Source organism: Fischerella major NIES-592, from assembly GCF_001904645.1.
Classification (GTDB): domain Bacteria; phylum Cyanobacteriota; class Cyanobacteriia; order Cyanobacteriales; family Nostocaceae; genus Fischerella; species Fischerella thermalis.
On sequence record NZ_MRCA01000011.1, the window covers coordinates 57,672 to 150,968 of the forward strand.

The 93,297-nt window shown below is 40.4% G+C and carries 80 protein-coding genes (1 of these 80 cut by a window edge); 43 read left to right on the plus strand and 37 right to left on the minus strand.

All coding sequences use genetic code 11. From position 1 onward, the window contains the following. From NIES592_RS17975 to NIES592_RS17990, 4 genes are all read left to right on the plus strand, one after another. Positions 1–926 carry the 3' portion of a phthiocerol/phthiodiolone dimycocerosyl transferase family protein gene (locus NIES592_RS17975; protein WP_073556470.1) on the plus strand. It extends 484 nt beyond the left edge of the window, so the window shows 926 of its 1,410 coding nt (coding positions 485–1,410); the start codon falls outside the window, past its left edge; the stop codon is at positions 924–926. 283 nt (positions 927–1,209) lie between these two features. Continuing rightward, complete coding sequence (locus NIES592_RS17980; protein ID WP_073556471.1) at positions 1,210–2,553, plus strand: phthiocerol/phthiodiolone dimycocerosyl transferase family protein; 1,344 nt, start codon at positions 1,210–1,212, stop codon at positions 2,551–2,553. Between the two features lie 104 nt (positions 2,554–2,657). Then, entirely contained in the window at positions 2,658–3,662 is a 1,005-nt protein-coding gene (locus NIES592_RS17985; protein ID WP_073556472.1) for an NAD-dependent epimerase/dehydratase family protein, read from the plus strand. 49 nt (positions 3,663–3,711) lie between these two features. Then, entirely contained in the window at positions 3,712–4,185 is a 474-nt protein-coding gene (locus NIES592_RS17990) for a DUF2141 domain-containing protein (RefSeq protein ID WP_062250186.1), read from the plus strand. A 622-nt stretch (positions 4,186–4,807) separates the two neighbouring features. Here the strand turns inward: NIES592_RS17990 and NIES592_RS17995 are convergent. The 3 genes from NIES592_RS17995 to bchL all read right to left on the minus strand — a co-directional run bounded on the left by NIES592_RS17995 (position 4,808) and on the right by bchL (position 8,011). Then, complete coding sequence (locus NIES592_RS17995) at positions 4,808–6,208, minus strand: ferredoxin:protochlorophyllide reductase (ATP-dependent) subunit N (protein WP_009460145.1); 1,401 nt, start codon at positions 6,206–6,208, stop codon at positions 4,808–4,810. Positions 6,209–6,312: 104 nt separating this feature from the next. Next, complete coding sequence (locus NIES592_RS18000) at positions 6,313–7,119, minus strand: DUF5331 domain-containing protein (RefSeq protein ID WP_073556473.1); 807 nt, start codon at positions 7,117–7,119, stop codon at positions 6,313–6,315. A 25-nt stretch (positions 7,120–7,144) separates the two neighbouring features. Continuing rightward, on the minus strand, positions 7,145–8,011 hold the full coding sequence (bchL, locus tag NIES592_RS18005; protein WP_009460143.1) for a ferredoxin:protochlorophyllide reductase (ATP-dependent) iron-sulfur ATP-binding protein: 867 nt from the start codon (positions 8,009–8,011) through the stop codon (positions 7,145–7,147). A 697-nt stretch (positions 8,012–8,708) separates the two neighbouring features. On the opposite strand from bchL, the gene NIES592_RS18015 reads away from it, so the two are divergent. Then, positions 8,709–9,281: a Uma2 family endonuclease gene (locus NIES592_RS18015; RefSeq protein ID WP_073556475.1), complete on the plus strand. Its 573-nt coding sequence runs from the start codon at positions 8,709–8,711 to the stop codon at positions 9,279–9,281. Positions 9,282–9,472: 191 nt separating this feature from the next. Here NIES592_RS18015 and NIES592_RS18020 read toward each other — a convergent pair whose 3' ends face one another. From NIES592_RS18020 to fni, 3 genes are all read right to left on the minus strand, one after another. Next, entirely contained in the window at positions 9,473–9,724 is a 252-nt protein-coding gene (locus NIES592_RS18020) for a TIGR02450 family Trp-rich protein (protein ID WP_009460140.1), read from the minus strand. Positions 9,725–9,850: 126 nt separating this feature from the next. Then, entirely contained in the window at positions 9,851–11,683 is a 1,833-nt protein-coding gene (gene sppA / locus NIES592_RS18025; protein ID WP_073556476.1) for a signal peptide peptidase SppA, read from the minus strand. A gap of 222 nt (positions 11,684–11,905) precedes the next feature. Further along, positions 11,906–12,955, minus strand: coding sequence for a type 2 isopentenyl-diphosphate Delta-isomerase (gene fni, locus NIES592_RS18030; RefSeq protein WP_073556477.1), 1,050 nt, complete (start codon positions 12,953–12,955; stop codon positions 11,906–11,908). A 194-nt stretch (positions 12,956–13,149) separates the two neighbouring features. Here fni and NIES592_RS18035 point away from each other — a divergent pair, with 194 nt between their 5' ends. Continuing rightward, positions 13,150–14,541, plus strand: a complete 1,392-nt coding sequence (locus tag NIES592_RS18035) for a 3' terminal RNA ribose 2'-O-methyltransferase Hen1 (protein WP_073556478.1) — start codon at positions 13,150–13,152, stop codon at positions 14,539–14,541. Positions 14,542–14,992: 451 nt separating this feature from the next. After that, positions 14,993–17,638: a polynucleotide kinase-phosphatase gene (locus tag NIES592_RS18040; RefSeq protein WP_073556479.1), complete on the plus strand. Its 2,646-nt coding sequence runs from the start codon at positions 14,993–14,995 to the stop codon at positions 17,636–17,638. 130 nt (positions 17,639–17,768) lie between these two features. Here the strand turns inward: NIES592_RS18040 and NIES592_RS18045 are convergent, their stop codons facing one another. Continuing rightward, positions 17,769–18,947, minus strand: a complete 1,179-nt coding sequence (locus NIES592_RS18045) for a serine/threonine-protein kinase (protein ID WP_073556480.1) — start codon at positions 18,945–18,947, stop codon at positions 17,769–17,771. A gap of 473 nt (positions 18,948–19,420) precedes the next feature. Here NIES592_RS18045 and NIES592_RS18055 point away from each other — a divergent pair, with 473 nt between their 5' ends. Further along, positions 19,421–21,202, plus strand: a complete 1,782-nt coding sequence (locus NIES592_RS18055; protein WP_073556481.1) for a serine/threonine-protein kinase — start codon at positions 19,421–19,423, stop codon at positions 21,200–21,202. A gap of 326 nt (positions 21,203–21,528) precedes the next feature. Here the strand turns inward: NIES592_RS18055 and NIES592_RS18060 are convergent, their stop codons facing one another. From NIES592_RS18060 to NIES592_RS25980, 4 genes are all read right to left on the minus strand, one after another. Continuing rightward, positions 21,529–22,266: a hypothetical protein gene (locus NIES592_RS18060; protein ID WP_073556482.1), complete on the minus strand. Its 738-nt coding sequence runs from the start codon at positions 22,264–22,266 to the stop codon at positions 21,529–21,531. Positions 22,267–22,714: 448 nt separating this feature from the next. After that, on the minus strand, positions 22,715–23,797 hold the full coding sequence (locus NIES592_RS18065; RefSeq protein WP_073556483.1) for an ABC transporter ATP-binding protein: 1,083 nt from the start codon (positions 23,795–23,797) through the stop codon (positions 22,715–22,717). A 128-nt stretch (positions 23,798–23,925) separates the two neighbouring features. Next, complete coding sequence (locus NIES592_RS18070) at positions 23,926–24,810, minus strand: carbohydrate ABC transporter permease (RefSeq protein WP_062250213.1); 885 nt, start codon at positions 24,808–24,810, stop codon at positions 23,926–23,928. Positions 24,811–24,889: 79 nt separating this feature from the next. Next, a complete protein-coding gene (locus tag NIES592_RS25980) occupies positions 24,890–25,021 on the minus strand; it encodes a hypothetical protein (protein WP_256678168.1) in 132 nt (43 codons plus the stop codon). A gap of 185 nt (positions 25,022–25,206) precedes the next feature. Between NIES592_RS25980 and NIES592_RS18075 the strand changes: the two genes are divergently transcribed. From NIES592_RS18075 to NIES592_RS18095, 5 genes are all read left to right on the plus strand, one after another. Beyond that, on the plus strand, positions 25,207–26,157 hold the full coding sequence (locus NIES592_RS18075) for an ABC transporter ATP-binding protein (protein ID WP_073556484.1): 951 nt from the start codon (positions 25,207–25,209) through the stop codon (positions 26,155–26,157). A 108-nt stretch (positions 26,158–26,265) separates the two neighbouring features. Further along, on the plus strand, positions 26,266–28,179 hold the full coding sequence (locus NIES592_RS18080) for an ABC transporter permease subunit (RefSeq protein ID WP_073556485.1): 1,914 nt from the start codon (positions 26,266–26,268) through the stop codon (positions 28,177–28,179). A gap of 438 nt (positions 28,180–28,617) precedes the next feature. Beyond that, entirely contained in the window at positions 28,618–29,784 is a 1,167-nt protein-coding gene (locus tag NIES592_RS18085; protein WP_073556486.1) for an FIST signal transduction protein, read from the plus strand. A gap of 8 nt (positions 29,785–29,792) precedes the next feature. Next, positions 29,793–30,890: a sensor histidine kinase gene (locus NIES592_RS18090; protein ID WP_073556487.1), complete on the plus strand. Its 1,098-nt coding sequence runs from the start codon at positions 29,793–29,795 to the stop codon at positions 30,888–30,890. Positions 30,891–30,928: 38 nt separating this feature from the next. Continuing rightward, the gene (locus NIES592_RS18095) at positions 30,929–31,150 is read left to right on the plus strand and encodes a hypothetical protein (protein ID WP_073556488.1); all 222 of its coding nucleotides are present in this window, start codon (positions 30,929–30,931) and stop codon (positions 31,148–31,150) included. Between the two features lie 175 nt (positions 31,151–31,325). On the opposite strand, the gene NIES592_RS18100 is transcribed toward NIES592_RS18095, so the two are convergent. Next, complete coding sequence (locus NIES592_RS18100) at positions 31,326–32,207, minus strand: succinate--CoA ligase subunit alpha (RefSeq protein ID WP_062250224.1); 882 nt, start codon at positions 32,205–32,207, stop codon at positions 31,326–31,328. A 197-nt stretch (positions 32,208–32,404) separates the two neighbouring features. Beyond that, the gene (locus NIES592_RS18105; protein ID WP_062250226.1) at positions 32,405–33,637 is read right to left on the minus strand and encodes a succinate--CoA ligase subunit beta; all 1,233 of its coding nucleotides are present in this window, start codon (positions 33,635–33,637) and stop codon (positions 32,405–32,407) included. A gap of 883 nt (positions 33,638–34,520) precedes the next feature. On the opposite strand from NIES592_RS18105, the gene NIES592_RS18110 reads away from it, so the two are divergent. Then, the gene (locus tag NIES592_RS18110; RefSeq protein ID WP_073556489.1) at positions 34,521–36,284 is read left to right on the plus strand and encodes a hypothetical protein; all 1,764 of its coding nucleotides are present in this window, start codon (positions 34,521–34,523) and stop codon (positions 36,282–36,284) included. A 418-nt stretch (positions 36,285–36,702) separates the two neighbouring features. On the opposite strand, the gene NIES592_RS18115 is transcribed toward NIES592_RS18110, so the two are convergent. After that, on the minus strand, positions 36,703–37,479 hold the full coding sequence (locus NIES592_RS18115; protein ID WP_073556490.1) for an ABC transporter permease: 777 nt from the start codon (positions 37,477–37,479) through the stop codon (positions 36,703–36,705). A gap of 485 nt (positions 37,480–37,964) precedes the next feature. Here NIES592_RS18115 and NIES592_RS18120 point away from each other — a divergent pair, with 485 nt between their 5' ends. Further along, positions 37,965–39,089 (plus strand): DegT/DnrJ/EryC1/StrS family aminotransferase, encoded by a 1,125-nt coding sequence (locus tag NIES592_RS18120; RefSeq protein ID WP_062250232.1) that lies wholly within the window; start codon positions 37,965–37,967, stop codon positions 39,087–39,089. Between the two features lie 88 nt (positions 39,090–39,177). On the opposite strand, the gene NIES592_RS18125 is transcribed toward NIES592_RS18120, so the two are convergent. Continuing rightward, positions 39,178–39,921: a DUF561 domain-containing protein gene (locus NIES592_RS18125; protein ID WP_073556491.1), complete on the minus strand. Its 744-nt coding sequence runs from the start codon at positions 39,919–39,921 to the stop codon at positions 39,178–39,180. A 236-nt stretch (positions 39,922–40,157) separates the two neighbouring features. On the opposite strand from NIES592_RS18125, the gene NIES592_RS18130 reads away from it, so the two are divergent. Continuing rightward, a complete protein-coding gene (locus NIES592_RS18130; protein ID WP_009460052.1) occupies positions 40,158–40,289 on the plus strand; it encodes a hypothetical protein in 132 nt (43 codons plus the stop codon). A 168-nt stretch (positions 40,290–40,457) separates the two neighbouring features. Here NIES592_RS18130 and NIES592_RS18135 read toward each other — a convergent pair whose 3' ends face one another. The 6 genes from NIES592_RS18135 to NIES592_RS18160 form a co-directional block, all read right to left on the minus strand. After that, positions 40,458–40,577, minus strand: coding sequence for a photosystem II reaction center protein J (locus NIES592_RS18135; RefSeq protein WP_016871440.1), 120 nt, complete (start codon positions 40,575–40,577; stop codon positions 40,458–40,460). Between the two features lie 107 nt (positions 40,578–40,684). Further along, positions 40,685–40,804: a photosystem II reaction center protein L gene (locus tag NIES592_RS18140; RefSeq protein ID WP_010997988.1), complete on the minus strand. Its 120-nt coding sequence runs from the start codon at positions 40,802–40,804 to the stop codon at positions 40,685–40,687. Between the two features lie 9 nt (positions 40,805–40,813). After that, entirely contained in the window at positions 40,814–40,945 is a 132-nt protein-coding gene (gene psbF, locus NIES592_RS18145) for a cytochrome b559 subunit beta (protein WP_009460051.1), read from the minus strand. Between the two features lie 9 nt (positions 40,946–40,954). Then, positions 40,955–41,203, minus strand: a complete 249-nt coding sequence (psbE, locus tag NIES592_RS18150; protein ID WP_009460050.1) for a cytochrome b559 subunit alpha — start codon at positions 41,201–41,203, stop codon at positions 40,955–40,957. A gap of 240 nt (positions 41,204–41,443) precedes the next feature. Beyond that, positions 41,444–42,454 carry a photosynthesis system II assembly factor Ycf48 gene (locus NIES592_RS18155; RefSeq protein ID WP_073556492.1) on the minus strand — a complete coding sequence of 337 codons (1,011 nt, stop codon included), beginning with the start codon at positions 42,452–42,454 and terminating at the stop codon, positions 41,444–41,446. Between the two features lie 136 nt (positions 42,455–42,590). Further along, positions 42,591–42,926: a rubredoxin gene (locus NIES592_RS18160; RefSeq protein ID WP_009460048.1), complete on the minus strand. Its 336-nt coding sequence runs from the start codon at positions 42,924–42,926 to the stop codon at positions 42,591–42,593. A 193-nt stretch (positions 42,927–43,119) separates the two neighbouring features. Between NIES592_RS18160 and ndhC the strand changes: the two genes are divergently transcribed. The 3 genes from ndhC to NIES592_RS18175 are packed head-to-tail and all read left to right on the plus strand — an operon-like array spanning position 43,120 to position 44,739. Beyond that, on the plus strand, positions 43,120–43,482 hold the full coding sequence (gene ndhC, locus NIES592_RS18165) for a photosynthetic/respiratory NAD(P)H-quinone oxidoreductase subunit C (protein ID WP_009460047.1): 363 nt from the start codon (positions 43,120–43,122) through the stop codon (positions 43,480–43,482). Continuing rightward, positions 43,473–44,219 (plus strand): NADH dehydrogenase subunit K, encoded by a 747-nt coding sequence (locus NIES592_RS18170; RefSeq protein ID WP_009460046.1) that lies wholly within the window; start codon positions 43,473–43,475, stop codon positions 44,217–44,219. Before ndhC ends, NIES592_RS18170 begins: the two co-directional genes overlap by 10 nt. Next, positions 44,212–44,739, plus strand: coding sequence for an NAD(P)H-quinone oxidoreductase subunit J (locus NIES592_RS18175; RefSeq protein ID WP_073556493.1), 528 nt, complete (start codon positions 44,212–44,214; stop codon positions 44,737–44,739). Before NIES592_RS18170 ends, NIES592_RS18175 begins: the two co-directional genes overlap by 8 nt. Before the next feature lie 254 nt (positions 44,740–44,993). Here the strand turns inward: NIES592_RS18175 and NIES592_RS18180 are convergent, their stop codons facing one another. Continuing rightward, a complete protein-coding gene (locus tag NIES592_RS18180) occupies positions 44,994–45,236 on the minus strand; it encodes a hypothetical protein (protein WP_009460044.1) in 243 nt (80 codons plus the stop codon). Positions 45,237–45,450: 214 nt separating this feature from the next. Then, complete coding sequence (locus tag NIES592_RS18185) at positions 45,451–45,990, minus strand: phosphate-starvation-inducible PsiE family protein (RefSeq protein WP_073556494.1); 540 nt, start codon at positions 45,988–45,990, stop codon at positions 45,451–45,453. On the opposite strand from NIES592_RS18185, the gene NIES592_RS24665 reads away from it, so the two are divergent. The 4 genes from NIES592_RS24665 (at position 45,934) to aroF (ending at position 48,628) form a co-directional block, all read left to right on the plus strand. Beyond that, the gene (locus tag NIES592_RS24665) at positions 45,934–46,293 is read left to right on the plus strand and encodes a hypothetical protein (RefSeq protein ID WP_178379581.1); all 360 of its coding nucleotides are present in this window, start codon (positions 45,934–45,936) and stop codon (positions 46,291–46,293) included. The two genes, NIES592_RS18185 and NIES592_RS24665, sit on opposite strands and share 57 nt — an antisense overlap. Before the next feature lie 50 nt (positions 46,294–46,343). Next, positions 46,344–46,613 (plus strand): 30S ribosomal protein S15, encoded by a 270-nt coding sequence (gene rpsO, locus NIES592_RS18190; RefSeq protein WP_009460042.1) that lies wholly within the window; start codon positions 46,344–46,346, stop codon positions 46,611–46,613. An 11-nt stretch (positions 46,614–46,624) separates the two neighbouring features. Next, positions 46,625–47,089, plus strand: coding sequence for a PAM68 family protein (locus NIES592_RS18195; protein ID WP_073556495.1), 465 nt, complete (start codon positions 46,625–46,627; stop codon positions 47,087–47,089). A gap of 480 nt (positions 47,090–47,569) precedes the next feature. Beyond that, positions 47,570–48,628 carry a 3-deoxy-7-phosphoheptulonate synthase gene (gene aroF / locus NIES592_RS18200; RefSeq protein WP_062250247.1) on the plus strand — a complete coding sequence of 353 codons (1,059 nt, stop codon included), beginning with the start codon at positions 47,570–47,572 and terminating at the stop codon, positions 48,626–48,628. Between the two features lie 228 nt (positions 48,629–48,856). Here the strand turns inward: aroF and NIES592_RS18205 are convergent, their stop codons facing one another. The 3 genes from NIES592_RS18205 to NIES592_RS18215 all read right to left on the minus strand — a co-directional run bounded on the left by NIES592_RS18205 (position 48,857) and on the right by NIES592_RS18215 (position 52,140). Beyond that, a complete protein-coding gene (locus NIES592_RS18205; RefSeq protein WP_062250250.1) occupies positions 48,857–49,726 on the minus strand; it encodes a hypothetical protein in 870 nt (289 codons plus the stop codon). A gap of 99 nt (positions 49,727–49,825) precedes the next feature. Continuing rightward, positions 49,826–50,419, minus strand: a complete 594-nt coding sequence (locus tag NIES592_RS18210; RefSeq protein WP_009460038.1) for a DUF1517 domain-containing protein — start codon at positions 50,417–50,419, stop codon at positions 49,826–49,828. Between the two features lie 158 nt (positions 50,420–50,577). Beyond that, positions 50,578–52,140 carry a pentapeptide repeat-containing protein gene (locus NIES592_RS18215; RefSeq protein ID WP_073556496.1) on the minus strand — a complete coding sequence of 521 codons (1,563 nt, stop codon included), beginning with the start codon at positions 52,138–52,140 and terminating at the stop codon, positions 50,578–50,580. 84 nt (positions 52,141–52,224) lie between these two features. On the opposite strand from NIES592_RS18215, the gene NIES592_RS18220 reads away from it, so the two are divergent. Beyond that, a complete protein-coding gene (locus NIES592_RS18220) occupies positions 52,225–53,070 on the plus strand; it encodes a prephenate/arogenate dehydrogenase (protein WP_073556497.1) in 846 nt (281 codons plus the stop codon). 170 nt (positions 53,071–53,240) lie between these two features. On the opposite strand, the gene NIES592_RS18225 is transcribed toward NIES592_RS18220, so the two are convergent. Next, positions 53,241–53,888: a DUF3120 domain-containing protein gene (locus tag NIES592_RS18225; protein ID WP_073556498.1), complete on the minus strand. Its 648-nt coding sequence runs from the start codon at positions 53,886–53,888 to the stop codon at positions 53,241–53,243. A gap of 383 nt (positions 53,889–54,271) precedes the next feature. Here NIES592_RS18225 and NIES592_RS18230 point away from each other — a divergent pair, with 383 nt between their 5' ends. The 9 genes from NIES592_RS18230 to NIES592_RS18270 all read left to right on the plus strand — a co-directional run bounded on the left by NIES592_RS18230 (position 54,272) and on the right by NIES592_RS18270 (position 71,388). Next, on the plus strand, positions 54,272–55,183 hold the full coding sequence (locus tag NIES592_RS18230; RefSeq protein WP_073556499.1) for an undecaprenyl-diphosphate phosphatase: 912 nt from the start codon (positions 54,272–54,274) through the stop codon (positions 55,181–55,183). A 143-nt stretch (positions 55,184–55,326) separates the two neighbouring features. After that, the gene (locus NIES592_RS18235) at positions 55,327–56,652 is read left to right on the plus strand and encodes a TIGR03279 family radical SAM protein (protein ID WP_073556516.1); all 1,326 of its coding nucleotides are present in this window, start codon (positions 55,327–55,329) and stop codon (positions 56,650–56,652) included. A gap of 86 nt (positions 56,653–56,738) precedes the next feature. After that, positions 56,739–59,435 (plus strand): family 10 glycosylhydrolase, encoded by a 2,697-nt coding sequence (locus NIES592_RS18240; protein ID WP_371915109.1) that lies wholly within the window; start codon positions 56,739–56,741, stop codon positions 59,433–59,435. Between the two features lie 309 nt (positions 59,436–59,744). After that, positions 59,745–62,864, plus strand: coding sequence for a PAS domain S-box protein (locus tag NIES592_RS18245; protein ID WP_073556500.1), 3,120 nt, complete (start codon positions 59,745–59,747; stop codon positions 62,862–62,864). A 97-nt stretch (positions 62,865–62,961) separates the two neighbouring features. Then, positions 62,962–64,155, plus strand: coding sequence for an EAL domain-containing response regulator (locus tag NIES592_RS18250; protein ID WP_073556501.1), 1,194 nt, complete (start codon positions 62,962–62,964; stop codon positions 64,153–64,155). 507 nt (positions 64,156–64,662) lie between these two features. Then, positions 64,663–66,978: an NACHT domain-containing protein gene (locus NIES592_RS18255; protein ID WP_073556502.1), complete on the plus strand. Its 2,316-nt coding sequence runs from the start codon at positions 64,663–64,665 to the stop codon at positions 66,976–66,978. Between the two features lie 167 nt (positions 66,979–67,145). Further along, complete coding sequence (locus tag NIES592_RS18260; RefSeq protein WP_073556503.1) at positions 67,146–69,140, plus strand: iron uptake porin; 1,995 nt, start codon at positions 67,146–67,148, stop codon at positions 69,138–69,140. 135 nt (positions 69,141–69,275) lie between these two features. After that, positions 69,276–70,385: a hypothetical protein gene (locus NIES592_RS25350; protein ID WP_073556518.1), complete on the plus strand. Its 1,110-nt coding sequence runs from the start codon at positions 69,276–69,278 to the stop codon at positions 70,383–70,385. Between the two features lie 331 nt (positions 70,386–70,716). Next, the gene (locus tag NIES592_RS18270) at positions 70,717–71,388 is read left to right on the plus strand and encodes a DUF1361 domain-containing protein (RefSeq protein ID WP_062250268.1); all 672 of its coding nucleotides are present in this window, start codon (positions 70,717–70,719) and stop codon (positions 71,386–71,388) included. 98 nt (positions 71,389–71,486) lie between these two features. Here the strand turns inward: NIES592_RS18270 and NIES592_RS18275 are convergent, their stop codons facing one another. Next, positions 71,487–74,000, minus strand: a complete 2,514-nt coding sequence (locus NIES592_RS18275) for a putative PEP-binding protein (protein ID WP_073556504.1) — start codon at positions 73,998–74,000, stop codon at positions 71,487–71,489. A gap of 538 nt (positions 74,001–74,538) precedes the next feature. On the opposite strand from NIES592_RS18275, the gene NIES592_RS18280 reads away from it, so the two are divergent. Next, positions 74,539–75,021, plus strand: a complete 483-nt coding sequence (locus tag NIES592_RS18280) for an MgtC/SapB family protein (RefSeq protein ID WP_062250272.1) — start codon at positions 74,539–74,541, stop codon at positions 75,019–75,021. Between the two features lie 145 nt (positions 75,022–75,166). On the opposite strand, the gene NIES592_RS18285 is transcribed toward NIES592_RS18280, so the two are convergent. The 4 genes from NIES592_RS18285 to glgP form a co-directional block, all read right to left on the minus strand. Next, complete coding sequence (locus NIES592_RS18285; protein ID WP_073556505.1) at positions 75,167–75,586, minus strand: hypothetical protein; 420 nt, start codon at positions 75,584–75,586, stop codon at positions 75,167–75,169. Positions 75,587–76,061: 475 nt separating this feature from the next. Next, complete coding sequence (locus NIES592_RS18290) at positions 76,062–76,856, minus strand: Tab2/Atab2 family RNA-binding protein (protein ID WP_062250275.1); 795 nt, start codon at positions 76,854–76,856, stop codon at positions 76,062–76,064. A gap of 158 nt (positions 76,857–77,014) precedes the next feature. Then, positions 77,015–77,428, minus strand: a complete 414-nt coding sequence (locus NIES592_RS18295; protein ID WP_062250276.1) for a GxxExxY protein — start codon at positions 77,426–77,428, stop codon at positions 77,015–77,017. A 6-nt stretch (positions 77,429–77,434) separates the two neighbouring features. Continuing rightward, positions 77,435–79,648, minus strand: a complete 2,214-nt coding sequence (glgP, locus tag NIES592_RS18300; RefSeq protein WP_073556506.1) for an alpha-glucan family phosphorylase — start codon at positions 79,646–79,648, stop codon at positions 77,435–77,437. Between the two features lie 487 nt (positions 79,649–80,135). Between glgP and NIES592_RS18305 the strand changes: the two genes are divergently transcribed. Then, positions 80,136–80,660 (plus strand): GNAT family N-acetyltransferase, encoded by a 525-nt coding sequence (locus NIES592_RS18305; RefSeq protein WP_073556507.1) that lies wholly within the window; start codon positions 80,136–80,138, stop codon positions 80,658–80,660. Positions 80,661–80,699: 39 nt separating this feature from the next. Here the strand turns inward: NIES592_RS18305 and fghA are convergent, their stop codons facing one another. Further along, the gene (gene fghA / locus NIES592_RS18310) at positions 80,700–81,542 is read right to left on the minus strand and encodes an S-formylglutathione hydrolase (protein ID WP_073556508.1); all 843 of its coding nucleotides are present in this window, start codon (positions 81,540–81,542) and stop codon (positions 80,700–80,702) included. Positions 81,543–81,697: 155 nt separating this feature from the next. Here fghA and NIES592_RS18315 point away from each other — a divergent pair, with 155 nt between their 5' ends. The 3 genes from NIES592_RS18315 (at position 81,698) to NIES592_RS18325 (ending at position 84,315) form a co-directional block, all read left to right on the plus strand. After that, positions 81,698–82,873, plus strand: a complete 1,176-nt coding sequence (locus NIES592_RS18315) for a hypothetical protein (protein WP_073556509.1) — start codon at positions 81,698–81,700, stop codon at positions 82,871–82,873. A 160-nt stretch (positions 82,874–83,033) separates the two neighbouring features. Beyond that, positions 83,034–83,591 (plus strand): hypothetical protein, encoded by a 558-nt coding sequence (locus tag NIES592_RS18320; RefSeq protein ID WP_009460174.1) that lies wholly within the window; start codon positions 83,034–83,036, stop codon positions 83,589–83,591. Positions 83,592–83,667: 76 nt separating this feature from the next. After that, positions 83,668–84,315 carry a DUF3318 domain-containing protein gene (locus NIES592_RS18325; RefSeq protein ID WP_009460181.1) on the plus strand — a complete coding sequence of 216 codons (648 nt, stop codon included), beginning with the start codon at positions 83,668–83,670 and terminating at the stop codon, positions 84,313–84,315. 104 nt (positions 84,316–84,419) lie between these two features. Here the strand turns inward: NIES592_RS18325 and NIES592_RS18330 are convergent, their stop codons facing one another. Then, entirely contained in the window at positions 84,420–85,949 is a 1,530-nt protein-coding gene (locus tag NIES592_RS18330) for an esterase-like activity of phytase family protein (protein ID WP_073556510.1), read from the minus strand. A 189-nt stretch (positions 85,950–86,138) separates the two neighbouring features. Then, positions 86,139–86,936 (minus strand): 7-carboxy-7-deazaguanine synthase QueE, encoded by a 798-nt coding sequence (locus NIES592_RS18335; protein WP_073556511.1) that lies wholly within the window; start codon positions 86,934–86,936, stop codon positions 86,139–86,141. A gap of 305 nt (positions 86,937–87,241) precedes the next feature. Between NIES592_RS18335 and NIES592_RS18340 the strand changes: the two genes are divergently transcribed. The 3 genes from NIES592_RS18340 to NIES592_RS18345 all read left to right on the plus strand — a co-directional run bounded on the left by NIES592_RS18340 (position 87,242) and on the right by NIES592_RS18345 (position 90,243). Beyond that, on the plus strand, positions 87,242–88,267 hold the full coding sequence (locus NIES592_RS18340; protein WP_016871453.1) for an anti-sigma factor antagonist: 1,026 nt from the start codon (positions 87,242–87,244) through the stop codon (positions 88,265–88,267). Positions 88,268–88,550: 283 nt separating this feature from the next. Further along, a complete protein-coding gene (locus tag NIES592_RS24675; protein WP_218600603.1) occupies positions 88,551–88,724 on the plus strand; it encodes a hypothetical protein in 174 nt (57 codons plus the stop codon). A gap of 247 nt (positions 88,725–88,971) precedes the next feature. Next, positions 88,972–90,243 carry a glycosyltransferase family 4 protein gene (locus NIES592_RS18345; protein ID WP_073556512.1) on the plus strand — a complete coding sequence of 424 codons (1,272 nt, stop codon included), beginning with the start codon at positions 88,972–88,974 and terminating at the stop codon, positions 90,241–90,243. A gap of 74 nt (positions 90,244–90,317) precedes the next feature. On the opposite strand, the gene NIES592_RS18350 is transcribed toward NIES592_RS18345, so the two are convergent. Further along, positions 90,318–91,013 carry a DJ-1/PfpI family protein gene (locus tag NIES592_RS18350; protein WP_073556513.1) on the minus strand — a complete coding sequence of 232 codons (696 nt, stop codon included), beginning with the start codon at positions 91,011–91,013 and terminating at the stop codon, positions 90,318–90,320. Between the two features lie 22 nt (positions 91,014–91,035). Here NIES592_RS18350 and NIES592_RS18355 point away from each other — a divergent pair, with 22 nt between their 5' ends. Further along, positions 91,036–91,809: a LuxR C-terminal-related transcriptional regulator gene (locus tag NIES592_RS18355; protein WP_443134930.1), complete on the plus strand. Its 774-nt coding sequence runs from the start codon at positions 91,036–91,038 to the stop codon at positions 91,807–91,809. A 321-nt stretch (positions 91,810–92,130) separates the two neighbouring features. Next, entirely contained in the window at positions 92,131–92,289 is a 159-nt protein-coding gene (locus NIES592_RS18360; protein ID WP_073556514.1) for a CopG family transcriptional regulator, read from the plus strand. A gap of 316 nt (positions 92,290–92,605) precedes the next feature. On the opposite strand, the gene NIES592_RS18365 is transcribed toward NIES592_RS18360, so the two are convergent. Then, positions 92,606–92,791, minus strand: a complete 186-nt coding sequence (locus tag NIES592_RS18365) for a hypothetical protein (protein WP_062250297.1) — start codon at positions 92,789–92,791, stop codon at positions 92,606–92,608. Between the last annotated feature and the right edge of the window lie 506 nt (positions 92,792–93,297).

The window sequence follows — 93,297 nt, forward strand, 5'->3', positions numbered from 1 at the left end:
TACCTGCACTTCCACCACTCAAAAAACTCTTGCCAGACTCGATGCGAGGATGGAAAGGCACAGTGAATATCTTCTTAACTATATGCAGACATGTCTTACAAGAGATTCGGTATCGACCACAAACTTTGAAGTTTGAAAAATTCCTACCGATTGAATCACGTCGCACTGGTATAGTTCACAGAAAGCTCAACGAAGCACAAACGACAAAGTTGCTAAATGCTTGTAGAAAGAACAAGACAACGGTACATGCTGCTTTGTGTGCAGCGATGTTGTTTGCAGCAGGTAGAAAAATTACTCCTGGGAAAAAAACAAATGTCAACCTCAGCTGTTGGTCAAGCATCAATTTGCGTAATCGACTCCAACCAAAAGTCAGTGATGAGGATTTAGGTGTATTGGTTTCTGGTGATATCTCATGTCATAACCTCAGAACCAATACAAGCTTCTGGGATTTAGCTCGCGACAGAAGACAACAGATGGAAGCAAGTTTAGAAGGTGATCGGGTATTCTGTTCAGCATTGTTAATTGAGCTGTTAACCGATTTTCTTCTCACTTACCCTCGTCAAATGTTTGCGACAGTGGGTGTCACGAATATAGGTAGAGTCAACATCCCTGCAAATTATGGTGTATTTGAACTTGAAGAAATCAGCTTTGTTCCCGCATTGGGAGCATTTGGAGGTTTGTGTGTTGCTGCTCTGACTTTTGAAGAAAAAATGGTTTTGAATTTCATGTTTTCTGAACCTGCAATTAGTCAGGAAACTGCGGAAATTCTCGCTGATCATATGCTTGCTTGTATTGTGAAAGCTTGCAAAAATCCAAAATTCACTTTTACTGATCAAGTATTTGCAATCTCCCGACAGCAGCTAACCTCAATTGCTCCTGGTGCTTTGAGCAATGTTACTCGTCTAGCTTCTGGTCGCCAACAGTAAAAACATCTTAATATCATGTTTGCTTGAATACTTAATACTGTCGCGTAGGTTGGTAATTGGTAACGAAAAAACCAATAGACCTTTTGCAAAAGTCGAATTAGCCCTACCCTCAATCCCCCTGTGAACGTGGGGAAGATTTAGTTCGCTCCCCGATTTCGCTTAAGGTTAGGGTGGGGTAAAAATCTTTTTGCAAGAGGTCTAACGATCAAAAGCGAAGCATAATGAACTTGATATTAATTAAGATATCAGCCTTCTGCCTTTCAATTTCAAAATATAAATACTTATGCTCTATGATAGGAAACTCTCTTGTTACGAGCAAGCGCTGGAGATTTTGAATCGCCGTGCCACAACATATAGCATAGTTACGATTTGTCGAATTAACGGATTACTCAGCGAAGAAGTTATTAGACAAGCTATGGAGCTGCTCCAAGCACGTCATCCTCGTCTGAACTGCCGCATTATCGGTAAGTTAAATAATCTGCGATTTAAGACTGGAGACATCGAGATCCCTTTACGTGTGGTGACAAAGCAACATTCACAGCAATGGCAAGAAGTTGTTTGGGAAGAACTCAACCACAAAATTGAGAGTCACAAAAGTTTAATGCGAGTTGTGCTCGTTCATCTCAAAAATGAAAACAATGTCAATTATCTGATCACAACAATACATCATGCGATCGCAGATGGTTTATCATGCATCCAACTACATTCAGAACTTTTAAAATATTGCCAAAAAATCATTTCTTTTGAACCAATAGAAGTTGTCAGCTTACCTGCACTTCCACCACTCAAAAAACTCTTGCCAGACTCGATGCGAGGATGGAAAGGCACAGTGAATATCTTCTTAACTATATGCAGACACGTCTTACAAGAGATTCGGTATCGACCACAAACTTTGAAGTTTGAAAAATTCCTACCGATTGAATCACGTCGCACTGGTATAGTTCACAGAAAGCTCAACGAAGCACAAACGACAAAGTTGCTAAATGCTTGTAGAAAGAACAAGACAACGGTACATGCTGCTTTGTGTGCAGCGATGTTGTTTGCAGCAGGTAGAAAAATTACTCCTGGGAAAAAAACAAATGTCAACCTCAGCTGTTGGTCGCCAATTAATTTGCGTAACCGATTCCAACCAAACATCAGTAATGAGCATTTAGGTGTATTAGTTTCTGGTGATATCTCATGTCATAACCTCAGAACCAATATAAGCTTCTGGGATTTAGCTCGCGACAGAAGACAACAGATGAAAGCAACTTTAGAAAGTGAGCGGGTCTTCTGCTTACCTTTCTTAACCAAGCTGTTGATCAACTTTCTTCTGGCTTATCCTCATCAGGTATTTTCAACAGTGGGTGTCACGAATATAGGTAGAGTCAACATTCCTGCAAATTATGGTGTATTTGAACTTGAAGAAATTAGCTTTGTGACTGCTAATGCAGCATTTAGAGGTTTGTGTGTTGCTGTTCTAACTTTTGAAGAAAAAATGTTTTTGAATTTCATGTTTTCTGAACCTGCAATTAGTCAGGAAACTGCGGAAATTCTTGCTGATCATATGCTTGCTTGTATTGTGAAAGCTTGCAAAAATCCAAAATTCACTTTTACTGATCAAATAGTTGCAATCCCGCGACAGTAGCTAACCTCAATTGCTCCTGGTGCTTTGAGTAGTGTTGCTCGTCAAGCTCGTAGACGCGATCGTTCGATTTTGGATTGGTTCCAAAAATAAAGTGAGTAAGTTTTATGAACCTCTGTGAACAAACACTTTTAATTTCGGGAATTAGTGGATTTATCGGCTTACGAACTGCTGAGCTAGCCATAGCACGAGGGATGAAAGTTCGTGGTTTGGCACGTTCTGCCGAAAAAGCTAAACAAGCACAAAAACTAGGTGCGGAGGTTATGATTGGCAGCGTCACTGATCCTACGACTGCCTACAAGGCTTGTCAGGGAGTAGACATCGTTTTGCATACAGCTGGCATTGTCCAAGAAAGTGGATCGCTCAAACATTTTCGTGAGGTCAACGTTGGTGGAACTGTCAACATGGCTAAAGCTGCCAAGAGTGCTGGTATCAAAATCTTTACTCATCTCTCCAGCGCTATGGTTTATGGCTTCAACTATCCTGATGGCATTACGGAAGATGGACCACTGCGTGGTGAGAATAATCCTTTCTGCCAGACAAAAATAGAAGCCGAAGAAGCACTTTTACAACTCCATGCCCCCCCAGGCTTTGGGATTATCATTATCAGACCAGGAGATGTTTACGGACCGGGGAGTATTCCTTGGATAGTCCGACCACTACTGATGATGCAGCAAAATTTATTTGCATTAATTAACGATGGACGAGGAGTCATTAACCATCTATATATTGATAATTTGATTGATGGCATCTTTCTTGCGATCGAAAAGGAAGCACACGGAGAAATCTTTAACATCACCGATGGGCAGCAAACTTCCTGGAGAGAATATTTTACTCGCTTAGCTGAAATGGCAAATTTACCTGTACCTTATTCTTTACCAAAAGATGAAGCCAAATTATTACTGCGGGTGCGGGAACAGGGACAAAAACTTTTTCGGAAAAAACCCGATCTTCTGCCAGAAACTGTAGATTTTCTCTCTCGTCCCTACGCTTATTCTATTGCCAAAGCACAAAATATGTTGAATTTTAAACCAAAAATTGATCTAGAAGAAGGAATGCGGCGCACACAGGAATGGCTGCAAATAACAGATATTCAAAAATTGATGTCATAGCAAAATGAAGTCTTGAAATCTAGCCAAAACTACAAATTACAAACATATTATGATAAAAAGAATAACTCTCTTTTATCTGTTTTTGCTCTCCAATTTTGTAATCTTGGATTTAGCAACAGCAAATTCAAATGCTAATTCCAATATAAAACTAACTGTTGTAGTATATGGAATTCGTCATCAAAAGGGACAAATTTGCCTGAGAATCCATAATGATGAACAAGGGTTTCCTTTCACTGATACTAGCGAAGTACAAAGTGGTTGCGTTCAAATTCAAGGAAATTCTATAAAAAAGGACTTCTACGGATTAAAACCTGGAACTTATGCTGTTGCTGTAGTAGATGATCAAGATGGAGATTATAAATTAAACAGAAACTTTTTAGGTGTTCCACAAGAGGGTTTTGGTGTTTCCAATAATCCGACAATTTCAATAAAAACTGGTGTACCAAAGTTTCAAGATGCAAGTTTTTCACTCAAAAAAAATAAAACTATTCACATTGCCATAAAATATTCCCTTGATCCATAAGACATCAGCCATAACTGCGCTACAATATCCCCGACTCATTCAAGAAGTCGGGGATCTGACCCCTCACAACTTCTCATAATTTTTGCGATAGACCACTAGTAGCTTTGGTATAAGCTATCGGTCTACGCTGTGGCGGATTAAATGCCACAGCTAAATATACATTAGATTTCGTAGCATTAGTCGAGAGAATGTATTTCGCACTCCTGCTACACCCCACACCCTTGCATCATTTCCAAGAGAGTTCTATTGAAGCATCACACCAAGGACAAACAATCATTATGTTGCATGATTGTTGCATATACCTTTATAAAATGATGATTTTCTGTAATTCTTAATTTTAGCTCAGCGAACCTTGTGCTCTTGGATTCATTCTCGCCAGTGGTATTCTTGGCACTGGCTTTTTTCTTTTCTTTATACTGATATGAGAAATAAAAAGAAACCCTCCCTGCTTGTGCAGAGCTGTTTCATTCCCTAAAACATGTAAAATTGTTCATGTGTTTTTTGAGAGTTACAGCACTATAAAAAACGATCGCTTAATTGCGATCGCTCCGTTTGCCTTCTGCTTTATCTACAGGGATACCAAGGCAAAAAATTTGAATTAACAACAGTGAACTGATAACTGTTAAATTTTGGCTTCTTCCTTCACCAATTTGTCCCAACCTAAATCTTTGAGGCTGTTATTGCGACGTAGGGGACGAGTGACTAACTCAAGGATGTCACGGGCGTTGGTAAAACCGTGAATTTGAGCAAATGTAAATTCTACAGACCACTTGGTGTTAATTCCACGTGCTTCTAAGGGGTTGGCGTGAGCCATACCAGTAATTACTAAGTCAGGCTGCAACTGGTAAATGCGTTGGACTTGATTATAGTTGTCTGGTTTCTCCACAATCTTAGGCATAGGTACACCCATTTCCTTGCAAGTCTTCTCCAGCAAGGCTAATTCAGCAGCTTGGTAGCGCTTGTCCATATAGGGAATGCCTATTTCATGCACAGTCATACCGCAGCGTACCAAGAAGCGGGCGAGGGAAACTTCCAACAAATTGTCACCCATGAAGAATACAGACTTGCCACGAATTAGTTTGATGTATTCTTCCAAACCTTTCCAAATTTGGGCTTCTCGTTCGTCTAAACCTTGGGGGGTAATACCAAAAACCGAGCAAATTTTCTCAATCCAAGCACGAGTTCCATCTGGACCGATGGGGAACGGTGCGCCGATGAGCTTGCATTTGCGACGCCGCATGAGAGTTGTAGCGGTACGGCTGAGGAAGGGGTTGACACCAGCAACATAATACCCTTCTTCAATTACAGGCAGTTCTGTAAAACGCTTGGCAGGTAGCCAGCCAGAAACTTTAATACCTTGCTTTTTCAGTTCTAGAGTCAGCTGAGTAACTACGGGATCGGGGAGTGAACCAAATAGTACTAGCGGTGGGTGATTTACGTACTCAGACTCTTCTTGGGCAACTTCTTCTTTCTTCTTACCAAAGTTGAGTAGCTTTTGAATAGCGTTGCGCTCGTTTTTCTCTGCTTCTACCACAGGAGCTTTATCTGGACAACGTGTAGCCATTGCAGCTAAGACTGTGTCTTCTCCTTGGGTGAAAGCGTAGTCTAAACCGTTAGCACGGGCGACAACAATGGGGATACCGATTTCGGCTTCCAGCTTGGGGGCCAAGCCTTCTAAATCCATTTTGATGATTTCGGTAGTGCAAGTGCCGATCCAGACAATTACGCTGGGATTGCGATCGCGTTTGATCTGCAAGCACAAGCGCTTCAATTCCTCATAATCATTCAGTTGGGCCGAAATATCGCCTTCTTCTAACTCTGCCATTGCGTAACGGGGTTCTGCAAAAATCATTACCCCCATCGCATTTTGCAGGAAGTAGCCACAAGTTTTTGTACCAATTACCAAAAAGAAGCTATCTTCAATTTTTTGGTATAACCAAGCTACACAGCTAATAGGGCAAAAGGTATGGTAATTTCCAGTTTCACACTCAAAATTTAAAGCTTCTGGTTGAGCAAGAGTCATTTTGATATATTCTCCCCTTAATTTTTTAAGTTAAGAGTTAAGGGTCATTTGCCATTCGTGAATAAAAATAACAAAGGACAAATGACTAACCCCTAACTGTGTATTTACGTGTTGGGGAAGAGACGGGCGATTTCCGAGTCATCAAAACCGTTATTTGATAGTTCTTCCCCAAAAAAATCTGTATTTGATTCTCTCTTGAGAGAACTTGTCTCAGTACTCCAAACATCCGACAACACATCAGCAAACTCGTTTTCTTCAGGCGCAGCTGTGGCGGAGATTGTGCTGTCTGCTTCCTTCATGGCGTCAAAGGAAATATCGCCAAATTCATCTGCTACATCTGATTGGGATGTTTGCTGCGACTCGTTGTGAGAGTTGTGACCTGGGGATGATAAATTCTCATTGGAGCTATTGAGATGTTCCGTTGCCATTGCTCTGAGTTCATCCCGCACCATGCTATCTGGAACCATGAGTGTTTCTTCATGGTCGTAGCTCATTTCCAAATCATGGGCGATCGCATTGTTCACCAGATCATTTGTCTGTTGATTTGTCAACGTTTCATCATGGTATATTTCTTCCGTGACAACTGCTGATTCATCTTCCTGCGACGATTCCTCTGATTTGGGAATAACACGGTTTCCAAGAGCAATATCAGGATCAAAATTTAAATCCAACACCTCAACCAAGGTATCTGCGTCAGGATTCAATTTAGAAAAAGGTAACATCAATTGCGCTAGCTTCGGTTCGAGCGCATTAGCTACTCCCAGGATGAGGTAAGATGGTGGTCGCTTGCCGCCGTCAGGCGTATAGACTGATTCTACCTCCATGTGCAACTTAATCCAGTCGCGATTGACTTGAAAAAATTGCAACCATTTTTGCTTCAGTGAATCTGTAAAGCTATAGAAGAAGGCCATATTCCCATCCTGAGATCTAAATGATTTATACAATCATCAAGTCTAATTCTTCTTCCGGATTAGGAACCTGTGGTTTATTCGGATTTAAGTAAAAATCAGATAATAAAGAGAATAATTCCCTATCTTGGGCGTCTTTAGGAACAACACCTTCTGGTAGTGCCAAAAGTTGGTCAGCGATGTTTAAGTAATAATCGCAAACGTAGTTCAAAGAAGGGTCTATATCTGCCATTTCAAACAACGTCTTGCCCTTCACACGGGAAACACGGATATCTTCAATCAGAGGCAGAACTTCTAAAACTGGCATTGGTACAGCTTCTACGTATTTATCTATCAAGTCACGCTTAGATGTGCGATTACCAATCAATCCAGCTAGACGTAATGGGTGAGTCCGTGCTTTCTCCCTTACAGAAGCAGCAATGCGGTTAGCAGCAAATAAGGCATCAAAGCCGTTGTCAGTAACAATTATGCAATAATCGGCATAATTCAAAGGTGCGGCAAAACCTCCACAAACAACGTCACCGAGAACGTCAAACAAAATCACATCGTACTCATCAAAAGCGTTGAGTTCTTTTAGTAATTTTACTGTCTCACCAACTACATAACCGCCACATCCAGCACCTGCGGGTGGCCCACCTGCTTCGACACAATCTACACCACCATAACCTTTGTAAATTACATCTTCTGGCCAAATATCTTCGTAATGGTAATCCTTCTCTTGCAGAGTATCAATAATCGTCGGAATCAAAAAGCCTGTAAGGGTGAATGTGCTGTCGTGTTTAGGGTCGCAGCCAATTTGCAAAACTTTCTTGCCACGTTTGGCTAAAGCGACAGAAATATTACAGCTAGTTGTAGATTTACCGATACCGCCTTTTCCGTAAACTGCTAATTTCACTGTTTTTGCCTCTTATGGTTTTTTTATAAAAAATTTGGCTCAAACACTTGCAGCACCGCGTGCAAAAGCGATGTGTGAAGTCTTCGAGTGTAATTATTGTCCAAAAAAAACTGAAAATAAAGGGGATGAAAAATTGAATGATGCCGTTAGCAAAAGTATTGACATTTATTGAATTCCAAATGGCTTTTAATAGCATGCTAATTTTTTAAAAAATCAAAAAAAATCATATTTTTAAATTTTAATAAACATAAAAATATAAATTAGTTACAAAATACAAAGTACAGGCTTTCTTCATTTATATGGTTTTCATAATAAAGAACTTATGGTAGAAGAGTATTAATACTCTATGTGCTGAAGCACTACTTAAGTAAATAAAATGAAAAATCCTAGCCTTTGTTCAGAAGGATAGGTTTGTTTGGTGGGTTTAAACACAGCCATAGATTGTGTTGTCAAAATTTTAGTGAAGCCTCATCTTTGCTCTCCGCTGACATAGAAATGTTATTCTCATAACATCATTGCTGATTTTGATAGGCAAAAAGTAGGCAGTTGCAAATTCACTGTCAAACTCAGCGATCGCTAATTTTGAGGTCTGACTCAGAAAATATAAAAAATTATTACATTTCCAGAGATGGATTAAATCCTGGTTCTGTTCGAGAGAGTATGCGATCGCCATTAATCTCCAACTCCCAAACTAACCATGACTCAACTCAAAACCCAACTCACCCTTAAAGAATTCCTCGCACTTCCCGAAGGAGACATCATCTACGAACTAATTGACGGAGAAGCTGTTCCGAAATTCAAAAACGATGAAATGTCACCAAAATTTTTTCATAGTTCTATAACAGGTGCGTTATTTATACTATTGTCTGCATGGGCACAAGGAAAGGGACGGGTTGTAATTGAATGGGCAATTAAACTAACACGAAATCAACAAGATTGGGTTCCTGTACCAGATTTAACTTATATTTCTTATAACCGTCTTGCTGCTGATTGGTTGCGAGATGAGGCTTGTCCTGTTGCACCCGAACTAGTTATTGAAATTATCTCACCTGGTCAAAGTTTCGGTGAAATGACAGAAAAAGCAACAGATTATCTGAAAGCTAAAGTTCAACGGGTTTGGATTATTGACACTAAAGCAAAAACTATTACTATTTTTTATCCCGATGCTCTTCCCCAAACTAAGCGTGGTACTGATAGTTTAGAAGATTCCTTATTTGAAAATCTACAAATTACACCTCAACAAATCTTCCAACAAGCAAAAATTCCCTAAATTTACAAATTATTTATCAGGTCTAATAGACCACTTAGATCATGCCCGACTAATTGCTTACGATATAAAGCTTGGACATCGAGAATTCAGCATGGTGAAAAAATAACCAATTATCACCAAGTACCCATTACCCATTACAAATTACCGACCCCAACGGATAATATAACTCCTCAAGTGGACATGATCTCAAATTAGCTTTGTGACAACTCTTTTTCTAATTCATCCAAAGATTGCCACCCAGGATGCCATTGAGAACGATCTTGTAATAGCTTGGCATTCAGCCAAAAACGAACATTAGGGTCACAAGAAGCAACCATTTCAGCATATACCCACTTACCTTGATTTTTACGGTTGACAACTTGAAAATGTCGCCAACCATCTACTTTTTTTTGTGCAGTCCACTTAGAACCAACTAAATAAGGAAACTTTTGTTTTTTGGTCATCTTTCAGTATTTCAGTATTAGTGGTTAGTGGTTAGTAGTTAGTAGTCAGTTGCATTAAATCATAGCAAAATTCCTCTATGCGAACTCTGCGATCCTTATCACCCAAACCACAACCAAACAAAAAACTTACTCAATTTTCAAATTAAAAGGCAAACGAGCATACACACCCTGCGGATCATTCATCTTTTTCAGAGTCGCAAGTTCTGCTTTGAGTTTTTGTAATTCACCTGCTAATGGATCTGGTAATTGTAGTTTTTGCTCATCCAAATTCAACACAGCTTTTGTTTGTTCTGGAACTTTTCCTAAGATACGTTCTTCCAAAGTGCCATACTTGGGATACTCTTCTAATTTCCAGTCATTTCCAAGTTTTGCTTGTGCAGCAGCGTAGGTAATAGCAGCATCCAAACCGCCAATTTCATCTACTAAACCAATGTTTTTTGCTGCTGTACCTGACCAAACACGACCTTGAGCAATCTCTGCTACCTTTGCTTCTGGAATATTGCGACCTTGGGCAACTTTACCAAGAAATATATTGTAGATTTTGTTGACACTGCGTTGGTAAATTGCCAATTCTTCAGGAGTTTTAGGACGAGAAAGAGTTTGACTATCAGCATAGCGTCCAGTTTTAACTGTATCCCAAGTGATGCCGTTATTGTTAGCTAGTTCTTGAGCATTAAATAGCAGTCCAAACACACCTATTGAACCCGTAATTGTATTGGGTTCAGCAAAAATACGGTTAGAGTCGCTAGCAATCCAATAACCACCAGAAGCAGCAACATCACCCATTGATACAACAACTGGTTTTTTCTCACGAGTTAAGCGTACTTCCCGTTGCATCACTTCTGCTGCTGTCGCACTACCACCAGGACTGTTGATCCTCAAGACGATCGCTTTGACGTCCTCCTGTTGTCGTAGCTTGCGAAAAATTCTCGCAAAGCTATCACCGCCTATTTCCCCATCGCTACCTTGACCATCAACAATTTCTCCCTCAGCATAAACTACAGCAATTTTGTTTTTAGAATTGCGTTCTGTACCTAAAGATTTACCGGGGACTTGCGCGTATTCACTTAGGGAAATTTGCCGGAAGGTTTTGTCATCCTTGTCGCTATCTGTCAACTGTTTGAGATCAGCAACCACTTGATCAAAATAGCCAAGTTTATCCACCAAACCATTGCTTTTGGCTTGTTCTGCTTGTAAGAAGGCTTGATTATCTGCGATCGCCTGCAATTTTGCGGGAGTAATTTTACGGCTATATCCAACCGCATTCCGCCACTCTGTCCAGACATCATCCAATAATTTCTGAGTTTGTTGGCGGTTCTCTGGACTTAGCTTATCAAGTACAAACGGTTCAACTGCTCCCTTGAACTTTCCTACCCGCACAACTTGTACACCAATACCGTATTTTTGCAACGCGCCTGCGAAGAACATCGGTTGAGAACTCAAGCCATTGATTTCCATCGCCCCCAACGGGTTCAACACAATTGTATCCGCTACTGAACTTAAATAATATTCCCGTTCTCCCCAGTCCATGCCATAGGCTACTACCTTCTTACCAGCAGCACGAAACTTTGCTAGGGCTTGGCGAATTTCTTTAAAGGTAGCAAAACCTGCTGTGTTGTCACTTCCAGAAATGCGAGTCGCATCTAAATAGATTCCAACAATACGCTGATCACGTCGTGCTTTTTCAATCGCATCCAGAATACTGCGGAGAGACATTTGTTTTTGTTCTTCACCAGATAATACTTGTTGGAGTAGTTCGCTAGAACTTGGTTCTCCATCGGTGATTTTCATTGATAAGTCAAAAACTACCACTGATTTATCTTTGACTACTGGCCCTGGATTTTGAGATGCAGCAAACAACAGCAACAAAAGTCCTGTAGTTCCTAAGCCAAAAAAAATAAATAATCCCAGGATATTTCCAACCAAACTAGCAAAAGTTTGTTTAATAAAATTCTGCATATTGTCTTTACTTAGTTATTAGTCATTGGTCATTAGTCATTAGTCATTGGTCATTAGTCATTGGTCATTAGTTATTGGAGATGATTAAAAAACAATCAACAATCAACAACTAACAATCAACTATCAACCTTCATAACTAATGACTTTATTGTTTAGTTTGATATTTACACCCAATACCCCACACCTATCATTTAAGCTAGCAAATATAGATGAGTTTTATACTTATTTTATATGCTCTAAACTCCCTGAACACTGTAGTTGCTTGATAGTAGCGTTACCAGTACAGAATAGCACCGTAGTTATTTCAGCAATTAATATCTCGCCCAAGTCGTAGACAGCAGCTTCTGAGGAAGCAGCAGCTTGCAAAAATGGCATTGCTAAACCAGCTATATCTGCTCCCAGTGCCAAAGCTTTCGCCACATCCAGTCCATGACGTAATCCGCCAGAAGCAATGAGAGGTACTGTTGGTGCAACTGCGCGAATACTAGTTATGCACTCCGCCGTTGGTAAACCCCAATCTGCAAAGGTTCGACCCAAACGCCGTTGTAGGGGATTTTCAGCTCTTTCACTTTCTACTTTTGCCCAAGAAGTGCCACCTGCACCAGCTACATCAATGGCCTTTACGCCTGCTGCAATCAGCTTCTGTGCCACTGTTGCTGAAATACCATTGCCTACTTCTTTGGCAATAACAGGGACTTGGAGTTTTGAGCATAATCTAGATATTTTGTCAAGCAAGCCCCTAAAATTCTTATCACCTCGAGGTTGAATGCACTCTTGCAATGGGTTGAGATGCAAAATCAAGGCATCAGCTTCCAAAATATCAACTACTCGCAGACATTCATCTAAGCCGTAATCATAGTTGAGTTGCACAGCGCCCAGATTGGCAAACAAGAGAACATCTGGAGCATATTTGCGGACAGCGAAGGTATCGGCCACAGAAGGTTTTTCTACAGCTATACGCTGAGAACCGACACCCATAGCGAATTTATAGTGTTGGGCGACTTCCGCTAGACGACGGTTAATCATTCCCGCTTCTGGGGTTCCTCCAGTCATGGAAGAAATTAATAATGGTGCCCCTAACTGCTTTCCTAAAAAAGTAGTACTAAGATCAATGTCATTGTGATCAAGTTCCGGCAAACAACAATGGCTAAAACGATAATCTTCTAATCCATTAGTAGTTTGTTGGAATTGCACATCTTCTTCTAGGCAAATGCGGATGTGATCGGCTTTACGAATTTGGGTAGCGGCGGATGGGCTGATGGGCGTGTTCACGAGTAGGTAATTTTCGAGGATGAGGATATTGTAATTTCTATTGTGTCAATAAATAGGGATGTAGGGAAATAAGAGTGTAGGGGAAAGACAAAGCGAATAAATTTGCCAGTAAATAGAAGAATTTTTGTGTAATTGGAGATTTTACATTAGTAGTAATCATTAAACCTTCTCATGTTCAACTTGACGCAAAGTGAATGCTGTTGACAATTTCCACTACACATCAGCCTGCAACGGAGTTAGGCTACCTACTACATAAACACCCAGATCGTTGCCAGTCCTTTGCTCTTGCCTTTGGACAGGCACATGTATTCTATCCAGAAGCAGACACCCAGCGTTGTACTGCGGCACTGTTGCTGGAAATAGACCCCGTGAGATTGGTGCGGGGACATAGTTCAACTATCAAGCAATACGTAAGCGATCGCCCTTACGTTGCTTCTTCGTTTTTAAGTGTAGCGATCGCCCAAGTCTTCAATACAGCCCTTGCTGGTCGTTGCCAACAGAGACAGGAACTAACACAAACTCCAATTCCCTTAGTCGCAAGATTACCTGTTTTACCCTGTCGAGGTGGCGAAGCATTTTTACGGCAATTATTTGAACCTTTAGGTTACTCTGTTAGCGCTACAGGTCATCTCCTTGATGAAAAATTTCCGGAGTGGGGGCAAAGCCAATATTATACAGTTGAGCTACAGCACACCCTTCCTCTTAGTGAATTTCTCAATCATTTATACGTACTTATACCAGTGCTAGATGATGATAAACACTACTGGGTAGGCGATGAAGAAGTCGAAAAGCTACTGCGTCATGGTGAAGGCTGGCTACATACCCATCCGGCGCGAGAACAAATTACCAGACGCTACCTCAAACCCCAAAACTATCTAACTCGTGCGGCTTTAACCCAATTGACCGAGCAAGAAATTCTTGATCCAGACCAAGCACAAGAAAGACACACTCAAGAAGAAGCAGCCGTCGAAAAACCACTTAGCCTCAACCAACAAAGAATGAATGCTGTAGTCGCCACCCTCAAAAATCATGGTGCCAAACGGGTGATTGATTTAGGGTGTGGTCAGGGCAATTTACTGAAAATACTGATCAAAGATAGCTTTTTTGAGCAAGTTACGGGTGTTGATGTTTCCTATCGTTCTTTAGAGGTAGCTAAAGAAAGGCTAGATCGTCTATGTCTACCCCGTAACCAATGGAACCGTTTGCAACTGATTCAAGGCGCGCTCACTTACCAAGATAAACGTTTCAATGGATACGATGCAGCTACAGTCATTGAGGTGATTGAACATCTAGATTTAGCGCGCATAGAAGCATTTGAGCGGGTTGTGTTCGAGTTTGCCAAGCCTAGAATTGTGATTGTAACTACACCAAATATTGAGTACAACATCAAATTTGAAAATCTACCTGCTGGGAAACTGCGACATAAAGATCACCGTTTTGAATGGACACGAACAGAGTTTCAAACTTGGGCGAAGGAAATCACACAACACTTTGGTTATAGTGTGGAATTTCAATCCGTAGGGGAAGAAGATATAGAACTTGGTTCTCCAACCCAGATGGCAATATTCAAGCAATACCCAAAATAAGGCAGAAGCCAGGAGGCAATTAGGGGAATTGAAACCTCCTCTAATTGAAGACCACGCTCATCGTAGATAAGTGTGGAAGTCACCCAACCCAGTTTGTGGCGGCTGTTGTTTTTCTTACCGTCTGCCATCTGCTTTCTGCCTTTTTTGATAAAAATTAAGCAGATAACCTGCATAAATTTGGTTTACTTACACCCATATCAGATCTGGAAGAGTAGTTCTAAAAAAAACTAACTGTCTTGGAAACCTCCAGGATTAGAACTCTTGCATGAATTATTTAGTTCCCTCCCCAAAATCGGGGAGGGTTAGGGTGCGCTTAAAAATCTTTGTGTAAGAGGTCTACTGAGAGGGAATGAGGAACAGAGAGTGGAACAGTGGAGGAAAACCACCAACCACTGTAGGGGCGTACAGCTAGCTGTGCGCCCCTACTAACCATAAATCAGCAACACGAACTATGAAACTAACTATTCCCGAACTTTCTTTAGTTGTTCTCATCGGTGCTTCTGGCGCTGGTAAATCGACCTTTGCACACAGACTTTTCCAACCTTTTGAAGTGTTATCCTCAGATTTCTGTCGGGGATTGGTATCAGATGATGAGAATAATCAATTTGCAACCAAAGATGCTTTTGATGTCCTGCACTTTATCACTACCAAACGACTCGCAGCAGGAAAACTGACCGTTATTGATGCGACTAATCTCCAACCAGAAGACCGAAAAATTTTTGTTCAGTTAGCACGAAAATACCATTTTTTCCCAGTAGCGATTGCTCTCAATTTACCAGAAGAAGTATGTCACCAGCATAATCAACAACGCCCAAACCGTCAATTTGGTTTTCATGTAGTGCGGCATCATACCCAAATGTTACGACGTTCGTTGCGGGGATTAGAACGAGAAGGCTTTCGCTACGTATATATTCTGAATTCAGTAGCAGAAATTGATACCGTAAAAATTGAACGTCAACCCCTATGGAACAATCGCAAGTATGAACACGGACCCTTTGACATCATCGGTGACATCCACGGCTGTTGTGATGAACTAGAAGCCCTGTTGGAAAAATTAGGGTATGTCAAAGGGGGACAAGAGGGACAAGAGGGACAAGCAGGAGAAATTGCCTGCTTATCTTCCCCCACTCCTCACACTCCCCCCACTCTCCCCACCCTATGGAACGCTCCCACCTACTACCATCCCCAAGGGCGTAAAGCTGTTTTTCTGGGTGATTTAATAGACCGAGGCCCACGTATTCTGGATACCGTGAAATTAGTAAGAAATATGGTGGTAGCAGGGACAGCTATTTGTGTTCCTGGTAATCATGAAAACAAGTTTTTGCGGAAATTACGGGGTAAGAATGTCAAAATAAATCACGGTTTAGAGAAAACTTTGGCAGAGATAGAAGCTTTGCCTGCAGAATGGCGTGAACACCATACTAAAGAACTAAAAGAATTTTTAGATACTTTGGTGAGTCATTACGTTCTTGATGATGGTCGGTTAGTCGTTGCTCATGCTGGAATGAAGCAGGAATATCAAGGACGAGGGTCAGCTCAGGTGCGAGAATTTGCTTTGTATGGTGAAACAACAGGAGAAATCGACGAGCTTGGCTTACCCATCCGTTACAACTGGGCAGCAGAATACCGGGGTCAAGCAATGGTTGTTTATGGACACACACCCGTACTTTCCGCAGAATGGCTCAACAACACTATTAATATTGATACAGGTTGTGTTTTTGGAGGCAAACTCACAGCCTTGCGCTATCCAGAAAAAGAATTAGTGAGTGTTCCTGCTGCCCATGCTTACAGCCAACCTGCCAAACCCATTGACAAGGTTGTGACAGAAGCAATGACAGTCCAGCAGCAACTGGATGATGTGTTAAATATTGATGATGTGCTGGGTAAGCGCATTATTAATACCCGCTTAGTACCTCATATAAAAATTCAAGAAGAAAATGCGATCGCAGCTCTAGAGGTAGTCAGCCGTTTTGCAGCCAATCCCAAATGGCTGATTTATCTACCACCCACCATGTCTCCAGTGGAAGCATCCCAACAATTGGGATATCTGGAACACCCCCAACAGGCCTTTGCTTATTATCGTAACCAGGGAATATCACAAGTAATATGTGAAGAAAAGCACATGGGTTCCCGAGCAGTGGTGATCGTGTGCCGGGATGAAACAGTAGCTAAAAAGCGCTTTGGCATTGTGAATGAGGGGATTGGTATTTGCTACACCCGCACAGGTAGAAGATTTTTTGATCACCCAACTCTCGAAACAGAACTGTTAGATAGGTTAAATACCTGCCTTACCAATAGTGGCTTCTGGGAAAAATTTTATACCGACTGGGTATGTCTAGACTGTGAACTGATGCCTTGGTCAGCTAAAGCTCAAGGACTGTTACGAGAACAATATGCTCCTGTTGGCGTAGCATCACGCCTAGCACTGGGTGACGCTGTAACTTTGCTGGAGAAGGCAGAACGACGGGGTGTAGATGTGACTTTACAATTGAGCAATTATCAACAAAAAGCCGAGATGGCTCAAAAGTATGTCACGGCTTACCGTCGCTACTGCTGGCCAGTTGAGCATATTTCTGACTATAAGCTTGCACCTTTTCACATCTTGGCAACAGAAACAGCCGTCCACATCGATAAAAATCATCAATGGCACATGCGAGAAGTAGCAAAAATTGCTCTGCATGACCCCGACTTACTGTTGCCAACAGTATATAAGGTAATAGATTTGACAGACCCAAGCAGTGAAGCAGAAGGGATACATTGGTGGGAAAATTTAACAGCTATGGGAGGTGAAGGTATAGTTGTGAAACCAATGCAATTTATTGTCAAAAGCAGTCGAGGAATTATTCAACCTGCGGTGAAATGTCGCGGACAAGAGTATTTGCGAATAATTTATGGTTTAGAGTACTCAGCACCTGAAAATATGCAACGTCTACGTCAACGAGGATTAACACTCAAGCGCTCCTTGGCAAAGCGGGAGTTTGCTTTGGGTGTGGAAGCGTTGGAACGTTTCATTACTCATGCACCTCTACGCCGTGTCCACGAATGCGTTGTGGGAATTTTGGCACTAGAGAGTGAACCTGTAGATCCGAGGTTGTAAGGGAGAAGATGGGGAGATGGGGTGATGGGGAGTGTGAGGGGTGTGGGGAGTGTGGGGAGTGGAGGAATAACCACTAACCACTATTGTACAGACGCGAGGAACATCGCGTCTCTACTAACCACTAACTAAATTAATCTGGAGAATTATTACCAAGATACTTAGCTCTTAATTCCTCTAACTCCTCATCGATCTTACTGTGAGGAGTCGGTTGATGTGTCGATTGTTGGGGCGATCGCATTGCTTTGTTATTTGCAGATTTAGTACCACCCAGAAATGTAGTCCTCATTTCCTCTAATTCTTTTTCGATGGGATTATAACTAGGAGTGGGTGTAGAAGTAGTACTAGTAGGTGGAGGTGAGGTAACAACTGGTTTGCTTGGTATGGTGAGGGTAGTAGCAACAGATGACTTTTTATTTAAGTCTGTGAGAACTTCATCTGTGGTTTGGTAACGCCGGGCGGGAATGCTTTGGAGCATTTTGTCTAAAATAGAGTTTAACTCTTCGCTAACCGGACTTTTGACGTAGCGCTGCCAAATCCAAGTATCGTTATTGACATCGTACAAATCGAAAGGCGATCGCTCGGTTAATAAGCGCACACAGGTAGCACCCAAGCTGTAAATATCACTGGCAAATATCGCTTGTCCCCGTATTTGTTCTGGTGCAACATATTCTGGACTACCAATACTTGTACCAGTGCGGTTAAGGGCTGTGTGAGTAACAAATTTAGAAGCACCAAAATCTACCAGAACTAAATCCCTGTGCTGTTGATTTTCTTCCCCTCCTAGGGGAAATCGGCGACGAATAATATTTTCTGGCTTTATATCTCGATGAATCACTTGTCTGCTATGACAAAATTGCAAAACAGACAATAAATTATTGAGCAGTTGCCGAATCTGCGTTTCGTTAAAAGCCCCTTTGAGTGCCAATTCTTCTGCCAGATTTTGCCCATCAATAAATTCTTGGACTAGATATTGCCTGTCATCTTGGGTAAAATATGCTAGCAGTTCTGGAATTTGCGGATGTTTCCCTAACTCATCTAGCCGCATTGCTTCCTGATTAAATAACTCTACTGCTTTTTGTACAGTACTAGTGCCCTGGGCTTGGGGATAAAATTGCTTAATCACACAACGCGGTTTAGAGGGTTTATCCTCATCCACAGCTAGAAAAGTTCTGCCAAAACCGCCTTGTCCTATGGGTTTAATGGCGCGGTAACGTTCTTTGAGAAGTAGCTTAGCACCACAAGTTTGGCAAAACTTGCCATTATTCGTGTTTTGGGGTTGGGGACAGCTGGGGTTAAGGCAATAGCTCATACTGAGAACTGGGGGACACCTGTCTCTATTGTGCCTGCTCTAGCCAAACAGTGGTTAGAAAAATCGCAGCTATAGTGGACTTGTTGCAAAAGGTGAAGGGGTAAGGGGAAAAGGAAAGAAAAATCCCTTTACCCTTGACCCTTTTTGCGGCAACTGTAATTTTTGCAAGAGTCTTTCTATCGTCTCTAAAAATGTAGAAGGCTGGAGCTAAGTAAGAGTAGAACTCATAAAAATTAAAGATGGGCATCTTTCCACGATAAATAATACTGATAATGTATAATACCTATATCATTTTGTAGGACATAGTATGTTACATATATGATTTTATTAATTTAAATTAAAGCGTCCGTATAATCTCTGAAAAACAGTGTTATAAAACAACAACACTTTACATTATCTACCGACCAAGAAATCCGGAAACAGGGAGCATTTACCGAAAATGTAAATATAAATAGTGACTTAGTGAGCAGCTCATGGCCCACCACATGATCGGTAAAGTACTACAAGGACAGTATCAAATTGTCCAAAGTTTGGGTGCAGGTGTGTTTGGACAAACATATATTGCGATCAATGTTGAACAACCAAATCACCCAAAATGTGTAATCAAACAACTCAAGGTTTCTAGCTCCCAACCCGCCTATTTACAGTCACTGAGGTTACACTTTCTCACAGAGACTGAAACTCTGAGATATTTGGGACACCATGATCAAATTCCGCAACTGATTGCTTGTTTTGAAGAAAACGAGCGTTTTTACTTAGTGCAGGAGTTTATTGAGGGACATGCACTCACAACAGAATTGCCCATTAATCAACGTGCAGGTTATCTTTGGACTGAAAGCGAAATTATTCAATTTTTACAAGATATTTTAGGTATTCTCAATTTTGTTCACTCTCAAGGAGTTATTCACTGCGACGTTAAACCGGAAAATTTAATTAGACGTAAGTCTGATGGGAAATTAGTTTTAATCGATTTTGGTTCTATTCAACCAATTAATTTTGGCATAGATACTGTATTGCCAATTTATAGGGTTCCTGTCACTTCATTGGGTTATATTCCCCCAGAACAATTTATCGATCAAACACAGCCCAATAGTGATATTTATGCTGTGGGTATGATTGCGATCCAGGCTTTAACTGGTTTATCTCCATTGCAATTAAAAATTGATCCTCACAGTAATGAATTTATTTGGCGTTCTCATCAGACTCCAGCCAGCGATTATCTTGCTGCAATTCTTAGCCAGATGATCCGTTATAACTACAAAGATCGTTTCCAGTCAGCAGCTGAGATATTGCGGGCGCTTGAGCAAATGTCTCTCGAATATTCGCAAGCGCAAACGAATCATTTGCAGTCTACTGTATTACTAGATTCTACAGACGAAAAAGACCATTTTGCTCGCCGCGATGCATCTGTGAAATCACCTCCTTTGCTGACAGGAATGCGAGTCGGACTGGTTGCTAATTCTTTGGTCGTGGGATTTGGGGTCTATTCTTTGATGAATTCTCCAGCCTATTCTGAAACAGAAACTTTATATAAAGCAACAGAAGAATTTCAATCAGGAGATTTGGAAAAAGCGATCGCTCTGGCAAAATCTATTCCTGCAAACAGTAATGTTTATCCAGAAGCACAAACTACAATAGAAGAATGGCAAAACCAGTGGCAACTTGCTACTGAACAATATTTATTAGCGAAAAAAGCATTAGACGAGGGACAATGGTCAGAGGCCATACATGCTGCTTCTCAAGTACCTGATATTTTATATTGGCAGTCAAAAACAGATCAAATCGTTGAGCAAGCCAAAGCTAAAATCGAAACACAAACAAATAATTTATTAGCTAGAGCTTATGAAAAAGCTGCTGTTAAAGATTTCAGTACTGCTTTAACTTATTTACAGCAAGTTCCTAAAGAAACTTCTGCTACTGATTTAGTCAAACAAAAATTAACTGAGTACCACCAAAAACAACAAATTAGAGCCATCTTTTTGTTGCAACAAGCCTATAATAAAGCAGAAATAGGTGAGTTTGAGACGGCTGTCAAATTCCTCCAGCAAGTCCCGGAAAATTCTTCTGTATATGCAACTGCTAAAGCAAAATTGGAAGAATATACACAAAAGCAACGTTTGCAAGTAAAGAATCAAAAGGTAGTTCCATCTAAAGTAATAGCTGCAATATCAAAAGAAACATCAATGCGTGAATCTTTTGATCCCAGCACTTTGCTACAAGAGGTCAACATTACACCAAATTCAACACCTTTATAACTACTGGATAACTAAATTTTTGTCTGATATCATGTTCGCTTGAATACTTATACTGTCGCGTAGGCTGGTAATTGGTAATGGGTAATTGGTAATACGTAATAAAGATACCGACTAATCATTTTCCCATGCCCAATGCTCAATGCGCAACAACTAAGCATAATATCGTAAGCAATTAGCCGAACTTGATATTAGTTAATTTTAATGATTACAATTTTCCAATTAAAACGAGGACACAGGTGTATGTGTCCTCAATAACTTTATGAACGAACAAAAATTAACTAAGTTGCCCAGAAATAGGAGCTTTTTTAAACAGTAAAATTGCAAGTTTAAATTGAACTTGGTAAGCGTAAATTAAAAGCGATCGCATCTAGATACGGTTCAAAAACAGCCAAATTTTCTATTCTATCGAACTTACCTGTTTGCGAAGCCGGGTCAAAAGCAGTAGCCATAACATAAAGTGCTTTGCCATCAAAAGTAACATAACCTAGATGTTGTTCTTGCACTCCACCTTGGCGCTTTAAACCGACAAAACCATAACGGAGTCCAGGAAGTTTACCAACCTGTACTTGTTGAGATGGATAGCTTGAAAAAGTGATGCGATCGCCATAACTACCTTGACGATCTTTCTCTAATCCAGCGTAGTATTCATTTACCCAAGCATTGAGTGCTGATAATAGCTGAGTTTGGTATTGGGGATTTTGGTAATCTATTTTTTGACTGGGATCAATACCAACTTGAGTGAGCATCTTCTGAAAATTCGGCTGTTTTTCCAGTGGGTAAATTAGCATCTCTACCGTACCAACACGTTCTCCATTTGCAGAGATACATAGTAGAGGTGCATTACCATCACAAGGTGCAACTTGCCAATCTTTGGGGCTAGCAGTTTTCTGGGCAAGATTTTTCCAAATATTGTTTCCATTAGGGCTAGAAGTCGTAGCTGGAGATGGTTGCACCACTGTTGGAGAATCACTATTTTTAGAAGAGCCAGAACCAGTAACCTTGAATCCTAACGGTACTAAAACCAACAAAGCTACACCGATGATTACATGATAAAGTCGCAGCATTTTGACACAAGGAGTATATCAATAGTTACAAAATAAAAGTAACAATAAAATATTGAGATCGGTAAGGGATAATCAAAAAAAGCTAACGAATACTAAAGATGAGAATGTACAGTGATTAAACAAACACAATATAAGAAAGTTTGTAGTGAGGACTGTAGCCATAACTACAAACTTTCTAAAGGGCTGAAACCATTGCTAGAAAATGAAAATCAGGGATTGCATAAATTTTACTTCATATACAAAATACCGTAGTGGAAAACAGCGAATAGAGTTTGATTTGTATGATTATTCATCTGATAAAATCTTTGAAATTCAAAAATTCACTAATTTAGCGTAGATATCGATGATGTGGATGTGGGTGAAGAGAATATTAATAATTTGATAGTGGTTAATTGTTTACTCCTCACACTCCTCATACTCCTCATACTCCCCACCTCCTCCCTAATTGTCACTCACTCTTCCTAACCAGCGAATCTCCCGACTCTACATCAAACCAATGAATATTTTCATGTGGTAATGCTAGCGTCATCTCCTCGTTACTGATATTTTGGTCTGGGGGTAACAAAGCACGTACTGTCAAAGGTTCTGTTTGGCAAGCAATACTGACACTTACCAAATTGTGCATTCCCAAGTTTTCTACTAAAAACACACGACCTTTAATAATGTTTGTATCTCCATCTTGAGGAATGCGGACGTGTTCTGGACGAATTCCTAAGACTATTTGTGGTGGTACTGTGGGAATATCAGGTAAGGGAATTTGAAAACCACCCAGTATTGCGTAGTGTCCCTGGCAAGGTAGGGTAAGCAAATTCATTTGCGGACTGCCCACAAAACCCGCTACAAATAGATTTGCTGGATGATTGTATATGCGTGCAGGTGGATCTAGTTGCTGCACATAGCCATTATTAAGGACAGCAACTTTGGTTGAAAGCGTCATCGCTTCTGTTTGATCATGGGTGACATAAACCACTGGTACTTGTTGGGCAGCAAATATTTGCTTGATATCAGCGCGGACTCTTTCCCTTAATAGTGCATCTAAATTACTCAGGGGTTCATCTAATAAATATACTTGGGCATTACGTACTAATGCCCGACCGACTGCAACCCGCTGTCTTTGTCCTCCAGATAATTGCCCAGGTTTGCGCTGCAATAATTCTTCTAAGCCGAGAATTTCTGTGACTTCAGCAACTCGCTGTTTTATTTTGGCATGGGGAACTTTCTTCAATTTCAGTCCAGAGGCGAGGTTATCGTACACCGTCATGTGGGGATAAAGGGCATAGCTTTGAAATACCATCGCCATATTGCGATCGCCCGGGCGCTTAAAGGTGATATCTTCCTTCCCAAGGATAATGTGACCGCGAGTGACTTCTTCCAACCCTGCAATCATTCTCAAAGTTGTAGACTTACCACAGCCACTAGGTCCAAGCAAAGTGAGAAATTCATTATCATCTACGGTTAAGCTGATGTCTTTGACTGGGACAACTTTAGGTGAGTAGGTTTTATTGAGGTTTTTTAATTCTAGGGTTGCCATGATAGTGGGGATCGGGAATTGAGGATTGGAAGGGAGACATGGGAGACAAGGGAGACGGGGTAAACGCAGTGAAGAAGGAAACTAACAACAAACCTTCCCGTGTCCTCCCTGTCCCCTTCTGCTCCCCATTAGCCTTTCACTGCACCAGCCGTCAAACCTTGGACAATTTTGCGTTGGAAAAACAAAACCAGTAAAACTAAGGGAAGTGTACCAACTACAGTAGCAGCAGCAATGGGACCGTAGGGAATTTCAAAGGTTGATGCCCCGCTGAGTTGGGCAGCTGCCACAGGAATTGTTTTCATGTCTTCACGAGTAATGAAGGTCAGGGCAAAAATAAACTCATTCCAAGCAAAAATAAATGTCAGAATTCCAGTGGTTACTAAGGCTGGAATTGTCATAGGCAATAAGATTTGGATGAGCATCTGCCAAGTGTTATAACCATCTATTTTGGCAGAATCTTCTAAATCTTTTGGTAATTGTAAGAAAAAGCTACGTAACACCAAAATAGTTAACGGTAAATTAATAGCTGTATAAGGAATAATTAGTGCCAGATAATTATTACCCAAACGCAACAGTTGCACTATTTCTAACAACCCTTGGAATAATAAAATACCGGGAAATAAAGTCACAATTAAAACACTTGCCAAGATAAATTGATTACCTCGAGGCCGTAACCTTGCCAAAGCATAGGCAGCAGGCGCGCCAATGGCTAAAGCAAAAGCTGTAGAGATAAAAGATACAAAAGCACTGTTTAATATGTAACGCCAAAAAGGACGACGATTAAATAAATCAATGTAATGATTCAGTGTTAAGCGTGTAGGAAAATAAACTGTGGGTACTTGGGAAATATCCTGATTCACCTTAAAAGAAGTCAGAATTTGCCACATGATCGGTGCTAAACAGAAAATCACCACTAAAGCGATCGCAATCCAAAGTAAAATGCGTTTTCTAGAATTCTTTGTTCTAGTTTTGTGTTGGGGATTGCTAATAAATTCTTCGCCAATAGCAGTCATAAAAGTAGTTAGTGGTTGTTTGTTGGTTGTTGTAGAGACGTGCTATGGCGCGTCTCTACAGTGGTTAGTGTTTGATTAATTATGTATCAAAATAGAAGAGTGTGACAGCAGTGCGATCGCTTTCTGGTAGCGTTGGGATAGAGCGATGAACAATATCTTTCACTTCGTTTTCAAGAGCAATTTTGGTTGGTTCAGGATGAATTGATGCCAATCCATCGGTGTCTTCAAAAGCAACGATAAAGTATCAATTAAAACCTCAAAGTATCAATTTTTATGGTAAAATTTGGTACTAATATCAAGTTTGTGTAAAGACAGTTTCAATTTCCGAAACGAAGCTGACAAAAGCTGTAGGAAGAGGCTAGCTTATTTGGTAATCGCAAGCGGCACTCAGCAGCTATGGTAAAAGAATTAGCAATTCGCACCAATGGACTGACGAAGCAATTTGATAGGCACGTTGCCGTTAATAATGTTGATTTAGAAATTTATGCAGGTGAAGTATATGGCTTAATTGGCCCCAATGGTGCAGGCAAAACTACTCTCATCCGGATGTTAGCAGCAGCAGAAGAACCGACTACGGGTGAGATTTATATTAATGGCGATCGCTTATTACGTGATCAAAGTAACCCCACTCTCAAACGTCGCCTTGGTTACTTACCTGATGACTATCCTTTGTATGAAGAACTGACAGTCTGGGATTACCTAGATTATTTTGCTCGTCTGTATCGTTTGCGAGAACCACGTCGGACAAAACGTTTGCACGAGGTTTTAGAACTAATACAGCTGGGGAATAAACGCAATAGCTTAATTGCCACTTTGTCACGAGGGATGAAGCAGCGCCTCAGTTTGGCACGGACAATCATTCATGAACCGATTTTGCTGCTGTTAGATGAACCTGTTTCGGGACTAGATCCGATTGCGAGGATGCAATTTCGAGAAATCATCAAAGTCTTGCAAGAAGCGGGAATGACAATACTAATTTCCTCCCATGTTCTCAGCGATTTAGCAGAATTATGCACTTCGGTGGGAATCATGGAACTCGGTTATTTAGTAGAAAGTGCATCACTAGAACAACTCTATCAACGTCTTGCCCGCCAGCAAATTGTCATCTTCACTTTAGGAAAACAAGAAGAATTATTAGCAGAACTAAAGAATAATCCTTGTGTGCAAGAGTGGGAAATCATGAGTGTTAAAAACAGCGTGCGGGTGAATTTTTCTGGTAAACAGGAAGACTGTGCTGATTTATTGCGATCGCTTATCCAAGCAAACATTCCTGTGAGTGAATTTCACTGCACTCAAGAAGACTTAGAAACTATTTTCCTCAAGCTTGGTCATAAACAAGCATCTTAGTTAGTTGTTGATTGTTGATTGTTGATTGTTTAGTATTTCCTCCTTGCCTCCCTTGTCCCCTCTTTCCCCAATCCCCAATTCCCAATTCCCATTTTGGAGTTCTCACCTATGATGCTCAATTTTATGGACAAAATAGGCGACTGGAATCCGCAATTACTGCGGGAAATTAAAGGTCGTCTGAAAGTTTTTCCTGCCGCGATCGCCTGCATTACATCCTTAGTTGGTCAGTTGATATTGTTCTTGTACCAATTACGGGAAATACCAGGCGAAAAATATCAAATGTCTGGAAATTATTGTCGTATAGGAGAAACTTATAAACAACAAATCAATGAGATTTACCCGCAGATTAACAAACTTCAACAGCAATTATCTGTATTAGGCAAATCTAAAAATTATGATGCATCAGCAATTCAATTTCTAACACAACAAATAGATCAACTCAAGACCCAAGAAAGGAACATCAATAATATTCTGTACAATCAGTACTGCCCACTTAACCAAATCGACATGCAGGGGTGGTGGCGGGATCATTGGGAATATATATTCCTATCACTAACTGTAATTTTTGTTTTTACACTATTAGTTGCAGGTACTTATTTACTGATTAATAACTTAGCTCAAGAAGAAAACCGGGGTACATTAAATTTCCTGCGTCTTAGTCCGCAGTCAGAAACAACTATTTTGACTGGGAAAATGCTAGGAGTTCCAATTTTAATTTATCTAGCAGTTGCAGTTGCTATTCCTTTTCATTTATTATCAGGTCGTGCTGCCAACATTGCTTTTAGTCACATTTTAAGTTTTTATGTGATTTTGGCGGCTAGTTGTTTCTTTTTCTATAGCGCTGCACTATTATTTGGATTTTTGAGCCGTTTCTTTAGTGGATTTCAACCTTGGTTAGGCTGTGGTACAGTTCTAATTTTCTTATTCGTGACAATGCAATTTGCATCTTCTGGCCCACATCTAGATCATGCAGCTGCTTGGTTGAGACTGTTCAGTCCTTTTGATATGACTGCTTATTTGTTTCCCAATTTATTCCGCAGATATAATTGGCAATTATTAGAACAAATACAATTTTTCTACTTGCCTGTGGGCAAAAGTTTGATTGGTTTGCTGGTTTTGAATTTAGTTAATTATGCCTTGTGGACTTACTGGGTTTGGCATGGATTAAAGCGTCGCTTTCGTAACCCAAATTCTACAATGCTGAGTAAGGGTCAAAGTTATTTGCTCGTTACTTATTTGCAACTTCTTCTTTGGGGATTTACTCTCCAATCTGCCAAAAATTATTATCCTTTCTACCCCAGTGGTACATCTGCTCCTGCTTATTCCGATTTAAACTATCAAGTAACACAAAACTTTGCTTATATAGTGTTTTTTAACTTGCTGTTACTGTTCAGTTTAATTGCCATTCTCTCACCCCATCGGCAAGCAGTGCAAGATTGGGCTAGGTATCGACACCAAAATATCTCTCGACGTCAAGGATTATGGCAGAATTATTTATTACAAGATTTAATTTGGGGTGAAAAAAGTCCCGCTCTCGTCACAATAGCAATTAATCTTGTAATTGTTACTATTCCGTTAGTAATTTGGATTTTAGTTGCACTTTCTTTGAAAACGAATAATAACAATAGCCTGGACTGGTTAGTTAACGAAGTTGGGCGCTTCAAAGCAATTTTAGGTGTGGTATTGTTTATCTGTATGATGATGATTTATGCCACCATCACGCAAATCATGCTCATGATGAAAAATTCCAAACGTTCTGTTTGGGCAATTGGAACTGTCGCCGCAGCAATGTTTTTACCACCCACGTTTTTAGGAATGCTGAATCTTCATCCAGAGACATATTCTACTTTATGGTTGCTTTCTAGTTTTCCTTGGGTGGGTTTAGAATATGCGACAACTACGACAGTTTTTGTAGCTCTTTTAGGTGAGTTGAGTGTTTTAGTATTGTTAAATTTGCAATTGAAACGTCAAATCAAAATAGCAGGAGAATCTGCGACAAAAGCTTTGCTAGCAACAAGCTAATTTGCATCGGTCTTGGTTTTATTCCATTCTAATGGACTTTAGCTATTAGCCCGAAACTTCAGTTCTGGGCACTTCTTTAAATTAAATGCAGACTCACTAGATTCTACCACGATGTTAATTGTAATTCCTATTCAAGGAATCATATATCTTGCTTTGAGTCGGGGACTAAAGTTCCGGCTGAAAGCTAAAACTCGTTAAAACAAGTTGAAACCTTCTGATAGTTTAGTTAGCTTGAGTTGAACTTAAGCTACCAGCCCTAAACTAAAGTTTAGGGCTAATGTTAGAGCTAATAATTGCACAGTTGCAAGATATGCATATACCAATATCTTTGTGTATTTGATTAACTCAGACAAAAATTTGCTTATTGTTAATTTCAACTTAAACATGGGAATTCTAATGATGAAAGGTTAGAAACTCTTGTTTTAGATAAAATTAACAATGCTCAAGTCTGTTGTTGGTCACAGTGATGATCCAGAATCCCAAAGTGCGATCGCAGAAGTTATAGAGCAATGTATCAATCAATTGGCAGGTGCAATACCTCAAGCAGGTATGCTGTTTGCAGCAATTGATTTTGACCATGCTCTCATTCTCAAGCACATCAACCAAGTATTTCCAGGAATTGATTTAATTGGTTGCACTACAGACGGTGAAATTTCCTCTACTCTTGGCTTTCAACAAGATTCGCTCACACTGATACTTTTCTGTTCTGATACAGTCAAAATTGCCGCTGGAGTTGGTTATGGAGTTCGTCAACATCCCACAGCTGCGGCTAAACAAGCAGTCAGACAAGCAACCGAAAAAAGTGGTGTTGGGGCGAAATTGTGCGTTTCTGTACCGGCTAGCTATCTTGAAGATGGCTCCACAACCAGTGGAGAAGAAATTCTCAGAGGGTTAAAAATGGCTTTGGGTGATGAGGTTCCCATTGTTGGAGGTACAGCCGGGGATCAATTTCGATTCCAAAAAACCTATCAATTTTTTCAATCTCAAGTATTGACTGATGCCTTACCAATTTTAATTTTCTGTGGGGATATCCACTTTTCCTATGGAATTGCTTGTGGTTGGAAACCTATTGGTCGCAAGAGTATTGTCACTAAGTCGGCTGGAACGGTTTTGTATGAGGTGGATGGTGAGCCAGCTCTAGAATTTTACAAACGTTATTTAGGCGATAGACGACCAACAGCTGAACATCCATTAGCTGTTTATGAAGGAGATAGCAACCGTTACTATATGCGAGTGCCAAATACCTATGATCTCGCATCCGGAAGTATTAATTTTCTAGGAGATATCCCCGAACAAGCTATTATTCAAGTCACCGATATTAGCCGAGATGAAGTGATTGCAGCTGCTAAAACTTCATTTCAAACAGCTTTGGAACATTACCCTGGAACTGTACCAGAAGTGATTTTACTTTTCTCGTGTTGCTGTCGTCGTTGGTTATTAGGCACAAGAGCAAAAGAAGAGTATCAACTTGTTAAACAAGCACTTCCAGAGGATATTCCTATTTGTGGATTTTATACCTATGGTGAGTTTGCACCACTCGAACCACAGGGTTCTACCTACTACCACCAAGAAACCTTTGTGACATTGCTTTTGGGAACAAGGTAACAAGGTGTATGGAATCCACCAACTATGAGAGCAGAATTAAAGACTTAGAAAAACGTGTGCGTACTCTCCAAAAGAAACTGGAACGTTCTGAGGCAGATCGACGACAACTTGAAGATGCGAGTGAACAGAGAGAAGCAATTCTCAAAAATGTGATTCGAGAATTAGAGGAGTCACAATTTGCTTTAGAAAGAAGGGGACAAGAACTAGAGACAGCACTAGACAATCTCAAAGCACTGCAATTGAAACTGATTGAATCTGAGAAAATGTCTGCTCTCGGAGTTATGGTTGCTGGTATTGCTCATGAAATCAACAACCCTGTTAGTTTTATCTACGGCAACTTAACTCACGCCAATACATATTTACAAGATTTACTCCAACTAGTACGGCTTTATCAACACTATTACCCAGAACCAGCGCCTGTAATTCAACAAGCAATTAAAACAATTGATCTGGAATTTCTCCAGCAAGATGTACAAGAGTTATTCCAGTCTATGAATATTGGAGCCGAACGTATTGCTGAGATTGTCAAATCATTACGCAACTTTTCTCGACTAGATGAAGCTGATCTGAAAATAGTCAATATTCATGAAGGTATTGATAATACTTTGGTAATTCTGAATAATCGTTTGAAATCCACTGCACAATTTCCTCATGGTATTAAAGTGATTCGAGACTATGGGCAATTGCCGTCAGTTGAATGTTATCCCGGAAAATTAAATCAAGTGTTTATAAATATCCTAAGCAATGCAATTGATGCTTTGGAAGAAGAAAAAATCAAGGCCATACAGACAGAAATGGAAGATTTTGTTTATCTTCCATGCATTAATATTTGTACTGAATTACTCGAGAATTACTGGGCAGTAATTCGTATTGCTGACAATGGAGCAGGAATAAATGATGATGTGCGAGCAAAAATTTTTGATCCATTTTTTACAACTAAAGAAGTAGGAAGAGGAACAGGTCTAGGCTTATCAATAAGCTATCAAATTGTCGTTAATAAACACAGGGGTAAATTAGAGTGCTACTCTACACCTGGAGAAGGATCTGAATTTGTAATTCAAATTCCTGTTAGACAGAATAATACTAGATCAGTAGATAGTGAATAGTTATCAAAAAAGTAATTTACGCCTGATGTGAATTGAATATGGAGACGCAATATTCCTTGCGCCTGCTAAAAAACGTTTTTTTAGAAATCGACCACCGATACACACCGATAAACACAGATAACACAGATGGATCTTTCATGGGTGGTTGGATGGTCATTGGTTTGTTGAGTATTTCCCATGATCTATTAGCGCCTTTGTTAATTCACATTAGACGTAATTTATCACTGGTAATTGGTAAACAAGAATCAACAACCACCTAGTATTATGAAAAGTAGTCGCGTGTCAAGACTAAAGTTTGCTATAAATCTCTTCTTCTTTCTGGTGCGTTTTCTCTTGCCTCATGCAGTTTATTAATGCACTGTTTTAAGGCAGTCACGCCACTACAAGAATTTTATTTTTACTAATAACCAATAACTATTGATAATTGACCATTGACTATTTGATTACCTTCCTAACTAATTCTGGAATCATAGAAGGACGTTCTGCTACTGGAACTTTGACTTCTGAAAATGCAGCTAATTTGCTTTTTGCTGTACCAAAATCTGGATGACGTCCAATTACTGCTGCTAGTGTTCCTGTCTGACGCCAGTGTCTGGCTGGTGGCGCATGTGTACCCGCAATATAGGCAACTACTGGTTTATCAATGGCTTCAGCAATGTAACGCGCAGCAGCTTCTTCTCGACCACCACCCGGTTGACCAACTAATACAATCGCCTCTGTGGAATCATCTTCGTCAAAAATTTGCAGCCATTGGATAAATGATGAACCAACGATCGCATCACTACCAATACTGACACTGATTGATTGTCCTAGACCAGCTGTAGTTAGTTCTCTAGCTACTTCATAAGTAAGGGTAGTGCTACGACTGAGGATTCCTACCTGACCAGGCGTATAAAATTCACTTGGTTGAGTACCTAAAAGAATTCGACCTGGTACAATAATGCCGGGGCTATTGGGTCCTACTACCAGTGTTTCTGTTGCTTCGGCTTTACGTAGCAACCGCACCATATCTGATGGTGGTACGCCAGGAGAAATGATCATTATTTGATGAATACCAGATGCGATCGCTTCCAATGCCGCATCTAAAACTTCGTAAGGATGTACACAGATAATTGTAGTATCAATTAATCCATATCTATCTACCACTTCTTCCACTAGATCAAATACTGGTAGACCATAGATTTTTTGACCACCACATCCAGGATTTACCCCTGCTATCAAATTAGTACCATAAGCTATCATTTGACCCACATGAGTAGCTGAAATATATTCACCGAAGCCTTGGATTATAACTTTGCTGTCTGGCGTTAAGTTCATAAAAAGCACGTTTCTAAAAGGCAGGAGGCTGAAGCAAAAACCCCATAAATCTATATTAGGGGTATGATATTAAGTCCGGCTGATCATCTACGATTAGGATCTCTCCGTGTTTTTGTTTCTCCATGCCAGAGCGTTTGTTGCTGAGCAAACTGAATCTATTTTGCCTCACATGCTACCTAAAGTTGGTGTAAAGAGGATTAAAACCTTCTGTGAGCAGTAGCTTTGGCAAGATTAACTGCTTGTGTTACTGCTTCATCTAAATTTTCTACTACCACTATAGATGCATCACTAGGAACTTTTAATGTTGTTAAATATTTTCTGGCTGCATTAAATTCAGAACCAGCAAGACGAACTACTAAGCGTGGTAAGTTGGTTTCGCGACGGCTTTTGTTTCCGTTAGAACGTAAAGTTTGTGTTTTGGCTTCATTTTTATTATGCTGCACAAAATTAGCAATTACTTCAGTGACTTCTTTGCTTTGAGGTACACTACCTAAAAAATTGATCAGTATGACTTGAATACTTTTATCAACAGCTAAAATATCCAAAGCTTTATCTAAGCGATCGCGAAAAGTACTTGGTAAAGTATCAGTGGGGAAAGCGTGACGCAAATTCAAACAAATACCTGGTTTGCCACCCGCATTCACTACTAAATCCAAAGTAGCCAATACCGAACCCGTACCATTACCTAGAATACCGATTTTACCATGTAGTTCTACCGCGTCCCACTCACTCAATCTCTTGTTAAACTCTGCACTACTATGACGATTAGCCGTTTTTCTTGCCATCTCAACAATATCCGGATGACGAGCGATCGCTCTTTCATTGACGCTAACGCTACCATTGAGAGCCATCACTTGACCAGAAGCATCCACCCCTAGAGGATTAATTTCTACCAAATCTAAATCTTTTTCTATAAATAGCTGGTACATTTTCTCAACTATTTTGCTTACCGTCTGCATTAACGCACCTTGTAAACCCATTTTTAAAGCTAGGCGTCGCGCATAAAACGGTGAAAATTCCTGTTCTACGACTACATGTTGCATTTTTTTGCCAGCAGATTCCCAATCAATATCTGCTTCTTTACAACCCAAAAGTATCGGTCTACAAACAGCAGTATCTAAAACTACCGCTAAAAAAAATTCTTGTTCGGCATTATACTTAGCTTCTGCTAACAACACTTCTGGTAATTCACCCAGAATTGGTAAATTAAAAATATTTTGTGCAGCGGCTATAGCATCTATAGTTGTTTCAGCAAACCGGACTCCACCTGCTTTTGCCCGTTCTCCTGCATGTACTTGGGATTTCAGAACAATTGGGTAGCGAATTTTTAATCTTTTTAAATCCGTGGGATGATCAATTTTTTGGGAAGGCAATACAGGAATGCCTATTGTCCGAAACCACTCTTTGACTTGATACTCTAGTAATTCCATTGACACACCTTGTCTCTAGCCATTTTTGGTTGATTGCAGCGTTTTTGTGGAAGATATAAAGCTGCACCTAGTTTGCATAATCAAACTTTAATCGTCTATATAATAATTATTTTTCTCTCACTAATTCTATCCAATTCAGTAACTCAGGTAGTTTTATAGCTTTTGTTACTAGCTGCTACTAATTTGATAACAAGTAATTAACTGTATCAGTAATTCTTCTTATATTTATGCGAACCAGCATTTTTGTCAGCAAATTTTGATACATTAGTACAAATATATTTTTCATGTTAGAGAAAATCTTGATTTAAGTGATTATAATCTTTAGCTTTTGAATATATATCAGAGAAAACACGAAGAAGCAACAGACTTTAGAGAGAGATTAAGCACCATTTTTGTTTGTTACTTTCATGTTTCTTCTTAATTCTAATTATTGCTGAATTAAAATGATTGTATAAATATTGATTGAAATAACTGATGCATACATCAGAATACATGAAAAAACAAAAAAGCTAAAATTTTATTTTTACCAATTTTGATTACTAATTAATAGTATTGTTGATTTTTATAGCCATCAAACAATTCTGAATTTTCGATTGATTCCATAGATGAATATCGTGGATCAAACCCTTCTGAGAATTATTGGTCATCAGAAATAATTCCTCGTGAAAATATCTACTTTCTTGTACTTAGTCTCTAGTCACTAGTTGATATTTTCACCTAAACCTTAACTTTTGATGAAAGTGGAAAAATTGTGCTAAAAAAATGGTCTCTCATATTGCAAGGCTGGGGGTCATGAAACTGTGTATCTACATTCCAAAAATCAAATAAGTTCTTTTGACACCCTGGAAAATAATTCAGACTATATAAATCAAAGGGATGACCTATGCAAGTAGCAGTCATAGAAGAAGATTTACAGTTTATAGCGCAAATTTTGCAAGAACAGCTACGGGCCGAAATTCCGTCTGGTGAATTTTTCCAGGTAAAGTGTGCTGTTAAAAATGATCAGTTGTTGATTCTAACTCAACATCCACAAGGTGTAAGTGCTGATACCGACAACATTTTTGCTGTACTTGAAGAAGCACTGCGATCGCTACTTAACCACCACGGACAGCGAGTGGAAATCTTTCTCAGAATCACAGGGGTCAAATTGCCTTATGCTAAATATTCTCTGGTTTTGCAAGGCTTGGAAGCGAAGGTAGACCAAGCAGTAGGGGAAGAGGAAAAGATAGATAATTCTTCTCCATTCACCACTTCTGATTCGTTAGTCGATGATCAGTCCCCTACAAACACCCCAAACGAACCAGAGGATCGGCTATTTGACCCAATGGCAGATGCGCCGGATTTGTCTTTTTACACAACAATCAAGTCAAGGCGTCCGATAAAGCCGATTGTGTTGGGTGTAGCTGTGACAGGAATTGCAGTTTTAGGCGCTGCTGCTTACTTGTTGACTCGTCCTTGTGTGATGTTTGAATGTAAAGAAATCCAAACGGCTGAGAATTTACAAAAATCATGGCAACGCCAGATACAAAATGCCAAGTCTGAATCAGAATTAATTAAAGTGCAACAGCAACTTGTGGAAGCAACCTTAGCACTAAAAAAGATTCCTGGTTATTCCCCACGTTACCAAGAAGCCGAGACACTGGCAACTAATTTATCTAGGAAATCAGAAACTATTAACAAAATCGTCAAAGCCTTCGGTGCAGCTTCATTGGCGACAAAAAAAAGTCAAACTTCAGCCAATAGTCTAGAAGAACTAAAAGCTAGGCAAAAATTGTGGCGACAAGCGATCGCACCATTAGAAACAATCAGTGCCAATAATGAACTTTATGGGTTAGTACAGCCAAGATTAGGAATATATCGTGCCAAATTGCGGACTGTAAATCAGCAATTACAACTAGAAGATAAATGGTTAAAAAAAATAACAGCTGCTAAAAATGTAGCAAATGCCGCCACAAAACAAGAAACTACAGCTAAAACCTTATCAGAATTACAAAAAGTCCAATCCACCTGGCAAGTAGCAATTAATGCCTTGAGTATTATTCCCAAAACTAGCTCTGTATACTCACAAGCACAACAGCTACTGATAGAGTATAAACCCAAACTCGTAGCTGCACGCGATCGCGCCACCCAACAACTACTAGCAGCCAAAACCTACAAACAAGCCATTGAAAACGCAGAACAAGCCAAACGTTACGAAAAACAAAACCAATGGCAAGCAGCAGTAACCTACTGGAACCAAGCTTTAAGTGCTGCGAAACAGGTCAAAGAAGATAGTTTGTACTACATCCAGGCTCAAACTTTGATCCAACCTTATTCGACATCCCTCAAACAAGCAGAAGCAAAACTCCAAGTTGCTAACTCTTTACAACAAACTCGCGCTGACCTAGAAAATACTTGTTCTGGCGTAATTCGCGTTTGTAATTTTACCATTACCGACCGAGAAATCATCGTTCGGATGACTCCTGAGTATGAACAAGCACTCAACAGCAACTTAAATCAGGGCAATCAAAGTACTGTAGCTAATATTACTAGCCATTTAGAAAGCCTACAGCAAGCCCTAGATGTCATTAGTGATAATGCTAACTTGGCTGTGATTGTTTTTGATGCCCAAGGTAGTCAAATTCATGGACATGTGCCAGGAGGGTGAAAACAATTAAAAATTAAAAATTAAAAATTTTAGGATGAAGATGGGGGAGTGTAGTAATTGTACACAAACAAGTTCTGGCTCATCAATTAAAGCTTGCAATTGTCCCCGAATCGCTTCCAATAGCGAAGATTTACCTTCTACTACCCGAAACTCTTATTCTAGTAACACGGGTAACATCAATTGTTCACAATATACTCGTAGTGTTGATTGTTGATTGTTGATTGTTGGTTGTTGATTTTTGGTTAGTAGTTAGTAGTTAATGGCTTACTACTCCTTACACCCCACCCTTACGGGAAGCCTATGAGCGCACGGCAGGTGACGCCACGTGCTTTATGCCGGGAAACCCGTCCACCGCACTGCCTCGTCTACACACTCCTCACACCTCCCCATTGCCCCTAATCCCCACCTCCCCACTCCCTCATCTAACCAACTGCGCGGCGGAGTTAAAAAACAGCCGACTCAATCCCCTAGTTAACAAAATGATTGTCAGCAAGTTGGCAAAGGCAGTCATAAACATAATTACAATTTGGTAGGAAGCAGCATCAAGAGTATTCACACCGCTTAATATCTGTCCAGCAACAAATCCTGGTATTGTCACTAAACCAATAATCATCATTTGGTTGACAGTAGGAATTAAACCAGCACGAATGGCGTCTTTACGATACTGAGCGATCGCTTGCTGGGGAGTTGCACCTAAACTTAAATGAGTTTCGATTTCGATGTGACTATTATTGATGGTATTGACGAGACGTTCTCCAGCGATCGCAGCTGCATTCATCGCATTACCCAATATTATTCCCGCCAAAGGAATTACATACTGTGGTTCGTACCATCTATTTGGCTGAATAATCACAAAATTAGTATAAAGTATAGCCACAATTGTACTAAGTAAAATTGAACCCCACACCAGAGGCAGAACTTGCGGTATTTTTTGAGTGATGCGATTTCGTGCGACAATCGCCGTAATTGTCAGCAATAATACTAAAAACCCCAAAACTGCCCAAGCATTGTTAAAAGCAAAGATGAAATCTAAAACGTATCCTAATACCGCTAGTTGTAGGATAGTTCTCCCAGTCGCCAGAACTAAGTTGAGTTCTAGTCCGAGATTTTCCCAAACAGATAAACCAATGACTATAGCCATCAATGCTGTAGCACTAGCCAAATCGACCAAATCTAATTTCATCAGTTCTTGCATAGTTATGTCGTTGATGGTTGGTAGGGGCGAAGCATTTGTATGAGTATTTTGGTTAAAAACTATAGATCTTCAATACAAATGCTACCCTTCAGTAAGCCGCTTCGCCTCTACGCCCGTACAGTAGTTGGTGGTTGATTGTGCCAAACACCAAACAACAAACAACAATCAACACACAACAACCCACGGGAACTTTGATTACATGTATTGGATCTTGTGTTGGTGTATATTACTTTTACCCTAACAAATTGATGCCTTCAACAATTTTAAATTCCAAATGCAAAACTCAACTCAGGGTTTAGCAAGTAACGGCAAACATTTCAAGAGTTATACATTTTATTGGCAAGTTCTAAAACACGGCAATAATTACAGTAAAAACTCTTGAATAAAACGTATTATAGAGAACATATCAATAGCAACAATTAGTTCACAAGTTCTCTGGATAAAAATTTAGTGATGGCATCTATATTGACATAACTTATAAACTCATGGTTCAAAGTCAAAATTCCATCCCTGCATTTGATATCAAACAGCAATATGCCTCCATTGAAGCAGAAGTGAGTACTGCGGTTTTAGAGGTTTTGACATCTGGTCGTTATATTGGTGGACCAGTGGTTGAAGGCTTCGAGCAACAGTTTGCTGCCTATAATGGTGTCAATGAATGTGTAGTTTGTAATTCTGGTACAGATGCACTTTATTTAGCGCTAAGGGCTTTTAATATTGGTGCAGACGATGAGGTAATTACAACACCTTTCACTTTTATCGCCACATCTGAGGTGATTAATGCTGTAGGGGCAAAACCAGTGTTTGTTGATATCGATGCAACCACTTTTAATTTAGATTTAGAACAACTCGCAGCAGCCATCACACCAAAAACTAAAGCCATTATCCCAGTTCACTTATTTGGACAACCTGTCGATATGACTGCATTGATGAGTATTGCCAATACTCACAATCTCATAGTCATTGAAGATTGCGCCCAATCTACAGGCGCAACCTGGAATAGCCAAAGAGTAGGTAGTATAGGACATATCGGCTGTTTTAGTTTCTACCCTACCAAAAATCTCGGTGGTTGCGGCGATGGCGGAGCGATAACGACTAATGACCCAGAAATTGCTGCTAAATTAAGGGTATTAAAAGAGCATGGTCAAAAAAATCGCTACATTCACGAAGAGATAGGTGTGAACAGCCGTTTGGATGCCATCCAAGCGGCTATTTTACAGATCAAGCTGCGTTATTTAGATGTCTGGAATCAAAAAAGGCAGGCGATCGCATTCCGTTACCAACAATTTCTCAATCAAGTTCCCGGCATAATTCCACCACAAGAATTAAATGGTGGCAAAGGAGTTTGGAACCAATACACGATTCGCGTACTGAACAACAAAAGAGACTGGGTACGAAATCAATTGCAAGAACGGGGCGTAAATACCATGATTTACTATCCCCGTCCTCTACACTTACAACCAGTTTACGAAAGTTTGAACTATCAACCAGGGCAGCTACCAGTATCCGAACAAGCATCCCAAGAGGTTTTATCCTTACCCATGTTCCCAGAACTTTCCGAAGAACAACAAGATCAGGTGATTTATAGCCTCAAGGATTGTTTGGCGTAGGCAGGGGATAGGGGATCGGGGACGACTTGGGGGACGAACTAGACAAGGGAGAACATCTCCACTCCCCATCACCCCATCACCCCAATCCCTACCCTCTCACCTCTACACTGGTTCCCAAAGCCTCTACCAAACCACGAACAGCCGCAATCATTGCGATTTCACTGTTGAGTTGGTTGATGGCAGAACCGACACCAACACCAGCAGCACCAGCAGCGATCGCTAAGGATGCAGTGACGTTAGAAATCCCAGAAGCACACAGTACTGGAACAGATACCACACGAGCAATTTCGTAAGCTGCTGCCAATGTGGGAGCCGCTTTTTCAATCAAACCCAATGTTCCAGCATGAGTGGGGTTGCTGCTAGTACCACCTTCGGTTTGAATGATATCAGCACCAGCTTTCACCAATTCCTCAGCCAGTTGTACCTGTGCGTCCAGTGTCAGAATGTGAGGAACTGTCACAGAGAGCGTGATTTCTGGTAGCAAGGCGCGGGTTTGGCGAGTTAATGCCAAAACTTCCTCAGCCTCAAATCTACGACCTTGAGCGTAGAAAGCATCAAAATTTCCAATTTCAATTAAATCCGCACCAGCAGCTATAGCTGGCAAGAACTTTTCCGGTTCTACCGCAGATACACAAATAGGTAGATTAGTCAATGTTTTGGCTAATTTTACTAAGTCAGGTGCAGCAGCGATATCAACAAAAGTAGCACCACCGTGGTGTGCTGCTTTCACAGTTGCCGCCACACGGACAGGATCAAAATTATTCAAACCGCTGATAACTTTGAGGGCGCAACGGTTAGCAAATGCACGTTGGAGAGTTGGATGCATCGTCATGGTTTCTCTCGCAAATAATCAAAGTAGGAATATTTTGACATTCTTTAGTGTCTTTAGGAATCTGGGATTGGCGATCGCTTTCAAGGTCAGGTTTTTAGAAGTTCACCAGTGAGTAGTCAACATATGTTTACAATTAGCTTTTCTGTGTTAAAAATCTTTAGAATTTACAAATTTAAGCGGAGAATTGCAGTAAGCTCATTTTGAATTGTAGTGTGCATTTAAAAGGAATCTTTACTATGGCTTCACTTTTGGCTTCATACCCTGCTTCATTTTTGTCTCCTATTCTTGTCTACAGTATTGGTTGGATTGTACCAATTGTCGTTTTCTCCTTTATGCTGATCTACATTGAGCGCGAGGATATTGCCTAAATTTGTTGTTAGTTGGTAGTTGTTAGTTGTTTGGAAAAACTAACAAGTAACAATCAACATTATAAAAATTAATACCGCCTATCTCTTGGAGACGGGCGGTTTTTTAATGCTGATTTCTAAACCAATTGCTAGAAAAGTCCGGCTTTTAGTATTAGGCTCGTCTCAATTTTAGACAGCAGAACCTAGTCCGGCGTAGGCTCCATAGAAGAAAATACCTACAACAGTAATAACACCTAATCCTGCGATTGTAGCAACAATCCACAGAGGAATTCTCCCACTTCCAGACACTGTTTTCTCCTCCCTAAACGCAAAATCAACACAGATTAATTCAGTTATCAGTTATCAGTTTTATATCTTTAGATAACTGTTCACTGATTAAATAGCAACTGTTCCAGTTAGTTAAAGAAGTAACTGGAAAACAGAATCCCTAGAACAAAAACGAGTAGGAGTCCCAGGTAAAGTGAAGTCCGGTTCAGTTCAACCGGTTGATTGTTGGGATTGGGGGTTCTTTCCATGATTTTCTCTTAGCGTTGAATAAACTGCATTGCGGCGATCGCGCCCAAAAAGAAAACAGTAGGCACAGCTAGGGTGTGAACTGCCAGCCATCTGACGGTAAAAATTGGGTATTGTATCGGTTGATTATCAGTTGTATTCATAATTTCAAACTACTTGCCAATAAATTCTTCAACTTGTTGTTTTGCTTCATAACGGTTATTCACAATCGGCAATTCTTGCCGTGGTTGTGGATAATACTCGTTAGGGCGAGGTGTGCCAAACACATCGTATGCCAAACCTGTGCTGACGAATAACCAACCTGCAATAAACAATGCTGGAATGGTAATGCTATGAATTACCCAATAGCGAACGCTGGTAATAATATCCGAAAACGGACGTTCTCCAGTACTTCCTGACATTTAGATTCCTACCTGCCTTTTCAAAGATGTTTTAACGCGTAGACTTCTTAGTTTTACCTAAGTACACTACATCTCATCTGGATGTTTGCCCCAGACGGGACTACTACACACTCGCCCGATTGGGTTCGTGTCTATTTAGATTTTTTACATGAATTCATTATCCTATAAAGTTAAGAAAGAGTTACATCTTGCAACTTCTTTCTCAGAAATTAAGCAATGAATTCGTAAAGTTTTGTTACACTAAGCTGCATCAGATTTAGTAGCAGTGGCAATATCTGGTTGATACTTTAATAAATAACCGCGATCGCCAATTACAAATCCCTGCTCAGGTGAAAAGAAAACTATCTTATAAAAATTAGCAGGAATTCCTTCTACATCCCGATCTTTTTCCCAGGTTTTGCCACCATCAGAACTGCGTAACAAATTACCGCTACCACCACTAACCCAAATTTCATCTGGTGTGCGATAGGCCATATCAAGTAAGCCCCAACTGGTAGCTAGTTCTGGATTTTGTGGCTCTAGCCATTTTTCACCATCAGCAGTTTCGCTGAACTGGATCTGGCCTCCCCGCGCTAGCATCCACAAACGCCCATTTTCATCAAAGCCCATATTCTCTACCCGTCGAGAACTATTGCGGTTGTGAGGAACCCATGCATTTTGCCCTGGTTCCCAAGTCGAGTAGAAATTTCCTTTGGCGGAAACAGCAACATATTTACCGTCAGCAGAACGTTCCAGATTGCGAACTACACCAACAGCTTCTTCTACTTGGGCTTTCCAATTTTGCCCACCGTCTGTGGTTTTATATATTGCTCCCACATCGGTAGCCATTTCTGCTGAATTTGCTCCTTGGGCAATAATACTAATTGGGTTCCCAGGTAACTTTTCACTTAGAGGAATTCGCAACCACGATTTACCTTCATCAGTACTATGCAGCAACAGAGCTGGTTCACCAACAATCCAGCCTTCTTGACCTTTAAAACTGACAGAGTTAAAGCGGTACTTGCCCTCATCTAATTGCAGTTTGATTGGTTGCCAAGTTTCACCACCGTCTTTGGTTTCCAACAGAGTAGCGTTACTGCCTACCAAGAAACCATGCTGGGGATTCCCAGTAAAAGCAATGTCTAACAATTTGGCATCTGTGTCTACAGAAATTACCTCCCAAGGGTTGTAACTTGTAGAGGGAACCTTACTACAACCGACACATATTAGAACAACTGCAAATAGGGCAATTAGTTTGTGCCAAATTTTCATTCTTGAAAGCATTTGTATTTATTAGTTTTTTGTAAATTTAGTTTATGCTTACTGAGTGAGGGGAAACAGCGCTAGTTTCCCCTGGAAAAAAGTGAGAGTCTGCCTTTGGGCATTGCCCCCATCTTAAAAACGCGTCCTACTGTAAGCCATAAAGACTAAGGAAAAACAAGACAGCAAGAGCTAAACCCCCAAAAATCAGAATACTTTTCTGAGTGGGGGTCAAGTTATTGACACCGAAACCATAACCGAGATTTTCTTGGAAGCCAGAAGCTTTACCCGCAGGGCCGACATTGGTAAAAGCGTTCTTCTTGGCACTACAAACCGGACAACGCCAAGTTAGCGGCAGTTCAGCAAAAGGTGTGCCTGGGGCAATGTCATGTTTTTCGTCCCCTTTGGTAGGTTCGTAAACATAACCGCAGGCACGACACTCATAGCGGTCTAAAAGCGGATTTTCAACAGCTTGTTCGCTCATGGCTGTGGCATGGGTGAGGGTCAAAGCTTAAATATACGTTAAAAATTATGACATAACTGTTAGGTTTTTCTATAACAAGCAAAAACGAATCAAATAAACTCTGAGTCTGTTTTCCAAAACTCAGAAATACTAAAAATATATAATGTAAAAGAAAGTAACAGGTTATTTCCACCCATAACGGTAGATATTCATTGTGTTTGTCCTCAGCGGTTACGAGTACCTTCTAGGCTTCCTCATTATCTGTAGCTTAGTGCCTGCCTTAGCTCTGGCGGCATCTAAGCTACTGCGACCCAGTGGGCGCAATCCAGAACGGCGCACCACTTACGAATCCGGCATGGAACCAATTGGTGGAGCTTGGATTCAGTTCAATATTCGCTATTACATGTTTGCGCTAGTGTTTGTAGTATTTGACGTAGAGACGGTGTTCTTGTATCCTTGGGCAGTTGCTTTCCATCGTCTTGGTCTACTGGCATTCATAGAAGCGCTTATCTTCATTGCAATTCTTGTAGTTGCTTTAGTTTACGCATGGCGTAAAGGAGCCTTGGAATGGTCTTAGATGCTAACTTAACAGCCAAAGATTTGGAACAGCAGCAAAAAGAGCGTATTCTCAACCCCATTGGGCGTGCGACAGTGACTCAGGAACTGTCCGAAAACGTTATTTTAACTACGGTTGATGACCTCTACAACTGGGCACGTCTTTCTAGTCTTTGGCCTTTGTTGTTTGGTACAGCTTGCTGCTTTATTGAATTTGCAGCATTGATTGGTTCTCGCTTTGACTTCGATCGCTTTGGACTTATCCCTCGTTCTAGTCCCCGACAAGCTGACTTAATTATTACAGCCGGAACAATCACGATGAAGATGGCACCCCAACTGGTGCGTCTGTATGAACAAATGCCAGAACCTAAGTACGTAATTGCGATGGGAGCTTGTACGATTACTGGCGGGATGTTTAGCGTTGATTCCCCGACAGCAGTACGTGGAGTTGATAAACTGATTCCGGTGGATGTATACTTGCCTGGTTGTCCGCCACGCCCAGAAGCGATTATCGATGCAATTATTAAGTTACGCAAGAAAATCGCTAATGATTCCATGCAAGAGCGGGGCGTAATTAAGCAAACTCACCGCTACTACAGTACGACTCATAGCATGAAACCAGTGTCACAAATACACACTGGTGAGTATTTGCTCTCTGATACTCGTGTTGCACCACCGAAGGAATTGAGCGAAGCGATCGGTATGCCTGTACCACCTGCTTTGTTGACAGAGAAAAAGGAGGAGGTAAACCGTGGCTGAAGAATCAAAACCTGTACCAGCGCAGGAACAATCTCCAGTTATCGCAGCAGGTAAAGTTTCCCAGTGGTTGACGGAAAACGGCTTTGCTAACGAGCCTTTGCAACCTGATGTCAACGGTGTAGAAATTATTAAGGTAGAAGCAGATTTCTTGTTGCCAACTTGCACTGCTTTGTATGCCTACGGATTTAATTATCTCCAGTTTCAAGGTGGGATTGATTTAGGTCCTGGACAGAAATTAGTCAGCGCCTATCACTTGATTAAAGTCAGTGATAATACTGATAAACCAGAGGAAGTACGTATCAAAGTTTTCTTGCCACGAGAAAATCCGAGAGTTCCTTCAGTTTACTGGATTTGGAAGACAGCTGACTGGCAAGAGCGCGAGTCTTACGATATGTTCGGGATTGTTTATGAAGGACACCCGAATTTGAAGCGAATTTTAATGCCAGAAGATTGGGTAGGTTGGCCCTTACGTAAGGATTACGTTTCGCCTGATTTTTACGAGTTGCAAGACGCTTACTAGTAGTGAATAGCATCTCATGCTGTTGACCCCCTTCTCCGTAGGTGGAGAGGGGGGTGGTTTTTTGTCACGCAAAGGAACGCGGAGGTACGCAGAGTGCGATCGCTCGGCTAAGATAGGTGATGATGGGAATGTTCAAATGTCATTGGTTAAGGCGTAATGTTGCGATCGCGCAGCAGGTAATCAATCTAACAAACAGCAAAGCGATCGCTTGTTCCTCTACAAACTTAGAACGCGATCGCTTTATCCCGCCAAACCTACATCTTACCTTTCTGCATTACTTCCTGAAGATGGCGGCGGATCTCTTGTGCTTGCTCGATGTCAGACTGACGCAGTTTTTGGAACAATTCTACACAAGGCTGAGAACCAGCTTGTTGTGCATCTTGGATATAGGTGTCGTAAGCCTTAATTGCTTGGCCTTTATTGTGTAAAACGGTCAAAAAGTCGTACTCTAGGTCGCTAATAGGATTTTGAGATTGTCTTTCTCTAGTTTGAGTCATTGATTCACCCTCCTTTAGGCTTTCTATATTCACTTCTACTCGCCCTGAAAGAGGTGTTCATCTGTCCAGAAGCGTATAAAAAGAGGTGGGGAGATGGGGGAAAGTGGAGAAGTGTGAGGAGTGTGTAGACGCGCAAGCGACTTCCCGCAGGGTGGAGTGGGGGGAGTCAAGATGTTCTCCCTTGTCCTCCTTGTCTCCCGTCTCTCCGTTGTCCTTATCTCCTTTTTTGCATCGACGCGGGTCGCTCAAATTCACACTCTTTTTGCAGTTGATTATCCTCAAAGTAGACAATCGGACAAGATTTTGTGTTAGCACTAATGCAATCCATATGCGGTGTTTTGGCACACACTATTAGTAACCCGCCAAGAATTAACAATAAGGCACAAATTGACGCACCTTGAATCCAAGAAATTTCCAACGCTCCATGCACAACTACTTCTCGGAGTACTGATACAATTGTGACTTCAACTGCCACACCTACAGCAATGCTGTGTTCCTGTAAGTAAATTATTAACAATCGAAATAATTCCACCAAAATCAAGATGAATAGGATTTTGGCTGTCACTTGTTTATATTCGAGTTGTTGTGTGAGGGCAATAAATATCGACCATAGTTGCATCAGCATGACGCCAAACAAGCTTAAACACAAGATAACCACAATCAAATCTTGGAAAGCTTCCATATTGCGGACTATCCAGTGTCGATCAAACCAGCGATCGCAAAACAAAAATTGACTTTTGGGGCGCTTTCTCATGAAATTTCCATTTTGGTATTGGGACAACTGTTGACACACCAGCCAGTCCACCCAATACTTTTATTTTGGCAGAACTGGGGATTAACGGGACAAGGAGAATACGGGGGACAAAACAATTCAAAACTCACGTATTGCCAACAGAGACAAAGAAGACAAGGGGGACAAGGTAAATATCACACTCCTCACACTCCTCACACTCCTCACACTCCCCCCACTCCACCCTGCGGGAAGTTGCTTGCGCGTCTACACACTCCCCCATCACCCACCTCCATCCATATACCCTCAATTAATAAAGCTTTGTGATAATATGGGAGACTGCTGCATAAATTTAGAAATAGAAAATTAACTGGATCATGGCTCTGACGCAACAGCGCAAACAAGAGATCATCTCACAATACCAAGTACACGAAACCGACACAGGCTCAGCCGATGTTCAAATTGCCATGCTGACGGAACGTATTAACCGTCTCAGTGAACATCTGCAAGCCAACAAAAAAGACTTTTCTTCCCGTCGAGGGTTGTTAAAGTTGATCGGTCAGCGTAAACGTCTTTTATCCTATATACAGAAAGAAAACCGAGAACATTATCAAGCTTTGATTAGCCGTCTCGGTATTCGTGGATAGGAACCCTTTATATGTCTGCTGAATCTGACCGCTTGCCATTTGAACCGAACAAAAAGCGCCAAAAACCTGCCAAAGCAGAAAGTAAACCCCCGATTGTCAAGCAAGAGTCTGTAAAAAAGGAAAAGAAAAAGCCACGTTATCGCAAAGAAGAAGTTGCAATTCCTCAGGTAGTCAGCCAACGAATGATGCGTCGTATAGCTGGTTTTGCTGGAGTGCCAACTTCTTTAGGTATCATGACCTTGGTTGTCAGCTATTTCCTTTTAGTTAACACCGATATCAAACTACCTCCCGTTGCCGTTTTATTGGTGAATATGGGATTTTTTGGTTTGGGTGTATTAGGTATATCTTATGGTGTTCTTTCTGCTTCTTGGGATGAAGATAGAGCCGGAACTCTCTTGGGTTGGAGTGACTTCACCGTCAACTTGGGACGGATGGTGTCAGCTTGGCGCGAGTCTCGGCAGAAAAAAAATACATAATTGCTAGCGCTCAGATATTTAAATAATTGCTGGTCTGGAAATAAGTATCTTTCCAGCATATTGGGTAACTTTGAGAAAAGTGTTGAAGTTTAACAACTTCAACATTAAAAAATTAATAAAAAATTAATATTTCTTACCCAATATAGCAGTGGCAAAACTACTGAGCGCTCTATTCTTTATTTCTTCTTATGACCTAGCGCAGGAAAACTTGGCGTCTTGGCATCTTGGCGGTTCAACAAACTAAGCTTTTGGTCAATTCTCACATAAGTACTATTTTCACAAAATCTAAACTCGGATGAGGCTTTTTAAAGTTAATATTTTTTAAATATATGTGATTGATTAAAGTAATACTATGAAATTCGTAACAATCAATAGAGAATTTGTGCTAAAGCGTAAAGAACAAACTAGCAACTAGAAACATTAAATAAATTACTTAGATATTAGATAATAATTAACAGCAACTAGCAATTAGCAACTAACATGATTGTAGTCATGAAAATTGGTTCCCCTGAAGCGGAAATCAACCGCGTTAGTGAGGAACTCGCCACTTGGGGGCTGACACCAGAAAAAATTGTTGGTAAACATAAGGTTGTCATTGGTCTAGTTGGCGAAACAGCCGACTTAGATCCCCTGCAAATTCAAGAAGTTAGTCCTTGGATTGAGCAAGTATTGCGGGTAGAGCAGCCTTACAAACGGGCTAGCCGTCAATACCGCCACGGCGAAGCATCTGAAGTAGTAGTAAATACGCCTGATGGGCCTGTTACCTTTGGCGAACACCATCCCTTAGTAGTTGTGGCTGGGCCCTGCTCCGTCGAAAATGAAGAAATGATTGTTGAGACAGCGCGGCGTGTGAAAGCTGCGGGAGCTAGATTTCTGCGTGGAGGTGCATACAAACCCAGAACTTCACCCTATGCTTTCCAAGGTCATGGTGAAAGTGCTTTAGAATTACTAGTAACAGCGCGGGAAGCTAGCGGGCTGGGTATCATTACTGAAGTTATGGACGCTGCCGACCTGGATAAAATCGTAGAAATTGCTGATGTTGTCCAGGTAGGTGCAAGAAATATGCAAAATTTCTCTCTACTTAAGAAAGTAGGGGCGCAACCGAAACCAGTTCTGCTCAAGCGGGGGATGTCGGCAACGATTGAAGAATGGTTGATGGCTGCTGAATATATCCTGGCGGCAGGAAATCCAAATGTGATTTTGTGTGAACGAGGGATTCGCACCTTTGATCGCCAATACACTCGTAATGCTTTGGATATATCAGCAATACCTGTTTTGCGAAACCTAACTCATCTGCCGATTATGATTGATCCTAGTCACGGTACTGGCTGGGCTGCTTATGTACCTTCGATGGCAATGGCATCTATTGCTGCTGGGTGTGATTCCTTAATGATTGAGGTTCACCCTAATCCGAAGAAGGCTTTGTCAGATGGTCCTCAGTCGTTGACACCGGAGGCTTTCGACCAGTTAATGCAAGAACTAGCAGTCATTGGTAAAGCTGTGGGACGCTGGCCACAACCTGCTGTGGCTTTAGCTTAAAGACACCAAGAAAGACACCCACAAAGGGAGGCGCGGTGACATTAGGAGTTTCTATATATTCTCCAAGTCACCGCGTCTATTTCTACCTTATTGAAAATAATATTACACCTTCTGCCTTCTCATACCGAGTTGCATTCATAGATATTACCTCACCCCGCCTTTGGCACCCCTCTCCTTACTAAGGAGAGGGGCAGGGGGTGAGGTTTTTAAACACAACTTGGTATCAAACTAGCGTCTTCTGCTACCAAAGCCAGTAGAACGACGAGTTGGAGAACTACGTCCGCTACCAAAACGACTGCCAGTGTTGCGTCTAGTAGAACTAGAGTTACCAGATGGTCTTAGGGTACTGCTACCATAACCAGAACCAGTCGGGCGATTACCAGTAGTGGTGCGTGGTGTCGTGCGTACAGTAGAACTATTGGGAGTTCTCCGGAGGTTTCCTGTAGTACGGAAAGCTGTACGATTTCTAACTACTGCTGGTGGTTGATTGTAACGACGCTGATAGCTTGTAACCGCATCATCATAAGTTCTGCCATAACCACCGTAGCCAGTTAACACTACTCCTGGCTGATACACAGGTGGTACATAGTATTGGGGTCTGAATAGGAGACTACCCAAAGCTTGACCAGCTAATGCTCCAGCAAAAGGAGACCAGAAGCCACTTTCTTGACGGACAACTACTGTTTCCTGTTGTCCAGTTTGAGGATTTGTCTGAGTTTGGGTGACGTTGTGGATGTACTCAATTTTGAAGTCTTCTGTTAGGTACATCACCGGCTGTCCATTTTCCACTTTGAGGTAAGTTTTTTTACCTTGCTTAATTTCGTCATCGGTCAGCCGCGCCATTTGCAAATTTTCGGTTCTGACAGTTGGGGGCGTCGCGTTGAGTAAAAATAGAGTGTATACTCCGTCAGCATCGTCATAAGTAGCTTGTTGTACTGGATACTGACCATCAGCTAACTTATTTATGTTGGTTGTTTGGCTAACATTGTTTGCTTGCGACTGATTCTGATTTGTTCCACCGCCGCAGGCAACTGTGGTTAAACACAAACTCAATGTTAAAACAATTACTGTGAATTTACGCAAAATTTTCATCAGCATTTGACTATCTTCTCATCCTCGAGCTTAACAATTTCTCGATCAAAGTGGTAATTGGTAATTACTAATTGCTAATGGGTGAAAACTCCCATTCTCTAACAATTACAAAGGTATCAACTCTGGGTAGTATTGCAAAAGCTGATCGTTAGTGAGTTCATCACCTAATTGAGCAGGTGAAAAATGTACCTGAATTGCTTTGAGTTTATGGTTATAATGCAAATTTATCAAGGCTTTTAAAGCTTCTTTGAGAGCGTAAATATTGGCTAGATCAGTTTCTAATTCTGGTACTTCTCCTGTATATGCAACTGTGATCATCACCACAACATTGCGTGTTACAGGTATAGAAAAAGAGTCATTATAATCAGACTCAGAACTGAAATCTGGCTCACTTTTATAACGTTGGGCAGAGTCTGTAAATAATTCATTTACATAATCTCCCGCTTCGCCTTCATTCCAAAATACTTCGCCTTCATTGGCAGCAGAAAGCCAGTATTCATCGTATTGCAGTAGAGTTTCACAAAGTTCTACTAATCCTTCTCCCAAAACATTGAGATCACCATCAGAATCCATTGCTTCCCGCGCACCACGATTTAATACTCCCAAAATTGGTGCAACTTCAGAACCCGCTAAATGTAACATAATACGACAAACTACATAGCGAGTCTTACCCATCATTCTATTAAATGATTCGCGCATTTTTCCTCCTCATATTTGGTTAGTTGTTAGGGGTTAGTAGCTAGTATTTATATAGTTTTTTTACCACTAACCAATGTACGGACAAAGTATTTGTAAGAAGATATTTAGTTCTTAACAATAAATACTCATACAAATGCTTCACCCCTACTATCTACTATCTATGAGCTTATGTAATGAAATCCTTTGATAAAATCAATAATCATACTTGCCGAAGGTGTAATTGCTTTGGTATTGCTTAGAGAGTTGCCAACATTTTTAGATGCATTGATGTCATAGTTATCAATAAATCTACCAAATTGTGGATGATCATGGATAATCAAACTTTGGGCACTGGAATTAGTTAAAGTTGTCTGGGTTGGTGCTTGGAAAAAGTTGATTTTTGTTGTAATTTTAAGTATATTTACTAACTCTTTAATGACAGCAGTATTTTCTATAACTTGTTCTATTAATGTAGTCAATTGCTGGCAGTGCTGAGGAGTGAATGAAGTAATATGAGGAACTTTTTCACTCTTGATTATTGCCAATAGTGTACGAATATTGTTTTGGGTAGTTGTCGAATCTTGGAAGGGAAGAATTGCCATGTAAGCTGTGGGTAATAAATTGAGATCACTATCTACACGAAATGTAAAAACTGTGCGACGACGCCCAATTTCCATACTAGGAGGTTGTTTTAATTCGCGGTATTGTTGAGCGATTTGGTGATAAGCTCCAGCAATGGCAAAATTCGCTTCATGATCCAAGGGTTTATCGATAACAATCCGAATTGTTGGTGGAGTTTCGTTAAAAAATTCCCGTGATGCTTCGGTGTTGAATTTTTGAATGATCGAGCGATCGCCACTCGGACTAAGATCAACCCACTCACAAATCATACCCTCAGTTTTTAAACCAAATCTGGAGGTCGAATAAAGTTTTGCGCCTGTTAAAGTTGCTCCTGATAAATCTGCACCTACCCACTCGGCTTTAATTAATTTGGCCTGAGTCATATCAGCATAAACCAAACTAGCATTGGTTAAATTGGCATTGCTTAAATCCGCCCCAATCAGATTCGCACCACTCAATTTTGCCTCACTTAAATCTGCCCAACTCAGATTTGCCCCATTTAAATCTGCCCAACGCAAATTAGCCCCACTCAAATTAGCCCCACTTAAATTACTATGGCTAAGATTAGCCTGTCTCATTTCTGCATTTCGGCAATTCGCACCACTGCAATCGGTACGACTCAAGTCAGTGTTATTTAAATTAGCACCCTCTAAATTTGCTTGTGTTAACAAACTATCCCTCAAATTCGCCTCGTTCAAATTAGCGTAGCGCAGTATAGCGTGCCGAAGTGAAGCTTCTCTAAGATCCGCACAACTGAGATTAGCTGCAAACAGATCAGCACGACTGAGATCAGCACGAATTAACTCCGCACGAATGAGGGAGGCTGACTGGAGTTGGGCGCGACTCAAATCTGCTCGAATCAAATTGGCGACATTGAGACTGGCGTGGTTGAGATTGGCTTGATGAAGATAAGCACCACTTAATCTAGCTACATTGATTTGGGCATGACTAAAATCAGTACCACACAGATGGGAACCACTGAGATTAACAATACTCAAATTAGCATGACTAAAATTTGCTTCATTGAGTTTGACACCACTGAGGTTAGCTTCACAAAGATCAACACTGCGAAAATCTCTTTCTCCTGCTTCGTATTTTGCTAGCAATTCCTCTAAAGTCATTGTAGTTACCTCACCGGATACCAACTCGAATAGTGGGTAAAGTTGTGTATCTTAACTCGTAATTGAATTTCAATCAAAATCACAATGAAAATTGGTATTTTAGGACTCGGACTAATTGGCGGCTCTTTGGGTTTAGATTTGCGATCGCATGGACATTATGTGTTTGGAGTCAGTCGCCGGGAATCAACTTGTACCAAGGCGATCGCCCTTGGTAGTGTAGATGAAGCATCTGTTAACATGAGCTTGCTCACTGCCGCAGAGGTTGTATTTATTTGTACACCAATTGGACTTATTATTCCCACAATCGAGCAGTTAATCGCTCATTTACCTGCTAATGTTGTGATTACCGATGTCGGTTCAGTCAAAACACCGATAGTCAAGGCAATTTCCCCCCTGTGGACAAATTTTATCGGGGGACACCCAATGGCGGGTACAGCCGAAAGTGGTATTGAGGCTGCACAAAAGTATTTATTTGTTGGTCGACCTTATGTATTGACGCCAACAGCGACAACCCCAACAGATGCAATATCTTGTGTGGAGAAAATTGTCAATCAACTGGGGTGTAGAGTTTACCATTGTCCTCCAGAAAATCATGACCGGGCAGTGAGTTGGATTTCTCATTTGCCAGTCATGGTGAGCGCCGCTTTAATTGTTGCTTGTTTGAGTGAAAATGATTCCCAGGTATTGCAATTAGCCCAAAACCTCGCTAGTTCTGGCTTTAGAGATACGAGTCGCGTCGGCGGCGGCAATCCAGAATTAGGGATGATGATGGCACAATATAACCAACAAGAATTGTTGCGAACGCTCCGACAATATCGCCATCATCTCGACGAATTTATTCACCTAATTGAGCAAGAAAATTGGACAGGCTTAGAAGAATTGTTAAAGTTAACTCAATCTAATCGTCCTAATTTTGTCGAAGATTGTTAATAGTTTTAATGATTAGTAGATAAAAGTTAGTAATACCCATGACTGCTGAGGCAACTGTTACAATAGCCAAAGTGAAGAAAAAAGTCAGAGTGTAAATCCAAGCTAGTTCTTCTGGCGTGACACCGAGAAGACTAAATAATATTTGACTGGATGTAACTAGATCTGCCTTCTTATGCTAAAACGGCAGCTAGCAAAAATAAACTATCTACCAAAATTGTACTCAACACGGCTCCGCCAAAAGCATACCAGTGGTATTGTCTTCTACCTAAAGGTAAAATTCCTACCATCGTGAGAACCATAGCCAGAATTAATGCCCAGGCTACTCCCCAAGGCGTTTGTACTCGTGCGACTGCACTCTGTAAAATTAGTGGCACTAATTCTGGTTCTACTCGCATAATTTGTCGCCAATGCGGCATTAAATTTACTAAATAGAAATACACATCAGTTAAGGCAGTACCAAGTAAAGAACCTAAATAAAACCAGTTACCGATTTTTCCCCTGTTTCGACGCAGACACCAGATTGCAAACGGTAGACCTATAGACTCTACTGGTAAATGCCATAAAGGCTCCCAACGCAACCAACCCCAGTAAATTGAACCAGCTAACCAGCTCCAGCTAAACCCAAATAATAAATCTCCCCAATGGTATGTTACAGAACGTGACATTAATAAGAAACTCAGCCACACCCATAAAAATGTGAGACCAATACTCAACCAGGGTAGCGATCGCACCAGAGGGGCTTCGATAAATACTGGTACGGATACCAAAAATATTGCTGCTGCAAATATTAACCAAGTTTGCCGAGCCAAGGCAAACATGCCAAGCGGAGTTGAGGCATTCACCTGACGATGTGCAGAGGCGGAGAATGTCTCCGTCTTTGTTTTGCTGCCAGCAGAAACTGTGTATGAGGACAATGTATTATCAACCAAAGTTTATTAATATTATTTACTTAACTTTATCTTATTTAATATACCACAACATATATCCCCCCCAGGGGCATAATGATTACATCTTTTATCATACAGCGACTTTTGAGCGAGAAAACCACATTTTCAATAAGGACACAAAGACGTACAGAAATAGTCAATTATTACATTCCAGCATCAGAGCGTCTTTGAGAAAATACTCTTTTGAACTGACTCCAAAGATGTAAAGTTGGATAATTTGGTAAAGTTAGGCAGCCATTTCTGGAGTCTGGTTAATGGGAACAATGTTTGTAACAGATGGAGTAGAATTTTTTTTGCCTATAGGAAATCATCTGATGCAAACAGCGGGTAATGCTGTTGCGGATGAATCCAACGTACTTGGAAAAATAGTGCAAGGATTTATTTTAGGTATAGTCCAAGGTATTACGGAATTTTTGCCTATCAGTAGTACCGCTCACCTAATCATATTTCGGGACGTTTTAGGTTGGAAGGCGACATGGAGTAAGACAGCAGTTGATGGAATTCAGCTTGGCAGCGTTTTTGCAGTACTGATATATTTTTGGAAAGATATTCGCAACATTTTGGGGGGTGCTTGGTTAGCATTTCAGCAGCAGGAATGGCAGCGATCTGAGTGGAAAATGTTTGTGGGGATTGTGATTGGGACGTTTCCTGCATTATTAGGTGGTTTAGTACTCAAGAGTTTAGATGTTGAGTTAGAAAGTCCCTTGATGATTGCAGGAATGTCAATTGTAATGGGGATGTTGTTGGGTTTGGCGGAAAAATTTGGCTCGCGCAAGCGTGGCTTTGAAGAAGTAGAAATTAAAGATGGGATGATTGTAGGTTTAGGACAAATGATAGCTCTTCTACCAGGGGCTTCCCGTTCTGGTTCAACCCTGACCACAGCCTTATTTATTGGCTTGCAACGAGACACTGCTGCCCGATTTTCATTTTTGCTAGGCTTACCAACACTAGCGATCGCAACAGCTGTTCAAACTAAAGACGTACTCCAAGAATCGCATATGTTCTTGCCACTATTAATAGGTATCGTCTCAACCTTTGTCTTTTCCTATTTATCAATCGCTTGGTTGCTGAAGTTCCTGCAACGGCGAAGCAGCTGGGTATTTGTATGGTATCGCTTGGGGTTTGGAGCAGCAATCCTGGGTGCAATTAGTGCAGGAGTTCTTTAGATCAAGTCATTTGTCATTTGTCATTAGTTATTAATCCTTAATTGAAAACTAATGACCAATGACTGATAATTCCTTGATGGTATAAGAAAGCAGATTTATCCGTGGAGTCAATCCAAAATCTAAAATCTAGAATCCAAAATCGAATGACTACTATTCGTCCGGCTCGAATTACCAAAGTATTATCCGATTCGATTGCAGCAGAAATTGGTTTTGAAGTTGGGGATGCGATCGTCAGTATCAACGGCACACCTCCCCGTGATTTAATTGATTATCGATTTTTGTGTGCGGATGAGATTTTAGAACTAGAAGTCCTAGACGCCACTGGCAAAACTCATCACATTGAAATTGAAAAAGACTACGATGAGGATTTAGGGTTAGAATTTGAAACCGCTTTGTTTGATAATTTAATCCAGTGCAATAATCGTTGTCCGTTTTGTTTTATCGATCAACAACCACCAGGTAAACGCTCAAGTTTGTATCTCAAAGATGACGATTATCGCTTAAGCTTTTTGTATGGTTCTTACCTGACCTTAACTAATTTGACAGAACGGGAATGGCAACGTATCGAAGCAATGCGGCTATCTCCATTATATGTGTCGGTTCACGCCACAGAACCCGAAGTCAGAATTAGACTTTTAAAAAACCCTCGGGCGGGACAAATTTTGCAGCAACTCAAGTGGTTTCAACAAAGACGACTGCAAATCCATGCCCAAGTAGTAGTGTGTCCTGGTATAAATGATGGCAACCATTTGGAACGAACCCTGAGAGACTTAGCATCATTTCATACAGGTAAAGTGCCAACAGTTGCTTCTGTCGCAGTAGTACCAGTGGGATTAACCAAGTTTCGTCCCCCAGCAGACGAACTCACACCAGTTACTAGAGAAAAAGCGCAAGAGGTAATTAAACAAGTGCGATCACTTCAGCAGCAATTTCGGCAAAACTTTGATTATACATTTGCTTGGTTAGCTGATGAGTGGTTTCTAATTGCCCAAGAGGAATTACCATGCGAATCTGAATATGAAGACTATCCCCAAATCGATAACGGTGTTGGCTCGATTCGCTTGTTTATCAAGCAGTTTATGCAAGTCGCAGATGAATTACTCCCACCAAAAATACCAGGACAAAAAAGATTTACCTGGGTGGTGGGTAACGCTGTAGAACAAGCATTTCAACCAATTCTCGAACGGTTGAATTCAGTAGAAGGTTTACAAGTAAACATGCAGGCTCTCAAGAGCGATTATTGGGGACAAAATATATCCGTGACAGGGTTGCTAACTGGACATGATTTACTGTTAAATTTACAAGGGCAAGATTTAGGAGATGGAATTTTGCTACCAACTGTCATGCTAAAACATGGCGAGTTGGTATTTTTAGATGATATAAATGTAAATGATTTAGCCCGGCAATTGGATACAAACATATACCCAGTATCAGGCATAAAAGAAATAATAGAAACTTGTGTTAAATAGTTGGTTGTTGGTTGTTGGTTGTTTTTATCCAAACAACAAACAACCGTGAACAAATAACTAACTATAAGTGAGGAGTGGATATTGAAGTGCCAAATAAAAAACTAGTAAAAGATAAATATAAGAATATTAAAACAGTTGGATTATTTATTTTTAAAATAAAATTTACACTCTACAATCTACTCACGATTACACCAGCAACAGCTACGACTGCTGAAGAACCTATAATCAGTATTGTATATACCCAAGAAAATGCTAGTCAGTGGGCAGGAATAGAAAATCGTTTACAAGCAATAGGTGTAAAGTACTGTGTAATTTCTTTAGATAACGTCAAGAGTGCAGCAGATTGGGGCGATCGCCCGGTGTTATTTTTGCCAAATGTAGAGAGTGTATCACCAACACAAGCGATCGCCTTAGAAGAATGGATGAGAAATGGTGGACGTTTGATTGCTAGCGGTCCAGTCGGGGGTTCATCAGCACCAGGAGTACGTCAACTGCTGCAATCCCTCTTAGGTGGATATTGGGGATTCAGCTTAGACTCTCCTCAAAAACTACAACCTTCATCAGAAATAACACGGAATTTGAACAGTCCAGATGAACTGCTGGGTACAGTGCGTGGAGGTGTGATGATTCCCAATACTGTAGCATCGCAAACAGCTGCTGTTTGGGATGCCCAAGATAAACCTCCAGCAGTATTAACTACAGAACGCTCCACTTTGTTAGGTTGGCGTTGGGGACTAGATGCCGCTTCTGGTGTACAAACAGATACTGCTTGGTTAAAAGCTGCACTCAAGCGGCATCTCAGGAAGTTTTCTATATATATGAATAGAGTACCAGGCGGTTCGCAAAACTGCTCTACCTCCGTCGTCGCCACCACTCCCCCTACTTCCCGCACTCCCCCCACTCCCCCTCCTCAAATTACAGCCACTGCTCCCCAACCCCGACCTCTACCTAGTATTACGTTCCCACGTTCAGATGAAGCTATTGATCAACTGGAACAAAGGGTGCGTTTGGATGTGGAACCGAAATCCAATGCACCTATTAGTCGTAATGAAGCGATCGCTCTCCAGCAACAGTTAGAAAATCTCATTGGTCGAGTAGAAAGCGCCCACTTAGCAGCTGCAATACACAATGGTAATTCCCAAGTTAGCAAAGCACAGCAAACGCAATTTGCCTCAATTAAATCTGGCGCACCAGTCCAGAGTACTGAACAAGTGTTGACCCAAGCCAGGGAAGTGGCTAAAAACTTGCCGCAGCTCATCGCCCAAAAACAGTATGCTCAAGCGCGATCGAATTGGGTAATGGCCAAGAATTCCTTATGGCAGCAGTTTCCTGTGGATCAGAAATTGGCTCAACCAGAAATCCGTGCAATCTGGCTGGATCGCGGTACAATTGTCCGGGCTGGCAGCGAAAAGGGATTAGCTGCAATTTTTGATCGCTTGGCTCAAGCAGGATTTAACACAGTATTTTTTGAAACAGTTAATTCTAGTTACACAATTTACCCCAGTCAAGTTGCACCCCAGCAAAATCCCCTCACTCGTGGTTGGGATCCTCTAGCAAGTGCCGTGAAATTAGCCCAGCAACGGGGTATGGAATTACACGCTTGGGTCTGGGTTTTTGCAGCTGGGAATCAACGCCATAATCAAATTCTCAAAGTTGATCCCGATTATCCGGGACCAGTACTTGCTGCTCATCCAGATTGGGCAGGCTATGATAACCGTGGTCAAATGATTCCCCCAGGTCAAAGCAAACCCTTTTTTGACCCAGCTAATCCCGAGGTGCGACAGTATTTACTGCGACTGTATGAGGAAATTGTTACCCGCTATCAAGTTGATGGTATTCAGCTAGACTATATTCGCTATCCCTTCCAAGATCCCAGTGCCGGAAGGACTTACGGCTATGGTAAAGCAGCAAGAGCTAAGTTTCAGCAGCTGACGGGTGTAGATCCGGTCAATATTTCTCCTAGTCAAAGGGAATTATGGCAGAAATGGACAGAATTTCGTACCCAGCAAGTGAATAGCTTTGTTACCCAAGTGTCTAAGCATCTGCGGGCGAAACGACCTAACTTGATTTTATCGGTAGCGGTATTTCCCTTACCAGAACAAGAACGTATTCAGAAAATTCAACAGCATTGGGAAGTTTGGGCAAGGCAAGGTGATATTGATATAGTTATTCCCATGACCTATGCTCAAGATACTCTCCGGTTTGAGCGATTGGCACAACCTTGGATTGCTTCCTCAAAATTAGGCTCTACTTTGCTAGTACCAGGAATTCGTTTGCTTTCTTTACCAACTATCGGAGCGTTTGACCAAATCCAATTAGTCAGGGACTTGCCAATCAGTGGTTATGCTCTATTTGCTGCGGAAAATTTTAACAACGAATTGCACACAGTTTTCAGCCGCACTCAAGGTAGAGAACAAGGTAGGCAAAAAGAACCTATTCCCTCTCGTCAGCCTTTTGCTGCTGCTGCTAGTCGTTATCATGCTTTGCTACGGGAGTGGAAGTTTGTTTCCCAAAACGATGAACTAAAACTATCAGCGATCGCAGCTGCGGACTTTAATACTCAAGCAGAAGTTTTACAAAGTGCTTTAAATCAGCTGGCTGCTGAGCCAAATGCTGGTAAATTAGTGGCAGCAAAAGCTAGTTTGGCTCGTTTTCAGTTCCAATTTCGGGTATGGATGCGATCGCAATCTGTGGCTAACCCCTACCAAGTCAAAGCTTGGGAAAATCGTTTGGTTGCGATCGAAAGGCTGTTACGTTATGGGGAAAGAACTGCGGGATTTTAAGATTTGAGGTTAAACGCAGTCCCGATGAAACAATGCAACCTCACCCCGTCCTATCGGACACCCCTCTCCTTGCTAAGGAGAGGGGAAAGGGGTGAGGTTACTCTAGTTTTTTTACAACTGGTGCAAAGTTTTTGTTTTTAGTGATTTTACTGTTGTCATAAGTTATTTTATTAACAAAAAATAAAATAACTCTCAATTTATAACCTAGTTTTTTGCAAGGAAATGTTACGAATTTAACCCAGAAAATACTAGAAGATAGTTAAATATGCTACTGCTATTCAATTTTTATTGCTAAAGGCAATTGCAATTATGCACGCCTTAACTCAGTTGGTGTCTCTGCCGTCAATAGATACCGTAATAGATTTTTCGCCTCTGACTGTAACACCAGATACATCCTTACTGGATGCTGTGGCACTCATGCATCAGCAGCAAGCAAGTTATGTCTTAGTGGTAGAGAACTTGTTCACAGATAAAATGCGGGTGTTGGGATGGTTCACAGATCAAGATGTAATTAGATTGGTCTGTTGTAAATTTGACTTTCCAGCCGCCACAATTTCGCAGGTAATGAGTGTTGCAGCAATCTCACTGAAATATAGTCAAGCTCAAGTTAATGATATTACTTATTTAATTTCATTTTTACAGCAGTATCAATTGCCTTTACTACCAATTGTTGATGAAGAAAGCCAACTAGTTGGAATAGTTACATTCAAAACTATTTATCAAGCACTACAAATTACCCCCAGTTCTCCCTGTCAGCTAGTAGACACCATCGAACAACTACGTTTATTTGAGTCAGCCGTCGTCAATGCTAATGATGCCATTGTGATCACCACAGCTGACGCACTTGATGAACCTCTTGGGCCACAAATAGTTTACGTGAATGAAGCCTTTACCCGGATCAGCGGTTGGTCAAGTGCTGAAGTTGTAGGTAAAACACCGCGAATTTTACAGGGGGAATTGAGCGATCGCACCCAATTAGACCGCATTCGTACCGCCTTACAAAATGGTTTACCAGTTAAAGCAGAATTAATCAATTACCACAAAAATGGTTCCACATACTGGATTGACATTAACATTGTTCCTATAGCAGATGCACAAGGCAAAATTACTCACTTTGTTTCTATACAAAGGGACATAACTGAACAAAAGCAGCAAAACATAGAACTAGAAACAAGAGTAGAGGAACGAACACAAGCTTTACAAAAAAGTGAAGAACGCTTTCGCTTCTTAGTGGAATCTATTCCCCAACAAGTTTGGATTGCTCAGCCAGATGGCTATGTAGAATACATCAACCAACGTATGCAGAATTACTTGTGTTGTACACAAGAAGAAATGTTGGGCTGGAAGTGGCAAAATTGGGTGCATCCTGAAGATTTATCTAAATGTTTGGATGCTTGGCATAACTCTATAGTTACAGGTGAACCATTAGAATTGGAATTTCGCTGGTATAGGGTAACTGACAAAACATATCGCTGGCATTTAGCACGTGCAGTACCCCAGCGGGATCAAGATGGGAAAATATTAAATTGGTTCGGTACAAATACAGATATTGATGATCTAAAAGTGACAGAGTCTGTACTGCGGCAGACTCAAGCACAGCTACAGGCTATTTTAGATAATTCTCCAGCCATTATTTATGTTGTAGACAATCAAAATAGATTCTTACTAGTTAATAGCCAGTATGAAAAAGTATTTAAATGTTCCAAACAGTTTCTCAGAGGCAAAAGTATATACAAATTTTTCCCACGTCATATAGCTGATGAGTTTGCGAAGAATCATCGCAAAGTTCTTACTACTGGTAAGCCGATAGAAGCAGAAGAAATTGTTCCCCAAGAAGATGGTTTACATACTTATCTTTCGATCAAGTTTCCTTTAAAAGATGCTAATGATGTTCCCCGTGCCATTTGTGGCATTTCCACAGATATTACTGATCGCAAGCGAACAGAAGCCAACCTGCTTTTGCGGGATCGGGCGATCGCTGCTAGTAGTAACGGCATTGTGATTTGTGATGCTAGACTGCCAAATTTACCAATCATCTATGCTAATCCTGCCTTTGAGTACATCACTGGTTACTCTCCAGAGGAAGTCATCGGTCGCAATTGTCGTTTTCTGCAAGGAAATGATACCAATCAACCAGAAATCCAAGAACTGAGAAATGCTATCCAGCAAGCAAAAAATTGTACCGTAATTTTACGTAACTATCGTAAAGATGGTAGTTTATTTTGGAATCAATTAAGTATTTCTCCGGTATTTGATGCTGATGGCAATTGCACTCATTACGTTGGCATTCAAAATGATATTACCGAGCGTAAGCAGTCAGAAATGGCATTAATGGTATCGGAACAACGGTTGCAATATTTACTGTCTGCAACTCCAGCTGTTATTTATACTTGTAAACCTTATGAAGATTATGACATTACCTTCATGAGTGAAAATGTGATTGCCATGCTGGGTTATGCAGCAAAAGAATTTACGGAAAATTCTGAGTTTTGGAGCGATCGCATCCACCCAGAAGACAAATCCCATGTTTTTACGGAAGCAGCAAACTTATTGAAGCAGGGAGAATGTATCTGTGAGTACCGTTTTTTACACAAAAATGGTAATTACATTTGGGTATACGATCAATTCAAGCTTGTACGAGATGATACTGGTAAACCCCTAGAAATTGTCGGTTATTGGGCAGATATTAGCAAACGCAAGCAATTGGAAGAGGAACTAAGAACAGCATTGGAGAAAGAAAAAGAACTCAACGAATTAAAATCTCGTTTTGTTACCGTGATTTCCCATGAATTTCGTACACCGTTGAGTACCATCCTTTCTTCTTCAGAGTTGGTAGAACATTATCATCACAAATGGACAGAAGAAAAATTACTCTCCCATATACATCGCATTCAACACAGCGTTAAACATATGACTGAGATGTTAAATGATGTGTTGGTGATTGGTAAGGCAGAAGTGGGAAGAATAGATTTTAAACCGACATTACTAGATTTGGTTGAGTACTGCCGTGACTTACTCCAAGAATTGCAACAGGATGTTAATACAGAACATGCGATCGCCTTTCACTGTCAATACGAATCCATATCCTGCCACATGGATCAAAAATTGTTGGGACACATTCTCAGAAATTTACTCACGAATGCGATCAAATATTCCCCCAACAACAGCATCATCACATTTACTCTCACTTATCAGGAAGATCGAGCTGTATTTGAAATCAAAGACCAGGGAATTGGTATTCCCCAAGAAGATTTACCAAGTTTGTTTGAATCTTTCCATCGTGCTGCAAATGTTGGCAATATCCCAGGTACTGGTTTAGGACTAACAATTGTCAAAAAATGTATAGATTTGTGTCAGGGTGAAATTTTTGTGAACAGTGAAGTGGGAGTAGGAACAACCTTTACTGTTACTTTACCATTAAATAATTAATTTTCAATTTTTTCTTGATAGATGTTTGTTGTTCAGAAAAATTCTAATCAATAAAAAACAATTAACCACTAAATACTAACAATAAACTAATAAAAATATGACTAAAATCTTAGTAATTGAAGATGAAAATTCAGTTCGTGAAAACCTTGTTGAATTACTGGAAGCAGAAGATTTTGAAACTATTGATGCTGCTAACGGTAAACTAGGAATAAATTTAGCTTTAACAGAAGTTCCTGATCTGATTTTGTGCGATTTGATGATGCCAGAACTTGATGGTTATGGTGTATTAACCACTTTACGTCAAGAACCGCTAACAGCAACAATTCCGTTTATTTTTCTGACTGCAAAAGCAACTAAAGCTGACTTTCGTCAAGGCATGGAATTGGGTGCAGATGACTATCTCACGAAACCATTTACTCGTGCTGAATTACTGAGTGCAATTGATGGGCGTTTACAAAAACAAGCTACATTAAAACAATATTTTTCTACTAGTCCACAACTCAAAGCTTTTAATTCAGAAATGCTGGTTGTCAAAAACATTTTACACGGAGCGATTGAGCAAGGACATTTTCGACAATTTTTTGTTGAGTATCAACCACAAGTAGATATTCATTCTGGAAAAATCATTGCCGCAGAAGCTTTACTTAGATGGCAAAGTCCAGAATTGGGAATAGTTGCGGCTTCTGAATTGGTTCCCTTAGCAGAATCTACAGGGTTAATTATTCCTATTGGTGAATGGGTTTTAGAAAGTGTTTGCCAACAAAATCAAGCTTGGCAAAATGTAGGTTACTCTCCCTTGTGTATAGCTGTTAATTTTTCAGCCCGCCAATTTACTCAACCAGATTTGATTAAAAAAATTGTTCATTTTTTAACCGCTAATAATTTGGAACCACATTACCTAGAATTAGAGCTTACAGAAAGCTTGATTATGCAAGATATTAATGCCGCGATCGCTACAATGAATGAATTGCGTTCCTTAGGCATCAAAATAGCTGTTGATGATTTTGGTACAGGTTACTCTTCATTAATGTATCTCAAAAAATTACCTATAAATAAGTTAAAAATTGATCGTTACTTTATTCACAATGTTGCCAACGATCCACAAAAAGCAGCTATTACAACAGCATTGATTCAAATGGGTCATAATCTGAATCTTCAGGTCATTGCTGAAGGTGTAGAAACTGAGTTAGATCTGGAGTTTTTACGACAACATAACTGTGATGCCATGCAAGGTTTTCTCTTTAGCCGTCCTGTTACAGCAGCGGAATTTCAAAAGTTTTTAAGTAGGTGAGCTGAAATCAAGCAAACTAGTTAGGGTTGTGACTTGTCCTTTGTCTTTTGTCATTTGTAACAACCAGTAACTATTTATCAATGACTATTGACTAATAACCAATGACTCATGAAGTATTGCTTTTACACCGATTTACCCTTAGTAACAAGTAAAAGCTTACAGCATTGCTCCTCAGTTTGCCTAATTTGACAATGCTATAAGCTTCGTGGGTATGTTCATTTGGCTGACTTAATTTCATTATCAACAATCAACGTTTGAGATCATGTTGATTTTTGAGTTTAATTTATGTACTTGTTGTATGATTTGTATGCAAAATTGTAAAGAATTATAAGAATTATTTGATACATTATAAACAATCAAGCTGTTTGCTGGTTATTTGTGTAAAATAGATTTAGAAATTGATTCATAGATGATTTACACAAAATGTGTACTTTAATATATTTACTTAAATTTTTTGTATAAATAAACACATTAATACTACAAATAGTAAGTTGATATAGTAAAACAATGGCAAAGCGATCGCTGCAAGCATCAGCTGAGGGGATAAGAAAAGCTAAAGAGGCTTTTCGACGTAAAGGCTGGACTCAGGAATATTTAGCTGGTGAAGTAGGTTTAGAAACTCGTCAGCCAATTTGGAAATTTTTTACTGGCAAAGCTATTGATCGTCAAGTTTTTCATGAAATTTGCTTGGTATTGGGATTAAATCCAGAAGAAATTGCTCAACAGCCCCCTGATGAATCATTGTCTTTGGAAACAATCTCAGGAAATACTTCAGATATTGAAGCTTTAGTGCAAAAAGCACGCTTTGCTAACTACGAAAAAATTCAAGCCCAGTGTGGAACTCTACATCTTTTGGATATTGCTCGACCTATTGTTTTAGATGATCTTTATGTAGAAGTCAATATATTTGAGGAAATCACCAGCAAAAGGTGGCTGGAAATTACTGACTTACAAAGGCTAGATTCTAATAATTTTGATCGTTTTAATTTAGATAAGTTTAATAAACAAAGAATTGCTGGTTTAGAAGCAGTTGCCAAATACTCTAAATTGATGGTGTTTGGCAAAACCGGTTCTGGTAAAACCACCTTTTTACAATCGCTTGCAGTTCGTTGTAATCAGGGAAAGTTTAAATCAGATTGTCTACCCATTTTTATCAGACTCAAAAGCTTAGCTGAAAATACTAGCGATAATCATCCAATTAGTTTATTGCAATATATTTATGAGGAATTTAGTGAACAGGGTATTTCCATCTCAGAAATTTTGACCATATTTGCTCAAGGAAAAGCATTAATATTACTAGACAGCCTAGATGAATTAAATGAAGAAGAAAGCGATATAATTATTAGAGAAATTCATCATTTTGCTGAAAGATTTTACAAAAATACAGTAATTATTACTTGTCGCCTCGCTGCCCAGCGATATCAGTTTAATGGTTTTACTGAAATTGAAATAGCTGATTTTAGTAAATCGCAAATCATAACATTTGCAGATAAATGGTTTGTAGCGGTAGCTAAAAACTCTCTATGGGAAGGAAAAGCTAAGGCTTCTGAGTTTATAAAAAAATTAGAATTGCCAGAAAACCAACAAATATTAGAATTAGCAACAACACCAATTTTACTAAATCTTACTTGCTTGGTTTTTCAATTTTTAGGTGATTTCCCTGCCTTACGCTCAGAACTTTACAAGCAAGCATTAGAATTATTGTTAGTTCGTTGGGATGAAGCCAGAAGAATCAAAAGAGATGAATTTTATCGCAATCTATCGTTGTTAGATAAAATTAAGTTACTTTGTCGTTTAGCAGCTACTACATTTACTGAAGGAGATTACTTTTTTCCAGCAACTAAAATCCAACCTCTCATAGCCGACTATCTGCGTCAACTTCCCCATGCATCCACAGATCCAGAAGCTTTACAACTTGATAGTGCTGCTGCATTAAAAGCTATTGAGGCACAACACGGTTTATTGCTAGAACAAGGACGAGGTATTTATTCTTTTTCGCATTTAACATTTCAAGAATATCTAACTGCCAGAGAAATTGTTGCTGCTGGAAATTATCAAACTCTGCAAAATTTTGTTACTCATATAGGAGAAAAACGTTGGCGAGAAGTTTTTTTGTTAGCTGCGGGAATGATGCAGCCTGGAGATGAATTATTGTTATTAATGAAACAAGAAGTTGATAATTTAGTGATTTCAAATCAAAAATTGCAGAAGTTTGTGAAATGGTTAAATGAAAAAACTTCAATAATTAATGCATCTTATTACCCAGCTAGTGTGCGCGCTTTTTATTTTACCCTTGCTCTCCCGCCAGATTATCCTCTTGCTTACAATCAAAACTTAGCTTTATCTCTAGATAGTAGATTATCAGGAAATTTAGCTATTGATTTAGCTTTAGACTTGGCATTAATCCATGCTCTAGCTATCAGTTTGAGGATGAATACTAATATTTTCTATCAACGCTTATCTGCGATCGCACTTGCTCTTGATTTACAACATCTACTACAAGATCGTCCAGTTCTCCAACAATCACTACAAAATCTACACGATGAACTTCCGACACCTGAACAAAGTAGACATGCTTTAAAAAGTTGGTGGGAAAAAAATGGAGAAACATGGACTAGTAAACTACGCAATTTAATTATTAGCGATCGCCAAATAGGACATGATTGGCAGTTTGATGAAAATGAATTGCAAATATTACAGCAGTATTGGAACGCGAACAAAGTTTTAATAGATTGTCTCAATAATGCTGGTAATGTTAGTTTGGCGACAATCAAATCAATAGAAAAAAAATTGTTTTTAATTGATAGGCATCATTCATTGTGAGGCGTTTGTTGGTGCTTCGTTCGACTGTAGACTTAGTGGTAAACAATAAATCTTCTCAGTATATTTGCCAATATTAGTAACTTTTATAACTTGTTGTCAAAAATTTTCCTGTACCAAAGCAAATTTGCTTGTCAAAAGTAATATTGGTACTAGTAAAGAGTAATACAATGAGCAACATCGGTTTGCTGGTAGTAGGGGTGCTAGCAACAGGACAGACACCTCCAGCAACATTGCCAGAACAATTGAAACAAAAGCCAGAGAATCGATTGCCAGAGATAAATGCAACTCAGACTAATTCAATTGTTCCAGTAGCAGAAATCACGCCTCCCGAATTCATTTTGCAGGAGCAAAATATAAACAATATTCCTGATGAATTTACAAAAAATAAGTATAAAAAAATACTTTTAAATAGATCTAAAATAAAATCTCATAATTCCTCTGTGATTGCAGCACAGCCAGAGGGAGAGAAGCAACAAAAACCTATGAATCAACCTGACTTTTCACAGCATCTGGAAAACCCCTCTGCTACAAGCAGAGAGGATTTAAAAATTTCCCCTTCCCTGGGGGCTGGGATTTCTCCACATGACGTCAAAAGTCAGATAAATCAACAAGTTGTCAAAATTACAGAAGAAAACATTTCCTCAGACTCAAATAATCAAATGTCTAAAGTGACATCAGTGTCACAACTTGATGATGTGCAACCACAAGACTGGGCTTTTGGTGCTTTACAATCTCTAGTAGAACGGTATGGCTGCATTGCTGGATACCCCAATAGTACTTTTTTAGGCAACCGTGTTATTAATCGTTATGAATTTGCGGCTGGTTTAGCAGCTTGTCTAGAAAAAATCAACGAATTAATTGCTAATAATACAAATAATACTGTTACGGAAGAAGATTTAATTTTATTGCAAAGATTGGAAACAGAATTTCAAACACAATTACAGGAATTACAGGAGCGTGTCGCAAATTTAGAAGCCCAAACTGAAGAATTACAAACAAATCAATTTTCTCCAACAACCAAACTAGTTGGTCAAGCAATTTTTAGCTTACAGGGAACCAATGAGACGGATGTAGATTTGTTTCCCAGAGACAGAAAACCAGAACGCACAGCCGAAACAAATTTGAATTTTGCCAATAGCGCGCAATTCACCCTAGCTACTTCTTTTTCAGGAAAAGATTTACTGTTAACTAGCTTAGCTTCTGGCAATTTGAATTCTTCTGCGCCGTATGTTTATACCAATATGGGACGGTTGGGTTTTGAAGCCGACACAAACAGTAATGATCTAGTCATCAATGAGTTATCTTATCGATTTCCCGTTTCTGATCAGATCGGATTTGTTGTAGGGACAGCAGGGGTGAATCCTGTGAACACCTTTCGCGGTATTAATCCCCTAGAGGGTGCTGGTGAAGGAGCAATTTCTTTATTTGCTCAGCGTAACCCAATTTTGGCAATTGGCAATAGTACCGGTGGTGTTGGGTTTGATTGGCAGATTAGCGATCGCATCAGCTTACAAGGTATCTATAGTGCCGAAATTCCTAGTTTTCCCAATGATACAAACTTGGGGGGCATATTTGGGGGCAGATATACCACAGGCGCGCAATTAACATTAGCACCTACCGATAATATTGATGTGGGCATACATTATCTTTTCTCCCATTCTCCCGATGGCTTGCTAGGAAATGGTATTGGTGATGCTCAACTCATTTCCCCTTTCGCACCGTCTACAGCCTTTAATACTCACGCTGTTGGTGCTACTGCTACATGGCGGATCAACCCCAACTTGCAATTAGGGGCTTGGGGTGGCTGGACTCACTCAGATCCAGTGAATCTTTCTGGTAGTGTGGAAACTACAAATTGGGCTGTGTTTGCAGCTTTTCCTAACTTGGGTTGTCCTGGCAACTTGGGAGGAATTTTATTTGGACAACCCCCTAAAATCACTTCTAGTACTTTACCAGAAGGCTATAACTTTCCCAACTTTTCTGATGGAGGGACAGCTGGTGGACGTGAGGATACATCTGTGCACGCAGAAATTTTTTATCGCGCCCAGTTGAATAATAATATAGTTCTGACTCCGGGTGTATTCATCATTTTCAATCCTGATCATAATGCTGCAAATGACCCCTTGATAGTAGGGGCTTTGAGAGCCACTTTCCGGTTTTAATTTTTTACTGGTGTAAATATAACTATATTTTCTAGCTAATTACGTAAAATGGCTAGACTAATTAAGCTTTTTGGTAATAGCCACAGGAAAACTACGGTAATTTTTTTGACTGTTTTTGTTCAAAGGCAATTTCATATGCAAGTAAAATTATCAGGTTTTGAAACACAAAAAGACCCTATTCAGAATTACTGTAAATTAGGTTGTGGGATTCTTAGCAGCAGTGGCTTAGCCGCATTTTTAATTGGTTTAGGAACAGCCAGCGCCTCTGCTGAAATTACGCCCTTTCAAATTCAAAGTACTGGGACTATTTCAGGTACTATCCAACTTCCTAGCTTTAATCCCAATTTCAATAACCGTGTTACTCGTGTAGATACCGACTCAACAGGGACTTACAACCGAAATATAGGTTCCAACAGTAATCCCAATTACGTTCCTGTCTACAAGTCAGATTATGTCAAGGTACAAACACGCACTGATGGAAGTTTACATTACTTTGTAGACTTTAAAGGAATTCCGGTTGTTGCATTCGACGGTATCCTCAATTCCCCAGTGTTATCTGGTGGTGAATTGACGCCCTATACTTATCAAGGAAAATTACCAGGAACTAAATATCAGGGCGTAGTTCAAGACGAATTTGGACTCACAAAAGCTTTTTACACGGGTATCGTTACCGATCCAAAAACAGGACAGCAATATGAAGGTACTTTTCAAGTCAGTGGACAAGGTCCAAGATATAGCGATCGCAACGGTGGCGAAAGTCCTACAGTCTTTGATTTCAAATCAGATATTCCAGGAAAACCAACGGTAACATCCTATAAAATGACCAACAGCCCGTTGGTAAGATTGACGATTAATGTACCTGCGGATGCAAAACTCGTCACCCCACCCACCACAGGCGGCGGTAGTAGCACACCTCCCACTTCCCCAACTTCCCCCACCTCCCCCACTCCTCCAGCTCCCCCAATTTCCCCTCCATCACCCAGTCTCCCCATCACCACCTCCCCATCACCCCATCTCCCCATCACCACCACCACCTCCCCATCACCCCATCTCCCCACCACCACCACCACCTCCCCCACTCCCACGCCTGACATAGAATTTAGTAGCGGTAATTCCATTGCAGTCAATTCACCAGTTTTCAATTCCGCGTCCATGTGTGTGCAAAATTCTGAGAACTGTCGGACAAAAGTAACATTGACACCCAAAAAAGCGATCGGTCCCCGCAGTCGAGTACTGCTACGCTAATAATTCCTTTCTGGAAAACAACCCAGCCAAAGTGAAATCTATAAATATAGTCAGAAACGGAACAAAATCCCATAATGACAATTCTGTTCTGCGGTAGTAGCCTATTTTTTTGTTCTGGCTATACTAGGAGATTAATACACCTGTTTTCCCAGCAATACCAACGCAGAGTCAGTTTCTATGTACACAAACTTATTTTCTCAAGTTCCATGAAACCGATTTGCTAGGGTCAAGCAACAATCACAGTCAGATTTTCTTTGTTTGAGGAATCAAATAACTAAGTTCACATCTAGAAAATACGTAATCACTCACACACACTTCTAAGGAAGCAGCGATGAAAGCGGAACTGATTGAATTGATGGCTAGAGTTGTACAGGTCTTACAAATCAACATGCGTTGGATGACCTGGAATTTATTTTTGGCATTTATACCTTTAGCTTTGAGTGTTTGGCTGTTTCGCTTCAAACGTGGGCGTTCTTGGGTTTGGTGGCTAGGATTTTTGGTCTTCTACGCTTTTTTACCAAATGCACCCTATCTATTAACTGATGTCATTCACCTCATTGAGGATATCCGCACAATTCAATCTGTGTGGATGATTACTTTGGTGCTAATTCCTGTATATTTCTTAGTGATCATGGCTGGTTTTGAAGCCTATGTTATATCTCTAATAAACGTGGGATACTATCTGCACCGCATTGGCAAGAGTCAATGGATTATCTGGATGGAAATGACAACTCATGCCTTGTGTGCTATTGGTATTTACTGGGGTCGATTCTTGCGTTTTAATAGTTGGGATTTTGTAACTCAACCGGATGCTTTGTTGACTAGAGGTGTAGAAGAAATTTTGGGTAAGCAGCCTTTGGTAATCATTGCAATAACTTTTGCTATACTTGTTGGCTTACACTGGCTAATGAAACGAGTAACTTTAGGTTTTGTGAGTCAAAAGAATAAAAGTATAGTTATTCAGCCAACAAGCATGAATACTAATAGCCATAATGCTGGTTAACTAAATCAATTTTGGATTTTGGATTGAGACACTTTTTTATATAGGTTAGTGGTTAGTAGATATTGATAAAAAATAAACCAACAACTAACTACTAACTATTACATTTGTCGTCGTGCGGCTTCTAAAATTAGGCGTTGCTCAGCACGAGCGATTGCTTGATATGTCCTCGATACTGCTTCTGGTTCTACGGAGATGGAGGAAATACCCCATTTGATCAAATGCTCTATAATTTCGGGATACAGCGCTGGTGCTTGACCACAAATAGAGCAAGGTATTCCTGCTTCCCTGGCTGTGCGAATAAGCTGAGCGACAGCGTTCATAACTGCTGGATGACGTTCGTCAAATGCTTTTGCGAACTGTCCCTGCTCTCTATCTACTCCCAATATTAATTGAGTGAGGTCATTGGTTCCAATTGAAATTCCTTGCACACCAGCTTTGACATATTCTGGTAGCAGAAATAACACACTTGGTACTTCTGCCATAATCCATAGTTGAAAATGGGGTATCTGAGTTAACCTTGCTTTCTGTACTTTTTGACGGCAAAAGTAAAATTCCTCTACTGTACGTACAAAAGGTAAGAGTAAATTGATATTGGTATAGCCGGCTTGCTGTACATTTGCCAAAGCAGTTAACTCTAACTCAAAAACGGTAGGATTGAGCAAATAGCTGAATGTACCGCGTTCTCCCAGCATGGAATGGGGTGAAGGTTGTAAATTGTGGCTAAAAGATTGTAATTCACGCGATCGCCAGTCCAATGAGCGATAGAAAATAGGTTTTGGTGCAAAAGCTTGGGCAAATTGCATAATTTGTTCGTACCATCGCTCTAGCAATACATCCTGACGCCCATTGTCGAACCACTGTAGGGGGTGTTGTCCCTCCAGTATATTGAGTACCATCAGTTCTGAGCGCAATAATCCTACTCCATCAATGGGCAAAGAAAGCACTTGCTCAATCAAGCTAGGCTGGCTTAAGTTCACTAGCAGCCGAGTAGCAATCATGGATTCCTGGGTTGAGGAGTTAATCTTGGACGAGGTAGAGTCTTGTTTTTGTGTTGGAGTATGCTGAAAATTTGTGCCAAAAGTTGCGGAGGATTCACTATCACTTTTTAAAAGTGGCGAAACACCTGGATGTAAGTAATTTCTCTTGTGTAAACGCTTGGCTGCTTCCTGTAGAGGTGCAGACTGGTTTAAAAGTGGTGTGTGATGGGGAAAGGAGAGAAAAGACAATAATTGATCTGATTGTCTTGTCCCAGTGTCCTCTTCTTGAGCCTCTGTACCAAGGCGATAAATTTCTCCTTGATCACCGTCTATTAGTAATCGCTCACCATTAGGAATTACAGTCGTAGCATTTGCCACGTTTACTACTGCTGGGATACCTAATTCCCTAGCCAGAATCGCTGCGTGACTGGTTAGACCTCCCTGTTCCGTGATAATACCTGCTACTTGTTGCAATATTGGTAGCCAATGAGGCGTGATGGCTGGTGCAACTAAAATTATTCCTTTGGGCAGTTGTTCTGGTCTTTGGGAAGAATGAATAACATGAGCAGCTGCTGTTACACGCCCTGTTGCTGCCCCTAGTCCTTTAATTAAGTGAGTATTGTAAACTCCAGATAGGGGTGTATTAATTTGCGTTATATAAAGTATTCCCGATGGAGTTTGTTGAGAAATAGTCCACTCTAGGGTGAGGTTTGTACCTAGTTCTCTCACAAGTCGATTTGTCAGCCTGATCAACTGTTGCAAATATTCTTCTGACAAAGCATATGCTTGTTGTTGGGCTTCATTGAGCAGATATACTTGCAAACTAGAGTCATCTAGTTTTGGCAATGATATTGAAGTGGATTGCAAATCAACCCCACAACTTCCATTGTTAATACAATAAGCGAGTGGTTTATACCCTAACTGCTGTTCTTGAACAACACCAGTTTCTGGTTGGATGTAGTAGACATCTGGTAAAACTTCACCGTGAGCGATCGCAATTCCCAATCCCCAAGTGGCTTGAATTTCCCAATGAGAAGAGTTAGTACTCACCAAACCACTGGCAATTGCATTGTGGATTGGTTGCACCAAAACTGCTAAATTAACTTGTTGGAGATCAATTCCTGCCTGTTGCCAATATAAAAGACTCCTAGCGCGAAACAATTGACCCCAAGTCCGCTTGAGTGCTAGAGCGATCGCTTCTGGTTCACAGTGACAGACTTGTGATTCTAACAAACCAGAGATACTCGCAATTCCCTGCTTACCTGTCGGAAGTGTTAAACTTGGGCGGAAAATCAGACATTGAGTTTCCCATTTTTGAGTTGCTTGTGAGATAGTACTTAATAATTGAGATTGTACAGTCGCGCTAATAATTTCTTGACGCAATCGTTCAGCTACCTGCTGAAGCTGACGCCAATTCCCAACATCCAAATGCAGTGAAGAATTCGGTAAGTCAGCAATTAATGCTTCTGAACTGTTGAGATTTTCGAGAAATTCTCGCAAAACTGATGCTGGGATGACAAAACCAGACAGCACCGGATAACCACGCTGCATGATTCTGCTTAAATAGAAAGCCTTATCACCAACTTCGGCGCGATCTAGCAGTTTAATTTGCTCAAGCCAGTAGAGTTTATCCACTCAATTAGTCAGTTGTCAGGTATTGGTTGTTATTTGTTGGTTCCATAGACGTACTAGCGGTTTTTGTTGGAGCTACCAACAATCAACAAAGAACAAAATCCCACTAAACTAAATTTCAGCGTCTACGTACCACTAAGACTAGCGCTAAATTTTCTAGAAATCTATCTTAAGCTGAGTAAATGGACACAGCTTGTTAACAGGGTTTCTAGCTTGCGGTGTTGCGGTTGAGTTTATACTTAAAGATGCTAAAGATTAAATTTATATAACTTGCGTTATTATCTCCTGAATTTGCCGCAGCTTTCACATGTTCCTAGTCAACATATTATGTAAACTGAACAACAAGCAAGTAGATAGCTTATCTTTGAGGTTGACTTTTTGGTGCTGTTAGCTTCTGGGCATTTTATAAACAAAAATGTATACCAAAAATCTTATCACAACACCGTAATCACAAGAGAGGGGACAGTATCAGAAGACAGCACGCAACTGTAGCCGAGTACTGGGCGATCGCTTTTTGAGATCATGACAACATATGTAGCACATGGCACTACAATTAATGGTATCACCGAATACATTCTTCTTGGCACCTGATGATTGGCCTAACATAGCCTTTAGACTTTGCCTAGCAGTATTTTTGGGTGGGATAATCGGCTTAGAACGTGAGCGCAGACGCAAACCTGCTGGCTTAAGAACTCATATGTTAGTGAGTGTTGCTTCTGCAATTTTTGTCATCGTTATTTTACAAACAGACATAGAACCAGGAGATTACAATGGACTCAGTCGCGTCATTCAGGGTGTGGCAACAGGTGTAGGATTTCTAGGTGCTGGAGAAATCTTGCGAGAAACCTCAGACGAAGAATCTCCAAGAGTAGAAGTTCGTGGACTCACTTCAGCAGCTGCTATTTGGACTTCCGCAGGCTTAGGGATTACAGCTGGATGTGGTTTGTGGCAACTAGGACTACTAAGTATTCTTGTGTCTTTTTTAATTCTTTATGTTGTTAAAGAATATGAAAGACGGATATAGCAATAGGTAATGGGTAATTGGTAATTGGTGAGACTACTTGCCGTCTTGGCTTATGCCGAGATGGCAAAGTAGCGAACCCGAAGGGTAATGGGTGATGGGTAATATTACTTGAATTTTGATATTATTAGATATATTTATTCCAAATTTAATAATAATTGAAAAGTAATAAAACCTTTTGAAAAATTTCTTCCTTATCTCTAGTTTGAATAATAGACTTAACTAAATTCACAAATTCCCAATCAATTTCTATATCATTTTCAATAGTTTTACTAGCAGCGTAAAAGCTGACATCGCCAACTTTTAATTCATTAGTAGTACCTGTTTGCCATCCAGGATTTTTACTGTCCCAAGATAGTGATTTTCCCCTTAAAGTGAATTGAAACCATGTTATTTCATGATCCTGGAGTTCAAAAAAGACATCAAAATAAGCTTCTTCTCCTTGGAACCAAATTCTTGTTTTACCTGTTTGGGGATCTTGTTTGAGAATATTTTGCTGAATTTCTCGCAATGAAGCAGCTAATAGTGTAATTTCATTTTCATCTAATACAATACTATACTTTAACATCTTAGAATTATTCCTAATTAAGGCAGCTGTCTTGAAAAGAGGATCTAGAGATTAGGAAAGAGGAATTTTCATTCTCTCACTACGGACAGCCACCCGTAGAATTTTATCTACAGTGGCGGCGATTCAGGCATAACTAACTTGAAAATAAAGAAAAACAAACAACGGCAATCCCAGTTAATTGCTTACAATATCGTGTTTTATCGTTGGTAATTGCTAGAGAAGAGTGTTTTAACCCATTACCGATACCGAGGCATAACATTAGGTTTCAGTAGACACAATATAAATAACTTTCTGCGTTTCATTGTAAGCAACTTCCAACTACTGATAACTCAATTTTTTATTTCAAAAACTTCCTGCTAGATAACAACTTAAAAGCCCTATATTACTTTTTAAAACACAAATTTCAATTCTACAACCGGGAAATTACATAATAAACTTCGTGGCATTTCTTAAGAAAAAGATAAATAACCACTCCTTAATCTTCAGCACCCAATAACCAAAACCCACTAAAAGTCATCCCTGAATCATCAGGCTGCACTAGTAAAAAGTGTAATCCACGACTTTCCTGCTTGCGCTGTTCGTAAACCCTACCTGCGGCTACCACCTCTGGATCTGTAAACGTCACCAAAATCCATCTATCTACCAAACCAGCTTCCAATACCAATCCATCCGGCGCACCTGCAACATAATTTAACGCCGCAGGACGTGCCTCCTGTAACCACCGTGCCAGACGCATTGATTGCCGTCCCCCATAAATTATCACACCGGGAACCGACACCGTTGACGCCAAACCCAAATTGATAGGTTGAAGAAACTCCGGCATCACCAAAATCGGAATAGGCTGTTCTGTAAAAACCTCCACCACCTTACCAGCTGACAAAGTCGCAAACCGCCACTCCTCCCCCCAGAGATTCTCCGGTAGTGGTGCGGGAGGTGGTTTATCTACCACTGTCGGATATTGCTTTTCCTGTAACCACTGCTTAAGGGCAAAAGTGCGCCGTGTAGGTTCAACATTGATACCCAAACTGCGTCCTGCTTGCTCAATTAAACCCAAACATTGAGGGCGAAACACCTGAATTACATCTGGTAAATTTCCACCACCAGCCAGTTGCAACTGAACAGCAACCCAATTAGAATTTACCTCCGACTGGGGACAGCTTGTTTCAAACTGAAAACTGCGATTGCGATCGCAAATCAGCAACTCCCATAAAACTTGTCCTGCTGCCTGTTGTCGCCGATGATGATAAAAATCAGCTTGCCAAGTGACCATAATTTACCATATTAAACAACCGAACCACAAAGACACAAAGACACAAAGATTTCTTAGTGCCTTAGAGCCTTAGTGGTTCATTCATATTAAACAACCGAACCACAAAGACACAAAGACACAAAGATTTCTTAGTGCCTTAGAGCCTTAGTGGTTCATTCTCATAACACTAGGCGTTTAATGCCATCTTTGATTAGAGGGACATTAAAGTTAATTAGCAGACCCAGACGGCATTTTGAAAGTTTCAGATAAGTTAATAATTGAGCCGTATGCACTGGTAACAATGTTTCTACAGCTTTTAGTTCAACTATCAAACATCTATCAACAAGCAAATCAACTTTAAAACCAGCCTCTATATAGAGGTTGTCATAAAGTACTGGTAGTGGAACCTGCTTTTCAACACTCAATCGCCTCTTGGTCAATTCATGTTCCAAGCACAGTTCATAGACACTTTCTAGCAAACCAGGCCCAAGGGTAGAATGCACCTGAAAAGCTGCATCAACAACTTGTGTTGCCACTTGATCTAATTCCTGGGAAATAGGTTTTCTTGGTGTCTTGGAGTCTTGGTGGTTCATTAATTCTTATACCAACACTTTGGCTAGAATCGGCGGTACTGTGACAGCAATTTCTGGGACGTACACTTGGGAAACGTAGTCAGCAATCATGCGATCAGTGTTAAACAATGGTGCATTGGTTTTAATGGAAGCCTTCATCATTTGTATCCAACCGTGGGGAATGCCGTTAGCATCCTGGTTGTAGTAGAGGGGAGTGATTTCCTCTTCTAACAATTGATACAGTGATTCAGAATCAATGCGGTCTTGTAGTTCTTGATCGCTGGTGTGAGCATCTTCGCCAATCGCCCAACCGTTGATGCCTTTACCGTTGGCGTCGCTTTGATAGCCTTCGCACCACCAGCCATCGAGGACGCTGCAATTGATGCCACCATTGAAGCAGACTTTTTGCCCACTTGTACCGGATGCTTCTAGGGGACGGCGGGGGTTGTTTAACCAGACATCGACGCCTTGGACGAGTTTTTGAGCGGTGTAGATGTCATAGTCTTCGATGAAGGCGACGCGGTTAGTGAGGGCGGGATGTTTGCACCACTCCATCAAGCGTTGAATAATTCGCTTACCTTCTTCATCGGCGGGGTGTGCTTTGCCAGCGAAGATAATTTGTACGGGGCGATCTGTGTTACCAAAAATTCTTAAGGCGCGTTCGGTGTCACGCAAGAGTAAATGACCGCGTTTGTATGGTGAAAAACGTCTGGCAAATCCAATGGTGAGTGCTTGGGGATCTAGGAGGGTGTCGGTGGCTTGAATTCTTTCGTATTCTTCGCCTCGTGCTTCTCTCGCTTTCTTAACTTTATGGCGGGTGTGAGCAATGAGTCTTTCTTTGAGGATTTGGTGTCGCCACCATAGTTCTTGGTTGGGGATGTCGTCTACTTTCTGCCACATTTTGGGATCAACTGCCCGGGTTTTCCAGTCACTTCCTAAATACTGACTGTACAATTCTGCTATTAGGGGTGCAGTCCAAGTGGGTGCATGGACTCCGTTGGTAATGTAACCGATGGGGACGTTATCTTCAGAACGATTGGGATACATGACTGTCCACATCTGGCGGGAAACTCGTCCGTGTAACTCACTGACGCCGTTGGAGGTGCGACACATCCGCAATGCTAAAACTGTCATGCCAAAGGGTTCCCAGGGATCACCTAGTCGGCGTGCGCCCAATGCTAAGAATTGTTCACGGGAAAGGCGTAGTTGGGGCCAGTAGTGGGCAAAGAAGGAGTCTATTAAATCTGGGGAGAAGACGTCATGACCGGCGGGAACTGGTGTATGGGTGGTGAAGACACACCGTTGGCGTACGTCTGCTTCGATGTCGTAGAAGGATTTGTTGGTGCGTTCTATTTCTTGGCGGGAAATTTCCAAGGTGCAGAAGGCGGCGTGTCCTTCGTTGAGGTGGTAGACTGATGGTTGGATTCCTAAAGCAGTTAAGGCACGGACGCCACCAATTCCTAGAACTACTTCTTGGGCTATACGGGTTTCTTGATTACCGCCGTAGAGGTGCGCTGTTAACCAACGGTCAATGGGATCGTTGTCTTCGCGATCGCTATCTAAAAGATAAAGGATGACTCGCCCGATTTGCACTTGCCAAATTTGTACTTTTACCCGGCGCTGGCGAATTTGTATTTCGATGGTGAGGGGTTGTCCTTGTTCGTTTTTGATTAATTCTATGGGCATACGGTGGAAGGGGTTATCCACGTAATAATCTTCCTGCCAGCCGCTACGGTTTAGGCGTTGGCGGAAGTAACCTTGACGATACAGCAAGCCAACACCAACCATCGGTACGCCCAGGTCTGATGAAGATTTGAGATGGTCCCCTGCAAGAATACCTAAACCGCCAGAGTAAATTGGTAAGGATTCATGAATGCCAAATTCGGCGCAAAAGTAAGCGATGGGATGTGCGATGGAAACTTGTGGTGCAACTCGGCTTACCCAAGTATCTTTTTGGGTCATGTATTCGTCGAATTCTTTGGCAAGTGCAGAAATTTGCTTGAGGTAAAACGGGTCTTCTGCAAGCTGGGTGAGGCGTTCATAGGTTGCTGATTCTAAGATGGCGACCGGGTTGTGTCCGCAACGTTCCCATTCTTGGGGATCGATGGTTTGAAATAAAGCGATGCGATCGCTAGTCCACGACCACCAATAGTTATAAGCCAAATCTGCCAAGCGTCGTAGCGGCAAAGGCAATTTTTCACTCAAGCGAAGTGCTGCTGTCATTGCAATGTTTTTAGTCATAATTGGTTTGTTTAGTTTTGTTAGTTTACTAGTCTATTAGGACAACTAAGGCGACTATTTCCATGAGTCATCCAGAATCTTTTAACAGGAAATCCTGATCACTGATCACTGTTAACTGATTACTGCGGAACCTTTTGCCGTCGCCTTTTTTGCTGGTTGCTCTCTTGCGTTACAGTGGTTTATCGACAAAAAACCTTATACAAGTGTCTCGCTTTTACTTTTTAACTTCAATTAAATCATCCTGCTTTTTTTGCTGATTTGGACGGTGTGACACTTCAATTTTATTGACAGTGTTTTAAATTATTTTTGATATTTTTAAGTTTTATTTAAATATCCTCTAATTTAGAGAAGTTAAAAGTCAAGTTTTCCAAACATTTAGGGATAAAAACTCTCAGAAAATTAAAACCTAAAAAATATCGCTGCAATTATTAAATAAAAATAAATTTCTTTAACCCTTTAGCTCCACAGCCGGAGGATGAAAAATAACATGGATAAAGTTTCGATGGTCTTGCATTTAGAAAAGGTAACAGAACAGCACTCTGATTTACTTTACTTCTATCTAAGCGACCCGAGATTATATGAATACCTAGATGATAAAATCCCGGCTCTTGAAGAACTTAAGCAAAAGTTTAAGTTCGCTGCCCTGGAAAAATCCCCAGATAACGACACTATGATTTGGCTGAAGTGGGTGGCGAGACTCCTAGATCACCAATATGTTGGAGTTGTCGAGATCGGTATTTTCGATAACGGATACGCGGAAATCGGCTTCATGACTTTTGCAGATTTCCAAAATCGGGGGTATGCTTCTGTTTACTGCTCCTTAGCGATCATTGAAGCCCGAAAGCGCTTTGAATTTCCTGCACTTTACGCTTGTGTCAACGCTCAAAATTATGCTTCCCGTAGGGTGATCGAAAAGCTTGGATTTGCTCTGCACAAGATTAACAAAAATGCGGAGTTTGTCAAAGGAAAATTTTCCGATGAACTCATCTATCGTCTGATCTTTGGGATTTAAAAGGCAAAAGCTTATCTGATAAGACTTTTGCCTGCTGCTTTATTGTAATAGCGCGATCGCATGATGACGAATGTGATCTTCAATAAAAGAGGCAATAAAGTAATAACTGTGGTCGTAGCCTTCTTGATAACGCAAATTCAAAGGTTGATCTACTTCTATACAAGCTTGTTCAAATGTATCTACAAGCAATTGTTCAGCTAAAAATTTATCAGCAGTGCCTTGATCTATGAGAATCTGACTGTGGTATCCAACTTGCTTGACTAACTCACTAGCATCATATTCACACCAAGTTTTTTGATCCTCACCTAAATAGCGACTGAAAGCTTTTTGTCCCCAAGGACAACGCATCGGTGCAGCAATTGGTGCAAAAGCAGACACAGATCTATATTGTTGAGGATTTCGCATTGCACAAATCAACGCCCCATGTCCGCCCATAGAATGACCAAAAATGCTTTTTCTTTCTGTGAGAACAAGAAAGTTTTCGGCAATCACAACAGGTAACTCATCAACAATATAACTATACATACGATAATGCGATGCCCAAGGTTCAACTGTAGCATCAACATAGAAGCCTGCACCCGTGCCAAAGTCCCAATCGTCATCTTCTCCCGGAATTCCAGTGTTGCGCGGACTAGTATCTGGTACTACTAACATTAAGCCGTACTTTGCTGCAAAGCGCTGCGCCCCCGCCTTTGCCATAAAGTTTTCTTCTGTGCAAGTCAAACCAGAGAGGAAATAGAGAACAGGTACTGGTTCATAACTTGCCTGTGGTGGTTGGTAAACTGCAAAGCGCATTTCACCATTGCAGCTAAAGGAATGATGGTGATAAAAGCCAAGTTTGCCATCAAAGCATTTTGATTCTGAAATAAGCTGGACAGACATAGTTTATTGATTAAATTAGCTAAACTTACGGATGGAGGAAGCTATAAGAAGGCAGAAGGCAGAAGCAAAGAAAAGCTATTTTGCTTTTTATGCTTTTTCAAGTGCATATTTATCTCCGCCATACTGCGCTGTTTAGATTTAGTTAAAAACATACTATGAACCAAGAACAACAACATATTTTCAAGTCCAAATCTGTTTCAGACTCATCAATAGCTGGAAAAGATACTGAACAAGAACCTCAGGAAACAAAGGAAAAAGTTGCCTACATCCATAAAACCGATCGCATTCGAGCCTGGAGTGAATTTATTAAATCTGTGACTCCTTATGTTTGGGTAGCTGTGATCATGATTGTGTTGATTCCGTTGCTAGGTAAATTTTTAATAGCAGATTCATCGACACAAGAACATGTGATTTCTCAACCTCCAAAAGACAATATAGTGATTGTTGAGAAAAAAGCTCCACCCACAGGAATGGAAAGTGCGATCGCAACTGCCATTACAAACGCTCATTCTCAATCTCAGAGTTTCGCTGCTGTAAAATTAGATGCGTGGGTTGATGAGCTAATGACTCGCGTTGATGATAGTTTTTTGGATTGGTATTTTAATTACTTCAATCAAAAAAAACTGGAATTTAGTACTCCTTTTGTATGGTTAACTTCAGCCGTAGCCCACTGGACAAATGCCAATAATCCCTCTCCTGCACAAGCAGTTGCCGAGAAATTAACAGAGAATTTTCAAACAGAATTTGCTAAACGCGTTCTTAGACCTAAAGTTGCCCAACTGGAATTGGAAAATATCACCAAGGATACTATAGATTTATATGTTGCTCAGTTGAGTCAAAATATTGCTGAGATTCAAAGTAGTTACAAGATTCCTCAAGTAGATTGGGAGCGTTATCTAGGCGATATTGCGATTACTATTAATGATACAGAGGGCAATATATCTAATTTATCTTTAAAGATTTTAACTGGAGGTAGCGCTTATTTGCTTACGAAAGCAATGATCCCCACCGTGACAAAAGTGGGCAGTAAAGTAGTGACATCCTTTGCTGGCAAAGCAGGTGCAAAAATGGCTGCTAAGACTGGTGGTGCAGTCGCTGCAAAATTAGGTGCAGAATTACTAGATCCAATTGTGGGTGTTGGGATTATTATTTGGGATTTGTGGGATTATCACCATACAGTAGCTGTGGAAAAACCTATTTTGCGAGATGCCATTTATGATTATTTACAGCAAGTCAAATTATCTTTGCTAAATAATCCAGAAAATGGCATTATGTCAGCAATTAATCAAGTAGAAAGTGGAATTATTCAAAAGATTCATAATCTTGCTTAAAAGCTACATAATTCCTAAATACTATATTTACATAGATTAACTGTAATTTAATTAACAGTTATACATAACATAAAACGTAGCCTTTCCATGCTATAACCATGTGCTAGCAGGTTAAACTAGGTCTGACAACAGCGGTTTTACCGTTCACAATGAGGCTTTTATGGCTGCTGATCTGGTACAGATTGCCAATTACTTAGATAACCTTGGTTGGGATTATCGTGTAGATGAAGAAGAGGAGCGTATTATCACAGGTGTAGAAAGTGATAATGTTGAGGACTTTTTAATTGTTGTCCAATTAGATGAGGATGGGAAGTTTTTTCGCTTATTTGCACCACAGGTTTTGGCAGGAGTGCAAGATCATCCCCACAAAGCAGCCATTCTCCAAACCATGCTAGCGATCTCTTGGGAAACCAAAATGCTGCAATGGGAATACGATCCATCCGATGGTGAAATTCGTGCCATCATAGAGTTTCCCTTAGAAGATTCAATTCTTACAGAAAAACAATTTAACCGTTGTTTGAGTGGTTTAATTCAGCTTGTTGATAATGTTGCCATACCTCGGCTGCAAGCGGTGATGGAAACAGGTCAAGATCCAGGTAACGTAGAACTAGGAGAAAGAATTTTATTAAGTATTCAAGAAGAAGCCCCAGGATTGCTAGACCTGTTGGAGAAAGCAATGGAAGCCCGTAAAAAGCGGGGGAGTTTTCCGAATGAATGAGCCGAATGAGTAATGAAATAGCTATACTCCAAAGTGATACGCTCAATATACTGAAAGTTTTCTAGGGTTGGATATTATGACTTCTTATGCAACCTCCTCTGCTAAAGCAGAAATGAGTGAACTCCGGCGTCTGAAGGGTTTGCTACCACCAGAATTGCAAAGTTGGGTAACTGTTGAAGGTACAACAGAGGTAAATCCACCCCTGATCCGTTGCGAAGAAATTGGCAAAGACCAAGTAGAAATTCAAATTGACTTGGTGAAATGGGATACGCTGGCAATGGATCAGCGCAATTTACTGTTCTGGCACGAAGTGGCCCGCATCCAAAATGACACGATTCCCAAAGATGGTTGGGAAATGGCAGCCTTAGCAATTGGTTTAGGTGGTGCTGTTGGTGAATTATGGGTACAGGATGCTTTATTGCTGATATTAGCTTTGGCGCTTTGCGGAGTATCTGGTTGGCGGCTTTATCAAAAAAACAATGGAGAAAAGCAACTGAAAGAATTTATTGAAGCTGATGAAAAAGCGATCGCTTTAGCAACTCGTTTTGGATATAGTCTTCCCAACGCTTATAAAAGTTTAGGTAGCGCTTTAAAAACCCTAATTGATATGACTCCTAGCAAGCGTCAACGGTCTAAATACGAAGCACGACTCTCAGCCCTCAAACGCAGTGCCAATAAAGTCAAAGCAAAATCCAAGACTACTGTGGATGAAGGAATATATTAGGCAAAATCGCAAGAAAGGAGAAAAGGGGGACAAAGGAGACAAGGGAGAACATCTTCACTCCTCATACTCCTGACACTCCCCCCACTCCCCCTACTCCCCATCACTTACTCTACGTGTCGCCGCTTCAACCAAAAACCAGCTAACCCCAGTACCACTAACCCAGCAGTTGGAGTTGATGTTGGTGTACTCTCAGCTTGCTCGAAATTACCCAGTTCAGCAGCATTCACCCTAAATGAGTAGAGGAAGCCAGGAACTAACCTTTGACCTCTTGGACAATAGCTATCAATAGGTACTTTGCTTACGCTAGTACCGTCTTGATTGCTACAAACGTCAAATTGTACGTCATCATCATTCTGTGTGACGCTATAGTCATTATCAGTACCAACTAGTAGTGCATAGGAACCATTTCTGAGTCTGGGGCCAATTGTTAGTCCCTCGATCTTTTCTGGTATCTTTGTCCAGTCTCCGGGATTCTCAGGACTCAATGCTTGTGCAATATCTAAAAAGAGAGTTTTACCAACTGGATTGACACCATCTGGTAGTGTGTTAGTACCTGTTAGATTAATGCCACTAACGTTAGTTGCACCGACCAGGTTAATCTTGTAAATCCGCTTGCTAGCAACAGGATTAGGAATGTCAGTGGGGTCATCAGCCAAATCATTCAGCACGTCTACCCCAAACCCACGATTGTCTCTTTCCAATACCAAGAATTCTTGATCATTAAGAGCGGTAATGGCACTGATGCCGATATTCCGACCTTGGGCACTTTTTCCAAAATCATCATCAGTACCAGGAATGCGATCGTTGATATCTGTTAAGCTTTCTAGTTGATAAATGTACTGAGCCGTGCTTTCGCCAGTAGCTATATCAAATTCTACCAAGCGTAAATTACGGCTGTAGCGTCCGTCGTTCTTGCCGTTATTATCTACGCCTTCATTCACCAGTGGGGCTTGCAGCATAGCAAATAACTTTTTGCCATCTGGACTGATAGTTAACCCCTCAAAACCCCGATTATCTTGACGTCCACTCGTAATGGTTGGACGACCATCGACGTAGTTGAGAGTGCTTCCAGCTTTGGGAATTATATTATCTGGAATCACAAATGCTCGTACGAAAGAACCATTGGGAGAAAATTCGTATACAGAGGGGCCATATTCATCGGAAACGTAAAAATTGCCATTGGGAGCAACAGCAAAACCCTCTGGATCAAAACTTTGCCCAAGAACTGCTTTATCACCGTTGAGTAATTCTGGGTTCAAGCCATTGAAAGCTTGACCATCTTTTTTGAAGACAATTGTCTCTAGGATTTTAAATTTTCTAATTTTCCCTGTGATTGGGTTAACATCAAGGGTAAATTTTTGTACGCGTGTTTCGTAGGGGATGACACCACCACCAGGGCCGCGATCGCTCAAAGCGTAGTAAATGTTATTGACGCGATCGTAGTACAAATCTGAGAAAAATCCCAGGCGGTTTTGATTGGCACTGTTGCCAGCAAAAGGGTATAAATCAGTACTCCTACCCGGAATAGTCAAGCTATTGCTGAGGGAGATACCGTAAGCAGATGTCGTATAACCTGTAACACTCAGTGCTAGCGAACAGGCAAGTATGGAAAGCCAATATCTGAATCGAGCCATTGTTAATATTCAAAACATTACTGTTTTTCAGCATTAGACTTCCGTATTAAGACTAGGTTAACTGTCAAACTAAGTACACTTTTTTACATCAAAATTTTACAATCTTTACTTATTCTTGCTTTTGTCTTTATAAAATAACGCTAGTAGTTAGTAGATAGTGGTTACTAACAAACCACTATCTACTAAACTCTAAAGCTGATTCAGCATCTTATGCGTCTGAGGTATAACCCGCACTTGCTTAACAAAACGTTTCATCAAAGCTTGCCACATCAATACCTGTTCTGGAGAAGGAGCAAGCACTGGATTTTCGGTCAATTGTTCAGAAGCGGGTAAAGGTGTGACAGGTTGTAAAAACACTGGAATTGATGGACTTACCTGTGCGACTAATGAAGCAGAATGTTCCAATTCACCAGGATCTGTTTGTTTAGAAATAATGATTTTGACAAAAACTTCTACTTGTGATTCGTAACAGAGTTGGAGAAATTTGGCGTGTTCTTGCCAACGATTTTCGCCACTAGTACTAGGTAGTTTCAAATCCATACCCACAGAGTCTAAATAGGGCAAAATCATTGCCAACTGTTCTGGACGATGACCACCTGTCTCTAAATATATAGGTAAAGCAGTAACATTACGTAATTGTGGTAAAAATTCCACCAGAAATGCTGCATGAAGAAGAGGTTCGCCACCAGTCAAGCTAATGCTATCGTGTAAAGAAGGTATATTTTGCCGCTCGATCCATTCGAGTAATATAGGTAAAGGGACAGGATTGGAGTGGATTTCAAAATCGCGTCGTCCTGGCGATCGCTCGATCCTACAGGTAGCGGGTGCATTCCAAGTATGAGCGCTATCACAGAAATGACAGCGCAAATCACAAAAAGCAAAGCGAATAAAAATCTGACGTGTCCCGACATTCAGTCCTTCCCCTTGAATAGCGGAAAAGACCTCTACCAGACGTGCTACGGGTGTAATACCAATTTTATTAGTCATTTGATGATAACAAGGCGTATGTGCCCTTCCCGCACAAAGCAAGGATGTTTCTGAACTTCTTGTTCTATTGTGAACCTTACTGGCAGTCTCCAATTTCAACTCCAGTAACTAGCTGTCCGGAAAAGAAACTTTTACCCATGGAGCAAAAGTAAAGGGGTCACTATCCTTTGATCTTTTCTCAATTTCAACTCTTTCATAATCTGGGTAGCGGACTACTGGCGATTAGTTATGATTTGAACTAATCGCATCTCAGCTTAAGTGATTCACTAAAACCAACTAATGTTTGGCATATTACATTGACTGACATGGCAATGAAAGTGCAGGGTTTCATGATTAGCCAACCCCAAGAGGTAGATTTTCCAGTGATGTTCTTACATGACACGGCGATAGTACAAGTATCAGAGCGATTAAGCGTGCTAGAGGCGGTAGCCTTTAAGCAAACTTGCCAAAATATCACCCAAGCAAACCCAATCCCTCAGAAAATCATCATTGACTTTCAGCAAACTACTTTCATGGATAGTAGTGGTTTAGGCGCTTTGGTAAGTAATTTTAAAATTGCTCAAGATCGAGGGATAGAATTTATACTGCGAAATGTGACTCCCCAAGTCATGGCTGTACTTAATCTTACAGGGCTAGAAAAGGTTTTTTTCATTGAGTCAAGTGACTTACTGCCAGTACCTTCTAAGAACCAACTCGAAGAACAGCTACCAACCACACATCCTTCTGTTCGTTCTTGGATGAAACGGTTAATAGATATTGTTGGGGCATTAGTAGGTTTAGTTATTGTAGCAATTTTGTTTATTCCTATTGCTGTTGCGATCGCAATAGACGATCCCGGCCCAATTTTCTTCAGTCAAGTTCGCTGTGGTTGGATGGGTAAACGCTTTCGGATTTGGAAATTCCGCTCCATGTATGTTGATGCTGAAGCTAGAAAAGCCGAATTGGCAAAACATAACCAAGTACAAGGGGCATTTTTCAAAATTGACAATGATCCCAGAATTACAAAAATCGGACGCTTTCTGCGGCGTACAAGTTTAGACGAACTACCACAGTTTTGGAATGTTTTAAAAGGAGAAATGAGTTTAGTCGGTACAAGACCACCCACACCCGACGAAGTCGAACGTTACGAAGTACCAGAATGGCAACGTTTAGATGTAAAACCGGGTATGACTGGAGAATGGCAAGTCAATGGACGATCTACTGTACGTAAATTCGAGGATGTAATTCGTCTGGATTTGCAATACCAAAAAAACTGGAGCTTGCTATACGATTTAAAGCTAATTTTGAAAACAGTAGCTATCTTGTTTCACAAAAACAGTGGTGCTGTCTAGCTTTATTCTACAAAGTATCCTTCCAGAGGTTTAGGGGCATTGTTACTAAAAAATATCAGGTGACAAAGTGAGGTTTTGATTGCCCCACCTCTATAGAATTAAAAATGTCAACGATTCACTCCTTGCACTTTTTATTATTGTCTGCACTTAATGCACTTTATTTATATTTTTAAAATTTCTAAGTAGAAAAACTTACGTTCAATAAAAGCTCGTAATCAGGGTTTTAGCTGTTTAAACAAGGACTAAAGTCAGATAAATCTGATTAAGACAAGGTTTGGGTCAGTTGAAACTGACTTATGCTCTTAGTTTTGAAATTAATTCCCAGAGGGGATATGGGGTAGGCGCAATATTTCATACATTAGGAAAAGCAAAGGCAGGTGACATCGACATCACCTGCTTTTGTGTTCTGTCTGCCGACTTTGGTAATGGAAAATTTACAGTTCCTTATGGTGATTAAATTATGAGAACTTTTAAGTAATAACACGTAAAAACTTCAACATTTTTTACACAATATAATTGAATAAATTATACTAGTACAAATTATAATTTAGTGTTAAATTTTACTCAAAATTTACGTATCAAACACTGACATTAAAACAATCCCAGGAGAAAATTCAGATAGAAGCGCAATTTTTGTCTGAAATCATTTTCGGAAGAAATTGACTGAATTAAATGAAAAACGGGGTTGTTTTAATTAATTTGATATGCGGATTTTAATTTACTCTTACAACTACTATCCAGAACCCATAGGTATAGCCCCCCTGATGACTGAATTAGCAGAGGGACTAGTTAAACGAGGGCATCAAGTACGTGTAGTTACTGCTATGCCAAACTACCCCGAACGCCGGATTTACGATGCATATAAAAACAAATTGTATTTAACTGAGTATAAAAATGGTGTTCAAATTCAACGTAGCTATGTCTGGATTCGTCCTCAACCTAACCTACTCGACCGGATTTTACTAGATGCAAGCTTTGTTGTCACAAGTTTTGTGCCAGCTTTAATGGGTTGGCGTCCAGATGTAATTCTTGCTACTTCGCCATCTTTACCCGTATGTGTACCAACTACCATCTTAGGATGGTTACAAAATTGCCCTGTAGTCTTAAATCTTCAGGATATATTGCCAGAAGCAGCTATTCATGTTGGTTTAATTAAAAATCAACTACTTATTAAAGCCTTTACAGTATTAGAAAAATTTGCCTACCGCACTGCTACTAAAATTAGCGTCATTGCTGATGGATTTGTAGAAAACTTGCTCAATAAAAATGTAAAACCTAATAAAATTGTACAAATACCCAACTGGGTTGATGTTAATTTTATTCGTCCTTTACCAAAAGAAAATAACTCTTTCCGCACAGATCATAAACTCAATGATAAATTTGTAGTTTTATATTCTGGTAACATTGCCCTCACTCAAGGCTTGGAAACAGTAGTAAAAGCTGCTTCAAAATTGCGACATATTCCAGATATTACCTTTGTGATTGTAGGAGAAGCCCAAGGTCTACAAAGATTGCAACAAGAATGCCAAAATTGCGGTGCAGATAACGTTTTGTTACTACCTTTTCAACCGCGCGAAAAATTACCAGAGATGTTAGCAGCGGCTGATGTTGGTTTGGTAGTACAAAAGAAGAATGTAATATCCTTCAACATGCCATCTAAAATTCAAGTTTTACTTGCCAGTGGTAGAGCATTAGTTGCATCTGTACCTGATAATGGTACTGCTGCAAGAGCAATTAAACAAAGCGGTGGTGGTGTTGTCGTTCCTCCAGAAGATTCTGATGCCTTAGCTAAAGCAATTTTAGATTTGTACCAACACCCTGAAAAAGTTAAGGCTCTTGGCTATAACAGTCGCCAATTTGCTGTTGAGCAATATTCCTTTGACCAAGCTTTAAATAACTATGAATCTTTGTTTTATACAATGATTTCTGATAGCCCAGCAATTCGGTCAACTGTTGTGTCTAAGCAAGAAGTGTAAATCAGTTAACGGTAATCAGCGATGAGTGATAAATGATTTACTGGTTAAAGTTGGGGCATTGTTAAATCAGGAAATTAATGGATTCTAGAAGCTGCTTTTTTGCTGGCGTCATATGATGCAGCTATTAACGATGTTCCCAAATTTTTGACAGCTTGTACCAGTTCCGCACCTGCTTTTTCTGGTGAACCGACTCCAAACGGAGGTGAGGGGTTGTACTCCAACATCAATTCAATCAACTTGGCAGTATCTTCACTACAAAGCATTCCTGCAATGGTTAAAGCAAAATCAATCCCTGCTGTCACGCCTCCCCCTGTGATTCGGTTACGATCCACAACCACCCTTTCTGTAGTGACTTGCGCTCCCATCAGTTCCAGTTGCTCTCGAAATGCCCAGTGCGAAGCAGCCCTATATCCCCGCAGCAATCCAGCTGCTCCGAGGATGAGCGAACCTGTACAAACAGCAGTTACATACTTGGCCGTCTTGCCATGTTTCTGCAAAAAAGTCAACATTTCGGTGTCTTCCATCATTTGCACTGTACCAAAAGATCCTCCTGGTACACACAACACATCAAGTTGTGGACACTCATCAAAGGTTGTGTTGGGTAAAATTGTTAACCCACCATTGCTCACCACAGGTTCGAGTGACTTCCACAATAGTAAAACCGAAGTGTTGGGCATTAAAGAAAAAACTTGGTGTGGTCCAGTGATATCTAGCTGAAACATGTCTGGGTAAATGACTAAACCAATAGTGTTTTGAAACTGATTATTCATACTGCAAATTTAAAAGTGTGCAATGAATACAGCTATCCTAGAGTTAAATATATTGGTTGCCAATTACCCAGTTGAGTACATTTTTGCTATGTCTGGTAGCTTTCAGGCACTGATTCAAAAAATAGCGATCGCTCCTAATGAATTACAACTGCGACTAGATTATATGGATGCAGTAGGGGAATTGTTTGCTTGCCAACACTGGGGTATTTATTTGCATGACAGTCTGGGAAAATGTGCCACGGTTGATATCAAAGGACTACCAGACAGCTTTATCGATTACTACGAAACTGTTGGTGCAGCGATTGATCCAGTCATGGATTACGTGATCGAACATCATGTTCCCGCCCATGAGCAAGTTATTTTTACAGAAACAGCTTGGAAGCAGAGTCAACTGTATCAAAGTGGTTGTGGTAGGATGTACAACCACGAACACATTATGACTGGACCTATTGTTGGGCAAGGAAAACTAATTGGTACAGTTCACTTTGCCCGCACCAATGGGACATCTGCCTTTAATTCTCAAGATTTAATGTGTTTAAGTGCGCTTTGCGCTCATATTTCTGCAAAACTAGCTTTCTTGCGAGCAAAACAACAGCTAAATCAAATAGCTTGTTTAACTCATCGAGAATTACAAATTGCTTCTTTGGTTGCCAAAGGTTTAACTAATGCAGAAATTGCAACCGAACTTTGGATTAGTCAAAATACAGTCAAGCAAACTTTAAAGCGAATATTTCGTAAGCTGAATGTATCCACACGAGCAGAGATGGTAGCACGATGCCAAATGCCTCAAATTTAAGGAGTAAAAAGAAAAGTACTAGAGATGGTTTGTCGTTTAAAAGCCAAAAAAACATTATCTAAGTCTTGACCTGACTAGCCAATAAACTTCAAAATGATATTGAGCCGAAATGTTTCCAAGTGTGAATCTTTCTGGATAAACCTGCTTTTGGGAAATTCCAGGCTCAGGTTGACTCACCCGTCAGGGAAGAAACTTTATCGGATTTACCAGATTCTACTAAGCAATGAATGTTCACAAAACGGTTCCCTTCATCAGCAGAGTTCATGAGTACAGCTTTTTCACCTTCTACACAACTTTATGCTACACAATCAGATTTTAATTATGAACAAAAAATGGGCAGTTAAACGAATTACCGTCAACTTGGCATCAAATGAAGCCAGTAAGCTGGAAAAATATTGTGATCAGACTGGTAGGGCAGCTACAGATGTGATTAGGGAACTTATTCGAGCGCTACCAATGACTAGAACTGAGCAGAATTAGCATTTTTTTGGAATTTGAAAGACGATTTTGGCAAATTAGTTTTCAAACGAAATAAAATCCCAAAACTAGTTTGAATATGTTCCCTCATGATAAACACACACGAGGTTCCTTAGCCAATTTTTTGACTAAGGATATTTTTATTTTTACTCCACACTGAATTACCTGTGTGTTTTCCAGTTAAAATTTAAGAACATCTTTTACTATTTTATTGACATTCCCTATTCTCCAATACCATTTTGTTGATTACTTTTTTCTAGATAAAATAGCTAAGCTACAATTCTTGCAATGACTTCTATCTTACAGTTGGTGTAGAAAGTTAATTTATGGGTAAATCTTGGATCAACTCCCGGATTACATCTATAGCTGCTTTTCCTGTCAACTGACAATACTTTTCCAGTTTTCTGGCTTCATCTGGTGTCAATTCTAGAGTAACTTGTTGGACTGATAATTTTTCGCTGGATGTTACAAAAGCTGGAAATATATGTGCAGCAGTATCATTCATTGTTCTTATATTTACTTATGTAAGTTCAACAATATTGCCAATCCTGAACCATCTTTACCAGTGAAAATCTAGATTTTGATATCTAACTTAAGCTTTTTAATTATTCTTTTTTCAAGAGCCATAAAGCATAAGCGCTAATATACGCTAAATATGTAAAGTACTGGTAGCAGTTTTAATTTGGAATTATGATAATGTACTTATCCACGTGATGAGGCTCGTATTACCTATATCCACACACATCCTTATCTTTTATTTCATCCACAAATAAATTTAGAGGCTTGAAACCTTAATTACCGAACGTAGAGGACTAAATTATTTAGTATAAATTTTTGGTGTTGCTGAATTTGGTCATGAATTATGTTTGTATACATTTTTGTAGAGACGTAGCATCGCTACGTCTCTACATACCCGTGAATTGTAAATTCATATCTTGCAGCAACAACAATTTTTTGGCGTTGCTGAATCTGGTCATGAATTATGTTTGTATACATTTTTGTAGAGACGTA

Bases quoted from the DNA above. Each gene is read 5' to 3' on its own strand.
- NIES592_RS17980 (WP_073556471.1), top strand. From the start codon at position 1,210: ATGCTCTATGATAGGAAACTCTCTTGTTACGAGCAAGCGCTGGAGATT.
- NIES592_RS17985 (WP_073556472.1), top strand. From the start codon at position 2,658: ATGAACCTCTGTGAACAAACACTTTTAATTTCGGGAATTAGTGGATTT.
- NIES592_RS17990 (WP_062250186.1), top strand. From the start codon at position 3,712: ATGATAAAAAGAATAACTCTCTTTTATCTGTTTTTGCTCTCCAATTTT.
- NIES592_RS17995 (WP_009460145.1), bottom strand. From the start codon at position 6,208: ATGACTCTTGCTCAACCAGAAGCTTTAAATTTTGAGTGTGAAACTGGA.
- NIES592_RS18000 (WP_073556473.1), bottom strand. From the start codon at position 7,119: ATGGCCTTCTTCTATAGCTTTACAGATTCACTGAAGCAAAAATGGTTG.
- NIES592_RS18015 (WP_073556475.1), top strand. From the start codon at position 8,709: ATGACTCAACTCAAAACCCAACTCACCCTTAAAGAATTCCTCGCACTT.
- NIES592_RS18020 (WP_009460140.1), bottom strand. From the start codon at position 9,724: ATGACCAAAAAACAAAAGTTTCCTTATTTAGTTGGTTCTAAGTGGACT.
- sppA (WP_073556476.1), bottom strand. From the start codon at position 11,683: ATGCAGAATTTTATTAAACAAACTTTTGCTAGTTTGGTTGGAAATATC.
- NIES592_RS18035 (WP_073556478.1), top strand. From the start codon at position 13,150: ATGCTGTTGACAATTTCCACTACACATCAGCCTGCAACGGAGTTAGGC.
- NIES592_RS18040 (WP_073556479.1), top strand. From the start codon at position 14,993: ATGAAACTAACTATTCCCGAACTTTCTTTAGTTGTTCTCATCGGTGCT.
- NIES592_RS18045 (WP_073556480.1), bottom strand. From the start codon at position 18,947: ATGAGCTATTGCCTTAACCCCAGCTGTCCCCAACCCCAAAACACGAAT.
- NIES592_RS18055 (WP_073556481.1), top strand. From the start codon at position 19,421: ATGGCCCACCACATGATCGGTAAAGTACTACAAGGACAGTATCAAATT.
- NIES592_RS18060 (WP_073556482.1), bottom strand. From the start codon at position 22,266: ATGCTGCGACTTTATCATGTAATCATCGGTGTAGCTTTGTTGGTTTTA.
- NIES592_RS18065 (WP_073556483.1), bottom strand. From the start codon at position 23,797: ATGGCAACCCTAGAATTAAAAAACCTCAATAAAACCTACTCACCTAAA.
- NIES592_RS18070 (WP_062250213.1), bottom strand. From the start codon at position 24,810: ATGACTGCTATTGGCGAAGAATTTATTAGCAATCCCCAACACAAAACT.
- NIES592_RS18075 (WP_073556484.1), top strand. From the start codon at position 25,207: ATGGTAAAAGAATTAGCAATTCGCACCAATGGACTGACGAAGCAATTT.
- NIES592_RS18080 (WP_073556485.1), top strand. From the start codon at position 26,266: ATGATGCTCAATTTTATGGACAAAATAGGCGACTGGAATCCGCAATTA.
- NIES592_RS18085 (WP_073556486.1), top strand. From the start codon at position 28,618: ATGCTCAAGTCTGTTGTTGGTCACAGTGATGATCCAGAATCCCAAAGT.
- NIES592_RS18090 (WP_073556487.1), top strand. From the start codon at position 29,793: ATGGAATCCACCAACTATGAGAGCAGAATTAAAGACTTAGAAAAACGT.
- NIES592_RS18095 (WP_073556488.1), top strand. From the start codon at position 30,929: ATGGAGACGCAATATTCCTTGCGCCTGCTAAAAAACGTTTTTTTAGAA.
- NIES592_RS18100 (WP_062250224.1), bottom strand. From the start codon at position 32,207: ATGAACTTAACGCCAGACAGCAAAGTTATAATCCAAGGCTTCGGTGAA.
- NIES592_RS18105 (WP_062250226.1), bottom strand. From the start codon at position 33,637: ATGGAATTACTAGAGTATCAAGTCAAAGAGTGGTTTCGGACAATAGGC.
- NIES592_RS18110 (WP_073556489.1), top strand. From the start codon at position 34,521: ATGCAAGTAGCAGTCATAGAAGAAGATTTACAGTTTATAGCGCAAATT.
- NIES592_RS18115 (WP_073556490.1), bottom strand. From the start codon at position 37,479: ATGCAAGAACTGATGAAATTAGATTTGGTCGATTTGGCTAGTGCTACA.
- NIES592_RS18120 (WP_062250232.1), top strand. From the start codon at position 37,965: ATGGTTCAAAGTCAAAATTCCATCCCTGCATTTGATATCAAACAGCAA.
- NIES592_RS18125 (WP_073556491.1), bottom strand. From the start codon at position 39,921: ATGACGATGCATCCAACTCTCCAACGTGCATTTGCTAACCGTTGCGCC.
- NIES592_RS18130 (WP_009460052.1), top strand. From the start codon at position 40,158: ATGGCTTCACTTTTGGCTTCATACCCTGCTTCATTTTTGTCTCCTATT.
- NIES592_RS18140 (WP_010997988.1), bottom strand. From the start codon at position 40,804: ATGGAAAGAACCCCCAATCCCAACAATCAACCGGTTGAACTGAACCGG.
- psbF (WP_009460051.1), bottom strand. From the start codon at position 40,945: ATGAATACAACTGATAATCAACCGATACAATACCCAATTTTTACCGTC.
- psbE (WP_009460050.1), bottom strand. From the start codon at position 41,203: ATGTCAGGAAGTACTGGAGAACGTCCGTTTTCGGATATTATTACCAGC.
- NIES592_RS18155 (WP_073556492.1), bottom strand. From the start codon at position 42,454: ATGAAAATTTGGCACAAACTAATTGCCCTATTTGCAGTTGTTCTAATA.
- NIES592_RS18160 (WP_009460048.1), bottom strand. From the start codon at position 42,926: ATGAGCGAACAAGCTGTTGAAAATCCGCTTTTAGACCGCTATGAGTGT.
- NIES592_RS18170 (WP_009460046.1), top strand. From the start codon at position 43,473: ATGGTCTTAGATGCTAACTTAACAGCCAAAGATTTGGAACAGCAGCAA.
- NIES592_RS18180 (WP_009460044.1), bottom strand. From the start codon at position 45,236: ATGACTCAAACTAGAGAAAGACAATCTCAAAATCCTATTAGCGACCTA.
- NIES592_RS18185 (WP_073556494.1), bottom strand. From the start codon at position 45,990: ATGAGAAAGCGCCCCAAAAGTCAATTTTTGTTTTGCGATCGCTGGTTT.
- rpsO (WP_009460042.1), top strand. From the start codon at position 46,344: ATGGCTCTGACGCAACAGCGCAAACAAGAGATCATCTCACAATACCAA.
- NIES592_RS18195 (WP_073556495.1), top strand. From the start codon at position 46,625: ATGTCTGCTGAATCTGACCGCTTGCCATTTGAACCGAACAAAAAGCGC.
- aroF (WP_062250247.1), top strand. From the start codon at position 47,570: ATGATTGTAGTCATGAAAATTGGTTCCCCTGAAGCGGAAATCAACCGC.
- NIES592_RS18205 (WP_062250250.1), bottom strand. From the start codon at position 49,726: ATGCTGATGAAAATTTTGCGTAAATTCACAGTAATTGTTTTAACATTG.
- NIES592_RS18210 (WP_009460038.1), bottom strand. From the start codon at position 50,419: ATGCGCGAATCATTTAATAGAATGATGGGTAAGACTCGCTATGTAGTT.
- NIES592_RS18215 (WP_073556496.1), bottom strand. From the start codon at position 52,140: ATGACTTTAGAGGAATTGCTAGCAAAATACGAAGCAGGAGAAAGAGAT.
- NIES592_RS18220 (WP_073556497.1), top strand. From the start codon at position 52,225: ATGAAAATTGGTATTTTAGGACTCGGACTAATTGGCGGCTCTTTGGGT.
- NIES592_RS18225 (WP_073556498.1), bottom strand. From the start codon at position 53,888: ATGTTTGCCTTGGCTCGGCAAACTTGGTTAATATTTGCAGCAGCAATA.
- NIES592_RS18230 (WP_073556499.1), top strand. From the start codon at position 54,272: ATGGGAACAATGTTTGTAACAGATGGAGTAGAATTTTTTTTGCCTATA.
- NIES592_RS18235 (WP_073556516.1), top strand. From the start codon at position 55,327: ATGACTACTATTCGTCCGGCTCGAATTACCAAAGTATTATCCGATTCG.
- NIES592_RS18245 (WP_073556500.1), top strand. From the start codon at position 59,745: ATGCACGCCTTAACTCAGTTGGTGTCTCTGCCGTCAATAGATACCGTA.
- NIES592_RS18250 (WP_073556501.1), top strand. From the start codon at position 62,962: ATGACTAAAATCTTAGTAATTGAAGATGAAAATTCAGTTCGTGAAAAC.
- NIES592_RS18255 (WP_073556502.1), top strand. From the start codon at position 64,663: ATGGCAAAGCGATCGCTGCAAGCATCAGCTGAGGGGATAAGAAAAGCT.
- NIES592_RS18260 (WP_073556503.1), top strand. From the start codon at position 67,146: ATGAGCAACATCGGTTTGCTGGTAGTAGGGGTGCTAGCAACAGGACAG.
- NIES592_RS25350 (WP_073556518.1), top strand. From the start codon at position 69,276: ATGCAAGTAAAATTATCAGGTTTTGAAACACAAAAAGACCCTATTCAG.
- NIES592_RS18270 (WP_062250268.1), top strand. From the start codon at position 70,717: ATGAAAGCGGAACTGATTGAATTGATGGCTAGAGTTGTACAGGTCTTA.
- NIES592_RS18280 (WP_062250272.1), top strand. From the start codon at position 74,539: ATGGCACTACAATTAATGGTATCACCGAATACATTCTTCTTGGCACCT.
- NIES592_RS18285 (WP_073556505.1), bottom strand. From the start codon at position 75,586: ATGTTAAAGTATAGTATTGTATTAGATGAAAATGAAATTACACTATTA.
- NIES592_RS18290 (WP_062250275.1), bottom strand. From the start codon at position 76,856: ATGGTCACTTGGCAAGCTGATTTTTATCATCATCGGCGACAACAGGCA.
- NIES592_RS18295 (WP_062250276.1), bottom strand. From the start codon at position 77,428: ATGAACCACCAAGACTCCAAGACACCAAGAAAACCTATTTCCCAGGAA.
- glgP (WP_073556506.1), bottom strand. From the start codon at position 79,648: ATGACTAAAAACATTGCAATGACAGCAGCACTTCGCTTGAGTGAAAAA.
- NIES592_RS18305 (WP_073556507.1), top strand. From the start codon at position 80,136: ATGGATAAAGTTTCGATGGTCTTGCATTTAGAAAAGGTAACAGAACAG.
- fghA (WP_073556508.1), bottom strand. From the start codon at position 81,542: ATGTCTGTCCAGCTTATTTCAGAATCAAAATGCTTTGATGGCAAACTT.
- NIES592_RS18315 (WP_073556509.1), top strand. From the start codon at position 81,698: ATGAACCAAGAACAACAACATATTTTCAAGTCCAAATCTGTTTCAGAC.
- NIES592_RS18320 (WP_009460174.1), top strand. From the start codon at position 83,034: ATGGCTGCTGATCTGGTACAGATTGCCAATTACTTAGATAACCTTGGT.
- NIES592_RS18325 (WP_009460181.1), top strand. From the start codon at position 83,668: ATGACTTCTTATGCAACCTCCTCTGCTAAAGCAGAAATGAGTGAACTC.
- NIES592_RS18330 (WP_073556510.1), bottom strand. From the start codon at position 85,949: ATGGCTCGATTCAGATATTGGCTTTCCATACTTGCCTGTTCGCTAGCA.
- NIES592_RS18335 (WP_073556511.1), bottom strand. From the start codon at position 86,936: ATGACTAATAAAATTGGTATTACACCCGTAGCACGTCTGGTAGAGGTC.
- NIES592_RS18340 (WP_016871453.1), top strand. From the start codon at position 87,242: ATGGCAATGAAAGTGCAGGGTTTCATGATTAGCCAACCCCAAGAGGTA.
- NIES592_RS18345 (WP_073556512.1), top strand. From the start codon at position 88,972: ATGCGGATTTTAATTTACTCTTACAACTACTATCCAGAACCCATAGGT.
- NIES592_RS18350 (WP_073556513.1), bottom strand. From the start codon at position 91,013: ATGAATAATCAGTTTCAAAACACTATTGGTTTAGTCATTTACCCAGAC.
- NIES592_RS18355 (WP_443134930.1), top strand. From the start codon at position 91,036: ATGAATACAGCTATCCTAGAGTTAAATATATTGGTTGCCAATTACCCA.
- NIES592_RS18360 (WP_073556514.1), top strand. From the start codon at position 92,131: ATGAACAAAAAATGGGCAGTTAAACGAATTACCGTCAACTTGGCATCA.
- NIES592_RS18365 (WP_062250297.1), bottom strand. From the start codon at position 92,791: ATGAATGATACTGCTGCACATATATTTCCAGCTTTTGTAACATCCAGC.